The organism is Eubacterium sp. BIOML-A2 (assembly GCF_009680135.1).
In the GTDB taxonomy this organism is placed as follows: domain Bacteria; phylum Bacillota; class Clostridia; order Lachnospirales; family Lachnospiraceae; genus Faecalicatena; species Faecalicatena contortus_B.
The window spans coordinates 1-115,343 of the sequence record NZ_WKZK01000004.1 but is presented as its reverse complement, the minus strand read 5'-3'; the positions used below and the strand labels follow the sequence as shown (position 1 = coordinate 115,343).

The window sequence follows — 115,343 nt, the reverse complement described above, 5'->3', positions numbered from 1 at the left end:
ATTCTGTCTGCTTAATCAATCTCTTGAAAAATTTATTCATTTGCACTTCACCCCTTCCCTAGACCGTAGCCTGTGCAAGCGTGCCCGCATTCAGGTCGTCAGCCGACAGATTGCCTGTCACATGTCCCGCCTGCATGACCAGTGCCCTGTCACAGGTTGCAATTACTTCTGACGCGTCATCGGATACAACAATAATTGCCATACCGCTCGCAGCCAGTTCTCGCAGCAGTTTATGGATATCATATTTGGCGCCGATATCCACGCCTACTGTAGGTCCGTTCAGAATTAATACTTTCGGGTGGTTCGCAAGCCATCTGCCGAGAACGACCTTCTGCTGGTTTCCTCCTGAGAGTGTCTGAACCGGGAATTCGTGATTCTTGGTGGCAACCCCGATATCCTTCACCCATTTCGCGGATTCTTCCTCAACCTTTTTACTGCTCAGAATGCCGGCTTTATTAGCCAGCTGGTCCATCTTGCTGACCGTGATATTCCGGATAATCGACTGGGGAAGGAAGAGCCCTTCTGTCAGACGGTCCTCGGGAACCAGGGCAATCCCCAGTTTCTGGGCTTCTGATACACTCTTGATATGCACTTCTTTTCCATCCACCAGCAGCTGTCCGCCTGTTGGCTTGAGCATTCCGAATAATGCCAGAGACAGTTCCGTACGTCCGGATCCCAACTGCCCTGTTACGCCCAGGATCTCTCCCTGATGCAGTTCGAAGCTTACGTTCTCAAATCCGGGAGCGGTAAGGTTTCTTGCTTCCATAACCACATCACCGTACTTGTTTTCATTTACTTCTTTTACAACCTGCGTATCAAAATGACGTCCCGTCATGTAGTAAGCAAACTTTTCCTCTGTCATCTCTTTGGTAGGACAACTGATAACATTTTCGCCATTTCTGAGGATTGTAATGCTGTCTGAAATCTCAAACACTTCATCCAGCTTATGGGATACAAAGAGGATTGTGACCCCATTCTTTTTCAAATCTGTGATAATCTCAAAGAGCCTGGTTACCTCCTTCTTGGTCAGAGCGGTTGTGGGCTCATCCATGATAATCAGTTTTGCATTATCGAGCAGTGCTCTTGAGATTGCAATCAGCTGTTTATCGGCAACCGGAAGCGTCTCAACCAGCGCGTCCAGATCCACATCGAAATTAATTTTTCGCACTGCTTCTTCTGCAATCCTGCGGAACTCCTTTTTGTTGACCAGTTTCTTCTTATTCGCCAGTACCTGGTTAAATGCCAGATTTTCAATTACTGTCAGATTCGGGAAGATTGAAAAATCCTGGTAGATAACCTGGATTCCGGCCTTGATGGCCTCTGCAGGTGTCATGATCGGAAAGCCCTTTCCATCCACTTCTATAGAACCTGCGTCCGGTTTGTAGAACCCGGAAATGACCTTGATAATGGTAGATTTTCCACATCCATTTTCACCTGCCAGACAATGCGTTTCCCCCCGCTTAATTGTCAGATCCACACCTTTGAGAGCATGGACACCGCCAAATGATTTCTTAATTCCTTTTACACAAAGGATATTTTCACTTCCCATCATGTCACCTTGCCTTTCTGTCCTCACTGGGGTAACGTAAATAATCCACCACTTTTCACTTACGTTACCCCAGTCTGGAAAAAAACCGCACATCCCACACGGATGTAAGATGTGCGATTATTACTGTTTTTCCAAAACTCACTTACCTTCAGCTGCCGTCCGGTAAGTCTGATTTCCATTTATAAAATTTAGAAATCGTAGTCGTTGATGTTGTCTTTTGTGATTGTAAGGTCAGCCTGTCCGATGAGGCATCTGTTGTCGCCTTCAACCATAGTGATCTTATTGTATCCATCGATGCCAAGGTCAGATCCTTCTCCAACTTCCTCACCTGCAAGAATCATAGAAGCAACTTTACACATAACGTATCCGGAGTCTTTTGGATCCCACAGTTTGATTGTGGAGATTGTGCCTGATTCTACGTATGGCTTAAATTCGTTCGGTGTACCTACGCCAACAACCTTAACGTCCAGTCCGAGTTCCTCTACAGCCTTAGCGATACCTGGGCAGTCTGTAGATGCAACACCTGTGAAGCCTTTCAGATCCGGATTTGCTTTCAGGATTTCTTTTGCTCTTTCATAGGATGTATCAATGGATTCTTCTGATTCTGCTGATGGGATTGCACCGTCATTGATCAGTTCCATGTCCGGATATGCTTCCTGCTGACGTTTGTACTGCGCATTTGCATATTCCATATGTGTTGTAGATGTTGTGTAAGCTACCATCAGAGCATATTTACCTTTTTCACCCATGTCTTTTGCAAGAGCATCCATGATTGCTGCACCGAAATCGTCCGCTGTAAATGCTTCGGTATCGAATAATGTGTTCTTCTGGTTGGAAGCTTCGTGTGTGATAACTACGATGCCCTGCTCCATAGCGTTCTTCAGGGATGCTTCGATTGCGCCCGGATCGATCGGCACTACACAAAGTGCGTCAACGCCCTGGTTGATCAAATCGTCAATAACCTGTACCTGAGAAGCTGCATCTGCGTTAGCCGGTCCTTTCTGGATTACGTTGATTCCGGTCTCTTCACCGAATTCGTTAACGCCGATTTCCATCCGTTTGAACCAGTTTGCTGTGTTATCCTTTGTTACAACTGCGATTGTCCATTCAGACTTGTCTTTGTCAGACTTGTAATTTGCAATATCAAACAAATCAGTACTGCTTCCTTTGTCTTCCGTTGTGGTCTCTTTCGTTTCCTTCTTTGTGTCTGAGGACGTGGTGGTTTTTTCACTGCTGCATGCCACCATTGAGAGTGTCATTGCTGCCGCTGCCATAATTGCGACAAATTTCTTGAGATTTTTCATAACATTTTTCCTCCTTTTTTGAAAAAATTTATGTGATCGCTCCATGCTTTCGCATGGCCCATTACGGGCATTGTTGCTGCAGACATTATTCTACATTCCGGTGTCTGCTGACCATCTCTTCTTTGCTGATTCCCATCTCTTCTCTCAGCATCATAACCAACACATCATAGAGAATAAAGAGTGCCTGTTCAAAGAGATTTCCCATCAGCTGCTCTGTAGGAACAAAATCCCCGGTGGCTTTATAAGCCGCTGCCGGCACATTTACTGTCAGGTCTGCAATAGATAAGAGATAACCTTCATTTGACGGCGTTATCAGCGCCAGTGTGGCGCCGTTGTCTTTCGCCATCTTTGCTATATAATTCTCATGACCCACATTCGCGGAGCCGCATGCACAGATCATCAGGTCTCCCTCTCCGATGGACGGTGTGGTATCATCCCAGATCCAGTAAGACTGCTTGCCAAGATGCATCAGCCTCATGGCAAAGGACCGGGTAGACAGTCCTTCCCTTCCCGCTGCCAGCAGGAATATCCTGTCTGTTTTCTTTATGAGTTCCAGAAGATCTCTTACATTGGAATCATCCATTCTGTCAAATACTTCTGTCAGTTCTTTCATCGCCATAGCCGATAATTCTTTAAATCTGTCTCCCATATTAACCTCCATTCTCATAATTCCTGAATCCTTAAGACCGGCGTCAGTATGATCTGCTTCAGCGGCCTCTCGGGATATGCGATCCTGTCATTTAGAAGCCGTATTGCCTGACGGCCCATCTGGCTGGCATCCCGCTCAATATAGTTGAACTTGTTGTGAATCACATCGAATGCCTCAATTCGGTCCAGCCCGATACAGGCGATGTCTCTTGACAAACGCTCGTCCCTCTCGTAGAGTGCTTTCAGAAACCCGAGGCTGGTTCTGTTGTTACAGGTTAACACTGCCGTGGGGCGGTCCTCCATAGAAAGAAGCTTTTTAGAAAGCTTATATGCTTTCGTCATCCGGTAATCCCCTTCAAATATGTACCGCCTCTCAAGAGGAATACCTGCATCGTGGATGGCTCTCTCATAACCTTTGTATCGAACCCTGGCCAATACTCTGTCCATCGTCGCATTCAGAAGGCCGATCTTCGTGTGCCCCGCCCTGATCAAAGCCATCGTGGCCTCATACAGGCCCTTCTCATCATCAAAAAAAACTCCGTCATACTCCTCCAGACTATCCGTCTGTCGGTCCATAATCACGATTGGGGCGTTCAGATCTTTCAAATGCTTGTTGATCTCTCTCTGCTGTTCCTTGGTTGTATAATCAACCGCCGGTGTGTAAAGCAGCCCTCTCACTCTGTGCTCCTTCAGCATCAGCAGCGCTTTCTTGTCCTTGTCCGCGCTGTCATCTGAGTTGCAGCAGATTAAAGTATAATTATATTTGTCTGCGATCTCCGTGATTCCCCTGAGCATCTCCCCGAAAAACGGGTTATCAACCTCCGGTACTATCACGCCGATCGTATTCGAGCTCTGCCTCGACAGGTTCCGGGCCGTAGCCGAAGGAGAAAAATGGCGCTTCTCCATTATCTCCAGAACCCGTTCCTTCGTCTCCGTCTTAACGGAAGCTGATTCATTCAACACCCGCGACACTGTCGCCTTCGAAACGCCCGCCTCTTTTGCAATGTCATTGATCGTAAATTCTTTAGGCATATTCCATTTCCCCCGCTGAATGTTTGTAACCGGTTTCAGTAAAATCATTATTGCACACAACCTCCCCCTCGTCAACCCCTCATCCTATTCTCCTCATACTTTCGTCGTTTTTAATGTTTTTAGCACCACATTTTTGTATATATTCCACAAAATAATCGACATATTTTTATCTTTCCATTATCCTCCATATTTCGACATCATCCCCCATATTCCCCCAAAAAGAAAGCGGTTTCTGAAAAACAACTCGAAAAATGTCCCCCAATTCTCCTCCGTCACATCCAACTCCATCCGCCGCCCCCGTTCCGCGCTCCCTCCATATGCGGCCACATTTCCGTCATGATGAACCAGCCGCTTGAACCGAATACAGGGCTGGCTTAAAACGTAAAAGGACTGTTAGCTGGAGTAAAGGAAAAGAGACGAAAAACCGGGACAAAACTTGTAATTCCGAATTACAAGTTTTCCTGGGCCCAGCGCACGAAGCCATCAGGCTTCGGGTGATGTGCCCAGGTTGTCCCGGTTTTTCGTCTCTTTTCCTTTACTCCAGCTTACAGTCCTGTCCCGTTTTAAGCCAGCCCTGTACTCGGTTCAAGCGGCGTCCCTTATGCGCTTCAACTGACCGCAATAACCCGCCGCATAAGCCGAATCCCCTCCCGCATTCCATCAATCCCATTCATGAAGCTGGAAGATCCGGCCACAAAGATATCCGCATGTTTTTTAGACATTTCCCCTGCCAGTTCATAACTTACGTTTCCATCAACCTCAATCTCTATATGCTGATATCCCCGTTCGTCAAGATAGTTCCTGCAGTCTTTGATCTTCTGGATCGTCTGCGGAATTGCCTTTTGTCCCGCAAATCCCGGATTTACGGTCATAACAAGAAGACCGTCCATGTCATCCAGGACGTACTGAAGTTCCTCCACTCTTGTCGAAGGATTAATCGCAACCATTGGCTTTGCACCTGTGGCCCTAATAGCCTGAAGTGCCTTCTGCAGATGCTGTGTGCTCTCGGCGTGGACAGAGACATACTCCCCCTCCTGGAAATCGAACCACGCAATTTTCCTTTCCGGATTGTTTATCATAAGATGTACGTCCAGCGGTATATCGGTTGTCTTTCGGAGCTGCCGTACATAATCCGTCCCCAGCGTATAATTGGGCACATATTCACCATCCATAATATCAATATGGAGATATTCTATTTTTTCTTCTTCAAATATTTTCAAATAATCATTCAGTTTGTCGATTTCCACACACATCATGGATGGTGAGATCTTCTTCATTGCCGCCCCTCCTCAGTTCGATATACCGTTTTTTCAAATTCTACCAGCTGATCATATTCCTTTTCCACAATTCTGGCCATCTCCGGTGTGAGGCCTGACATATGCTCTGCTTCCAGCCAGGCGTTGGCCATCTCGATCCCCATTTCATTGCCTATGATAAAACCGCCCATGCACAATACATTCGTATTATTCACCGCTTTGGCCCTCCGGGCCTGATACAGGCTTTCACACAGGGCCGCATAGACGCCTCTGTGCTTGTTGCATATAATGCTGACTCCCATACCCGTACCGCATATCGCAATGCCCCTGTCGTATTCCCGGCTCTGAACGCCCTGTGCCACCGCGACTGCCGCTTCCTGGAACAGCACGGGAGTCTCCGGATCTATATCTGTAATATCGTAGCCTTTCTTTAGCAAATCTGCTTTGATCGCATTCTTTAGTTCAAAACCTGCCGGATCGGCACCCATAATAATTTTCAAGACGATTCCTCCTGCCATAATCGATATTTTATGTAACCGCTTTATTAATATTAGTCATAAATGGCATTAAATGCCTATATTTAAGGTATTAAGAAAATTTTGTGAACTTTATTTTGCTGTAACCGGTTACAAGATGTTTTAAATATAACTCCTTTCCACTCCATTTGTCAATGAACTGGCTTTTTATTTTATAATTTCATAAAATTATACAAAAAACCATCAGCATGCGGCTATGCATTTTATTTTACATTGTGTAATCTGCACAAACCGTCTCTGATGGTTCATTTTTATCTTCTTTTAAAGGTTCTGCTTCACAAATGGGGATTCAATAATAATATGCCGGTAAGCCCTGTCCGGAAATGCTATGCGGTTAATCAGCTGTTCCATGGCCTTCTGCCCCATCTGGTATGCGTCACGCTCTATGTAATTGTAGGGGATTCCCAGGATATTCAGCATCTCCATCTTATCAAGGGATACGTTCTTGTAGTCTAAAGGTATTGACCTGCCGCTCTCATACACCGCCTCCAGAAATCCCTTTGTAGTATCATTATTGCAGGTAATTACTGCCGTCGGCTGAACCGGAAGCTTCATCATCTCTTTTGTCATCATATAGGCGCTCTGTATACTATAATCCCCGAGCATAATATATTCCTCCGGTATAATCAGCCCGGCCTCTTCCACCGCCCTCTCAAATCCGCTCTGCCGCTGCCTGCCCAGCACCCGCTCCTGCGTCCCGTTAATGATTGCAATCCTGGTATGTCCCGCTGCGATCACTGCACAGGTTGCCTCGTACATGGCCGCATTATCGTCAAAGAACACACCGTCCACCGGCAGATCGATGTTCCTGTCTGCAATAACCACCGGCGCATCCAGTGTACGCAGGTAACGGTTCAGCACTTTTCTCTCGTTCTTTTCCTCATAGGATACTGCGGGTACGTAGATCAGTCCTCTTACTCTGTGACCCGCCAGAATTTCCAGTGTCTGCAGATCCTTTTTCTTGCTGTCATCCGAATTAAAGCACATAATGGTCAGTTCATTTTTATCGGCAACGTGTATCATTCCCCGGAGCATTTCGCCAAAAAACATATTGTCCACCTGCGGCAGTATCACTCCGATTGTACTGGATTTCCTGTTCGACAGATTTCTAGCCGTCACGGAAGGCCGGTAATTTTTCTCTTCCATCACCCTCTGGACAGTTTTCCTTGTTTTCTCATCAACTACGTCCGGATGATTCAGTACACGTGACACAGTTGCTTTAGATACACCTGCACATCGGGCTATATCGTTGATTGTTACATTTGGCATCTCTCTAGACCTCGGTTTCATTGGTATCATAATAATTTCGTTTGCTTTCATTATAACTCATCTTTTCCGGGGTTACAATAATAGAACCCTATAAAATCCAGTGTTTTCCATGCTTTTTCCATAAGAGCCGGGAAAGCATATGGACCCCCGGCCGGTATATACACCTGCCAGAAGTCCATATCTTTATCTGATACCAACATTGGTATAAATTTAATGCAGAAATGTAAGAAAGTTATATACGATAGGCACCAATATTGCCGGGAGCATGTTCCCCACCTTGATCATCTTCTTAAACGCCAGATTCACACCGACACAGAATATAAGGACGGAACCTATGCAGGACAGATTCGAAATCAGTGTCTCGTTCATGTAGCCCGATATCAACGAAGCCCCCAGGGTAATTCCGCCCTGATAGACCCCCAGAGGAATCGCAGCAAACATCACTCCAATTCCCAATGTGGATGCGAATACCATCACAATCACAAAATCCAGAAGCGATTTGGCCAGGAGCATCGTATAGTCGCCTGTCAGTCCATCCTGTATAGAGCCTACGATTGCCATTGCTCCGATACAAATCACCAGTGTAGCCGTAACGAATCCGTTCACAAACTGGGTATCTTTCTTAGCATTTACAAGGGCTTTCAAGGTATCTCCCAGATGTTCCATATGCAGTTCTATATTCAGTGCTTCTCCCAGAAGGCTTCCAAGTACCAGAGAAAATACAAGAAGCATGGTATTCTGCGTCTCCAGCGCCCCTTGCGGGGTAATCTTGAGCAGCCCGGTAAGTGCCCCGCCTATTCCAATAAAAATAGTTGCAATACCGCATGCCTGCATCAGGATATCCTGAAAGCGCTGCCTTAATCCGTTTTTAATCAGTAAACCAATCCCGCTGCCTGCAATTACAGCTGCAACATTGACAATTGTTCCTAACCCCTTCATGCAAATTCTCCATTATCCTGGTAATACACTCCCTGATCTGCGCTGATTTGTCCGCACGCTTTTCCCTCGTGCAGCAATCCTTCCTCTACCGCGTTATCCTGAGCAGTTCTTTTTGCCGCCTCTGTCTCACCGCTGTTCTTCTCAAAAAGCAGGCTTTCGTAATCTTGTTCCGGCATCGGCCTGTAGAAGACATATCCCTGTATCATATCACAGCCAATGCCGCGCAGTACTTCCGCCTGTTCCTCCGTCTCGATTCCCTCAGCCACTGTTACCACTCCAAACTGCTTCACCAGCTTAATAATCCCCTCTACAAGGAGCCTGTCCTTTTCTTTAGACGTGATATTCGGGAAAAAAGCAGCATCTATTTTCAGGACGTCAACATTCAGATTCTGCACCGTACTAAGTGAAGAATATCCTTTTCCAAAATCATCGATGGAACTGGAGAACCCGGCGCTGTGAAGATCCTCAACGATCTTGCTCAGCTCATCCCAGTTATCAAACAGAATGGTCTCCGTAAACTCGATCTCCAGAAGACTGGGGGGGATGTTATACTTATCCCGTATCTCTGTGTAGATGCTGACAAAATCGCTGTTATAGAACTGGAGGCGGGATACATTAACTGAGACCGGAAGCGCTTGCAGTCCATCATCCAGCAGATGCCTCAGCCACCTGCAGACTTCCTCAAAAATATATCTGTCCAGAAGAGGTATTGTGTAATTTTTTTCAAAGACAGGGATAAAATCACTTGGTGGAATGATTGTGCCATCCGCCTTCTGCCAGCGCGCCAGCGCCTCTGAACAGACGATCTGGTTTGTCTTCAGATCCACTTTGGGCTGATAGTAGACTTTAAATTCTTTATTCTCAAGCGCACTTCCCATACAGCTTTCAATATCTTTTTCAAGGAACAGCTGCCGGCGTATGCTCTCGTTATAAAAGCGGTATCTGTCAAACTTGCCCGTCTTAACAGCCTTTCTGGCAAAATTTGCCCGGTCCATCAGGCCTTCTATTTTCAGGCTCTCTATTACATCCTCAAGACAGCAGAGCCCGCAGCAGACGGATAGAATATGTCTGTTTCCGGAATTGCGCATATAATCTGTGATCTTTTTGTCAACCTCTTTCTGACGGTTAAGGACATCCTTTTTAGTCTCATAGTGTCTTAGAATCACAAAATTATCGGCATTGACCCGCCCGACTACCTCTTTTTCATCCAGGTCTTGTTCCAGTATGCCGCCGTATTCTTTCAGTATACGGTCTCCCCATTCATAGCCGAATACATCATTTATATACTTAAAATCTGCAAAATCCACATAAAAGACAGCGTATTTCAGCCCGCTGTCCTCATCCAGAAACTCCTGTGCAGTCTTTTTAAACTTATCTACTGTATAGACATTAGTAAGGATATCCCTTCCTGCTTTATCCTCCAGGCTTTTATTCGCATGTTCCAGATTCAGCATCTTTCTGAGGCTGGACCAGAAGATCAGAAGCCAGATAAGAACAATGCAGATAATCAACACAACTGTCATCCGAAGAAGGTTCGTTGTACGGTGTTTAGAATATGCCTCTGCTGCAAACACCGTTTTGTTCGCCTGATTAAAATAAATCTCACTGTTTTCAAGCAGCACTTTTGCATCCGTATACCCGCCCCGGTAATTATAGATATCTTCTTTCAGGCTTGCCCATTCGGTTGCCAGTTCCCCCAGGCACGCCCTGTATTCTTTATCGTCAGGAAGGATCAGACCATATTTGCCTTCGCCTGCGCTCAGATTGTCCATAATGTCGTCCAGGTATGTAATCAAACTATCACTGGGCTGATTGTTCATTTCCAGCTTCACGAGACGCTGGGTGGCGCCGCGGACAATACCGACATAGTTAATTAACTGGCCATAAGACTGCGAACTATAAACCGAACGTAACACAAACACAATTAGAAGATCCATGGCAAGAAAAAAACCAAGAAGAGCATACTTCCATTTTGCTTTCATTCCATTTGCCCTGTGCCTTTGTAACCCAGGGAAATCCCCTGTACAAAAACGCTCCCTTTCCCTCATACTTAATAAGTCCTGTATAGATTAGTATAACATGCACAGGTTAAGATTTCCACACTAAATGAGCCTTTAGAATAGCCGTATTTTCCGTCTTCGCGAACACTTTATCACGGGACAGTCTCAGAACTTCATATCCCGTCCGCCCACCGCCGTATCAACGTCTGCTCTGTCCGTTCCCCATACATTCACTTGGACTGCTGCCGGTAAACTTCTTAAAAACCTTTGAAAAATAGAGCGGATCTGAGAATCCGACCTCACTGGCCACATCTTTTGCCTGTATTCCCTGTTTAAGAAGCAGACATGCCTTATCCATCCGAACTTTTAGTAAAAATTCATTTGGTGACATCCCGAAGGCTTCTTTAAAAACGGAACGCAGGTAAAACGCAGAATAACCAAACCTTTCTTCCATGATCTGACTTGAAAAAGGAAACTGGTAACTTTTCATAATATATTTTTTTAATTCTTCCGCCAGTCCTCCCCGATTCTTTGACGGTTCTACACTTACATAGAAATACTCCTTCACCACCGATTCTGTCTTTTCGATTAATTTATTGTATTCGAACTCATTTTCCAGAATTAACACAATTTCTTCCTCAATATCCAGGTAGCTGATCTGAGTCGGAACCTTTTCACACAGACGGAGGAAGAAGCTTTTCATTCCGTACTCCAGATACTTCCTTTTTGTTCCCGCCAGTTCAATAACATGTCCAAATACTTTTACCAGCGTGTCCTGGGTAATACCGGGCTGGATTCCCTCCAGTACAGCCTCCAGCCTGGCCTTGTCAATACCGCCCTCCTGCTGCCGCTTTTTTTCAGGAAAGAAGATGGAAGACTTTCCGAATTCCATCCTCTCTTTCGCCAGATCAGACAGGTTCTGATAAACGGAATTAATCTCTGAGATCCGTACCGGTCCAGTACTCGATACCACCGTAATCGGCAGCAGGGAACCGTCCGCATGGCTGATCATGCCTTCCAGTAACTCCCTGTACTGCTTCGTATTTCCATTTACAAAAAGAATCCTCTCTGAATCAAGATGACCTTTGGCCAGCCAGAAACGGTTCTTTTCCACCTGCCCCTCTATATATTTTCTCAGATATCTTTCTGTATCTTCCTGTCTGGTCTTTGTTTCCTCTGACAGGCTTCCACCGGAGCAGCCGCCCAAAAAGCAGCTTGCCACAAAACAGATATTCTGCATTCCGCCCTCATCTTCAAATACATTCCTGGATATCTTTTCGAAGGAATCGAATGGCTGTTTCTTCTTTTTTATCTCCACCTCTACTTTTAGTTTGTTCAGCAGATTCCCAAGCTCTTTTTCGTCAAGGGGCTTCAACAGGTAATCAAAAGCATTGTATTTCAAAGCCTTTTTAGCATAATCAAACTCACGGTATCCCGTTAAGATCACCGGAATCAGATCTATATTGTTATCGCATATATACTGCAGCTGAAACAAACCGTCATAGATTGGCATATTAATATCCAGAAATGCAACATCTATCTGGTGTGTATCCAGATATTCTTTTGCCTGTTTCCCGTTAAAAGCCGTGTATTTCACGTTAAAATCCGGATCGGCCGCCTCAATTGCTTTCATAATATTTCTGAGAATCGGTCTTTCATCCTCTGCCACCAATACCTCAATCATTCAATCACGCCTCCTATCATTACCGTGGTTCCGTTGTCCCTGTTTCTGAAAATATCAAATTCCATGCCATCTTTATAATGGATGTACAGTCTAATTAAGATGTTCATCAGCGAAAAACCTCCTATTTTCAGGTTTTTCACCAGTTCATCCATACTGGCGTCATTGATTTCCATCAGACGTTTTTTGATCTCTTCAATGCGGCAGGGTTCAATTCCTGCACCATTATCGCTGACTCTGATATACCATTTCCCGCCCCTTTTATAGCAGGAAACCTCTATCTTCCATGGAAAATCCGCTTTATTCAGGCTGTGCCTGATTGCGTTTTCAACCAATGGCTGAATCATATATTTGGGAATCTGGATTTCTTCGCAGCCCTCTTCCACACCAATCTCATAGATAAAATCCTCTTCATATCTGTACTTTACCAGCTTTAGATAAGAGACAATGTTGTCTATTTCCTGGTTCAGAGTCGTATCCTGCTTCGTGTAGTCCGAACTGTAATGGATCATAGAGGACAACATATTGCTGACATCCTTTGCCTTTTGGTTCTCCCCCTCATCTGCAAGCGAAGATATAATCGCCAGCGTGTTGTGGATAAAATGCGGATCTAACTGAGCCTGAAGGGCAAGCATCTGGGCATTAATTTTCTCAGTCCGCATGGTGATCGTCTCCTCAATCGATTCCTGCAGGCTTTCCATCATATGGTGAAAGGACTGCTGCAGTTCCTGTATCTCGTCTATGGAGTGCGCCTCTTCCAACCTGGAAACATCATCCAGATCTGTCGTCTGAACCATATCAAAAAGCGTGATTAGTGGTTTCGTAATCCTTGTCACCACTTTTCTCTGTACTAAGACCATGGATATCATGATCAGAGAAGCGATCATAAGCAGCACAAGTATCGTAACAAACACAACCCGTCTTCCATTTTCATTGTGACTTGCCAGCCTGATTTGGAATCCATCTGCCATATCCTTCGTTACGACAAATGCCCCGGTATCCTCTCTCTCCTCCCCAATCTCCAATATAGTTCTGCCATGATACAGTATCTCTGCATTCCCGCTCCCAAGCAGAGGGGTAATCTGTTCCTTGATCCCGTTCAGGGATAAATGTACTTCCAGATACCCCAGCGGCAGGCCGTCCCGTATGTTGCTGTCCCTGACCGAACGCACAATGGCAATATAGCCGTCTGTCCTGAACTTTGTATTCTGCAGCACGTCTTCGGTATATACCAGATTTGTACTGACGCCTTTATTCCCTGCCAGGAGTGCGATGACTGAATCCACTCTCTGTTCACTGACATAATTCTGTACACCCTTTAGCGTGACACTGGAACCACAGGCAAGAAAATCCCCGTTTTCATTATAAAAGCAGATCCTGTAAAGTAAATCCTTTTTTACCAGATACGGATACAAATACTGAAGAATGGAGTTTGCCTCCGTATGCTCATGGCTGAAATAGTTGCTCTTATCCGTATCATAATACAGCTTATTTAAAACATCCTTAATATACGGATTATTCCCTGTCTGAATGGCTGTATTGTCCGCAAAAAAGAAACTATTTTCCAAAATATTACCAACCGAATCCGCAGTCCGGCCTGCATTTTCCCGGAACTGTCTGTTATTTTCACCAATATAATAAAATGCAAACAATAAAAAGCAAAAAGTAACCACACATAACAGGACTACCATATTCGTAACCAGAATTTTATTTTGAAATTTATACTTTTTCAATTTAGGCCCCCTTCCTTTCTGTGGTTCCTCATAAACTGCTCAATACGCGATGTTATAATTGACGCTATGCTTCATTATACCATAAACACCACATGGTAAGACAGGGCTTTGCGCCCCCTGACAGGCGATTCTTTCCCACCTTTCCTACCGACCGGATGCACACAGCACTGTAAAGGGATAGCCGTGAAGCGCCGGAAGGGTATATGCCCTTCCGGCGCTTCACGGCTATCCCTTTACGGTGCGTCCTCCGCTACTCAATATAAATTTTGAGAACCACTGGTTTATCATCGGCCTCAATGCCGGCGGATACTTCCAGGGTATCACGGAATTCAAAAAATGGTTTCACATTCTGACCCAGTATTTCTATATCCCGTATAGCTGTCCTCAAATACTTGATGCTTGCCATTGATTTTATCTTTACCATGCCATTTTCCGGCCACTTCATGACAATCGCATACACAACATCGGCTTTGCTTGTAAATCGGATATCTTCCGATGTAAACGCTTCTCTCTGGGTATCTGTGAACTCTCCGTCCGGCACCGCTGTCGGGCCTTCCCCGTATATTTTCCAGTATTTTGTATCGTAAATGGCTTCCCCATTTGTTTCCAGCCACTTTCCAATCTCCAGGAGAAGCGCCTCGTCTTCCTTCGGAATCGTCCCGTCCGGCTTTGGTCCGATGTTCAATAGCAGCGATCCGTTTTTACTGACCACATCCACCAGATTGCAGATAATATCTTTCGCGTCCTTGTACACATTGTTTTTTGTGTACCCCCAGGAATTTTTTGCCACTGAGGTATCATTCTGCCAGAAGTCCGGGCTGATATCCCCCATCTGCCCCCGTTCTACGTCTTTTACTACACTGCCGTGTACAAATGCATCAAACTTTGCATTGATGGCTACATCTATGCCCCATTTTTGTGCCTGATTGTAGTAATATGCAGCAAATTTTTTCAGATATGGCTTAAAAGCATAGGTCTGTATCCACCAGTCAAAATAAATGTCTCTTGGCTGATAGCGGTCCACCAGCTCACAGGTCCTGACCAGCCAGTCTTCCAGAAACTCCTGGTCCGGCGGATTATCCATAAAATCCCCCCATGCCCGGGTGGGTCCGGCTGCAGGGCCATAAAAATCCGCATATCTCTCATCGTTTACATCCGCCTCCGGCGTTTCACGGCCCAGGTTATAGAACCACCAGTGTTCCGCCCTGTGAGAGGAGGTGGTAAACACCATGCCCTGTGCCTCGATTGCTTCCTTTAATTCGCCCAGCACGTCCCTCTTCGGCCCCATCTGTTTTGCATTCCATTTGCTGAGCGCACTGTCGTACATCTGGAATCCGTCGGTATGTTCCCCGACCGGCATCACATACCTGGCGCCTGCCTTTTTAAACAGTGCTGCCCAGGCAGCCGGTTCGAATTTTTCTGCCGTGAACATCGGAATAAAATCTTTGTATCCGAATTCGCTCAGACTCCCATAATTTTCTATGTGGTAGTTGTACTCTGCTGAGCCTTTCCTGTAAACATTCCGTGAGTACCATTCATCCCGGAATGCAGGAACACTGTATATCCCCCAGTGTATGAAAATACCGAACTTGGCATCCCGGTACCACTTTGGAACCGGATGTGTGCACAGTGATTCCCATGTATCTTGATATGGCCCTTCGCTGATGACTCTCTCAATTTTCTCTAAATATTCCTGTCTGTCCATTTTCTTTTTCCTTTCTCAATTTCTGCTTCGTCTTTGGTTCCTCTTTATCTGTTCTTTTGTTTAGCCCTTCACGGCCCCGGAAGTCATACCTTCCACAATATATTTCTGAAGGCAGAGATATAAGATTATCACAGGCAGGATCGTAATCACCAGCATAGCAAACACGTAATTCCAGTTTCTGGAGTATTGGCCGAAGAAGTTATATACCATAAGCGGTATGGTCCACTTTTCTGAGGAATCCAGATAAAACAAAGGTATCATAAAATTGTTCCACGTCTGTATTGCTGTCACAATCAGATTGGTTATCATAATCGGCTTCATGACCGGAAGGATAATCAGAAAGATCAGCCTGAGGGGCCCGCATCCGTCAATCATAGCCGCCTCGTCGATTTCCCTGGGCACGCCTTTGATAAAGCTTGAAAAAGTCATAACCGTAAATGGCAGCTGGATTGCGGCATAGATCAGGATCACCCCAATTCTGGAGCCATACAGATGCAGGCCCTTTAACAGTGCAAATGTGGTAGCAATCTGGAAAGAAACCGTGAGTCCCAGTATAAAGTAATTATAAGTTGCGGTGGACGCCCTGCCCCTGTTCCGCCCCACATAGATACCTGCCAGGGCGCCAAACAACAGTACAAGAACAGTTGCCGCAGCCGTCATGATAAAGCTGTTAAAATATCCCGTTAAAACATGTCCCTTCTCAAGCACGTATGCATAATTGGACCATTCTATCACAGAAGGCAGGCTCAGATCGAATCGGATTGCCTCTGCCTTAGGTTTCAGGGAACCCAGGACCATCATAATGATTGGTATCAGATAAACGCAGGTTACCAGAAAGAGAATGCTAACTTTTATGATGTTATGTTTCTTTTTCATTATAATTCAACCTCCCTCTTTCTGAAAAATCCGTTCAGTGCAAAAGAGATGATGATTACCAGTACAGTCAGGATAATACTGGCTGCACTTGATTCCCCCAGGTACCCCAGGCTGAACGCCTTAAAACCATAGGTGCTCAATACCTGTGTATCCGTTCCCGGCCCGCCGTTTGTCAGTACATATATGATGTCAAACACCTTCATGCCGCCCGCAACGTTTAACGTTACATTTACGGTAACAGCGGGCATAATCAATGGAAGTGTGATCTTTATGAACTGTTTGAAACAAGATGCCCCTTCCGTGCTGGCCGCCTCATAATAATCCCTGGGTATTGCCTGCAGGCCTGATATGAACACAAACATATTAAATCCCGCCCACATCCAGCTTTCAATTAGAATAATCCAGGTCATTGCCGTACCGTACTGCCCCAGCCACTCTCTCTGAAAAGAAGTCAGGTGCAGAATCTCAAGCAGATTATTAAGCAGTCCGTTTTTTGCTAATATGGCAGTGAAGAGCACGCCGATGACCGTCATACTGAGGACACAGGGAAGATAAAAAATCGTCCGGAATATGGCATTGCCTTTGAACGGCTTTACCAGTGCCAATGCCAGCGCCAACCCGAAGACGACCTTTAACACCGTTGTTGCGATGGCATACAAAAAACTATTAAACAAAGATTTCATAAAAACCGGATCTTTTAAGATTTCTATAAAACTGGTAAGCCCCGCAAAAGAGGGCGATGTCCACCTATTCACATTCCAGTCGGTAAATGCAAGCACCAGGCTCATTACAATCGGAATAATTACAAAAACAGTATAGACTGCGATGGCAGGAACGGAGAGCCAGAAAGGATATCCTCTATGTTTCTTTTTTATCATTGTCTTACCTCCCGGCCACGGAAATACCGGCATTTTTTCGCCGATATCCCCATGCCACTGTTTGTATTACATTGCGTTTTCCTTCAGGTACTTTTCCACATCGGCCTGGAAATTATCCAATACTTGTTTTCCGTCCATATTTCCTTTTGTCAATGCCTCGAGATAGTATGTCCAGAGTTTTTCACTGAAAACCGGCTCAATACTTCCCCAATGAAGGTTCATCTCCGTAACATAAGTTCCTGCATCCATATGCTTTTGATATAATTCCAGAATGTCTTTTGGCAGTTCTCCTCCCTCAACGCCTTCAAAGGCAGGGAGCCCGGGTGCCTCCTCAAAGTACAGGTTCAGATAATCCGGGGTGGAGAAAGCTGAAAACATCTTTTTAACAATCTCAATATTTTCACTGTCTTTTCCAGCCACAAATCCACTTGTATAGCTTGAAATACTAATCTGGTCTTTTTCATCAAAGGGCAGAGGCACGTTAAATACACCAAATCTGGTATCCGGGAACATTGCCTGGTTGGATGGGATCATGAATGCCTCCCCCATAATCATGGCCCCCTTCTGGTCACTTAACTCTACCCATGCATCGTCCCATGAAAGAGTGGCTATGTCATCATTAAAATAACCCTTATCCTTAATATCCAGCAGATTATCAATTACTTCCGCCATTTCCGGATAGTCGCTGAATTTCTTCTCCCCATTTAATATGGCTTCTGTCATTTCCACTGCCGCTTCATCAGAGCCTATAGCACGTGCATAACCATTTGTCATCCAGATCTGAGGCACCCAGGCATCGCTGGCCAGCAGGATGGGGCTGACTCCCATTTCTTTTATCTGCTTGCAGAGCGCGTCAAACTCTTCTGTTGTCTCCGGAATACTCAGATCCTTCTCTTCAAAGAAGTCTTTATTATATAAGAAGCACTGGTACCCGGAATTTGCCTTCAGCGGAAACCCATACTGTTTTCCGTCTACCTGAGACACTTCCGGCTGCAGCAGGCTTTCAACCCACGACTCATCCGAAAAATCATAAAGCTCTGTCTCCGGATCCAGATAATTGTACAGATGCGGTATATTATACTGGATAATATCCGGCAATTCCCCTGACGCCTGCTTCATCTGCAGGATATTCAGATATTGGTCATCCGGTATTACCTGCGCGTCTACTTTGATATTTTCTTCTTCTTCCAGTTTTTCCAGCATACGCTGTAATCCATCATTGTTCTGGCTCTGGATCAGAAGTGCGGAAATCTTTCCGCCCTCGGAAGCCTTTTTTTCTTTTTCTTCGCTCTTCCCGCATCCTGCAATGAGTACGCTTCCTATCATTGCAGTGCTTAAAACTGCTGCCAGCCCTCTGGCGAAAGTTTTCTTCCTCATTTTCGTTCCTCCTTGTGTTATCAGTAATTATTTTTATAACAAAAAACCGGCCTGTCTTCTTCCCAGCCAACCTTCATTCTATAGGTATGGCGGTTTGGATCATAGAGCGGATTTCCCGAGATCTCATCATATTGCCTGGCATGATAAAACATAATCTCTTCCCGGCCGTCCTCACTTTTTACGAACGAATTGTGCCCCGGTCCGTAAAGACCCTTTGCAGGATCACCGGACAGGACCGGACAACGGCTTTTTCCCCAATTCCCGGGGTCCAGTAAATCCTCGCCGGCATCAATGCTCAGCATCCCCATGCAATAGCATTTTCCGGTTGCACTTGCTGAATATGCGATATAGATCTTGCCACCCTTCCTTATTACAGCAGGGCCTTCATTAACCCAGAAATCAATCCTTTCCCAGTCATAATCCGGTGATGAAAGCAGTACCTGCTCTGTTTTTAATTTTAACGGAGATTCCATTTCAGCTATATATAAATTCGATATTTTCTTTCCTGTACTTACCTTCTCTGCCCAGACACAATAAAGCTTATCTTCATGGGTAAATACAGTCATATCCAGAGAAAAATCCTGAAACGTAAATGCGTCCGCCGCTTCTAACATGCCCCTCTCCATCCACGCATCTGCCAGCGGATCCTCTCCCGTACATTCCAGCACATACGGGCGGATATCCCAGATGTTGTCTTTATCGCCCGCTGCGTAGTAGATGTACCATTTTCCCTGAATATAGTGTAGCTCAGGAGCCCAGATATGTATACTCATTCTTCCGTTTTCATGCTTCTTCCAGACTGTAACTTCCTCTGCATCCCGAAGCCCGTCCAATGACTCTGCGCGCCTCAGCACAATCCTGTCGTATTCCGGCACAGACGCCGTAAAATAGTAATTTCCGCTTTTATCCTTCGTTACAAAAGGGTCCGCCCTTTGCCTGATAAAAGGCTGATTAAACTCGGTACTTATATAATTGCTGCTGTTCACGTTACTCCTCCTGTTGATTTTATTTTTTCTGTATCCGCAGCCGGATCATGTTCCATGACAATCCAGGCAGCTCAATCTGCACGTCCCCCCCGGCTGTCTCTGTTCTGCCATTCCCGTGAGGCTTAACCGCTGCACTGCCCAATGAATTCACTGCCTTTTTATCTTCTGATTCCATCACCACATGTTCTATGACATTGCAGCACTCTAACCCCTGCAAATAGAGACGCAAATTTTTCTTGTTTGAACTGTCCCTGTTTATTGCAAATACTACTAATTCAGAATCCGGCTCATTATATACAGCCACATAGTCCAGATTCTTTTTTTCGCCTTCTATGACCCGCCCGTCCAGCACCACGCCTTTCCCATATTCCGCTACATGTGAGAACGGGTAATAGATCGGCTGATACCAGATGCCCCCGTTTTTTTCAGTCATGATCATGGCACTGACATTTACAAGAAGGGACTGGCATGCTATTTTTACCCGGTCTGCATTTTTCAGCAGCGCAAGTATCATTCCACCGAAAAGCAGGCTGTCTTCAAAAGTGTAGACCATCTCACTGATCGCAGGCGCCTGTACCCATGAATTATTATCACACTGCTCTGCCACCTCCTGCGCCCGATACGCCCATACACCCCATTCATCAAAGCTGATGTTAATCTTTTTCTCGGCGCGTTTTTTTGCTTTCACATAATCACATGCTGATACCACATCTTTTATATACCTGTCCATCTCATCTGCCTGAGCCAGGTAATCTTCTGTTCCTTTTTCCTGGCCTGCAAAATATTGATGAAGGGATATGTAATCGATATATTCGTATGTATACTCGAGCACTGTTTCTTCCCACTTTGGAAATGTCTCCATTGTCTTCAGTGAGCTTCCGCACGCCGAGAGTTCAATAGACGGATCGATTATTTTCATCACTTTTGCGGTCTCAGCCGCAAGCCGTCCATATTCTTCCGCAGTTTTATGTCCGATCTGCCAGGATCCGTCCATCTCATTTCCCAGGCACCACATCTTTATATGATAAGGTTCCTCCCGTCCATGGCTCCTTCTGAGATCGCTGTACTTTGTACCTCCCGGGAAATTACAATATTCCAGGTAATGAAGTGCGTCTTCAATTCCTCTGCTCCCCAGATTAACCGCCAGCATTGGGGTTACGTCCGCCTTTTGGGACCATCGGAAGAATTCATCGGTACCGAATTCATTCGTTTCAATCGCTTTCCAGGCAGGTTCCAGGCACTGCGGCCGGTTCGCCTTCGGGCCGACCCCGTCCTCCCAGTGATAACACGAAACAAAGTTGCCTCCCGGGTATCTTACCTGGGTAATTCCTGCGTTCTTTACTGCCTCCATAACGTCCCTGCGGAAACCATCCTCATCTGCCAATGGGTGGGACGGCTCATAGATACCGCCGTATACAACCCTCCCCATATGCTCCAGAAAACTCCCATACAGCCTTGGGTCTATCTCCCCGATTTCATATGCAGTATTTATAAGAATCTTTATTTTACACATCACGATCCTCCCCCTCGTTCTTTGTATTATTAGTTTGAATTTAGCCGGTGTGCGGATACGTACTCGTTATCAGTTATTTTATGTCTTGAATTATATAAGAAATATAGAGTTTATAGAATGTAATTTAAGCAACAGCAACATGTAAGATTTGCAACAAGAAAATTTCTGCATATACTAATAAAAAAGGAATTTTTATTTATGGCTAATACAATTTATACTCCAATCACCGGTATGATTCGAAACATTACACCGTTTTCCAAAGAATGCTGTTCCCAGCTCATCAGTCTGATGACAGATAATGGTCCTGTTAACTTTGTATCCTCTCCCGATACTTACATTGTGAACAATACTTTTTTACTGCCAGGCATGCGTGTCACTGCATTCTTTGATCCAAATCAGCCTGTACCGCTCATCTACCCTCCGCAGTACAGAGCGGCTGTTATTAGTCTGACAATGCGCAATGAACAGATTGCTTATGGGTTCTTTGACCGCAATCTGCTGGCGGCTGATCAGTCACTGCAGTTAAATATCGGTCCTTCAACGAATGTTGTAACGGGGAATGGACAGCGTTTTAACTGTACCATCGGCGGACGAAACCTGATTGTGTTCTATAGCAATACTACACGGAGTATTCCGCCTCAGACTACACCAAGAAAAATCATTGTTATGTGTTGATCTATCGTTTGTAGAATTGATTTGCATTTTAACAAAAAAACCGCAACCCTTGAATACTCAAGGATTGCGGTATTTTTATTATAATTCAGTGCTATGAAATCAATGATTAATCAAGGATCTTAGCAACTTTTCCTGATCCAACTGTACGTCCACCTTCGCGGATAGCGAATCCAAGACCCTCTTCCATAGCTACCGGGTGAATCAGTTCGATTGTCATCTCTACGTTATCTCCAGGCATGCACATCTCAACTCCGTCCGGCAGATCGCAAACACCTGTTACGTCTGTTGTTCTGAAGTAGAACTGCGGTCTGTAGTTGTTGAAGAATGGTGTATGACGTCCACCTTCATCTTTTGTCAGAACGTATACCTGAGCTGTGAATTTCTTGTGGCACTGTACTGTACCTGGTTTGATCAGAACCTGTCCTCTTTCGATTTCAGTTCTCTGAACACCACGAAGCAGAGCACCGATGTTATCTCCAGCCTGAGCCTCATCAAGCAGTTTACGGAACATCTCGATACCTGTTACAACAGTCTTCTTGATGTCTTCGTGGATACCGATGATCTCAACTTCATCAGATACATGAAGTGTACCACGCTCTACTCTACCTGTAGCAACTGTACCACGTCCTGTGATAGAGAATACGTCCTCTACAGGCATCAGGAATGGCTTGTCTGTATCACGCTGCGGATCTGGAACCCAGCTGTCAACTGCGTCCATAAGTTCCATGATCTTGTCTCCCCATTCTCCTGAAGGATCTTCAAGAGCTTTCAGAGCTGATCCCTGGATGATCGGTGTGTCATCTCCCGGGAACTCATACTCGTCAAGAAGTTCACGGATTTCCATCTCTACTAATTCAAGAAGCTCTTCATCGTCTACCATATCGCATTTGTTCATGAATACTACGATATAAGGTACACCTACCTGACGGGACAGAAGGATATGCTCTTTTGTCTGAGCCATAACACCGTCAGTAGCAGCTACTACAAGAATAGCTCCGTCCATCTGAGCAGCACCTGTGATCATGTTCTTTACATAGTCAGCATGTCCCGGGCAGTCAACGTGTGCATAATGACGTTTGTCTGTCTCATACTCAACGTGAGCTGTAGAGATTGTGATACCACGTTCTCTTTCCTCTGGAGCTTTATCAATGTTTTCGAAATCAACTGCTGCGTTACCAGCAACTCTCTGAGAAAGTGTCTTTGTAATAGCAGCTGTTAATGTTGTTTTACCATGGTCAACGTGTCCGATGGTACCAATATTAGCATGTGGTTTTGTTCTTTCAAATTTAGCTTTTGCCATTTTGAATAATCCTCCTTAATATATAGCCCATTTTCGGGCATTTTATTGGTTTTCGCTTTTACTCGGCTAATTCTGATTATATTTCAAAAGGCCGGGTTTTTCAAGCCTTTTTCTGATATTTAGGCATTTTTATTGGATAACACTTTTTCCTGTACAGACTTCGGTACCGGCTCGTAGCTCTCGAAGAACATGGAGTAGTTTCCGCGTCCCTGTGTCCTGGAACGGAGGTCTGTGGAATAGCCAAACATCTCGGACAATGGCACAAATGCGCGGACAATTTTACCGCCGCCCAGATCATCCATACCTTCAATACGTCCACGGCGTGAGTTGATATCACCGATGATATCTCCCATATATTCTTCTGGCATTGTGACTTCTACTTTCATGATTGGCTCAAGAAGTACAGGTGATGATTTTCTCATGGCATCTTTGAATGCGAGAGAGCCGGCAATGTGGAATGCCATTTCACTTGAATCGACTTCATGGTAAGAACCGTCATATACAGTCGCATGAACACCAACAACCGGGAATCCTCCGAGGATACCGGACTTCATAGCTTCTTCGATACCCTGGCCTACAGCCGGAATATATTCTTTCGGAATAGATCCGCCGACTACGCTGGAGTCGAACTTGTAAATCTCTTCTCCATTGACATCCATTGGTTCAAATTTAACTTTACAGTGTCCGTACTGTCCACGTCCACCTGACTGTTTTGCATACTTGCTGTCTACGTCTACAGGTTTTGTGAAGGACTCTTTGTAAGCAACCTGCGGTGCACCTACGTTAGCCTCTACCTTGAATTCACGCAGAAGTCTGTCTACGATGATCTCCAGATGAAGCTCACCCATACCTGCGATGATTGTCTGTCCTGTCTCTTTATCTGTGTGTGCACGGAATGTCGGGTCTTCCTCTGCAAGTTTTGCAAGGGATTCTCCAAGCTTGCCCTGAGAAGCCTTTGTCTTTGGCTCGATTGCGAGCTCGATAACCGGCTCTGGGAATTCCATGGACTCCAGGATAACCGGATGCTGTTCGTTACAGATTGTATCACCTGTTGTTGTGAACTTGAATCCGATAGCAGCAGCGATGTCTCCTGCATATACTTTATCCAGTTCTGCTCTCTTATTGGCATGCATCTGAAGGATACGTCCAACACGTTCTTTTTTGCCCTTTGTTGCGTTCAGAACGTAAGAACCGGAATTTATGGAACCTGAGTATACTCTGAAGTAAGCAAGCTTACCTACAAACGGGTCAGTCATAATCTTAAATGCCAGTGCTGAGAATGGTTCTTCATCAGATGAATGTCTCACCACGTTGTTTCCGTCTGCATCCACACCCTCGATTGGCGGGATATCTGTCGGAGCCGGCATATATTCGATCACTGCATCCAATAACTTCTGGACGCCTTTGTTTCTGTATGCTGTACCGCAGCATACCGGAACAGCTGTACACTCGCAGGTTCCCTTTCTCAGGGCAGCCTTCAGTGCTTCAACAGAAGGTTCTTCACCCTCCAGGTATTCCAGCATCAGATCGTCGTCTAATTCGCAGATCTTCTCGACTAATTCTGTACGATACAGTTCTGCGTCGTCTTTCATATCGTCCGGAATCTCTACTACAGAAATATCTTCGCCTTTATCATCATTATAGATATAAGCCTGCATCTCCATTAAGTCGATGATCCCTTTGAATTCGTCTTCTTTGCCGATTGGCAGCTGAAGACAAATTGCATTTTTACCAAGTCTGTTCTTGATCTGCTCTACAGCATTGTAGAAATCAGCTCCCAGAATGTCCATCTTATTGATGAACGCCATTCTCGGTACGTTGTATGTGTCTGCCTGACGCCATACGTTTTCTGACTGGGGCTCAACACCGCCCTTAGCACAGAATACACCTACGGCACCATCCAGCACACGAAGTGAACGTTCAACTTCTACGGTAAAGTCAACGTGTCCCGGTGTATCGATGATATTAATTCGATGTTCCAGGGCACCCGGCTTTGGTTGCGTCTTTTCTTCCAAAGTCCAGTGACATGTTGTAGCAGCTGAAGTAATTGTGATACCTCTCTCCTGTTCCTGCTCCATCCAGTCCATGGTCGCAGTACCCTCGTGAGTATCACCTATCTTATAGTTTACACCAGTATAATACAGGATACGCTCAGTCAATGTTGTCTTACCAGCATCGATATGAGCCATGATCCCTATATTCCTGGTCCTTTCTAGTGGATATTCTCTTCCAGCCAAGATTTTTTCCTCCTAATTAAAAACGGTAGTGAGCAAATGCTTTATTTGCCTCTGCCATCTTATGCATATCTTCTTTCTTCTTCACTGATGAACCAGTGTTATTGGCTGCATCCAGAATTTCATTTGCAAGCCTTTCTTCCATTGTCTTCTCACCTCTGTTGCGAGAATAGGTTGTTAACCAGCGAAGTGCAAGAGCCTGTCTTCTGTCTGCTCTTACTTCGATCGGCACCTGATAAGTTGCACCACCGATACGTCTTGCCTTAACTTCGAGAACTGGCATGATATTGTTCATTGCTTCCTCGAAAACCTCGATAGCCGGCTTATCAGCCTTTGCCTCAACTCTCTCAAACGCTCCGTATACAATCTTCTGTGCTACACCCTTCTTACCATCTAACATAATGTTGTTGATAAGTTTGGTAACAACCTTATTGTTGTATATTGGATCCGCTAATACATCTCTTTTTTGAGTATGTCCTTTACGTGGCACGGTCCTTCCCTCCTTAATCATTATTTCCGGTCTCTGCCGGGATTAATTCATCGGTACTCACATGTGTCTTTCTATGGAAATCGCGCTTCATGTGCTCGTGGCCGCGGGACCTGTCTATAAACGTCAGCGCTTCATCAATTGAATGGACTAAGCGCCTGCATAAATCCGCAACCTACGATAATCATAGTTCTGTTTGTGATACGATTTAACTGTTTAGTTACATAATCTGCTAATTAGACAAACCTTTAAAAGCCGCTTTTATTTTGCGTCTTTTGGTCTCTTAGCGCCGTATTTAGAACGAGCCTGTCTTCTCTTAGCAACACCTGCTGTATCAAGTGTACCTCTTACGATATGGTATCTTGTACCTGGCAGGTCCTTAACTCTTCCTCCACGGATCAGAACAACACTATGCTCCTGCAGGTTGTGTCCTTCACCTGGGATATAGCTTGTTACTTCGATTCCATTAGAGAGACGAACTCTGGCGATTTTTCTCAGAGCTGAGTTAGGCTTCTTTGGTGTAGCTGTCTTAACAGCTGTACATACACCCCTCTTCTGTGGTGCAGATACATTCGTAGCACGTTTCTGCAGAGAGTTGTATCCTTTCTGAAGTGCCGGTGCTGTTGATTTCTTTTCAGAAGTCTGACGTCCTTTTCTAACTAACTGGTTAAATGTTGGCATTCTTTTTCACCTCCTATGATTCTTTCGTTTCCTTCTCACTTATGTGGAAAGGGGTTGCAGATAATCGTAATTATCTTGATTTACGCGCCAAAAAATAATGCCTTTTTATGCACGCTAAATTAGTTTATTACGTTTTTGCGGGAAAGTCAAGGGATTTTCGATGATTTTTACGGAACTTTTTTGTTTCTTGATGTTCAAAGGGGTCAGACCCCTCTGCAGAAGGGGCGGCCCCCTTTGCAGAAGGGACTGGCCCCTCCTCACAGTTTAGTACGCTTTTCCCCAGTAGACCATATGCTTCGCCGGTTTTCCGCAGCAGATGCACACGTCTGAGAGATGTTCTTCGTCATCCGGGATACATCTGGAAGATGCACCGCCTGTCTGGGTTTTGATTTCGTCTTCACAAGCCTCGTCACCACACCACATAGCTTTGATAAATCCACGGTTGCCCTGGAATTTTTCGTTCATTTCTTCCATCGTTACCGCACTGTCTATATGGGAATCCAGAAATGCTTTTGCCCTGTCAAACATATCTTTCTGGATTGTTTCCAGGATGTCGCCCAATTTTGTCGTAATCTCGTCCATGGATACGACGATTTTTTCTCTTGTATCGCGCCGTACTACTACAACCTGATTGTTTTCAATGTCTTTTGGACCGATTTCTATTCTGGTCGGGATGCCGAGCATCTCCTGCTCACTGAATTTCCACCCGGGACTCTTTTCCGAATCATCGATCTTCGCCTTATAGCCCGCATCCTTCAGGGCGCCAAGCAGTTCGTTCGCTTTCTCGAGAACGCCCTCTTTGTGCTGGGCGATCGGAATCACTCTCGTCTGGACAGGTGCAATTCTCGGCGGCAGCACCAGGCCGCTGTCATCGCCGTGCACCATGATAATGGCGCCGATGATTCTCGTGGACAGCCCCCAGGATGTCTCATATACACTGTGCAGCTCGTTGTTCTTATCCGCATATTTGATATCAAACGCATCCGGAAATGCACTTCCAAAGAAATGACTTGTTGCGGACTGCAGTGCCTTTCCATCGTGCATCAGCGCCTCCACTGTGTATGTGTCCTGCGCCCCGGCAAACTTTTCACTTTCTGTTTTCCGCCCGGAAATCAGGGGAATTGCCAGGTCATCCTGAATAAAGTCTCTGTATACATCACGCATGGTCAGTGTCCGCTGCTCCGCCTCTTCGTATGTTGCATGGATCGTATGTCCTTCCTGCCACAAGAATTCTCTGGAACGCAGGAAAGGTCTCGTGGTCTTTTCCCATCGCAATACGGAACACCACTGATTCCATACTTTCGGCAGATCCCGGTAAGACTGCACTGTTCTGCTCCACAAATCACAGAACATGGTCTCTGATGTAGGCCTGATGCAGAATCTTTCCTGCAGTCTCTCCAGGCCGCCGTGGGTCACCCATGCCACTTCAGGAGCAAATCCTTCAATATGGTCCGATTCCTTCTGAAGCAATGCCTCCGGGATCAGAACAGGAAGATAGACATTCTCTACTCCGGTCTCTTTAAACCGCCTGTCGAGGCCGCTCTGGATATTCTCCCAGATTGCATACCCATTGGGCAGATAATTCAGACATCCTTTTACTCCCGAATAGTCGCACAGCTTTGCCTCACGGACTACATCTGTATACCACTGTGCAAAGTCCTCGTCTCTTGATGTGATTGATTCAACCAGTTTCTTTTCCTTAGCCATAATATGTCTCCTTTTCCATTCTCCAGGGCCCCTGCCCGTATTTCATGTGTCAGAAAGTCGTGCTGTCCCGGTGTTTTTGTATACTCAGGTATCCCGGGTATGCCGGTTATACATTATTCTGCAGCTTGCTGCAGATCCGCCCGCAGGGCATGAGTTACGGGATGCCCTTTGGGTATACTTAAATATACAAAAACGCCGGGACCTTCTTCCCCTCCAAAAAGGGACCGAAAGTCTCGGCGGTACCACCCTAATTAACTGCATCTCCTGACGCAGCTCACTCAAACACCGTTAACGCCGGTTCTACGCCGTGCTTTCACACAGCAGCTCCCGGGCCGGTTCTATACATTCTCCGCAAAGGCCTCACACCTAACGGCCTCCTCTCTGTATCGTTTCCTGCATATACTATTCCCGTTCATCGCCTGTAGTAACTGTGATTCTACTCGAAAACCCTCTCTTTGTCAAGGGATTCTGCTCCGCTAATCTTGATCCTGACGGCTTCGCCTTGTATCAGTTCAGGAAAGTCTGTCCTGTTACGTTACCTTTCATTCCCTGCGGACTTATACAGTAACGTCATCTTATCCCTGAACCTGCAGCAGCTTCTGTTTCAGCTCGCCCTCCAGACGCATCATCTCCTGCTCTGCCTCACGGCGTTTCTGTCTGCCCTCCTGCTGGATGTGCATCACTTCGTCGAGCGTAGAAATCAGAGATTCGTTCGTCATCTTCAGCGTTTCAATGTCTACAATGCCGCGTTCTGACTCTTTGGCAGTTTCAACTGTTGCCATTTTCAGTTTCTCGGCATTCTTACGCAGCAGCTGATTTGTCATGTCTGTCACTTCGCGCTGGGCAGCAGCTGCCTGAGCCGAATGCTCCACACCGAGAGCCAGAACCATCTGACTCTTCCACAATGGTATGGTATTTACGATCGTGGACTGGATCTTTTCTACCATAAGGGTGTCATTCCCCTGCACGAGGCGGATCTGAGGCGCGGTCTGGATTGAAATGGTGCGGGTCAGCTCGAGGTCATGTATTTTCTTTTCAAATCTGTTGCACATGGAGTCCAGGTCTCTGGCAGCCTGTGCATCCTCCGGCAGTCCGTCTCTCTGGGCCTTATTCAGCAGTTCCGGAAGTTTCGTGGTGCGTACCTCCTGCAGTTTCTTTTTTCCTGCCAGTATATACATGGAAAGTTCTTTAAAGTAGGTCAGATTCACCTCATACATTTTATCCAGTATCGCAATATCTTTTAACAGCTGTACCTGATGGTTCTCAAGTACTTTACATATCTGGTTAATGTTTGTCTCCGCCTTAGTATACTTTGACTTCATGGCATTTATTTTGTTAGAAGTCTTCTTAAATATCCCCAGGAACCCCTTCTCTTCCTCTTCATCAAAATCCTTCAGCTCTTTCACTACGCCAGACAAAAGGTCTCCGATTTCCCCCAGGTCTTTCGTCTTAACGTTCTCCAGCGCCGTCTCAGAAAAGTCCGCCATCTTCTTCTGTGTGCCTGCCCCATACTGAAGAATAACGGAAGAATTGGTCAGGTCGATCTGGTTTGCAAAGTTATCGACTGCCCGTCTTTCTTCATCCGTCAATATGTTGTCATCAAATACAACTTCTTCTTTCTCCACGACCTCTACTGCCTGTTTTTGCTCCTGGAAAGGTTCCAGCGTCAGTTCAGGGGTTGCTGCAAATCCTTCAAATTCGTTGTTCATTTTACTTCCTCCATCCGGTAAGTCTGCATCTAATTTTTTTCTACTTTTTAAAATCGTCCTTGGTAAGTCCCTCCTGTGCCAGCATTGTGTTCAGAACCGATATATCGGCCGATACATTCCATGCCGTATCCTGGAACAGGCTGTCCAGAAGTTTCTCAAACGCTGCATTTAAAGTATCCAGAGTTTTCTCGATCTCACTCTTGGATGAAATAATATTGGCTCCCTGAACCGGCTGTGCATCCAGCTCCTCATAGGCCTCCAGAAGCTTGACTGTTGTCGGAAGATAATACTCCATCATCCGCCGGATATCCGGTAAATTCTCCGGATTCTGTTCAACCCGGTCAAAAATCCGGTCCACCAGGGTCTGTATACGGGATATCTTTGCCGAAATCTCTTCCCCCGGAATCGCATCATTACATTTTTCGATCTTTTTGATATACTCATCCCCCGCCCGGATAATCTCTTTTACCTGCGGGTCCATATTCATATCCTCCTCAGCCCGGCGCGCTTTCTCCAAACGTTCCTCCTGTTTCTGCTTTTCTATGCGCTGCATGAGGTCTGTATACTGGGCATAGGCCTCATTGCTGACGATCAGGCAGGTTCTCTGGCCGTCCAGATGCCCTTGCATGAACCAGCCTTTATTGATCATCTTTTCAAGATCTTTTACGATATACTTGGGGGGTTTTTTCAAGCGCTGTGCCAGCTCCTTGATTTCACAGTATTCTTTTCCGCCCATTTCTCTGATATATACACGGAACCGCTTCACTTTTCCAAGAAGACTTGTCCCGACACCAGCGAGAATGGCCCCAGCCCCCAGAAATGCCCCCAGCACGCACGCTGTTACCCGGAAACTGCTGCTGAAATCAAAAGCAGTAATTCCTACAACCACAACGAGTATCAGCAATAAAAGCATGGAAATTCCCAGTGTATAACCTGCAGCAGCAAGAATAACCCCTCCGACTTTGGTTCCGGTCGTGCTTACAAACAGACGGGAATTCTTCTGAACAGGCGGGGAATTCTGCACGTTCCGGTACTGCCGGCCTGCAGCCGCTGCGCGGTCCTGCGTTCTTTGTCCCTGCCATCCCTGTTCCCGTCTTTGTCCGGAATCCGTGTTCCATCGGTAACCTGCGTTTTCCTGCCCCGGGCCTCCCTGATACCTGTATGTATTCCCGTTGGACTGCCGGCGGCTGTTCTGCCAGGATTGATTTTTAAAGTTCTTCGCAGTCTTGTCAACTGCATCCCCTACAGCATCCCCCATTGTATGAATGCCTTTTTCCAGTCCATCCATGGCATGATTAACGGTATTTGTAATTGTCTGGTTTAACCTGTTAAAATCCTGGGAATCCACAGCATCCTGCACCGTCCTGCGGATATCTTCCCCAAATCGTTCCCAATCCTGGTTCTTCATCTTTTCCACCTACCTTGTCAGAATATATACAAAAAATCCTGCATAAAACAGCAGAAACAATAAGCCTTCCAGCTTAGACAGTCCCTTTCTGCTGACAGCGCACACATACACCAGAAAACTTGCCGCGATCAGGATCACCGTATCCCAAACCGCAAAAGCATTTACAGTAATCGGTGTAATAGATGCGGAAGCCCCTAAGATCAACAGAATGTTAAATACATTAGAGCCAACCACATTGCCCAGTGCGAGATCATTTTCCCCCTTTTTAGCTGCCACCATTGAAGTTACCAGCTCGGGCAGGGAAGTCCCCAATGCTACTATAGAAAGCCCGATAAATGTCTGACTTAATCCAAAACTCAGTGCAATCTCCGTCGCGCTGTCCACAACAAAGTTGCCGCCGATGATGATGCCAGCTATCCCAATTACAATATAACCCACACTGCGAAGAGGAGTCAAGACTTCATATTCTTCTACAGGCTCTCCCGACTGTTCTATTTGCCTGCGGGAGTGCATGGCATCGGTCACTGCGACGCATAAAAATCCAATAAACAGAACCAGAAGAAAAATTCCCACGCCTCTTGTGAGTACGTATTCTCTGTCATTTTCAAGTATGCCGCTGAAATGAAATCCGGTAAGCCCCAGCAATAAAACCAATGTGATTATTATAGAAAACGGGAACTCTCTTTTCAGTATAGACCACTTCACCTGAATTGGACGCACCATCGCGCTTGCCCCAAGTACAACCAGCAGATTAAATATATTCGAACCGATCACATTACTGACTGCAAGGTCATTTTTCCCCTGAAGTGCAGCCGTTATACTGACGGAGGCCTCCGGCATGCTTGTCCCAAAAGCGACGATTGTCAGGCCGATAATGATTGATGGCACCCGTAATATCTTTGCAATGCTTGAACTTCCGTCCACAAAAAAATCCGCACCTTTTATCAGCAGAAAAAAACCTATTATTAACAGCAGATATGTTATCATACTTGACCTCGCTTTTCTTTTATACGATAATCAGTGTAGTCAGATTTTTCTGAAAAGTCAAGGATATACCAGCAAAGGAGTAAATAAAATGAACCCGGACATCTTATATGAAGACGAGGACATCATCGTTTGTGTCAAACCGGCCGGAATACCAACCCAAAGCAGCCGAATAGGAACCCCCGATATGATCAGTATTCTGAAAAACCATATCCATAAAAACAATCCCAGAAAACAGCCGCCCTACCTCGCCGTCATCCACCGCCTCGATCAGCCGGTGGAAGGCCTTCTCGTATTTGCCAAGACGCCTGCTGCCGCCCGGGAACTGAACAAACAGCTGACCCGGTTCGGATTCGGCAAGCATTACCGTGCGCTCCTTACCGGAATCCCCGCCGCCATGGAGGGAGATCTGGCAGATTACCTTGTAAAAGACGGCAGAAACAATACGACAAAGGTCTGCACACCTGAAACTCCGGGTGCAAAAAAAGCGCTCCTGCATTATAAAATTATAGAATCCAGTCCGGATTCTGCCTGTTCCCTGGCGGAGATCACCCTGGAAACAGGCCGCCACCACCAGATCAGAGTACAGATGGCACATATGGGAACCCCCATCGCCGGTGACAGAAAGTATGGCCGGGAATCCGAGAAGACCTCTGAGTCCTGCGGGCTTCAGCTGTTTGCCTGCCGTTTGAAGTTTAAACATCCGCGCTCAGGCAAAATAATGGACTTCCAGACAGACCGGCTTAAATCAATAAATATCGTCGCATTGTGAAATTTATAACAATCAGGTACAAAGGGGTCAGACCCCTTTTTTGAAAAAACAGGCTGCTGCAAGCTCGCAAGAGCTGCAGCAGCCTTCCATTTACTACATTTACATTTCCCCAAGAACTGTTTCCGGCTCGTCCTCTATTGACTGGGAATACTTCTCCAGGATTGTACTTTGAATACGCTCTCTGGTCCCGGAATTGATTGGGTGCGCGATGTCACGGTATTCACCGTCAAGAGCTTTCTTGCTCGGCATTGCGATAAACAGGCCCTTCTCGCCTTCTATCACTTTAATATCATGGACAACAAATTCGTCGTCAATTGTGATAGAAACAACTGCCTTCAACTTCCCTTCCTTTGCCACCTTGCGCACACGCACATCTGTGATTTGCATAATGTTCAAGTCTCCTTTCTCCGCCTGCATTAGTTCTGCGCCCTATTGAGACATGACTCAATAAGCCTAACCTTTATAATGCATACCGTTCGTTTTTCTCAACTACCACTTTCACACCATTCTCACCAACATGCCTTGTGTTCGCTCTTATCGTATCGCGACTCTCTACTACACAGTTTTCAATGTAAGTATTGTCCCCAAGATAAACGTCGTTCAGGATGATAGAGTTCTTGATAACGCAGTTATTGCCCACAAATACCTTTTTGAATAAAACGGAATTTTCAACGGTTCCGTTAATAATACTTCCGCTTCCAATGAGACTGTTCTTAACAACCGCCCCCGGATTATACTTAGCCGGCGGAAGATCACTGACCTTGGAATTCACCGGCGGAAGCTCCTTAAAGAAATAGCTGCGCACCTCCGGTTTCAGGAAATCCATATTTGTCTGGTAATATGCGTCCACTGTTGAGATGTTACTCCAGTAGCTGTTTATCTTATAACCGTATATTTTCTTCAGATTCTTATAACGAATCAGAATATCGGTTACAAAATCATGTCTTTCCTCTTCTGCACAGTGCTCGATGAGGTCGATAAGCTGTCTTCTCCTGATGACATAGATACCAGTAGAAATCGTATGTGAGTGAGCCACCATCGGCTTTTCCTCAAACTCTTCAATCCTTGCGGATTCATTCATGCGCACGGTGCCAAAGCGGGTAGCGTCCTCCCCGGCTTCCAGATCCTTGCACACAACGGTAATGTCTGCCTTCTTCGCGATGTGGTACTCAAGCACTTTATTATAGTCAAGCTTGTACACCGCATCTCCTGATGTAATGATTACATACGGCTCATGGCACTTCTTCAGGAAATCCAGATTCTGATAGACAGCATCCGCCGTTCCACGGTACCAGTATCCATTCTCCGCCGTAATCGTAGGGGTGAATACGAACAGCCCCCCCTGCTTTCTTCCAAAATCCCACCATTTAGATGAATTCAAATGTTCATTCAGGGATCTTGCATTATATTGCGTCAGCACAGCAACCTTCTGAATATGGGAGTTTGCCATGTTACTCAATGCAAAATCTATTGCTCTGTAACTGCCCGCTACCGGCATCGCCGCAACAGCACGTTTGGAGGTCAATTCCATCATCTTTCTGTTGTTTCCGCCTGCTAAGATTATACCTACTGCTCTCATACACGATCACCTGCCTTTATTAATGTCTCTCCGCTTGCAAGTACTCCGGCGCTGTAATCCTCTATGGACGTAACACCGCTAATGGCGGTATTCTTACCGATCTGCACTCCGGACGGTATTACTGAATTCTCCCCGATGGTTGCGAGGCCGCCGCCATAAACATTCGGTTTTTCTTTGTTCGGGACTTCGCTTCCGATCCCGATCACAGTATCATTGCCAACCTTGGTTCCCTCGGCAATAATCGCCTTATAAATCACGCAGTTATCTCCAATGGTAACATCCCTCATGATAATGGAGTCTCTGATAATGCTCCCCTTACCTACAGTTACACCGCCTCCAAGCACAGAATTATGAATCTCGCCGTAGATCTCCGAACCGTTGCTGATAATACATCTGTCAACTACGGACTGTTCCGAAATATACTGTGGTGGAATATTGGCACTGTTGGTATAGATCTTCCAGAATTCTTCATAGAGGTTGAACTCGGGGATAATATCGATTAATTCCATATTTGCTTCCCAGTAAGAGCTCAGTGTTCCGACATCTTTCCAATAGCCGTTATACTCATATGCAAACATCCGCTTGCCATTCTCGTGGCAGTACGGAATGATATGCTTCCCAAAATCACAATTCGGCTGTTCCGAAAGTTTAAGCAATGCATCCTTCAGTACCTGCCAGCTGAATATGTAGATACCCATTGATGCCAGGTTGCTGCTCGGTTTTTCCGGTTTCTCTTCGAATTCTTTGATCCTGCTCTCATCATCTGTAACGACAATACCAAAACGACTTGCTTCCTCCATCGGTACCGGCATGGCTGCTATGGTGACATCCGCTTTATTCGCCTTATGGAAATCCAGCATCACTTCATAATCCATCTTATAAATATGGTCACCGGAAAGAATCAGCACATAGTCAGGATTGTAAGTCTCCATATAGTCGAGGTTCTGGTAAATCGCATTCGCTGTCCCTGTATACCACTCACTGCTTGTACTCTTCTCGTACGGCGGAAGAATCGTCACCCCTCCGACATTGCGGTCCAAATCCCACGGAATTCCAATTCCTATATGAGTATTCAATCGTAAAGGCTGATACTGTGTTAAAACACCCACGGTATCAACGCCTGAATTAATACAGTTACTGAGCGGGAAATCAATGATACGGTACTTTCCGCCAAATGCAACTGCCGGCTTGGCCACTTTTGCGGTAAGGACTCCCAATCGACTGCCCTGTCCTCCTGCTAACAGCATTGCAATCATTTCCTTTTTAATCATGTCGTCACCTCATTTCTAGTTAGTTGGGTTTATTATAACACACTTTTATCTCCCGCACACATTTTTTACAAATTTTTAGCGGAACGTTTTGCCTTTTTGTTAATTTTGCACAAAAAGAACATCTTTAAAATTTCCCCATATATAGTATAATATAAAAAGCAGTTAATGTTTATGACAAATTTTAAGATTTTTTTAAAGGAGAAGGAATAAATTTATGTATAAGATCAATTTCAAAAAACCAATTCATATCCATTTTATAGGGATTGGCGGCATCAGCATGAGTGGTCTGGCCGAGATACTTCTAAAAGAAGGATTTACAGTATCTGGTTCTGATTCCAGAAAGTCACCACTAACTCAGCAGCTGGAAGACAAGGGTGCCCGCATATTTTACGGACAGAAGGCCGGCAATATTATAAATGGGATTGAATGTGTGGTTTACACTGCTGCTATCAGCCGTGATAATCCGGAGCTGATTGAAGCAGTTGCACGTAAGATACCGATGCTTACCAGGGCAGAACTGCTTGGACAGCTGATGAAAAACTATAAGAATCCCATTGCCGTTTCCGGAACACATGGGAAGACCACAACCACCTCCATGATTTCCCATATTCTCCTGGAAGGAAATCTGGACCCAACTATATCGGTTGGCGGCATTCTGCAGGCCATCGGCGGCAACATACGTGTAGGTAATTCCGAAACCTTTATTACGGAAGCCTGTGAATATACAAACAGCTTTCTGGATTTTTACCCCAGAATCAGCGTTATCCTCAATATAGAAGAAGATCATCTGGACTTTTTCAAAGACCTGGAAGATATCCGTCATTCATTTCACCAGTTTGCATCCCTGCTCCCTCCCGACGGAACCCTTGTTATCAATTCAAATATACAGAACTATGAAGAGATCTGCGATGGGCTTAACTGCAGCGTCATCACTTACGGAAGTTCCCCGGATTCCAACTACAGCGCGCAGAATATCAGTTACGACGATAAAGGCTGTGTCTCTTTTGACCTGCTTCGGAACGGAACTCCTGCAGAACACGTTGTCCTTTCTGTCACCGGAGACCACAATGTTTCCAATGCGCTTGCTTCTATCGCAGTTGCAGAGCTGCTTGGCGTTCCAGCCGATATGATACAGAAGGGGCTGATCTCCTTCTCCGGGACAGACCGCCGTTTTGAATACAAGGGCACCCTAAACGGCACCACAATCGTGGATGATTATGCCCACCATCCCACAGAAATTGCCGCAACCTTAAAGGCTGCAAAGCACTATCCGCACGAAGGACTGTGGTGTGTATTCCAGCCCCACACTTACACCCGGACAAAGGCATTTTTCCATGAGTTTGCAGAGGCTCTGTCCCATGCGGACCATGTGGTCTTAGCAGATATCTACGCCGCAAGAGAAACGGATACGCTGGGAATATCCTCCAGCGATCTGGCGCAGGAGCTCTCAAAACTGGGAACCGACTCACATTATTTTCCGTGTTTTGAGGAAATCGAAGATTTCTTAAGAGAGAACTGTAAACCCGGTGACCTGTTGATAACTATGGGAGCTGGAGATGTAGTAAATATCGGGGAAGAACTGTTAAAATAAAACTTATCCACACTTTCCCCACACAGTTATCTACAAAAAACTCTGTTTTACCCACTAAAAAACACTTTGTCCCTCAACAATAAGGTGCTATAATACCTATACGCATAAGAGTTAAATCTATTTAAGACTAATACTGCACCCGCCTGACCTTCCCGCTCAGCGGCCTGATTAACCCCGATTTAACCAGCGCAGATACGGCTGCGCTTTTTAAATCTGCCTTAATCATCCTACTAAGCGGAACATTCAGCCGGGTATGTATTCGATCTGACATACTCTGGTAAGAAAAGGTCACCGTTCAGGCCTGCTTGAACGGTTGCAAAAAAGTGAAGGGTGGGGAAACATAATTTATGAAAACACTGACATTGAAGAATAAATTCCAGACAAACGTGACCCTGGTTACAAATGATTTTATAGATAACTATATGATCCAGGCGAACGGTGAATTTGTAAAGGTCTATTTATTCCTGCTGAGGCATCTCGATGATCCCTGTTCTTCTCTCACAATCTCTACGATTGCTGATTGTCTGAACAACACCGAGAACGATATTCTGAGGGCCTTCAGATTTTGGGAATCTGAAGGGCTTTTAAGCCTGGAAAAAGATGAAGAAGGCCGGATCATTGGAATTGAACTGGAACGGACCCCCTCCATCGCCCCAAGAAAAGTAACTGCCTTGAAGGGCTCTCCTGCCGCTGCAAAGCCGGCAGCCAGAGAGCGGAAGCCCTCTGCACAGCCAGCCTCGCAGCCTGCAGCTGCGTGTCCGGCTGAACCGAAGTCAAAAGCAATTCCCCTGACTTCCTTCAAAGCGCAAAAAGAATTAAAGTCGCTTCTTTTCATAGCGGAACAGTACCTCGGCAAGACCTTGTCCAGCACCGATGTGGACGCTATTACATATTTTTATGAGACACTTGGCATGTCAGCCGATTTAATCGAATATCTGATTGAATCCTGCGTTGAGAACGGTCATAGAAGTATTCACTATATTCAGAAAGTTGCCCTCTCCTGGTCAGACAGTGGTATCACTTCGGTCGAACAGGCCCGCCAGCATTCCTCGGCATACAATAAGAACTGCTACACCGTTCTGAATGCATTTGGTATTAAGAACAGAGGACCCGCAGCAGCTGAACTTTCTTATATTAAGAAATGGACGGAGGAATTCGGCTTTACTCTCGATATCATTCAGGAAGCCTGCAGCCGGACTATAACAGCTACCCATCAGCCCAGTTTTGAATATGCTGATTCGATCCTCACCAAATGGAATGAAAATCAGGTAATCCATCTGAAAGATATCGCTGTTCTGGACGCCGCCTTCCAGAAAGAAAAATCTTCCAGGAAGTCTTCTGACTCAAGGCAGAAGCCAGTCACCAAGAATCTTAACAACTTCGAAAGACGCGCCTACGACATGGAATCGCTGGAAGAGCAACTATTAAACAGTAATTAAAAGGAGCATAAACTTGGGACTTAAAGCATCACAATATCAGGCCATTATGCGTGATTATGAACAGCGCCAGCTCCGTAATCACGATAGATTGACCAGACATTATGGAGAGGTGTATAAAAAGCTTCCGGAATTCAAATCGATCGATGAATCCATTTCCATTCTGTCCGTCCAGTACGGCCGCAAACTGTTGAATGGGGACGACAAGGCCATAGATTCCCTGAAAGAGGAACTGGCGATTCTGAGAAGCAGTAAAAAAGAACTTCTGCATTCCGGAGGATTCCCTGAGGATTATCTGGAACCTATTTATGACTGTAAAGACTGCATGGATACCGGCTACATCGGCAATCAGAAGTGCCACTGCTTTAAGAAGGCCGTAATTGGCATCCTCTATGAACAGTCCAATCTGAAGCAGGTTCTAAAGCAGGAGAACTTCGGCACCTTTTCTCTAGATTACTATTCCAACAATTATATAGACACTAAAACAGGGCGTTCTTCCATGCAGGTAATACAGGATGCCCTTAAGCTATGCCATCATTTCGCCGACACATTCGGAACAGAATTTAACAACCTCTTCCTCTACGGGGACGTAGGAGTAGGCAAAACTTTCCTTTCTAACTGTATTGCAAAAGAACTGATGGACAGAGAATATTCCGTTCTCTACTTTTCATCTTCAAAGTTTTTTTCAATTCTAGCCAAAAATACATTTGACAAAAACAATATTGATGCGCAGAATATGTATGAGTATATATTTGACTGCGATCTGCTGATTGTCGATGATCTTGGAACAGAATTCACGAACTCATTTGTGGCATCACAGTTTTTTACCTGCATTAATGAACGGCTGCTCAGCCGCAAATCAACCATTATATCAACCAATCTGTCTCTGGACACTCTGGCCGACCTTTATACAGAACGGTCCTTCTCCAGAATTACCAGTAATTACACGATGGTCAAACTGATTGGCGATGATATCAGAATCAAAAAGAAATTAATCAAAAACAGGGAGGAACACTCATGTTACACCGCACAGAAAGAACTCTAGAAAACATTCCAGTTGGCGCTCTGGGCCTGATTCCGGTCGTGGGCTGCGAGGAACTCGGAAAAAAGGTCAATGATTACCTGGTCAAATGGAGGAGGGAAAGTGCCATTGAGCACAAGGATGATGTAGCATTCTCCGGATACGAAAAGGATACTTACATTGTAGACTGTGCTGTGCCGAGATTCGGTTCCGGCGAGGCAAAGGGCATTATCAATGAATCCGTACGCGGGATGGATCTCTATCTTATGGTAGACGTATGCAACTACAATATCACCTACTCCCTGACGGGCAATATCAACCACATGTCCCCGGATGACCATTTTCAGAATCTAAAGCGCGTCATTGCCGCAATCGGCGGTAAAGGCCGGCGCATTAACGTCATCATGCCATTTTTATACGAAAGCCGACAGCACAAAAGAAACGGGCGTGAATCTCTGGACTGTGCGCTTGCACTCCAGGAACTTGTCCGCATGGGTGTAGACAATATTATCACTTTCGATGCGCACGATCCAAGGGTTCAGAATGCAATCCCTCTGAACGGCTTCGAAACTGTACCGCCGACTTATCAGTTTATCAAGGGCCTTCTGCGCAATGTGGACGACCTTCAGATTGACACGGAACACATGATGATTATCAGCCCGGATGAAGGCGGCACCAACCGCGCCGTTTACCTTGCCAATGTCCTTGGCCTTGATATGGGTATGTTCTACAAACGCCGCGATTATACAAAGATAGTCAACGGACGTAACCCTATTGTTGCCCATGAATTCCTGGGAAGCTCCGTAGAGGGCAAAGACGTCGTCATCATCGACGATATGATCTCTTCCGGAGACAGTATGATTGAGGTTGCAACCGAATTAAAGCGCAGGAAAGCAAAACGAATCTATACTGCAGCAACGTTCGGCCTGTTCACCAACGGAATGGACAAGTTTGACAAGGCATACGAGGACGGTATTATTACAGGAATTCTGACAACAAATTTGATCTACCAGTCTCCAGAGCTGCTGTCCAAGCCATATTATATTAATTGCGACATGAGCAAATATATCGCACTGCTGATCGATACGCTCAACCATGACGGATCCATCAGCACACTGCTCAATCCTAACGAAAGAATCCAGCATGTCCTTCAGGAATACCGTAATAGATAGGACTAACTTAATTTTTTAATTTCATAAAAAACAGTCCTCACAGACATTTTAAGTCTGTGAGGACTGTTTTTCTTTCATCCCAGGTTACAGGTTTCATTTGAATTCGTCTTGTTATATCTCTAGTCAGCCATGGACAGCGCCATTCGAATCATATCGTCAAAGCTTTCCTGCCGTTCCTTTGTTGAACACTGTTCGCCATTGAACATCAAATCTGCTATTGTACACAAAGCCACTGCCTTCTTTCCTGCTTCAGCTGCATTTATATACAGCGCCGCAGACTCCATTTCCGCTGCCAGTATTCCCATACTGGTCCATTTATCATACCATTCATCCGAATAATAAAAACCTTCCCCAGAAATGACTGGTCCCACACGAACCGGAAGCTGATGCTCTTTCCCATAGGCAGCCGCTCTTTCAATCAAAGAATAATCCGCGCAGGGCGCCAGAGTTCCCGGCAGATCAAAATGTACCGCATAGCCGTTATCCGTTGAAGCAGTCATAGCTATTACAATATCCCGCAGCTTCAGGCTTGGATGCATGCCTCCTGCTGATCCGACACGAATAATACTGTCCACGCCATAAAAATGAAACAACTCATATGAATAAATACTCATAGAACCAGCACCCATGCCACTTGCCATCACTGAAACTTCTTTCCCTTGGTATATCCCAGTATAACAGTAAATATTCCGCACATCACTGACCAGCTTTGGTTCATCCAAAAACTTCTCCGCAATATATTTGGCCCGCAGCGGGTCGCCCGGCATTAACACAGTCCTGGCAATCTCACCGTATTTTGCCGCATTATGAATAGTCGGTGTCTGACTCATCGTTCTGCCTCCAATTATAATTTTCCGCCTAATGCTTCATAGAATGTTTCCTGATATTTCTGTCCATCAATAGCAAATACTGTACGGACTTTCGGCAGATGTTCCCAGCGGAAGTGATCTCTTCTGTCCCAGATTGTCATTCCCCTGGTCAGTTGACCGCCGCAGTCAATTGCCACATTGATTTCCCTCACATCCGTCATGATATCCGGATTCAGGAAGCAGCACATTGCTGTTGTGTCAATCGGACCATTAATCATAATTCCCTGATCTTTAATGGAATTATTTCCGTCAATATAGTCGATAATTTCCAGAGTATATTTTGCCTGACGGTTATTCAGGCCTTTTAGTTTCTCAATTGTCTTTTCTGAAATGTTCACCGCCTCCGGATTGAATGCAATGTCCAGACCTATAGATGTCAGCTTTACATCCGATTCATAGACGATTTTCGCAGCTTCCGGATCTACATAAATATTCCATTCACTCATCGGATTATCTCCAGTAGCATTGCGGAAGGCATATTCGGTAATTCCATAAGCGCCGCCAATATGATAAATCTCCTTAATCAGCGGAATGATTTCAGGACGGCTCATAAACGCAACTGCAACATTTGTCAGACAGGATGTACAGACAAGCGTCACCTCGCCCGGGTTCGCAAGTACCGTATCTATGATCATCTGCGACGGCGACTGATCTGTTGTTTTTAACTTTGGCTTCGGAAAGAAATGATTCCCCAGTCCGTCTTCACCATGGCTGTACGGATCCTTTGGATACTCACGCAGCATTGGATGCATCATTCCCTGTGCCACCGGGATATCTCCACGGTCCATATATTCCAGAATTTTAAGAGCATTCGCTGCTGTTTTGTCTGCCGGCAGGTTACCGCTCTCTGTTGTAATCCCCAAGAGTTCCACGTCCGGATGCGTCAGCGCCATAATAATGCATACGGAATCATCCGTACCCGGATCACAGTCAATCATAATTTTTCTTTTCTCGCTCATAACAATCAATTCCTTTCCTTATATATTATCAAGCCCCGGAAACCAGTTTTCTTTCCCGACAGCTTCTTTCTGCTTATCCATCTGATGAAGAATCGCGATTCCTTCCAGGGCCAGCTCTATAGAAACTTCCGTTCCTGCCCCTGCTTCAAATTTATGACCGGAAATCAGATTGTCTGTTACATTAAAAATCGCTCCGCCTCTTCGTTCAAACAGATTACACATTGTCATAATAATGGATGATTCCCGATCCGTATTGAGCACGCCTGCGCGATTATATGTACCAAGCTTCTGTATATTTTCCGGCTGCAGATAGCCTCCTACAGAAGGACGTCCATTACCGACAAAGTCACTGTCCATGCAGGCAGTTACGCCCAGCTTATAAGGAAAATGATACTGCTCGGCTGCCTGAACCATTGCATTGACGACTTCGTAATGACAATATGCCGGAAATCCATCCGCGACATAAGCCCGCGAGGTTCCGTCCTCCCGGTAAACTCCCGTAGTGATCACACAGTCTCCCACTTTCACTTTCTCTGCCACGCCTCCGGAAGTACCCACCCTGAGAAAAGTAGAACAATCTGTATATTCCATAAAGTCATTGATCGCTAATTCCACTTCCGGACAGCCGCTGCCACCGCTGACACAGGTGATTTTTGCCCCTTTATAGGTACCTGTATAGCTCAGAAACATACCGGAATTCCCAATGCATTCTGCAGCCGTAAGGCGTTCAGCCACACGTTCTGCCGGATCCTTTCCGTAGGCCGCCAGCGGGTCACGGACCAAATAGATAAGATAATCTCCCACTTTCTCGATATCCACCTGTGTGATGGCGGGTTTGTTATCCATTATCAGGCCCGGATAAGGAACGTTTCCCCAATATTCATACCGCTCCTGCATCAGCTTGATTGACGGCTTGTTCCGAATAAGTTCACTCTTCTTCATGCTCTCCTCCTATTCCGACACGATCTTTATATAACACTCTCTGTTACGCGGACCATCAAACTCCAGAAAATAAATTCCCTGAGAATGTCCCAGCAATAGATTGCCATCTTCAATAATAAATGACATGGAAGGGCCGATCAGCGTACACTTCACATGTCCCGCAGCATCCTCCGGAGTATCATGCTGATGTTTAAAATCCACTCTGGTCGGTATCAGGCGGCGGATTTCGTCCTGAATGTCCTCATGCCCCAGCGGATCCCAAAATGAATTCACTGTCAACGCCGCCGTTGTATGAGTAATAAACGCACACATAATTCCACTCTTTACACCGGAATTCTTCACACACTCTTTGATCTGATCCGTCAGAGATATCACTCCGTCTTTTGTTGTTCGAAACTGAATTCTATCCAGCATTTTTAAAAACCTCCATCGTTTATCATTTTTAATCCAGCAATACCTTTTCTGAGACCGTGGTAGAATACATGCCTTTTTCTTCTTTCCAGATCCCCTCAAATCCCCGGCTGTAAGCTTCTTCTCTCATTGCCGCAAGATATCCGGCAATGAGAGCCGGAACCATATGCGCAGCCATGGGCTGGAACAGACAGTTCTCAGAATCCGGCGTGAGAAAACGGTATTCCGCCTGGAGACTTTCATCATTGGTTACCAGTACAAATTCTCTTCCCATCTGGTTCAGCCTCTCTGTCAGTTCTCGGGTACGGCTCTGTGCCTCATTGCCTTTTGCCGCAAACACCATGGTCAGTGTTCGTTTTACATCTTTCACAAAATAATTCACATGAAACCAGTTCTCGCTGTCCAGATGGACAGAAGGAAGTCCCACTGCCTCATACATTTTCGCATGAGCATACCACGCTGTTCCGTAATCGGCGCCGCAGCCTATCATCTCCGCACTGGCAGCCTCTTGAAACGCCCTGGCGGTTTCCAGCGCCAGTTTGCATACATCTTCTTTTTTATTCAAAAATTCTGCCGGCAGACGTTTCAGTTCCTGTCGGTACGCATTCGCCTGATCCATCGTATATTTCAGGCGTACTTCCCCCATTCGGATCGCCAGAAGATATACGATCATTTGCAGTACTGCATAGGTGCGGACTCCCGGCGATTTTTCGAATTCCGGAATCATGGGAACAATTACTTTTTCTGCAGCCTTTGCAAGGAGCGAATCCGCATTCGATGTAATGGCAATGGTCAGCGCCCTGTGCGCGCGCATTCTCTCTACTGCCTCAATAACACGGGCTGCCTGCCCGGAATTGCTGACTGCAATTACAAGAGGATCGCAGGGAGATTCTCCCACCCATTTCATCTGATAATACCTGGACAAGGTGAGAGGGTCTTCCACTTCAACAGGAATCTGAAGAAAACTCTCAAATGCCCGCCTGGCGGCCAGGCAGGCTGCATAGCCGTCTCCACAGCTTGTCAGAACCACCTTTTTTATGGAGTAAATCTCCGGTGTTGTCAGTACATAACGTACCTGAGGCTCTATCTCAGGATAAACTTCATCCAGCAGGTCAGGCACACTCAAAACCTGACGCAGCATGGAATTCTCAAATCCAATCATTTTCATACCTCCTCCTTACATGATGCTTTTGCCCGTGCAAATGCACGCTCTGTCATTTCTTTTGTAAAAAGCGGCGGCGTACCGAACTGCGCAATAATTTCTGCCGCAGCCGCCGATCCCATACAGCCTGCCATCTGTGGCTCATAGCCTTCACAGCAGGCATAAAGTACAGCGCCTGAAGAACTATTTCCGCCTCCGGTCGTATCAACAACCTGAATTCCTGATATGCTCGGACATTGATAGATTCTTCCACCTGCAAGCATATGCGCGCCCTCAGAACCCCTTCTAAAAAATACCCAGTTTGGAGAAGCCGCCAGAAGTCTCCGCTGCGCTTCCTCCTCATCTGTTGTCCCATATAAAAGACAGGCCTCGTGCCTGTTAATAGAAAAGACATCAATATCCTTTAAATAGGCCTCAATCACATCGATATTCTCTGGTCTGCAGGCATCTTCGGAGATTTCCCACATCAGTTTGTAGCCAAACCGAAGTTTTCCTCCGATTAAAGCATCCAGATAATCCCGCTCCACGTCTTTAAATACATAAACCCCCTTCGTATTCTGATCACAGCAGCGAAATACTTCATCCGGCGAAGGGTCAAGAGCCCGAAACTCCTTCAGTCCAATATTGGGTTCATCCGTTCGGCTGCCATCCGGATAATAGTGGATCACTATGGTCGGAGATATATCAGAACGCAGAACCAGCCCCTCTGTTGACACCCCATTATCCTTGTACCACTTTTCATGACGGGGCAGGTATTCCGGCCCGATTCCTCCGCATACCGCCACCTTATCCGTAAACATCCGCACTCCTGCCAATGCGTAAAATCCTGCGCTCCCGGGCTGATTTCCAAAAACAGTGCCATCGGCCAGATGTATTTCATCTGTAGAAACTGTTGTCGCAATTACATATTCCATCTTAAACCACCTTTTTCCATTTATTCTCTGCTGTAAATGGCAGAAATGCTATTTCTTTTCAAGATGAAATCCATCAATAAAAACCGCACCTTCATCCACGACATACCCCGCAGCTCCGCAGAGGTATGCATCTTCTTTGTCTTCTGCCATAATCGTCACTTCACCAAAAGATGCTTCCAGCTTATTCCCGCACAGGGTAAACTTCATTGGATATTTTACAAATTGCGCGTAGTGAACACTGCCTTCGGCCAGAACAGTTTCCTTACCATCCCTGTGTTTTATAATCTGGAACGTATCCCCTCCAGATACAACTGCAGCATAATACCTGCGGTGCCCTGCGCTTCTCGCGGCCAATCCTCCCCGTTTATGCAGGCTGAACTTTAACATGGATGAAACCGTGTAATCTGTAAAATCTCTGGTTCCAATCGTAGCAAGTCCACCCGGTTCATCATGGCTGATACAATAAGTACAATTTAGATTCGGTGAGAAACACTTTGCGCTGGCTACGAACATTTTTGCCCAAAATGGGTTGGTATCCCACATATCCCGCATCATAATCCCTTCCTGATTCAGACATCGGGGCGTATTGCTCCAGTCAATGCTTCTTATAAAAACATCGCCCCGGTAGCGTTTTACACTCGAAAATTCCAGGCCAAACCGCAGCACCGGCAATCCGCCGTTATCCGGGATATTCCAGGCGAGAACCGTTCCCTTTGAACTTAACCGTATCCATTCCCCGTCCGTTCTCTGCAGCTGCCCATTCCGGTCTGTATACCAGATATAAGGGCGCATATCCGGCCCGTCCTCTCTCGGACAATCCGCACGCACGGTTACAGTCTGTCCGGTATAGAGCGTCGGCGAAACATAGGTTTCGTAATTCCGGTACTCTTCATGAATATCTAAAAATGTAGCCACACTGACATGAGCGTTCATTCCTTCTGCTAAAATATCAAAATTCAGCCTGAGACCGTTTCCGGCTCCTATTTCATTTCCGTTGGATATCTTTGGTGTACATTTTGGATATTCTACATACGGGCAAACAGTAAATCCCTGCACGCTTCCGGGATACTCAAACGCAAAGCGTTCCCTTCGCTCCTCCCCTTCGATCCCCCGCACTGCCTCGGCGGCGCGTACAATTCTTTTTGTCTCTTTCACGGCATCAGATATCCCTTCGCCGCCATCAGAAGTGATGACCAGCAGCCGGTCCGCTACAGGCCCTCTAAAATCCGGTCCTGACTCTATCCCCTCAATTCCCAGACGGATTCCGTTCAGACAGCCTACATTTCCTGCATTACAGTCTGTATCCCAGGCAGCAGATGCCCCAATCTTTACCGATTCCGCAAAATCATCACCGGCACAGAGGAGAGACGCCAGCACCATCGCATGATTAGGTACCATATGGCACGGACCGGGATAAATGTGATATCCGTATTTCTCATCCAGCCGTTCTCTGACTTTTCTCCAGTCCGACTCCGCTTTACAGATGTTTCTCACATTATCAACCAGAGCGCTCAATTCTTCTGTTTGTATAAACCTGACGTTTTCATCAAAAAGTTTTTCCAGATTTCGTTGATCAAAAGCTGCCGCTTCCATGGCCCCTAAGAATCCTGCCGCATCTACGGCAATGCCGTCATGGGACACGCTGGCACAGGCACGTACCAGATAATCTGCATATTCTGGGTCCCCCGGACACATCATAGCATAAGCGTCCATAAAAATCTGAGCGCCGATCTGCTGGGAGAGAACCGGTCCATTTTTCTCCATAGAACCACTATCCGGCGCAGGAATGCCATTCTTCAAATGAAGATAAGCCGTATGCTCCGTAGCGTTTCCCAGACCGCCCCACCAGAGAATGGACCGGTCTTCTATAATGTAATTCAGCCAGGTATCCCCGATCTGCCTGGCAGTCAGGTTCTTCGGATACCCGTTGTCCTCCATCGCCCGGAAAAACGCAAAAGTACCGGAAAGGTCGTCATCCGCCACGATCAGCGGAAGATTCAGTTCTTCGTGAACATAGTACGGCACATCACCAAAACGCTCTATAATACTCTGATACGGCCATCCTTCTACCGGCCGGCCCAGATATACACCGATCATCTTTCCCAGGACTCCGGCGTAAATTTGATTTTTATATTTTTCTGATAATCCCATCTCTTATCTCCTTCCTAAGCGGCAGCCCTGCCGCAGCAATACCGGGAACTATGCCTTCGAAAAGCATACTCCGCTTTTATCCTTTCACGGCTCCGCTTACCATTCCTTCCACAAACCTTTTCTGCATCAATACAAAGAACAGAATGATCGGAGCCACAATAATCACGGTTGCAGCCATGTTTGTACCGTGGTTTGCCGTATTCGTACCGTTCAGCGACATCAAAGAAAGCATGGCTGTAAAATTCTTCTCTCCTGTCAGGAACGTAGAAGACACCAGAAATTCATTCCATGAATTTAAACCTGTTATAATCCCCACCGTCACCAGACCTGGCGAAAGAAGGGGCAAAATGATATGTCTGATCACCTGCAGTGTACTGGCTCCGTCAATACGTGCCGCCTCCTCCAGCTCTTTTGGAATCGCCATAAAAAATGAACGTAAAAGGGAGATTGCCAGCGGAAGTGAGGTGGCGGACAGAATGAAGGATACCGCCACATGATTTCCAAGCCACCCCATTTTCGCATACACACGATACAAAGGAACAAGAAACAGGTACACAGGCATTGTCATCGTAATCAGAAAATAACTATGTATAACAGTAGTGCCCCGTACTTTCCGCCCGCCAATTACATAGGCTGCCAGAGAAGCAAACAGAAGTACTACGATCACCGTGCATCCGGTGTACACGATACTATTTATAATGCTTCGCCCAAAATTCCCATCCTGCCACGCCTTCACATAATTCGCAAACCCGGCTGAAAATTTGACAGACAGAGGATTCATGATAATATCCACATGGGTCTTAAAGCTGTTCAGCAATACCATCAGCATGGGCAGCATACAAATAAAGGTGAGAAAGATCAAAATAATCATTGATAAAATGGATCTTTTTTCTTTTTTCATGTCCGATTCTCCTTCCTATGATTCGTTGCGGCTCATTCTCGCGTACATAAGCGATGCGACCAGTCCCAGCACCGACATCATCACGGCAATCGCCGCAGACTTTCCAAACTGGAACAGACTGAACGCATAGTTGTAAGTCAATGTCCCCAGCATCTCTGTCGCATGGGCCGGCCCGCCGGACGTTAGCAGGTATACGTAATCAAACTGAAGGAAGGACTGAATTACAATCAAAACTAACATCATTTTGAAAGTAGGCAGCATGCTCGGAAAATAAATATACCGGAAAAGCTGCCAGCCATTACAGCCGTCCATCGTTGCAGCCTCCACATAGTCCATGGGAGTCTGCCTAAGAGCAGAGAAAAATACGATCGCAAGGTATCCCCAGTAATGCCAGATATCCGCGGCAGCCACGCCAATCAGCGCAGCGCTCGGCTTCGTAAGCGGGGAAGCCATCCACGACAGCCCAAAGGTATTTTTCAAAAATCCAACCAAGCCGGTAAGAGGGCTGTAGATCATGTTCAGCCAGATCAAAGCATTGGCAATTGGGGCAATCACATAGGGAAACAGGAACATCACCTGAAACAGAGCGCTCTTTTTTTTCTGCTTCAGAAGGCACACGGCTGCGATCAGGGCAAGCAACACCGGAATGACCAGATACATGACCATCCATTTACAGTTATTACCCAAAGCCTTAATAAAAACATCGTTACCAAGTAATTCCTTATAATTCTGAAGACCGATAAAATTCATATCTTTTGATACGCCGTTCCAGTCCGTAAAGGATGAAATAATCGTCGTAACAGAAGGTATCAGGATTACACAAGTGCTTAGAAGAATCGCCGGGGCCATCAGCAGATAATATTGGGTTTTTTGTTTTACTCGTTCAAATGACATCTAAACGCCACCTCTTTCTCTATTCCAGATATAAAAATGGCGGTGGCCTTTCATTTGCGGCCACCGCCACAGGATTCAACCTTCCTCTTCCAATCAAAAGCGCGAAGCAGCTTCATCTGCATCCTTTGCCGCGCATATATGCTGTCTTTTACTTTCCTGCCGGTGCAGGACAGATTGGACAAGAGCCTGCATCGAAATCTTTCTGGAACGCATCATCGATTTCTTTCATAAATGTCTCTGCATCTTTATCGCCCAGCCAGACGGAATCTACTTTATACATTAAGTCAAATGCCTCCGCCGGCATATAGGAAGAATTATAATAACCAAAGTTCCCTTCATCGATCGCAGCGCATGCTTCGGTAATCCCCTGCATGAACATCAACGGAAGGCCGCTGAACTGTCCCATATCGATCTCGTTTAATGTGGTCAGCGGTACGGCCCAGTATCCCGGCCAGTCATTTGCCATCTTAGCAACGAAATCATTGGTCATCATCATATCAAGGAATTCTGCACACTCATCTTTATACTCTGTCTGTTCGTTGATTGCCAGAAGCCCGGTAGCCCCTACCGTGTAGATAGCTGGTGAGTCCGCACTCGTTGACGGAAATGCGGTGAATCCGAAGGTGTCTTTGTCAGCATAGGACATCAGGTTCTGGATAAATTTCATAGGTCCAAAGTAGAACGGAGCCCTTCCCTCAGCAAGGAGTGCTGCGGAGTCCGCCCAGTCAAGTGACAGGTAATCCGTTCCCAGATATCCCTTCTGATACCATTCTGCTGAAGTTTTAATTGCATCTGTCAGGGACGCGTCTGTCCATGGCAGTTCATCTGTCAGAGCCGCATAAACGTTGTCAGCGCCTCCAAAAGAATTCAGAAACAGAGAAGTATAGTCTTCATTCGTTGGCTGCCAGCCCTTACTTCCTGTTACGGATCCATACATGCCTTTTTCCATAGCCTCATCCATAATCTTGGTCAGCTCATCTACTGTTTTTGGAACCTCCCAGTTATTTTCTTTCAGCACTTCTTTGTTATAAACCATTCCAATTACATTCATACCCATTGGCAGAGAATAAAGGGAACCTTCATACATGCCGGAGTCATACATACAGCCCAGGACCTTATCCTTCCAGCCGTATTTCTCAGCATATTCATCAAGGTTGGCATATTTCCCTGCCTGAATATAGGTCAGGGCAAGTGACGGGGATGATTCGTATACGATATCCGGCCCCTCGTCAGCTGACAGAGCGACTGCCATATCTTTGTTTACAGAAGAGCGATACTCTACTGTCATCTGGAAGCCGGGATGCGCCTCATTAAACTTGTCCACCAGATGTTTGGACATTGCTTCCTGCTGTTCGGAAGTTGCGCCCCAGAACCACATAGATAATTCTACGGTATCGTCATCTGATTCGCTCTTACTCTCTTTTGCATCTTCAGAATCTGTGCCGCTGCCTCCGCCACAGGCTGTCAGCATGCCGAAGCACATTGCCAGAACTAACAAGATACTCAACACTTTTTTCTTCATTTTACAATCTCCCTTCTTTTGGTAAAACGTTTTCGCTAACTGGTATGTTATAACTTTATGGTTATAAATTATCACCCTGTGTTGTTTTTGTCAATATAATCATAACATAGCATTTATTTTTTGGTAGTTTTACATAAATTAAGCGCATGTTTTTTGTTTATGATTCAGGAAAATCATTTGCTCAACCCCCTCGAATTCCTTAGTTAAAGCGTTTTATCAAGTATTTTTGTGTTTTTTTCTAATAGCAATTGCAGATTTCTAATTTCTCTGTTATAATTTATTCCATAATACAGCGGAGTGGAGTGTGTAAGTCCACTTCAGTTCCCCCCTTACCTCAATCTTTGAAGGGGAATACTATTAATATCAGTTTATTTGAAGGAGGCCCCGCTTTGACTTGTACGATTCGTGACATTGCCCAGGCTGCCGGCGTATCCGCTTCCACTGTTTCCCTCGTATTACGCGGCAAAGAAAACCGCATTTCCGAAGAAACAAAACTGCGGGTTCGTCAGATTGCCAAGCAAATGAATTATGTTCCCAACCAGGTTGCTGTCTCACTGGTTACGAAAAAAACACATACCATTGGATTGATCTATGCCGATATGCTTAACCCCTTTTACTCGGAGCTGGCCGTAGGAGTAGAACGTAATGCGCAGCTTCACCATTACAGTCTGCTGATCTGCAACTGTGATGAACAGGTGGAGCGCTGTATCCACAGTATAGATTTGCTGGAAAGCCGCTGTATTGACGGCTTTATTCTTCAACCCCCGGAAACGATCAACGCCAGTCCTAAACAGTTGCATGCACTGCAGGAGAAATTAAATACCTGCCGTACTCCCTATGTGATTCTGGATCGTGCGATTCATAACGTATTTCATGATTATGTCTCTGCCGATCATCAGCTGGGAGGATATCTGGCTACAGATTATCTTATCCGGCTTGGACATACCCGGATCGGTTGTATTACGGGTTCCCTCTCCGACTACGGCTCCAAACGCCGTCTGGCCGGATATCAGGAGGTTCTCTCAAAACACGGGATCTCTTATGACCCGTCTCTGATATACGAGGGATTATACCTGATTGAGACAGGATACCGCGGTGCCATGGAACTTTTCAAAAAAGATGTCACTGCCATTTTCGCCTTCAGCGATCAGATTGCGATCGGTGTGCAGCGCGCCGCTTCAGAATGTGGAATTTCCATCCCGGAGGACCTTTCTCTAGTAGGTTATGATGACAGCACAATTTCTCACCTTTGTGCTGTTCCTCTCACCACGATCCGTCAGCCGATTGAACTGCTCGGACGCCGCGCATGCGAACTTTTAATTGACCGGATCGAAGAACCTGACCGTGCGCATCAGGATTATTTATATCCTCCTGTGCTGATTCAGAGAAGCAGCTGTTCCCTGCCCCGTCATAATGCTGCTTTGCTCCACGAGGACAGAAATATCCTTCCAAAGGATACCCCATAACTCAAGCCCTCCGGTGGAACCACAGTGGCTGCGAAATAAGATTCTCCCAGAAGTTTTTGTAAAAGCGAAAAGGGCCCTGCTCTATCCAAAATATGTTCTCTTTCCAGGCAGAAAAGTATAATGGTAATAAATCGCCTGTTAATGAAGAGAGCATATCTGATAGAACAGTGCCCTTTAAAATATTACAAAAATTGTGAATCCTTACAAGAGCCCTCCTACAGAGAGGAACAGCGGGGCGAATACAAGTGCAACGATAGTCATTAGTTTTATCAAAATATTGATTGACGGTCCTGAGGTGTCTTTAAACGGATCCCCGACCGTATCACCTACTACGGCTGCCTTATGGGCTTCGCTGCCCTTCCCGCCATGGTGGCCTTCTTCTATGTATTTCTTCGCGTTATCCCAGGCTCCGCCTGAATTGGCCATAAATATCGCCATCAGTACGCCTGTTACCAGCGCTCCTGCGAGGAGCCCGCCCAGTGCATCGGTGCCTAATACGACTCCAACCACTACCGGCACGACAACTGCCATCACGCCTGGCAGAAGCATCTCCCGAAGGGCCGCCTTTGTAGAGATCGCAACACAAGAGGTATAATCCGGTTTATCTGTCCCCTTCATAATACCTGGTTTCTCGCGGAACTGCCGCCTTACTTCTTCAATCATCTTATAAGCAGCTTTTGACACGGAGTCCATCGTTAATGCGGAGAATAAGAATGTCAGCATTCCGCCAATGAAAAGCCCGATGATAACCTTATAATCCAGCAGGTTGATAGACTGCAGCTTTACAGCCTCTGCATAGGATACAAACAGGGCCAGCGCAGTCAGTGCCGCTGAACCGATTGCAAAACCTTTCCCCATGGCTGCAGTAGTATTTCCCACAGAATCCAGCTTATCGGTAATCTCACGTACAGATTCATCCAGTCCGGACATCTCTGCAATACCACCTGCGTTGTCCGCAATCGGACCGTATGCATCTACCGCCACCGTAATACCGGTTGTAGAAAGCATACCTACTGCCGCAAGTGCGATCCCATATAAGCCGTCCGCCTTATACGCTACAAAGATACCTGCACATATCAGAAGGAGCGGAAATGCAGTAGACTGCATGCCGACTGCGATACCACTGATAATTGTGGTTGCCGGACCTGTCTCTGACTGGTTGCCAATCTTCTGAACCGGTTTATAATCTGATGATGTATAATACTCTGTTACACTTCCTATAATTACTCCCACAACAAGGCCTGCGATTACCGCAATCGCCGCCTGGAAGCCGTCAAATAACACTTTACTAAGTACAACGGATGCAATAATGACAAGAATCGCAGAAACGTAGCTTCCTCTTGTCAGAGCCTTCTGAGGGCTGGACTTTTCGTCTCCTTTTACAAAAAATGTACCGATGATCGATGCCAGCAGACCACAGGCCGCTATCACAAGTGGAAATACCACTCCGGATACTGCTGCCCCGACAGCGCCAAGAGTCAGTGCAGATACAAGGGAACCTACATAAGATTCAAAAAGATCCGCTCCCATGCCTGCCACATCCCCTACATTATCGCCTACATTATCCGCGATTACTGCCGGATTACGCGGGTCATCTTCCGGGATCCCGGCCTCTACCTTACCAACCAGGTCCGCTCCCACGTCTGCTGCCTTAGTATAAATACCTCCGCCCACACGGGCAAACAGCGCAATTGAGGAAGCTCCCAGGCTGAATCCTGACAGGATATCTACATTGCGGGTGATGATATAAACCAGGCTCACTCCCAGTGCACCAAGCCCCGCAACACACATTCCCATAACCGCTCCACCGGAAAATGCAATGGACAATGCCTTATTCATGCCGCTCTCTTTTGCCGCATTTGCCGTCCTGACATTAGCCTTCGTCGCCACATTCATTCCAAAATAACCGGCAAGCGTTGAAAATAGAGCGCCCACCACAAAGCATACTGCCGTAACCCAGTTGCCGATGCCCACACCGATCAGTATGAATAGCACCACAACGAAAATAACCAGAATTTTATATTCTGATTTCAGGAAAGCCTGTGCGCCTTCACTAATTGCACTGGCAATTTCCTTCATTTTGTCGTTCCCGGCATCTGCTCTGCTTACTTTTACCGCCAGATATGCGGCAAACAGCAGTGTTAGAACTCCTACTGCCGGAACCAAATACAATAACCTTTCCATAATAACCTCCTAAAAACCAATCCCTTTTAACATATTCCCGGCCTATAAATGATTCAACACCTCCTTCTTTACCGGGTCTGTTGATCTCATTCTAGCAAAGAATGCAGGAATTAACAATGTATTTTGCAGAAATTGTATTGTATTTGGGAAATTTATTCAATTGAAAGAACTTTATGCACTCCGCCTTCCGCCCTCCGTCAATTATCTGAATATCTGAAAGAGGTCGGGCGGCGGATCATTGTAGATGTGTTGATTTATGCCCCGGTTCCTACTCCTCCGGAACAATTATAAGATCTTTTGTAAAGTGGTTGAGTACTTCGCATCCGTCTTCCGTGATGAGCACAATGTCTTCGATACGGACGCCGATTCCCTCATCCGGCAGGTAAATTCCAGGCTCTACAGAAAAGCACTGTCCTGGCTTGATGATGTCTTCATTGACGGACGATACATCCCCGAATTCATGATCCTCCAGGCCGATAGAGTGGCCTGTCCTGTGTGTAAAGTATGGGCCGAATCCTTTTTCCGTAATATAATCACGGCATGCAGCATCTACATCGCACATTCTGTTCCCCGGCCTGGCAGCTTCGATTCCTCTTCTGTTGGCTTCTGCGACAATGTCATAGATCTCTTTTGCCCGGTCAGATACTTCACCTATAAATACAGTTCTTGTCAGGTCTGATGCATAGTTGTTTTTAAATGCGCCTATATCCAGAATCACACAGTCTCCACGCTTTCCTCTGGAGTCATCTGTTACATGATGTGGATCGGCTGCGCCCTTAGCATATGCTGTGATCGGTTCGAAGGATACGCCCTCACATCCAAGCTCCTTGTAAATCTCACGGATCTTGGCGCTCAGCTCCCTTTCTGTGAGTCCTTTTCCAACCCAAGGGATCAGCTTTTCTACCGCAGCGTCATTCAATCTGGACGATTCCCGCATCAGTTCCTGTTCCTTTTCATCTTTGATCATCCTGATATAGTCTACAATCATGGAACCGTTCACATAACGGCTGCCAGCTTCCAGTTCCTGCAATCTGAGCAGGAATTTCGCTGGCCAGATTTTATCGATGCCAATTGTTTTATCTTTTTCTACATACTGTGACAGAATCTCAACGCCATCTTGTATGTCGTTATACCAGACCAGATCAACCCCAAGATCTTTCTCCTGGGGGAACAGCTCATTGATTACCAGCTTGTGATTCCCATTCACATTCAGATACAGCGCTAACAATCTCTCTCCCGGAACAATCATCTTTCCCGTCAGCCAGAAAATGGTGAGTGGATCAGCAATGATCATCTGCGGAACGCTTTTTTCTTCCATTGCCCCCAATATTCTATTTAACTTACCTGTGTCCATTCATAAAACCTCCTTTTTTCTGCATATTTAATGCTTTCTTATAAACATACCTCTGTCATTGTAAGGCTATTCATATGGCATGTCAATAAATCCCCGATGGTATATATTTCCTGCTTCTGCGGGGTGTTTCTCCCTGCTGCAGGTCCGGTTTTTACATGGTCTCATTAATTTAATGTGGATTTTTTTTTGGTTTATGATATGCTTGATAATGAGGTGATTATAATTGATAAAAAAAATACTTAGAAATCTGGGGGCTGTTCTTCTGTTCCTCGCAATCTCGAGTGTTTTATCCTTTTTATTTTTCCATTTGGGAAATAAAAGTTCCGCAAATATTGCTTTATTCTATATTCTTGCGCTCATTCTGATTGCGCTTAACACGGACGGCTACATTTATGGAATCTGTGCTTCGGTTTTCTGCGTAGCAGCGGTTAATGTATTTTTTACCTATCCCTTTTTCCGGATGGATTTTACCCTGGACGGCTACCCTGTCACATTTCTGGGTATGCTGGCAGTCAGTATTATCACCAGCACAGCCACCACCCGTATAAAAAAGCAGAAGATAATACTGGACGAAAAGGAACGTAAACTGGCAGAGGCAGAAAAAGAAAGAATCCGGGCCAACCTGCTGCGTGCGGTTTCCCATGACCTGCGCACACCGCTCACGACAATCATCGGCTCTTCCGCCTCTTGTATGGAGGATTATGACGACCTTACGGATCAAGAAAAACTGGAACTGATTCACAATATCCATGAGGATGCAGGCTGGCTTTTAAACATGGTCGAAAATCTGCTGACCGTTACCCGGATTCAGGATGATTCCGGTAAAGTGAAGAAGTCGCCTGAAGTCGTGGAGGAGGTCATTTCCGAGGCAATTACGAGAACCCGGAAGCGCTATCCAGATATAAAGATTCATGTGAATATGCCCAAGGACTTCCTTATGGTTCCCATGGATGCCACACTGATCGAACAGGTCCTGATTAACCTTATGGAAAATGCCTGCGTCCATTCACATACTGAGAAACCCGTAGAGCTGACCATAACCAGCGATGATGATTTTGTCCGCTTTAAAATCCGGGATTACGGTATCGGACTGGATGAAATGCAGCTCCCTTATATCTTTGAGGGAAAGTCTACCCGCAGTCCGGCCGACAGCTACAGAGGCGTTGGTATCGGTCTGTCAATCTGCAAGACTATCATTACTGCACACAGCGGCACGATTACTGCCGCTAACCATGAAAATGGGGCTGAATTTACTTTTACACTGCCAAAGGAGAGAGAGCATGAATATGACGCATAAAGTTACAGTTCTGATAATTGAAGATGAAAAGAAAATTTTGACATTTGTAAGTAAAATATTGAAAAAACACGATTACAAGGTCTTATGCGCAGATACCGGCAAAGGAGGGCTCAGTCTGATCGGTTCCCAATGTCCGGACATCATCCTGCTTGATCTCGGCCTGCCTGATCTTGACGGATGTTCGATTATACAGGAAGTGCGGGCCTGGTCCAGCATACCGATCATCGTAATTTCGGCCCGCTCAGCGGAAAAAGAAAAAGTAGCTGCTCTGGATCTGGGCGCGGATGATTACATCACAAAACCATTTGGTACCTCGGAGCTTCTGGCCCGCATCCGTGCTTCCCTGCGCCACAGCAACCGGCTGTATACGGATGGTTCTCTGTACATACGCCCCTACCAGTGCGGCAATATGCTTCTGGACTTCTCTAAACGTATTCTGACCATTGACGGGAAAGCGGTTCATCTGACGCCTATCGAATACAAAATAGTAGCCTACCTGGCACAGAATTCCGGCAAAGTCATAACTTATGCCTCAATTCTGTCAAATGTATGGGGGCCCTATGCGGACAGTGATAATAAAATCCTGCGCGTAAACATGGCAAATATACGCAGAAAAATAGAAATTGATCCCGCCCAGCCGCAGTATATTTTCACGGAAGTAGGGGTTGGGTACCGCATGAAAGAAGACGAATATGACAGCAATTCTCAGCCTTCTTCCGTGTAGTCCGCACTCCGTTTCCCCGTTAAAGAACCGCTAAGAAAATGACCAAACTCTTTTGGTATACTGCCTTTTCCTTTACAATAAGTCATAAAATGATCAAGAAAAGGAAAGGGAGAGAAAAGGCTATGGGAAATATAGGAATGACTATCTTAATGGTAGTGGGGGGCGCTGTGGGCATTTTTTCATCACTTTATATTGCCGTCAGTTTTCCGGCGCTCATTATATGGAAAATATACCGCAAAATACGCTACGGGTATAAGCTGGCCGATTAATTGGCGGATGACCATAAAGGCGGATCCAAAAAGGGAAGGACAACATGAAGGGGCCGTCGGAAAATGATTGACTCATACTATATATTGCGCCTAGCTTCATAGTCCGCCTCAATATGTAGTTTGTAAATATCATTTCCCGACAGCCCCTTTATGTTGTCCTGAAACAAGACTTTCCTATTCTCCAAAGGATCACATCTTTACTCAGTGACCTCGATTATGGGTGAGATAACTTCCTGGTTTATTACGTCTATGAATCCTACGTCTGTAACTGCATACATTGGTATGGCTGCCAGACAGATGAAGGACAGGAACATGAATGGAATGGTGATCGGTGAACCGAGTTCGTGGATAATTCCGTTGAGTTTCCGTTTCTCGTCTGCAAGCTCTTCTCCTGACAGGTCTGAAAGGAGGCCGCAGATTGGGTAAGATATCTCTTCCAGTATCTCGCCATTTTTGACGATGTTCTGGCCCCCGCCTATTTCAATCAGGTGGTTGACAGCTATGGCCATGTCTTCGAAGTTTGTTCCCATTACGATAATGTTGTGGTTATCGTGTCCTACAGAAGATGCAATGGCACCCTCTTTGAGATGGAACCCTCCCATAAACGCTTTGCCGACGTTTCCGTTTACTCCGTAACGTTCTACCTGGGCAATATAGAGCACATCCTGCTCCACGTCACACTGTACCACACCATTAACCACAGGCAGTTCTGCTTCACGTCCCTGCGTGATCGGTATCCATGGCAGGGTATCCATTACCTTTACTTTTACCTTTTTTGCTCCCTCGGGGGCTTCGATTCGGAAGCTTTCCGGGGTGATTGGATTTTTCAGTTTCGTTGTGTTTAAAAGGCATGGCGCATGCTCTGCCTTTGGATAGGATATGAGGCACCTGCCATTGTCCACGATTTCTTTTCCGCCTGCGATGACGCTTAATACGCGGAAATCTTCTTCCCCGGTTGTTATGTTGATATCCGCCCTGCGCCCAGGCGCCAGGCCGCCGATTTCATCGTCCAGGTGGAAGGCCCTGGCAGCATTGAGGGAAACCATCTGTATTACGGTTGGGAAATCAACGCCTGCCTTCAGCGCCCTGCGCACTGCTTCATCGAGATGTCCATTGTCCACTGCATCGACGGTATGAAGGTCATCCGTAACGATGCTGACTCTGGATGTATCCAGTTTCTGTTCCAGGATCGTTTTCAAGCAATCTGCAAGGTTCTGCGCAGCTGATCCCTCTCTGATCATAAGGTGGCAGCCATTCCTTAATCTGGCAGCCGCCTCCTCTCCGTTCAGGGATTCGTGATCCGTGGTAACGCCTGCTGCAAGGCAGGTATTCAAAGCAGGCCCCATCATATCCGGGAGATGCCCTTGACAGGTCTTCCCCGGCATCTTGTTCGCTTTCTCCATGGACTCAAGCAGATCCGGAAATCCGGATAAGACGTATGGCCCTACAATTTCAGACAAGCCGACCGCATCTTCTCTCTGCAGCGCTTTCTGAATGATTTCGCCGTTAAAATGTCCTCCGCTTGTTTCCAGGTTGGGGGCAAATGGTACATGGGACGGAACAACAAAATACAGTTTCAGATCCGTCTCCTCCGCTTCTTTGAGCACCGCTTCGATGGCTTCCAGGCCGCCTACAACCCCGACCTCATGAAGGTCTGTCATAACTGCTGTGGTGCCGTGTTTTAATACCAGTTCAGCAAAGGAACGGATTGCCAGGCTGGTGCTTTCGGGATGAATATGTCCGTCAATAAATCCCGGAGTAATATAATTTCCTCCCGCATCAATGACCTTTGTATTTTCTCCGATTGTATAGTCCACATCGCCAACCGCCGCAATCGTGTTTCCGCTTACAGCCACACCGCCCTCATAGATCTCTTTTGTATATACATTTACAATCTTTCCATTCTTAACAACGATATCTGCAGGTGTTCTTCCTGCCGCAACATCTAGTAATTTTTTATCCATATATCTGTTCCTCCCATCTGAAATCACACTTTGTTATCTGAAACATCCTCCTGCTTCTCATGCACTCAGCTTGTCTCTTAGCAGCGGGTGACCGGAAACCGGTTAGGCAGCGTGATTCCCGCTCTCCTGTATATCGTCTCGCTCCGTTCCTGGGCCTCTTTTACGATTGCCTCTTCATCTAGTGTCAGCACTTTCCTGTCCTTCATCAGCCATTTTCCATCACACATTGTACTTTCAATGTTCGTAGAATGCATAGCCGTCACAAGCGCCGCTATTCTGTCGTTTACCGGCATCATGGACGGGCCATGCGGATTAATCACGATTAGATCCGCTTTTTTGCCTGGTTCCAGGCTTCCATATACCTGGTCATCCAACAGTGCCCTCGCACCGTTTTTGGTAGCCATACATAAGATATCCTCCGACGGTACAACCGTGGAATCCAGTCGCCATCCCTTATGAATCAGCGACGTGATCCACATCTCATCCACCATATCCATACGGTTGCTGGAAGATGCCCCGTCAGTGCCTATAGAGACGCAGATTTTCTTATCCAGCATCTGCGGAATTTTGGCAAACCCCAGTACACGCATGGCAGAAGCCGGGTTGTGGGAGACTTTGACATCATATTTTTTGAACAGGTCGACTTCCTCATTTGTCAGCCACACGGTATGTACCGCCAGCAGATTTTTATCCAATACTCCAAGACGGTGCAGATGTGTTACCGTTGGCTCCCCGTAAACTTCTTTTGTATACTCAATCTCTGATTTAGCCTCCGCTACATGCATATGCACACCCACACGATATTGATCCGCCAGTTCTTTTGTCCTGACGATCAGATCATCCGTATTGTTGAAAATCGTCCTCAGCCCAAACCAGATCTGGACTCTGCCATCAGCAGTGTTATGGAACTTTTTCAGATCATCCACCTGCTGATCGAGTTCTTCCTGCATGGTCTTCTGCCAGATTGGAGGCAGCCCCCCCCCACAGTCCATGACGGATTTAGCAAGCTTTCCGCGCAGCCCCGCTTCTGACACGGCTCTTACCATGCCGCTGACAAACTGGCCGCCCGGCTCGGCAAAACTGGTCACTCCGGAGCGGATCAGTTCGAGACAGCACATCAGGGTCGAGACATAAGAATCCTCTTCTGTCATGTTACTCTCAAAAGGCCACATTCTTTTATGCAGCCACGTCATAAAATCTACATCATCGCCGACGCCGCGGCTGATCTGCTGAGATGTATGTACATGCGTATTGACAAATCCCGGCAGAAGATATCTGCCATTGAGGTCAATGACTTCCGCGTCCGGCCTAATCAGCGCGGGGTCTACTTTACCTGCCGCCAGAATCTTATCGTCCTGCACCAGAAGACCGCCGTTTTCATAAACCTGGTTTGACTCATTCATGGTTAGAATATAACCATTTTTAAAATAAATTTGTTTTGCACTTTCCAATCCACTTCCTCCTTTATCTGACTTTTTGTTCATTATAACGAATATCGTTCGTTTTGTCAATTCTCCTATTTGACTGAATAATCTGTTTCTGTTATAATACTTGCATTCAGTTAAAATTACCCGGGAGGTCATTATGGATTTATCTAAAATCGGTAAAACAATCAAAGACAAACGGCAGGAGATGAACCTGTCACTGCGTGAAGTTTCCGCCCTGTCTCAGGTGGCCGGAAGCACCATCAGCCAGATCGAGACCGGCAAGACATCCCCAAATCTGCTGACGCTGAAGGCCATCTGTGATACTCTTGACATCCCCGTCTTTTCCCTGTTTTTAGAGGAGGATTCACAGGTACAGCTGGTCCGCTTTCGGGATCAAAAATCATTTGTCAGAAACACAAGCAATGGAAAGGCTTTGACAGAATCTTTGATCATACACGGGAAGAACGAAATGTACGCAGCCACTGTCACAATTCCCTCCGGCTCAGACTCCGGCGAATTCGCACGCCATGGCGGAGAAGAATTTGTATATGTGCTGCAGGGAAATGTTACGTTTGAACTGGAAAACAACGGCAGCTATGAGCTGGAGGAGCATGATACCCTGTATTACCCTAATTATATCGGACACCGATGGATGAACAGAGAAGAGAAAGAAGCAAAAATCCTGATGGTTTCTACTTCTCCCTATACATTCTGACAGTAACATGATACAGAAACCATGAGCCGGGCTGTGCTGGTAATCCAGCACAGCCCGGCTCATGTATTTTACGACCGGTACTTGCTTCTAAATCCGGAGATATTCTTCCTGGAAATACCGGGCCAGATTCAAGATTGTTTTTTCCAGGTCCACCACCGTGTACAGTTCTTCTTCCGCCTGTAGAATTGCCTTTTCTATCCAGACCTCAATGCGCGGCTCGGCCTCCGGCCTCTGGATCTCCCTGCAGTTTTCTGCAGAGAGGATATAAGGCTCCCCCCAATATTCGATACCGAGCTGATAATCACGGTACTGGCAGACAATGACAATATGTCTGGCCAACGATTTTTCCTCCATGTCTTGCGTGTGAATCACCGGTATTATCATTCCTTTATAGTTGCATACCCCAGTAAAGTATTTTGGAAGACAGGGGATTTTCGAGATTTTCAGCCCGGGACATATCTCTGTGATATAAGGAAACTCAAAAGCGTATTTTCTTTCTCTGCCCTGAATGCAGAGCAATTCTGTTGTATTCTCTAGTTCCATAGGCTCCCTTTCTCATATAAACCAAACAGCATCTCCAGATCCAGCGCTGTGCATACCTTGCCGTTTCCCATAATACTCATGCCGCTGACTCCGGTCTTTCTTCTGAAATCCACCCCGAACAGGGCAGGCAGCTGTTTTACCACAATTCTCTTCTGTTCATACATACGTTCTGCCAGAATGCAGCCCTCTTTTTCCGTACCCCGCACATAGACAAGCACTGCCGAATCCGGCGTCTCTCCTTCCAGGCGGTAGAACTTCCGTAAGTCGATCATGGGTACCATTCTGTTCTCAAACAGAATGTAGGAACAGCCCTGATTCTCCTGTGTATTTTTTTTATTTTCTCCATACTCCAGAAACTGATACACATAGCGTGCAGGCATGGAGAAGCGGTAAGCACCCACACGGAAACGTATGCATTCCATGGTAGCCAGCGTCAACGGAACAGACAGCGTAAAGGTACTTCCCCTGCCCTGCTCGCTTTCAATGAAAACATTACCTCCCGCACTTTCCAGTACGCTTTTCCACATCCATCCCCACGCCGCGGCCGGAATACTCAGACACTTCCTCTTTCGTGGAAAAGCCGGGCTGCAGGATCAAATCCAGAATCTCCTGACGGCTGTACTCTTCCACAGGCTTTGTCAGCATGCCTCTTTCTTTTGCTTTCCCGCATATCTTCTCCTGATCCAGGCCCCGTCCGTCGTCTGCTATAGAGATCAACACCTCCCCCACGTTGCTTTCCACGGAAAATATCACCTTTCCCCGGCAGTCTTTTCCTGCGGCTGTCCGTTCATCGGGAGATTCGATTCCATGGTCCACTGCATTTCTGATCAGATGTACCAGAGCTTCAGACACATAGTCCACCACACTTTTATCCGCTTCGATATCCCCGCAGTTGGCAACAAACTCCACTTCCTTATCTTCATCTCTGCAGATGTCCCTGAGAATCCGCCTAAGCTTCGGCACAATCTTTTCGAGAGGCACCATGCGCATCTCCATCACCGTCCGCTCCACCTCACTGATAAGGCGTTCCAGCTGGTGTGCAGGCCCTTCCCTGATATCGTCCATCCCGCTGGATTCCAGCTGGTTCTCAAGGGACATCATGTGTATCAGCAGCTCTCTTGTCAGATTCTGCAGGTGGTCCAGTCTGTCGCTTCGCCCACTAAGAAATTCTACTTCTTTATTCTCTGCGGCTTCCCTGTCCTGCTGGTTCGTCTCTTCCGGCACCGGCGCGGGCAGGCGCTCCTGGATAACCCTGCACGATTCCACAAAAAGCCCCCGCTTCAGAATCTCCAGCACTTCTTCTTTGCGTTTGCTTTCAAAACGGATAAACAGCCCCTGTTCACTGATAATACCGGAAGATTCCGGAGAGCGCTCCAGATCTGGAGGATATGTCTCCAGATCGCTGCACATTCCTTTCATCTGCAGGATCAGCATAAAGGCTCTGACGTTCTCCATTCTGCACCCTTCCTCAAACAGAACCTTCACGATAACCCCATTCTTTTCTGCCATTTGGGCAGGTATCACATCCTGTTCCGTGCCGGGGGCCTCTTCCTTTGCCTCCTCCGGTTCTGCAGACTGTCCATGGCTGATCCTGCTCAGATATGCGTCAGCGTTCTCCTCCAGAACCTTTGTATCTGCCGGGGCATAATCCGGCTGATCCATGCGTTTGAGCTCATCTTCCATATAATCCAGCACGGCAAACAACAGGTCAAACAAGTCCGAAGGCACCTCTTTGATCTCCCCCTGCTGCTCCCTGTAATACGAGAATAAATCCTCCACCTTATGCGCCAGAGAGGAAAGCTGTTTCAGCCCCATCATTGCGGATGAACTTTTTATCGTGTGCATTACACGGAAAATACTGTGGATATCTTCTTTTGCAAAGGCATTTTTCCTCTCAGTCTCCAACAGGACAGCACTCAGCTGCCCTGTCAATTGTTCTGCCTCCAGCAAATATACCTCTAACATCTCTTCTGCATCCGCATCAAAAAATCCCATATTCTCATTCCGCCTGTTCTATGTTTTCATACCATACACTGCAGTTTTTCCCATGCCTCTTACCATAGTATAAGGCCTGATCTGCCTTTTCCACACATTCCTCGATCCCTTCCTGCCGTCCGTAAACATGCATTCCCAGCGTAATGGTGCAGGAAAATGTATCACTTCCACAGGTTATCTGAAATCCTTCGACCTCTTTACGGATTGTCTCACTGATCTGAAATGCTTCTGACTCCGTCACATTAAACAATGCCACCAGAAACTCTTCGCCGCCCCAGCGCACAACCTTGTAATCCCTGCAGATTCCATCCATTATATTCGCGATACAGACCAGCGCCATATCGCCCGCTTCATCACAAAAACAGACCCCGTGATCAGCGTCAAAGAGTATCTTCCTCTTTGGCCTTCTCACAGGGCCTGTTTCTTATTCTTTATTCTTCATCAAAGACCAGATCTTCGTCAAGTTCCAGTTCTTCATCAAAGTCAATTTCATCATCAAGCTCAAGCTCCGTGCTCAACTTCACGTCTCGGTATTTTCTCATACCGGTACCGGCCGGAATATGTTTCCCGATGATGACATTCTCTTTCAGACCGATCAGGTGGTCTACCTTCCCCTTGATTGCTGCTTCTGTCAAAACCTTCGTCGTCTCCTGGAAGGATGCCGCTGACAGGAAGGAATCGGTTGCAAGTGATGCCTTGGTAATACCAAGCATGATCTGTTCGCCTGTTGCAGGCTCTTTGCCTTCTGCCTGCAGCTGTTCATTCACTTCGGTGAATTCCAGAACATCTGCCATGGTTCCGGGCAGGAATTCGCTGTCTCCTCTTTCCTCTATACGGATCTTCTTCAGCATCTGACGCACAATAACTTCAATATGCTTATCGTTGATCTCAACCCCCTGCAGACGGTATACACGCTGCACTTCCTGGATCATATAATCCTGTACGGCACGCAGTCCCTTAATCTTCAGGATATCATGCGGGTTCACGCTACCTTCTGTCAGCTCGTCACCGGCTGCCAGCTTCGCGCCGTCCTGTACCTTGATACGTGAACCATATGGGATCAGATATGCCTTGGATTCGCCTGTCTCGTCGTTTGACACGATGATCTCGCGCTTTTTCTTTGTATCACTGATGGTTGCAGTCCCCGCAAACTCAGTAATAATAGCAAGGCCTTTCGGCTTTCTTGCCTCAAAGAGCTCCTCGACACGGGGAAGACCCTGTGTGATATCATCACCGGCAACTCCACCCGTATGGAACGTACGCATGGTCAGCTGTGTACCAGGCTCGCCGATAGACTGTGCGGCAATAATACCAACGGCCTCACCGACCTGCACCGCTTCGCCCGTAGCCATGTTTGCCCCATAACACTTGGAGCATACACCGTTCTTGCATTTACAGGTAAGAATGGTACGGATTTTTACCATATCTAACGGATCGCCCTTCTCATTCACGCCCTTTTTCATGACTCTCTCCGCACGTCTTGGTGTGATCATGTGGTTCGCTTTCACAAGAATATTCCCGTCTTTATCTCTGATATCCTCGCAGGAGAAACGACCTGTAATACGCTCCTGGAGACTCTCAATCTCTTCATTTCCATCCATGAATGCCCTGACATACATTCCTGGAATCTCTTTGCCTTCCTCCGCACAATCGCTGTCGTGGATGATCAGTTCCTGTGACACGTCGACAAGACGTCTTGTCAGGTATCCTGAATCGGCTGTACGAAGGGCTGTATCGGACAGACCCTTACGGGCTCCATGCGCAGACATGAAGTACTCCAGTACGTCCAGCCCTTCACGGAAGTTAGACTTGATCGGCAGCTCGATGGTACGGCCTGTCGTATCCGCCATCAGACCACGCATTCCGGCAAGCTGTTTGATCTGCTTATCGGAACCACGGGCTCCGGAATCGGCCATCATAAAGATGTTGTTATACTTATCCAGACCGGACAGCAGGGCCTCCGTCAGCTTATCATCGGTGGCCTTCCAGGTCTCGACTACCTCTTTGTAACGTTCTTCCTCTGTGATCAGGCCACGTTTGTAGTTCTTTGTGATCCGGTCCACAGTATCCTGTGCTGCCTCGATCATCTGCGGCTTCTCAGGCGGCACGGTCATATCGGAAATGGATACGGTCATCGCCGCTCTTGTTGAGTATTTGTACCCGATCGCCTTTACATCATCCAGAACCTCTGCAGTCTGTGTTGCGCCGTGGGTATTAATGACTTTTTCCAAAATCTGCTTCAGCTGTTTCTTACCCACGTGGAAGTCTACTTCCAGCAGCAGCTCGCTGCCTTCGGCCTCGCGGTCTACAAACCCCAGATCCTGCGGGATAATCTCGTTAAACAGCAGTCTTCCAAGTGTTGCATCAATCACTCCTGCCTTCTCACTTCCGTCCGGCATGGTCTTCTTTACGCGGACCTTAATTCTGGAGTGCAGGGTAATATATTCATTTTCATAGGCCAGGATGGCTTCACTCACGCTCCTGAAGAACATGCCCTCGCCCTTTGCTCCCGGTCTTTCCTGGGTCAGATAGTAGATACCAAGCACCATATCCTGGGAAGGAACGGCAACAGGGCCGCCGTCCGACGGTTTCAGCAGGTTATTTGGTGAAAGCAGGAGGAAACGGCATTCTGCCTGCGCCTCCACTGACAGGGGCACATGGACCGCCATCTGGTCACCGTCAAAATCGGCGTTGTAAGCCGTACATACCAGCGGATGCAGCTTGATCGCCTTACCTTCTACAAGGATCGGCTCAAATGCCTGAATTCCCAGCCTATGCAGCGTGGGGGCACGGTTCAGCATAACCGGATGCTCTTTGATCACTTCCTCGAGCACATCCCATACCTCTGGCTGAAGCCTCTCAACCATCTTTTTCGCATTTTTTATATTGTGCGCTGTCCCGTTCGCTACGAGTTCTTTCATAACGAATGGCTTAAACAGCTCGATTGCCATCTCTTTCGGCAGACCGCACTGATAGATCTTCAGCTCCGGCCCAACCACGATAACGGAACGTCCGGAATAGTCAACACGCTTTCCGAGCAGGTTCTGGCGGAAACGTCCTGATTTACCTTTCAGCATGTCGGACAGGGACTTCAGCGCCCTGTTTCCAGGTCCTGTTACCGGGCGGCCGCGGCGGCCGTTATCAATCAGGGCATCTACTGCTTCCTGCAGCATACGCTTCTCATTGCGGACAATGATATCCGGCGCCCCCAGTTCCAGCAGTCTCTTCAGACGGTTGTTTCTGTTGATAATTCTCCTGTACAGGTCATTCAGGTCGGATGTCGCAAAACGTCCGCCGTCCAGCTGTACCATAGGGCGCAGATCCGGCGGGATGACCGGAATTGCAGTCAGGATCATCCACTCCGGCTTGTTTCCGGATTCCCGGAATGCCTCTACAACTTCCAAACGCTTTACGATTCTCGCACGTTTCTGTCCAGTGGCATTGGTAAGCCCCGCCTGCAGTTCGGTATATTCCTTCTCCAGATCAATTGCCTGCAGAAGTTCCTGGATCGCCTCGGCTCCCATTCCTACGCGGAAGGAACCATAGCCCCATTTTTCTTTTTCTTCCTGGTACTCGGCCTCTGACAGTACCTGTTTGTACTGCATATCCGTCTCACCCTTGTCGAGAACGATGTAGGAGGCAAAATACAGCACTCTCTCCAGTGTCCTCGGTGAAATGTCCAGGATCAGGCCCATACGGCTCGGGATTCCTTTAAAATACCAAATGTGGGATACCGGCGCCGCCAGGGCGATATGTCCCATGCGCTCACGGCGCACGGAAGCCTTTGTCACCTCGACTCCGCATCGGTCGCAGACCACGCCTTTATAGCGGATCTTCTTGTACTTTCCGCAGTGGCATTCCCAGTCCTTGCTTGGTCCGAAAATCTTTTCGCAGAAAAGCCCGTCTTTTTCAGGTTTCAATGTTCTATAGTTGATGGTCTCCGGCTTTGTTACCTCGCCCCTTGACCAATCCATTATTTTATCCGGTGAAGCCAGCCCGATTTTGATCGCATCAAATGTTAACGGTTGGTATTGTTGTTCATTATTACTTGTTGGCATATAAATGGCTCCTCCTATTCTTCGTCATCCACAAACTCATCTAATTCGACATCGGCGTCATCGTCAAAGTCGTCTTCTTCAGGTTCCACGTCCTCAAGTTCTTCTCCAACAAACTCCTGCTCCGTAAATCCATGCTCCCCGTAAGGTTCGTTTTCATCACGGTATTTTCTGTCGCCTTCGATAATAGAGTGCAGATCAGTCTCGCCATAATCCACGGTTTCCATAATCTCAACTTCTGTATTGTCATCCCTCAGTACGCGTACATCCAGCGCCAGTGACTGGAGCTCTTTTAAAAGTACTTTGAAGGACTCCGGTATGCCTGGTTCCGGGATGTTCTCGCCCTTGATGATGGCTTCATACGTCTTCACACGTCCGACAACATCATCGGACTTCACGGTCAGGATCTCCTGCAGAGTATAGGATGCACCGTATGCCTCCAGGGCCCATACCTCCATCTCTCCGAAACGCTGTCCGCCGAACTGTGCCTTACCGCCCAAAGGCTGCTGTGTAACCAGTGAGTAAGGGCCGGTAGAACGTGCATGGATCTTGTCGTCTACCAGATGATGCAGCTTCAGGTAATGCATGTGCCCGATGGTAACCGGACTGTCGAAAAACTCTCCCGTACGGCCATCGCGCAGGCGCACTTTACCGTCGCGTGTCAGCGGAACTCCCTTCCACAGCTTTCTGTGCTCTCTGTTATCTGAAAGATATTCCAGCACTTCCGGAAGCAGTTCGTCGCCGTGCTTAGCAGCAAATTCTTCCCACTCCAGATTGACATAGTCATTTGCCAGATCCAGGGTGTCCATAATGTCGATCTCGTTCGCCCCGTCGAATACCGGTGTGGAAATATTGAATCCAAGCGCCTTAGCGGCAAGACTCAAATGAATCTCAAGTACCTGTCCGATGTTCATACGGGAAGGCACGCCCAGCGGATTCAGCACAATATCCAGCGGCCGTCCGTTCGGCAGGTAAGGCATATCCTCCGCCGGCAGCACACGGGAAACAACACCCTTGTTACCATGACGTCCGGCCATCTTATCCCCGACGGAAATCTTTCTCTTTTGTGCGATATAGATACGTACTGCCTGATTAACACCAGGAGACAGTTCATCGCCGTTTTCTCTTGTAAATACTTTGGCATCCACGATGATACCATATTCACCATGAGGCACCTTCAGGGAAGTGTCTCTTACTTCGCGGGCTTTCTCACCGAAAATCGCACGCAGCAGTCTCTCTTCTGCTGTCAGCTCTGTCTCTCCCTTCGGAGTTACCTTGCCGACCAGAATATCCCCTGCACGCACTTCCGCACCAATGCGGATGATTCCCCGCTCATCCAGGTCTTTCAGCGCGTCATCGCCGACACCCGGAATATCTCTTGTGATCTCTTCCGGCCCCAGCTTTGTATCACGGGCCTCCGCCTCATATTCTTCAATATGCACGGAAGTATACACGTCGTCCTGCACAAGCCTTTCGCTCAGCAGTACGGCATCCTCATAGTTGTAACCTTCCCATGTCATGAAACCGATCAGCGGGTTCTTTCCAAGAGCCATCTCACCGTTGGAAGTGGACGGACCGTCTGCAATTACTTGTCCTTCCTCCACCCTCTCACCTTTGTCTACGATCGGTCTCTGGTTGTAGCAGTTGCTCTGGTTACTTCTTAAAAACTTGGTCAGTTTATAGGTCTTCTTGGTTCCGTCATCGTGGCGGATTGTGATATCCGTCGATGTGGAACGCTCAATGACACCGGCCTTTTCTGCAACGATGCAGACACCGGAGTCTACTGCGGCCTTTACTTCCATACCTGTTCCGACAACCGGGGCCTCCGTGGTAAGAAGCGGCACCGCCTGACGCTGCATGTTGGATCCCATCAGCGCACGGTTGGCATCGTCATTTTCCAGGAAAGGAATCAATGCTGTCGCTACGGAGAACACCATCTTCGGGGAAACGTCCATGAAATCAAACTTGCTTCTCTCGTACTCCTGTGTCTCCTCTCGGTAACGTCCGGATACATTTCTGTGGATGAAGTGGCCTTCCTTATCCAGAGGCTCATTGGCCTGTGCCACATGGTAATTGTCTTCCTCATCCGCCGTCATGTAGACTACCTCTTCCGTGACGATCGGATTCTCCGGATTTTCCTTATCTATCTTGCGGTACGGAGCCTCGATGAATCCATACTCATTGATCCTTGCATAAGTTGCAAGGGAGTTGATCAGACCAATGTTAGGACCTTCAGGGGTCTCAATCGGACACATTCTTCCATAATGGGAATAGTGAACGTCCCGCACCTCGAATCCGGCACGGTCTCTTGACAGACCTCCCGGTCCCAATGCGGACAGACGTCTCTTGTGTGTCAGCTCACCGAGCGGGTTATTCTGGTCCATGAACTGTGACAGCTGGGAAGAACCAAAGAACTCTTTTACAGCTGCGGTTACCGGCTTGATATTGATCAGTGACTGCGGAGAAATTCCTTCCTGGTCCTGTGTGGTCATCCTCTCGCGGACTACTCTCTCCAGCCTGGACAGACCGATTCTGTACTGATTCTGGAGGAGTTCTCCTACCGCACGGATACGTCTGTTGCCCAGATGGTCGATGTCGTCGTCATTTCCCATTCTGTACTCCAGGTGAATGTTATAGTTAATAGAAGCTAAAATGTCTTCCTTTGTGATATGCTTTGGAATCAGATCGTGGATATCTCTGCGGATTAAGTGCTTTAATTCCTCGATGTCTCCGCCGCTCTCCTCCAGGAGCCCCTCCAGTACAGGATAGTATACCTGTTCTGTAACGCCGGCTTCTCTTGGATCAATGTCTACGATTGCCTGAAGGTCTACCATCATATTAGAAAGAATCTTAATGTTACGTGACTCTTCTTCTCCTTCTACCCACAGATAAGGTACAGCTGCATTCTGTATGGTATCGGCAAGTTCCCTTGTGATGACCGTTCCCTTTTCCGCAACGATCTCCCCGGTCAGAGGGCTTACTACATCTTCTGCCACTCTCTGTCCCTTGACACGGTTCTTGAGCGCCAGTTTCTTGTTGAACTTGTAGCGTCCAACCTTTGCGAGGTCATAACGTCTTGGATCGAAGAACATACTGGTGATCAGGCTTTCTGCGCTGTCCACTGCAAGTGGTTCGCCTGGTCTTATCTTTTTATATAACTCTAATAAACCTTCCTGATAGTTCTCGGCTGTATCTTTGCCAAAACTTGCAAGGATCTTTGGCTCTTCACCAAACAGGTCGATGATTTCTGCATTTGTTCCGATACCCAGTGCACGGATCAACACAGTGATCGGCACCTTTCTCGTTCTATCTACACGTACATAAAAAACGTCATTGGAGTCTGTCTCATATTCAAGCCATGCACCACGGTTTGGGATGACTGTTGCGGAATAAAGTTCTTTTCCCAGTTTATCGTGGGCAATCCCGTAATAGATACCCGGGGAACGAACCAGCTGGCTTACGATTACACGTTCCGCACCGTTGATTACAAAGGTGCCGGTCTTCGTCATAAGCGGAAGATCTCCCATAAATATTTCATGCTCGTTTATCTCATCGTTGTCTTTGTTGTAGAGCCGTACTCTGACTTTCAAAGGCGCAGCGTATGTTGCATCACGTTCTTTACACTCTTCGATGGTATACTTTACGTCATCCTCGCAAAGCGTAAAATCGACAAATTCCAGACTCAGATGACCGCTGAAGTCAGAGATCGGGGAAATATCGTCAAACACCTCTTTCAGTCCTTCATCCAGAAACCACTGGTACGAGTCTTTCTGGACTTCGATTAGATTCGGCATCTCTAATACTTCTTTTTGTCTGGAATAGCTCATGCGTGAACTTTTTCCGTTTGTGATGGGACGAATTCTGTTTTTCTCCATTGACGTTTCACTCCTCATATATTTTTTGGCGGGCTACGAGTCGCCCTTCGTTAGTTCTCTTAATCAGGAAAAGAGCCCTGTGACGTGAAGACAGTCACTACAATGGCATACCTTTCCACAATAGCGCATTTTCTACTATATCACAAAGCTCTTTTCATTGTCAACATATTTCTTACTAATTTACGAAAAACCTCTTGACATCTGTCGATTTCTGTGGTAATAACGAATTCATTCGGCTTATGAGCCTGCCTGAGACTGCCCGGTCCATAGGACATACATTCGGTGTTTTCCAGCATCCCGGCGATTACGGCTGTATCTGTGTAACCGGGAAATGGAGTGATTTGCACGGTTTTTCCCGTCACCTCTTCTGCGGCGCGTTTCAGCTCCCCCAGAAGCACAGAATCCGGGTGTGTTTCTATAGAAGGCCGGTCACCGGTCACCGTATAGCTTCCCTTAACTCCCGGGACCTGCTGTTCGCCATACGCAACGGCCTCTCTTACGATCTTCTCCGCCTTTTTCGTATCCACCGGGGGAACGAGGCGCATATCAACCGTTGCCATGCACTGATCCGGAACTACATAGGGGCTGTACCCTCCCCGGATCTGCCCGAAGGTTACAGTTGAGCGTCCCAGCTCCGGATGAACCGGGCACTCTGCTATTTTCTTTCTTATATAAGTAATCACAAATGCCAGACCCGCGATTGCGTCTGCACCCGCTTCGGGCATGCTGGCATGGGCAGTCATTCCCTGCATCTCCAGTTCGAACCAGGTGCGCCCTTTGTGCGCCATCTGAATCCTGCCATCCGTAGGCTCCATGTCCACGACCCAGTCCTCTGCCGTCACCCAGCCGTCAGCAACCGCCTGTTCAACGCCCCGCATATCCCCTTCCTCATCCACCGTTCCGATAAATACCAGAGGGTATTCCAGCTCCAGGGTCTTATCACGGATCTTGGCCGCTGTTTCCGCAAAAACAGACAGCGCACAGGCCAACCCGCCTTTCATGTCACAGCTTCCCCGGCCAAAAAGTTTTCCGTCTTTTATCTCCCCTGAAAATGCCTCCTTATCCCATCCGGAGCCTTCCACAACCGTATCCATATGGCAGAAAAAAACCAGCGCCGGGTGGGAGACCTTTCCCGGAAGAACTGCCCTTATGTTCCGCCGCCCTGGCAGCACCTCAGAATTTTCCGGCTGTACTCCCGCACATACCAGATACCGTTCGATCAATCTGCTTACTGCTTCTTCATATGTGCCCGGATTCGTACTCTCTTTTTGCACCAGCTCCCGGGCCAAATCAACCGCATCCCATTTCTTGTGTTCCATTGCATCCTCCCCGATTACTGACTGTTTCCTAATTATACCATATTAGATTTAGATCTAAAAGGCCCCCCTCCCTTCTTCCCGCGCTTAAAATCAGAAAAACCGGGGCAGTATGGCGGCATTACATGAAATCATAAAGACTTCTTGTCATACTGCCAGGCTGCCCCGGTCTTTCTTATTCTTCCTTTACTCTGGCCTGCTGTCAGGTGGTAAACTCTGCTACTTCCTGAACGCGAGAGCGTTCCACCTCAATTCGTTCTTAAACTGGCGGATTGTTGTTTCATGATCGATATATACAGCCTCGATCCCCATGGCTGCTGCCCAGTCCCCCATCTGTTCTGCCGTCAGGTCATAGGAGAATGCGGTGTGATGCGCACCGCCTGCCAGAATCCACGCCTCCGCTCCCGTCTGCAGATTCGGCTGCGGAGTCCAGAATGCAGTTGCAACCGGAAGTTTCGGCATTGGTTTCTCTGTCTTTTTACAATCAACCGTATTGATAATCAGACGGAACCGATCCCCCAGATCAATCAAAGACGTTGCAACGGCCGGCCCTTCTTTGGCGGTGAACACAAGACGTGCAGGGTCTTCCCTGTCTCCCATGCTCAGCGGCTGCGCCTTGATACTGATCGGCCCGTCTGCGATGGATGGGCAAACCTCCAGCATATGTGCCTGCAGAATCCCTTCTTTTCCAGGCACTAAATTGTAGGTATAGTCCTCCATAAAAGAAGTTCCCTTGGCATCTTTGATTCCCTGGGTCATGATCTTCATAATGCGAACCATGGCTGCGGTTTTCCAGTCTCCCTCCCCGCCGAATCCATAGCCTTTTTCCATCAATCTCTGAATCGCTAGACCGGGAAGCTGTTTCAGGCTGCCGAGATCTCCAAAATGGGTTACGATTGCCTGATAATTTTTCTCTGTTAAAAACCGTTCGAAACCGATCTCAATCCCGGCCTGCACTGCCACATGCTCCCGAAATTCCTTTTCATCCCTTCCCTCAAGAAGGATTTCATATTTATCGTAATATTCTTCTACCAGTGCATCGATATCCCCTCTGGAAACCTGAGCCACTGCTTCTGCGATCTCATTCACCGGATAAGCATCTACTTCCCAGCCGAACTTGATCTGGGCTTCTACTTTATCGCCCTCTGTAACTGCCACGTTCCGCATATTATCGGCTATGCGCATAACACGTACATGGCTGCTCTCGATCACGCCCACACCCGTGCGCATCCATGAACCGATCTTCGCCTGTACCGCTTTATCGCCCCAGAAACCAACAACTACTTTACGTTCCATTTCCAACCGGCTGAAAATATGGCCGTATTCCCGGTCTCCATGTGCCGATTGGTTCTCATTCATAAAGTCCATGTCTATCGTATCATAGGGGATTTCCTGATTAAACTGTGTGTGCAGATGAAGCAGCGGCTTTCTGTACTCCTGCAGCCCCAGAATCCAGGACTTGGCCGGTGAGAACGTATGCATCCATGTAATGACCCCTGCACAGGTTTCATCCGTATTTGCCTCATTGAACGTCTTTCTGATCAGCTCGTTCGTAATAAGCGTTGGTTTCCATACTATTTCGTACGGAATTTCCCCGGACGCATTCAGCGCCTCCACAATCTGCCTGGAATGCTCCGCCACATGCGCCAGACATTCGTCCCCGTATAAATCCTGTGAGCCCGTGCAAAACCAAAATTTGTACTGTTTTTGTTTCATGATAATACCTCCATTTCATAAGTATACGTAAAGTTACCCGTAAGGAGAGCGCAAGGGGGTCAGACCCCTCTGCAGAGGGGTCTGACCCCCTTGCACTCCGTTTTCAGAATATTCTCAAATTATTGTCCGTAGTAGGCGTCCGCCCCATGTTTTCTGTAATAGTGTTTGTCCTGCAGCTCCTGCGGTGCCGGCAGAACCTGCGGATTTATCATCTCGCTTCTGGCTGCCATCTTGGCCACCTCCTCCAGCACCACCGCGTTATGCACCGCTTCGCAGGCATCCTTCCCCCAGGTGAAAGGACCGTGGTTTTTGCAGAGTACAGCCGGCATAGAAAGATAATCTTTTTCTTTGAAATAATCTGCAATCAGGACTCCCGTGTTTTTTTCATATGCCTCATCGATTTCTTCTTTTGTCAGGTTTCTGACACATGGTATTTCACCGTACATATAATCGGCATGGGTGGTGCCGTAACAGGGGATTCCCCGGCCTGCCTGCGCCCAACTTGTCGCCCAGGCGGAATGGGTATGTACGATTCCTCCTATATCCGGAAATGCACGGTATAACTCCAGATGGGTCGGGGTATCCGAAGACGGGTTATATGTCCCCTCTATTTTGTTGCCTTCCAGATCCATGACTACCATATCCTCCGGGGTAAGTCTGTCATAATCCACGCCGCTCGGCTTGATGACAAACCTCCCGGTTTCCTTGTCCAGGCCGCTTACGTTTCCCCAGGTGAATGTCACCAGGCCATATTTCGGAAGCTGCATGTTTGCCTCATAGACTTCCTGTTTCAGTTTTTCTAGCATCTTCATTCCTCCTAATACATCATATAATAATTAACTGCCGCTTAAGCAGACATAAATTACCGACAGCACTGCTCCCCCGGTTCAGAAAGAATGCGCACCGACTTTCGGATGATCATTTCCGGCTTCAGTTCTACGCTTTCTATTTCTTCCCCGCCATCCAGCATTATGAGCATTCTGGATGCCGCCAGGCCTGCAAGTTCTTTTACGGGATTCTGGGCCGAGGTAAAAGGGATTTCACAGCGTCCGGCCAGCTCTGAATTGTCAATCCCTACAATGGAAAGATCCTCCGGAATCCGAATGCCTGCGCCCTTACAGATCCCCACCAGCTGATTGGCCACCTCGTCGTTGTAGCAGACACAGGCCGTACATCCCTTGAGCCTCCGCAGGTACCTGCCCTGATCCTCCTGCATCTCCTTCAGTTCACAAGTATCTATCCATGCAATCCGCTCGCTCTTTACCTTAATATCTCCCGCCATCAGAGCATCCACATAGCCCGCGTAACGCTTGTGCCCCTGCCCGTCATCGGATTTAAATATTCCTGCGATCTGTCTGTGACCGCACTGCAGAAGATGCTCCGTCACCATCCGCCCGGCAAGATAATCGTCCAGGCTCACATGCACTCCCTGCAGTTCCGGATAGTAACTATTCAAAAATAAAACCGGTATTTCTCTCTTCTCCAATTCCCGGTAAATGTCCAGATTAGGGTTCGGCAGACCGCTTTTGGTAGGTTCTGCAATAATCCCATCCACAGAATCTTCCCGCAGAAAACCTTTCAATATCATCCGCTCTTTTTCTACCGCATTATAGGTAAATGAGATCTGCAGCGTATAGCCTTCGCGGGACAATCTGGACTCCATCTCCCGCAGCATGCTGGGAAAAATGTAGTCGTCTACATAAGTTGTCATAACAGCAATCCGCATGGTTCTGCTGCGCTTTTTCTCCCCCCGTTTTTGCTGCCCTTTTATATACGTCCCACTTCCTCTGACCCTTTTCACTACCCCTCGGGCCTCCAGGACAGATACCGCATGCCTTGCCGTCTGCCTGCTCACCTGAAAAAGCGAAACCAGTTCATTTTCGGAATAAATCCGTTCCCCCGGTTTTCGCTTTCCCTCATCCAGTTCACGCATAATACAATCTGCAATCTCTTCGTATTTTGCCTTCTCCTCAGCCATAGGTTCCCTCCCTTCCCTTATTGAGCACTCTTGTTGTCTGCGTCCCCTTTAATTTCTCTCCCACACAGGAGCCTGTTATAAGGGGGGCTCTCTGGATATACCTTGTTTACGGCTTTGCTTTCAGGGCTTCCCCATAGAGACATGTATTCTATATATCCTTTGGTTATATTATAACTTTATTATATATATTTTTTTAATTCAAGACGGAGTCTTTCATAAATGTACATACAACTACTCCTGTTTTTTTGTATTCTGTGCATATAATTTTGAAAGTTGTATGTGTACAACCTTCATTTATAGTATACCCAGACACATAAAAATACCCCATTCATAAAGCTTACCTTCCGCTTTATGAATGAGGCTTTTTACCGTAATTATATAAAACCGCTAATATTCGCCGACTAATGTAGTTTTCAGCAGGTTGGTGTTTCCGGATTTACCCAAAGGTACTCCTGCTGTCAGCACAACTATTTCCCCGTTTTCTACATAGCCCTTTTTCTCTGCGGCCTCGGTGGCATGCAAAAACAGAATTTCCATACTATACTCCTCGCGGATATGTACCGGCAGGACACCCCATGACAGATTCAGCTGGCGGCACGTATGCTCATCCGGTGAACACCCTACAATCATGCACCCCGGACGGTACTTTGATATCATACGCGCCGTACGCCCGGACTTGCTCACCGTTATAATAGCCTTAGCCCGCAGGTCAATTGCTGTCATACACGTGGCATGTGAAATGGCTGTCGTCATATCCGTCCTGCTCTCCCTGCCTCGTATGCTGAACAGCTGATTATAATCGATGTCACTCTCCGTCCGCACCGCGATCTTCACCATCGTGCGCAGCGCTTCCACCGGGTAGCGTCCGGCTGCCGTCTCCCCAGACAGCATAATTGCACTTGTTCCCTGATAAATTGCATTTGCAACGTCGGTCGTCTCCGCCCTGGTTGGCCGCGGATTTTTCATCATAGAATCCAGCATCTGCGTGGCCGTGATCACCTGCTTCCCTGCGTTGTACACCTTTCCGATGACAGCCTTCTGTATCACAGGAACTTCCTCCAGCGGTATCTCTACTCCCATATCTCCCCGGGCAATCATGATGCCGTCGGCCGCCTCAATAATGCTGTCGATATTGTCCACACCCTGCTGATTCTCAATCTTGGCGATAATATTAATAAATTCACCTCCGTTTTCGTCCAGAATCTGCCTGATCTCATTTACATCTTCCGCAGAACGAGTAAAGGATGCGGCAATAAAATCAAACCCTTCCCGAATCCCAAACAGAATATCCTCCCGGTCCTTCTGACTGATAAAAGGCATATTTACACTGACTCCCGGAAGATTCACGCCCTTATGGTCAGAGATCACGCCTCCATTCACGACCCTGCAGATTACAGAGCTGCCTTCGATCCGCTCCACGGCCAGCCCCACCAGTCCGTCATCTATCAGAATGCTGTCCCCTGGTTTTACATCTTTATACAGATCCGCATAAGTAACCGATACCGCCTCCTGTGTGCCCTCTATCTCTTCCGGTGTCAGAAGAAACTCCTGCCCTTCCTGCAGCTCCACTCTGCCCTCTTTAAACCTGCAGAGCCGGATCTCCGGTCCCTTTGTATCCAAAAGAGCGGCGATCGGCTTATCCAGCCGCTGCCGGACTGCCTTCAGCTCATCCAGACGTTTTTTCTGTTCCTCATAGTTTCCGTGAGAGAAATTGAACCTCGCCACATCCATACCTTCTCTGGCCAGCTGTTCCAGAACCCCTTCCCGGTCAGTGGCCGGTCCCAGGGTACAGATAATTTTTGTTTTCCGCATATAAAATCCGCCTTTCTATGCCAGCAGGCTGCCCTCATATCTGCTGACGTTCTCTGATTTTCCAATGACAACAAGGATATCGCCTTCTGCAAATATATACCCGGGACTGATCTCCGTTTCGGTTATTCCTTTATGTTGGATGGCAATAATATTCAGCCCGGTTTTCTGTCTGAACCGTGTCTCCTCCAGGCTTTTTCCTATCACCCTCGTCGGCACCATAACTTCCGATATCTCAACATTATTGTCCAGTGTAATCGAATCCATCACACTGCTTACAAGCATTTTCTTGGCCAGGCGCAGGGCCATGTCGCGCTCCGGATATACAACCTCGGCGCCGATCTTCTCGAGCACCTCCCCCTGGTCTCTGCTGATGGCCTTTGCAATGACCCGCTTAACACCAAGATTTACTACATTAAGAGTCACAAGGATGCTGGTGTCAATCTTCTCTCCAATGCAGACAACAACCGTATCACAGTTTTGAATGCCGATCTCCTCCAGCACTTCCTTCGTCAGTTCATCTGCAACATACGCAAAATCCGTATAACGCCGCAGTTCCTTCACTTTATATTCACACCGGTCCACCACAATCACTTCCCTGCCGGCTTCAGCCAGTTTTTGCGCCAGCGCTGTACCGAACCTGCCTAATCCTATAATCCCATAACTTTCTGATAATTCTTCTTTTAACATCCTCTTCAACTCCTAACCAATTGTAATATTTTCCTCGGTAAATACCGCGGTGGACGGTTGTTTAAAGCTCCACATTGTAACAATTGTAAGCGCCCCCAACCTTCCGATAAACATCGTCATTATGATCACCAGCTTACCCGCTATACTCAAATCCGGCGTAATGCCCGTGGAGAGCCCTACCGTTCCAAAGGCAGACGTACATTCAAAGAGCAGCTGCATAAAGGAGTACTCCGGTTCGAGCAGACACATCGTAAATGTTGACGCACAAACCACAATCATCGACAACAATGTAATAATAAATGCCTTAAACACCACTTTTTCCGGGATTTTCCTCTTAAACGCAGTACAGTGCTGGTTGGTTGCCGTACTTTTAATAATATTGAGAAGTACAAACAATGTACTTGTCTTAATGCCTCCTCCGGTTGAGCCCGGTGAGGCTCCGATAAACATCAGTATCGTCAGGATAAATAGTCCCGCAGAAGTAAAGCTTCCGATCGGATATGTTGAGAATCCCGCTGTCCTGGCAGAAACGCTCTGAAAAAAGGCCCCCAGCCAGGTTATGTCTTCCGTACACTTTAGTGATAACGTCCCCACCGCAAGCAACACAATGCTGGTGAGGATTACCGCTTTAGAATGAAGGGACAGCCGCCGGAAGTTTCTGTTTTTCAGTACATCCAGAATGACCAGAAATCCCAGGCCGCCGAATATAATCAGTCCGCAGGTTGTCAGATTCAGGAGCACGTTTCCCTGATATGGTATCAGGTTTGTCAGTCCTCCCAGAATATCAAACCCCGAGTTATTAAATGCGGCTATGGAATGAAACATGCTGATTCCCAGTGCATCCAAAGGTGAATATTTTTGTACAAACACCAGAAAACTCAAGACCGCTCCTACACCTTCGAAGCACAGTGTCATAAAGAGCACATGCTTCACAAGTATGACCATGCCCTGAAAGCCGCTTACGTTCAGTGCCTCTTTCACCAGCAGCCTTTCTTTGAAGCCAATCTTTCTGCCTGCTGCCAGTATAATGCCCACGCCCACAGAGGTCACGCCCAGGCCGCCGATCTGTATCAGCAGCGCCACAACCGTTCTGCCAAAAACCGTAAAATGCTCCGCCGTATCAATCGCAATCAGACCGGTCACGCAGACAGCGCTTGTGGAGGTAAACAGAGCGTCGATCCAATGTACCTCGGCTCCCTCTCTGACAGAAACCGGCAGTTTTAATAATACGGTCCCCAAAAGAATTACACAGGCAAACCCCAGCGTAATCAGCCGGGCCGGCGACTGCTTCTTAAAGAACTCTTTTCCCGCCTGCAATATGAAATTCACAATAATTAACGCTTCCTTTCGTACTATAATTATAAGACTGTACAGAAAGCGCCTGTTCTTTTCTTCCCATCCTGCTCATGCACAAATCCGAATACAATCCTCCATAGAAGTGTATTCACATCCCTCACAAAATGGAACATTAATAAAATAACGCATGGAATTACAGCTATTTTGAATAAAACAGCCAAAATAGAATCAAAATAGACCTTTACCTTCAGATTCCAGTGATTAGGGCTCTGTTCTCTGCCTACAGAAAAAGAGGATGCCCGCGCCCCTCTGTCAGATACAGCAGAATCTGCCAGCTGACCGTTCGCACGGCTGATCTGTGCCCCGCCGGGAGCAGAACTTTCCCTGTGCTGCACAGATGTTATAGAATGCCCTGAGACGAGCAGACTTACCGTAAATAACAGTACAGTAAATAAACAGATAGCAATGATTATTTTATTTTCACTTTTTATCTTCATATCCCTTACTCCTGCCTGCTCAAATGCTTCTCTGACACTGTATTTCTTTTCTATTAGATATATGCATTATAGGGCTGAAAGTTCAGGTTGTCAATCCTTAATCAATCCGAAAATCACAGAGGATTTTTTATAGCTGCGAGCACTTAGCGGCCGTATTTTGGCCACTTACGTGCGATGCATAAAAAATAGTTGGCAAGGTCTTTTCGCGCCTTACTTTTTTTATATCGTAACAGTTCATGAAAGCCCGGACTGTTTCCTTGCATCACAAAAACAGCCATACCTGCACTAAAGCAGATATGGCTGTATATTAGCGTTTCCGTTACAAAAGCACCCGATTATTTCAGGTTAACTTCTGCTCCTTCACCTTCCAGTTTAGCTTTGAGTTCTTCAGCTTCTGCCTTAGAAACTGCTTCTTTCACTACCTTCGGTGCTCCGTCAACTAATTCTTTTGCTTCTTTTAATCCAAGTCCTGTGATCTCACGAACAACTTTGATTACTTTAACCTTAGAAGATCCAGCGGATACGAGCTCTACATCAAACTCGTCTTTCTCTTCTGCTGCTGCACCTGCTCCGTCTCCTGCTGCTGCAACTACAACGCCTGCTGCTGCAGATACACCAAATTCTTCTTCACAAGCTTTTACTAATTCATTTAACTCTAATACTGATAACTCTTTGATCGCTTCGATCATTTCAGCTGCTGTCAATTTAGCCATTTTAATATCCTCCATTTTAGATTATTTTCCGGGCTCCCTGGCCCTCATTTTAATTTCTCACTTTTCGGTTCCCTGAAATCTCAGGTAATCCAGATCGGCTTACTCAGCCGGTGTCTCTGCTGCTTCCTCTGCAGGAGCTTCTGCTGTCTCAGCCGGAGCTTCTTCTGCTGCCGGAGCCGCTTCAGCTGCACATGCATCTGCGCCGCCCTGTTCTGCAATCTGCTTGATAACACGAGCAAAATTGGTAATAGGTGACTGCATACTTCCAAGCAATTTGGAAAGTAACTCTTCTCTTGAAGGAATCTTGGACAGTTCTGTCAATCCAGCTACGTCATATACATTTCCTTCAACTACGCCGCCCTTTAACTCAAGTTTCTGTGCATCTTTTGCAAACTTGCAAAGGATTCTGGCCGGTGCTGTTGCATCTTCTTTCGAGATCGCGATAGCGCTCGGTCCTTCCAGACAATCTGTAAGTCCTTCGAACTCAGTTCCTTCGATCGCTCTCTTAATCATGGTGTTCTTGTATACTTTGTAAATAATACCTGCTTCTCTGAGCTGTTTACGAAGTTCTGTATCCTGAGCTACTGTCAATCCACGGTAGTCAACAAGAACAACTGACTGAGCATCTTTAATCTCTTCTGAAATTGCCTCAACGATTGGTTGTTTTAATTCAACTTTTGCCACGTTCTGGTACACCTCCTTATTTTATTTGTGCGTGTACTGCCAAAAATAAAAGCCCCTGTGTCCAAAGACACAGAAGCTCAATAATTCACATTAAGAATCATGATCTTCCTCGGCAGGCGGTTCAAACTTATGCCTTACGGCACCTGCTGTCTTCGGCAGTCAATTGCTATATTAGATTAGCATCCATTACTCTGTTTGTCAATAGAAAAAGCAGGTTTTTTCTGTTTTTTCTGTTCTGTTTCTGTTTTCCAGTTTCAAGCCCGTACGCAGGCAGCTCTGAACTGTTACTCCGAAGTAAATATTTAGTTCTGCCCAGTATTCAGCCATACCACTTTGGCCTTTTTTCCACAATGCGCCAGCCCAATATAACAGATTGGCCCTTTCATTTCAGCATCATACTTTTTGTTCCGAATCTGATTCAGTGCATCTTGAGCCAGTTTTTCCAGGTTCTGATTGTGATCTTTTGTGTATTTGAATTCCAGTATAATATTGGGTTCTTCATCCCTAAGCGCCCTCAATATAATATCGCTTCTGCCCTCCCCACTCTCACGATTACTCTTTATCTCGTATTCTCCGTACAGGCAGGCGCACATTCCCAGCATCATCATATGATAGCTGTTCTCATCTTTCAAATCATGATAGGAGGGCAGTGTCAGAATTACCTTCTGATAGCGGTATACGAATTCCTCCATGTCCCCAGTCCTTAGATAGTTGACCAAATCTGCCATATCATCGTACTCCACCCGGAGACAATGTGCAGTTAATCGCTGAAACGCCTCGCTGACCTCTTCATTTGGAATCCGGACTATACACAGATTTTTGCGTATCTCCTCCCCCACCGTAACCATACCGGCATTGATCAACATGCCCCACAATGCAGCTTTGCCAGGCTTTTCAAAAAAAGATGTGTCCAGCTCCACCATAACAGACACACTGCCTTGCTCCAACAGCTTTTTATATTCTCTGTGGAAATCATCTCCGCAAAGATCCATAGCATGTTCAATTATACTGTTCTCCCCCGTATTCACCCAATAGGGGTGCAGCTTTTTTCTGGAAGCATAAAATATGACAGACCAGGGATTATACATATGAATCTCTCCGAACAGATAGCCGTCATACATACGTCTTACCGCTTCCGTCAGTTCCATCCCATAATACGACAGCAGTTCCTCTGTCTCATCCTCCGTAAATCCAAAGTATTGCGCGTACTCAGGGTCATTCACTGTGCAGACCGAAATATTGTTCAGGCCGGAGAAAATATTCCCCTTCGCGATCCTTTGGATTCCTGTCAGCACTGCCTTATCTAATGCAGTATTTCCTTTCAGCGCTGAACTGAATAAAGCAGATAAAAACCCACGCACCTCTTTATAGTACCCGTTCACACTTGCAGAAATAAAAGGTGTGTCATATTCGTCAATAAACAGAAATACTTTGTCATTGTAATACTCCTGCAAGGTTCGACAGAGTTCTGCAATTGCAAAACTTACCATTTCTTTTTCAGTTTCATTCATTATATGATTCGTCAGTGCTGCATATATTTTATCAATCTTTTCCCGCCTGAAAGGATCTGTCCTGTTATCATGGAGAATTGCCCAATATCGTTCATACTCCAATGCAAGCACATCACAAACTCGTCCAAGCAGCTCTTTTTCCGACTCGCCTTTGGCATTTAAAAAAGACAAAAATATCACCGGATGCTGATTGCATTCCCGCATTGCCTCTGTCTGGCCGATGTATGTTCCCTCAAAAAGTCCCCGCGATTCCTTAGTGCAGTCAAAAAACTCGGCAATCATGGACATATTCAGCGTTTTCCCAAATCTTCGTGGTCTTGTGATCAGGGTCACTTCCATGTTGGATTCCAAAAATTCCCGGATCATCCCGGTTTTGTCCACATAATAACTATTCCATTCCCGCAGCTTCCTGAAATCCTGCACACCGATTCCCAGCTTCTGCGTCATTTTCTTTCCTGAAATTCGAGGAGTTATACAGTAAGGCGCCTTCTCTTCTTTAAAAACTGCCGTGCCACTGTTGTTGTTCCTTCCAAACAGTTCATCAATCGAACACTCCAATACATCTGCAATTCTCTCCAATGTCTCAAAATCCGGAGCGCGCTTTCCCGCCTCATAATTGGAGTAAGTGGATCTGGAGATGCCCAGCTGCTCTGCCATCCATGTCTGTGTACATCCTTTTTTGCTTCGAAGCGCCGTAAGACAGTGATTAAATTTTGTCTTCATTCTAATTCACATCCCTTATTTTGATGTCTTGATTATAGCATGTTTCGTTTCATTTTGCAAACACGTCATGTTTTCATTCTGAAACCATCGTTATTATGTTACTGATATCACTCTATCACATTATAAAATAAGCAACTAACTCTTATGCTGAAATAAATTTTCGAGAATGCTGTCTGACATGTATCCTTGGTTCGCCGTGCCCACACAAAAAAGTCCCGCCCACAAAAGTGGGGCGAGACTTTTTCCTATATTCTCTATGTCATCAAATTCTGATTAAGCCAGCTTCATTGGGTTGATTTTTACACCAGGTCCCATTGTGGATGTCAGTGTTACACTCTTCAAATACTGACCTTTTACAGCTGCCGGTTTTGCCTTGATGATTGCATCGATAAGCGTCTGGAAGTTGTCCGCTAACTGTTCCTCGGTAAAGGATGCCTTACCGATCGGCACATGGATAATGTTTGTTTTGTCCAATCTGTACTCAATCTTACCAGCTTTGATGTCGTTGATGGCTTTTGTTACATCCATAGTAACTGTACCAGCCTTCGGGTTTGGCATCAGACCTTTTGGTCCGAGTACACGTCCGAGACGTCCAACAACGCCCATCATGTCAGGTGTAGCTACGACAACATCAAATTCAAACCATCCCTCGTTCTGGATCTTCGGGATCAGTTCGTCTCCTCCCACGTAATCTGCTCCAGCTGCTTTCGCCTCTTCAGCTTTTGCATCTTTCGCAAATACAAGGATACGAACCTTTTTACCTGTTCCGTGCGGCAGTACAACTGCACCACGAATCTGCTGGTCTGCATGACGTCCGTCACAACCTGTTCTGATATGAGCTTCGATTGTTTCGTCAAATTTAGCTACTGCTGCTTTTTTAACTAATGCTACTGCGTCTGCCTTCTCGTACAGGTTTCCCTTTTCGATCAGTTTCGCAGCTTCGATATATTTTTTTCCTCGTTTCATCTTAAATAACCTCCTTGTGGTATTGGCGGGATCGTGCCCCTCCCACTTATTTCAACTTCGTTAAGTGTACTAAGCTCGAAAATACCTTACTTAATCTACTATTCTTCAACAACTACACCCATGGAACGGCATGTTCCTGCTACCATGCTCATAGCTGCCTCAAGTGTTGCAGCATTTAAGTCCGGCATCTTTGTCTTTGCGATCTCTTCTAACTGAGCTTTTGTGATCGTAGCAACTTTTGTCTTGTTCGGAACACCTGAACCGGATTTGATGTTGCAGGCTTTCTTGATCAGAACTGCTGCCGGCGGTGTCTTTGTTACGAAGCTGAAGCTTCTGTCATTGTATACTGTGATAACAACAGGAATGATCAGGTCTCCCTGGTCTGCTGTTCTTGCGTTGAACTGCTTTGTAAATTCAACGATATTCACACCGTGCTGTCCAAGCGCAGGACCTACCGGTGGTGCTGGTGTAGCTTTACCAGCTGGAATCTGTAATTTAATATAACCTTCTACTTTTTTTGCCATTTTTAATTACCTCCTTGTGGTATTGGCGGGATCTGAATCCCTCCCACGGTTTTTAATCCATCTTTCTTACTTCTGCGAAACCGAGTTCAACCGGTGTCTCACGGCCAAACAGCTCTACATTGATAGACAGGTTCTGCTTCTGCTCATTCAAAGACTGAATGACCCCCACAGTTCCTTCCCATGCACCGCTGAGCACGGTCACGGTATCGCCTACTGCAAACTCTACGATGACGTTCTCCTGCCTGATTCCGAGTCTGTTCATCTCTTCTTCCTCAAGCGGAACAGGTTTGGATCCGGGACCAACAAAGCCGGTCACGCCTCTGGTATTACGAACTACATACCAGGTATCGTCATTCATAATCATATGAATCATGACGTATCCCGGAAACATCTTCTTCTGGCTGGCTTTCTGGACACCGTTCTTCAGTTCGATCACTTCCTGCATAGGAACCCTGACCTCCAGAATCTGATCTTCCAGATGACGATTTTCAATTGCCTTATCAATATTTGCTTTTACTTTGTTCTCATACCCGGAATAGGTATGAACTACATACCATTTTGCCTCTGACATAAAATCACCTTTCTGCTGCGGCTGTTTACTTAACCAACAGATCAATTCCATATTTTAGGATTGCATCGATTACCGAAATCAATACCCCCAATAATAAAGAAACCGAAACGACTGCCGTGGTCTGTTTTGCAAGTGTTTTTTTGTCTGGCCAAATGACTTTCTTAAACTCTGCCTGAAGCCCTTTAAACCAGCTCTTCTTCTGAGTTTTTGCTGTTTTCTCACCCATGCCATCCACTTCCTTCCAACGACTATTTCGTTTCTTTGTGCAGTGTGTGTGATTTACAGAACTTACAGTACTTCTTCGTCTCCATGCGGTCCGGATGAGCTTTCTTATCCTTGGTCATGTTGTAATTACGATGCTTGCATTCTGTACATTCCAGTGTGATTCTTGTGCGCACAACTTCCACCTCGCTTTTTTCTTATTCACTACGTGTTACATGATGGTTGCGAAGCCATCTAAATTTAGGCATAAAAAAAAGACCTACTTCCATTCGCTAGAGCATTGTACCACAGCAAGCGGACAGAAGTCAAGCCTTTTCGCCAATTCCGGCTATTCTATCACGTGATTTCTTATAATTGCACGTATGCTTTCATTCAGATAGGGCTTCAGCTCCTGATAACTGATCGGATCGTTCTCCAGTATCGTACTGTATGACGTGGAACTGGCAAGCTCTATAATAAGGAAAAGCATGGTCTCGGGCGCCCTCAGTTTTACATCCGGATTTTCTGTTACCATTTTATGAAAAAAGCCCATGACATCTATTTCTTCGTCTGATTCATTTTTCGTAATTGCCTGCCTGAAGATGCCCCAGCTCAGGTTCTTAGAGATAAAACGCAGCACCGCCCTGCTTTTCGCCATCTCGTCCAGGACATAATCTACTATAAATATAATTTTGTCCTCAAATACCGGGATCTGCGCCTGCTCTAATGCATCGTGGGCCGCCATGAAAAGCCGCCCTGCTGTCTTGGCAATCAGCCTGTCCCGGATCTCATACTTGTCTTTAAAATAGAGATAAAATGTCCCCTTTGCCACGCCTGCCTTCTGAACGATGTCGTGGATCGATGTCTTGGAAATCCCCTGTGTCAGAAACAAGTCATATGCACTTTTAAACAGTGCCTCTAATTTCTGCTGCTTGTTTTCGTCAACTTTTCCCATAATATTCCCCACTCTTTCGATTATTTTTTCGTATCTGTCCAGACCATTATAATTTCAAAATGACCCAAAGTCAACTTTTCTTTTAAATATTATTGACTTTTGGTCATTTTTATTGTATATTACTTTTAGTCTTAAAAAATGACTAATAGTCATAATTTAAAAGGGAGGCATGAAACATGGTGAATGCAGGTAAAAAAATAGTGAAGTATCGGGTTGTCATCCTGATACTCGGCATTTTACTTCTGATACCATCGGCTTTGGGATTCCTAAAAACCAGAGTCAACTACGACATACTTTATTATCTGCCCGACAATATTGATACGATGAAGGGGCAGAACATCCTGATGGATGAATTTGGAAAGGGCGCTTTTGCAATGGAAGTTGTAGAAGGCATGAATACCAAAGATGTTGCTGAAGTAAAGGAGAAAATCAAAAGTGTAGACGGCGTTGCAGACGTCATTTGGTATGATTCCATAGCGGACACTTCCATGCCCATTGATATCCTGCCTGATAAACTGAAAGACGTGTTCAAAACTGAGGATGCCACTCTGATGGCGATCTTTTTTGATGACACGACTTCCGCAGACAGCACTATGGATGCCATAACGGAGATCCGCAGTGTTACAAATAAACAATGCTATCTGAGCAGCATGTCTGCAGTGGTCACCGACATCAAGCAGCTCTCTGAAAAGGAAACGCCAATCTATGTACTCATCGCCGTTATCCTGAGCTGTATTGTGCTTTCTGTATTTATGGACTGCTGGATACTGCCTGTTTTCTTCATGCTGAGTATTGGAATGGCAATCCTCTATAATATGGGAACCAATTACTTTCTCGGAGAGATTTCCTATATTACTAAGGCTTTGAGCGCGGTGCTCCAGCTTGGAGTTACCATGGACTACTCTATCTTCCTGTGGCACAGCTATCAGGAGAACCAGCAGCGTTACCCGGGAGATAAGGAGCGGGCAATGGCCCACGCGATTTCCAATACATTTTCCTCTGTAGTCGGAAGTTCCGTCACAACAGTGGCCGGCTTCATTGCACTTTGCTTTATGAGCTTTACTCTTGGAAAAGACCTCGGCATTGTCATGGCAAAGGGCGTCATATTCGGTGTCATAAGCTGTGTCACCATACTGCCCTCCTTCCTGCTTGTTTTTGACAAGCTGATTCAGAAAACAACGCACCGCTCCATTATCCCGAGCATGGAGAAGCCTGCAAAATTTATAACAAAACGCTTTAAGGCCTTCATTCTCATCTTCATCGTACTGCTCTTCCCCGCTCTCTGGGGATACAGCAAAGCGGAAGTTTACTATAACCTGGATGCTACCCTGCCGAAATATCTGGAAAGTATCAAAGCAAATGACAAACTGGCGGACGAATTTGATATGAATGCCACTCATATGGTTCTGGCAAATGCAGATCTTCCGGCCAAGGAGGCAAAAGCGATGCTGGATGATCTGTCCGATGTAAAAGGGGTCAAGTTCGCGCTTGGGCTCGACAGTCTCATCGGTTCCGCCATCCCCCGGGATGTTATACCTGACGGACTGACAGAGACATTAAAGGCCGGTGACTGGCAGCTGATACTGGTACAGTCCGAATACAAGGTAGCGACAGACGAAGTTAACCACCAATGCACTGTGCTGAATGATATCGTAAAAAAATACGATTCTTCCGCTATGCTGATCGGCGAGGCCCCCTGTACGAAGGATCTGATCACGATCACCGATAAGGATTTTAAGGTGGTAAGCGCGGTTTCCATTATTGCCATATTTATTATAATTGCACTCGTGTTTCAATCTATATCACTGCCGGTGATCCTTGTTGCCGTCATTGAATTTGCTATCTTCATCAACCTGGGAATCCCCTATTTTACAGGGACAAAGATGCCCTTTATCGCTTCCATTGTCATTGGAACAATACAGCTGGGGGCAACCGTTGATTATGCAATCCTGATGACAACCAGATACAAAAAAGAACGGTGCAGAGGAAAAGCAAAAAGAGATTCCATCCAGATTGCGGTTTCTGCTTCTGTCAGTTCAGTTATTGTGTCCGCCCTGGGCTTCTTCGCCGCCACATTTGGAGTGGGGCTTTATTCCGATATTGATATGATATCCGCCCTATGTACCCTGATGGCCCGGGGGGCTGTCATCAGTATGTTTACAGTTATTTTCATACTGCCATCCATGCTGATGGTCTTTGACAGAGTCATCTGCGCTACTACGAAAGATATGCGCGGATGTATCAAAAAGAAAGATAAGCCGGCCGATGAGGCCTGCGCAAATGCCTGAGCTGCGGAAATAAATGATTGAAGTCAACTGATTTATTGAGGAGGTAAACTGATATGAAAAACAGAGAATATAAGACACTCGTAGCAATCGCACTGGCTATGTCCATGGCAGCCGGCACACTGGCCGCGCCTGTTGCCTGTTATGCAAAGGAGAACACGGCCAGAACGGAGGAATCCGCCGTCAAAGATACCAAGACATCCGAGTCCGGCGTCAGGCCTGTAAAGGACGAAACTGTATATGCCAAAATAGACGGCAGCGGCTCCGTAACAGCCGTCACGGTGTCAGACCAGCTGAAAAATGTGAAGGACGTATCAGAAATTAAAGATGTTTCCACGCTGGAAAATATCGAGAATGTCAAGGGCGATGAAGCATTTACCCAGAAAAGTAACAGCATCACCTGGAATGGAGACAGCAAGGACATCTGCTATCAGGGGACGACAACCCAGGCTCTGCCGGTGGGCGTTACCATCACATACACGCTGGACGGCAAATCCATCAGCGCCGGCGAGCTGCAGGGAAAAAGCGGTCATCTGCTGATACGCTACCAGTACCAGAACACATCCGGAAAAAACGGCAGTGAATATACGCCGTTTCTAATGGTAACCGGACTGATTCTGGACGCTGATAAGTTCACGAATATTAAGGTCACGAACGGGAAGCTTGTCTCCGACGGTGACAGAGACATGGCTCTCGGCATGGGGCTTCCCCGGGTAAAAGAAAACCTGGGTGTGACTGATTTAGATATACCGGATTATTTTGAGCTGGAGGCAGACGTAACAGACTATGATGCCGTGGAGGGTATTACAATCGCAACTAACGATGTGTTTAACAGCCTGGAGACGGATAAACTGGATGATCTGAATGACCTGAAAAGTTCCATGAATAAACTCCAGGATTCTGCAAATCAGCTGGTGGACGGTTCGGGAGAATTGAAAAGCGGGCTGGATACACTGCTTTCCTCTTCCGGCACACTTACGGACGGGATCGGACAGCTGGTTTCGGGCAGCAGCGCCTTAAAGGATGGAACCGAAACACTGGCCTCAGGCAGCAATGAACTCAGGGACGGAAGCGCCGCCCTGGCTGAAGGAGCCTCCCAGCTGCTGGACGGAACCGGCGCACTAAACACAGGCGCCGGAGAACTCCATGCAGGATTGAATCTGGTTTCCGGCAAGGTGACCGATGAGCTTCTTCCCGGAGTTCAGGCACTGGATGCAGGCGTCCAGGAGATGCAGAAGTCTCTTGGCGCCCAGCTTCCTGCATTGTGCCAGGGAATCGCTGTCCTGAATGACGGGATCGCCCAGACCGCCGCTGGTGCTGCGGCTCTGGATGCAGGAATCCAGCAGGTAAGCGACGGAGCCGCGGCTCTGGACTCAGGTACCCGGCAGGCAGCTGCGGGGGCTGCGAATCTGAATAGCGGTATACAAGAGACTGCTGCGGGTACCGGTGAGCTGTCCGCTGCCGCGTGGCAGCTAGCCAATGCCCTCTCAGCAGGCCCAGAGAGTCAGGCTGCAGGCGATACTACCAGCAGCTGGGATGAAGTAACACAGCTTCAGGAACTGGAAACCACCCTCCAGGGCTGTGAGGATCTGCCGGAAGGCACACTGGAAGTCCTGGAAGGCGTGATTGGCAGCCTCCAGGCAGACCAGAACGAACGGGACACCCTCGCCAATACTGCTCCTGCATCGGATAACAGCGCACTTTCCCTTCTGGCCCAGAAGGTTGCTGCAGGAGCCACGGCAATAGACACTGCGTTCCACGGAGATGGTACAAATCCCGGTATTGCAGACGGAGCGGCATTCTTAAGTGCAGCGCTGAATGATGGGGATCCCGCCAGCGGAGTGCCCAGTATCGCCTATGCGGCATCTGCTCTAAATAACGCATTGAATACCGGCGATTCCAGTACTGGCACCGCCAGTATCCGGGCCGGTTCTGCCGCGCTGAATGCAGCCCTCAACACCGGCGATGCTTCAACCCAGACCCCAAGCATAAAAGACGGAATCAGCTCCCTCAATGAAGGAGTTAACGGTGAAAACGGACTCAGTACCCAGGTAAATCAGGGCGTGTCCCAGCTCAAGGCCGGCACATCACAAGTTCTTGGCGGGATCGACGGGAATGCAGGTCTTGCAGCAGGATTGAAGCAGTTATCCGAAGGCGCATCCCAGGTAAACACCGGTGCCGGAACCTTGCACGAGAAGATGGGGGAGGCCGGCGATGGCGCTTCCAGCCTTATGGAAGGCGCTTCCCGGATCGCATCCGGTGCAGGTGACCTCAATACCGGAGCAGGCACGCTTGCGGCAGGCATCCAGACACTGCAGACCGGTTCCGGCGCGTTGATCGACGGCGTAAAACAACTCGATGACGGCGCAAAAACACTGAATGACGGCATGATTCAATTCAATGAAGAAGGCATCAAAAAACTGGTCAGCGCATTTGACGGAGATCTCGACGGACTGCTAGATAAGCTGAACACGATGATAGCTTCTTCTAAAAAATATACGAATTTCTCCGGAATTTCAGACGGAATGGACGGTGAAGTGAAATTCATCTTTGTTTCTAATAAATAATGTGATCTAACACAAAATGAAACGTAATTTATGATGTAAACTTTGCGTTATCTGATTCTTCGGCAGCAGCAAAACACGGTCTTCGTCCCGGCGGCTACATGACTTTTTTTCTCATGTGCGCCGGAACTGCAGCGGTATTTTGCTGCTGTCTGATTTTTAAAGTAATTTTTTGACACCTCCTCCCGGATGCCCCATGATCCCACCATAAAATCCCGGTGCACTGAAATTATTGGAGTATTTGCGCCTTAGCCTGCATATAATAACATGTATAGAAATATCATAAGGAGGGGCTATATGATCTATTTTATAATAGGCGTGTTTTTGTTTTGTCTGATCACCTTTGTTTTGTTTTGCATCCTGCACTGCAGCACTCTTTATGACCGACTGACAGATGACGAGCAGCAGGAAAAATTTCTGCGCCTTTACATGGACAAGTAATTATTTGCAGCAGCCCGGGCCTGCGTTATTATTACAACTATTCATTGCCTCTTCTTTGTTTTCCCTTTATAATATTTTATAATATCTTATTCTGCAGCTAACTGCCGGACAAGTTTCGAAAGGATGAAAACAATGAAGAAGCCAGGTTACTATTCTTCCGGTGAGTTTGCGCGCATGGCCCACGTCACCCTGCGCACAATCCGTTATTACGATAAACAGGATATATTAAAACCCTCTCTTGTCACAGAGTCGGGAGCACGTTTTTATACGGATGCCGATTTTGCGCGGCTTCAGCAGATTCTCTTGCTGAAGTACCTGGGTTTCTCTCTGGATGACATCCGTCAGATGACCATAAATGATTCCGATTACCACTTTATGCTGAACTCACTGCATATTCAGCTAAAGCTCGTTCAGGATCGGATCGAGCAAATGCAGCTCGTTGAAAAAGCAATCCAGGATACCGCGGAAGTGATTCAGAAGGAGCATAACATTGACTGGAGCCAGATGCTGAATCTCATCCATCTGACCAGCATGGAAAGCAGTTTGAAAAATCAGTATCAGAATGCTTCTAACATTTCTGCAAGAATCAATCTCCACAGCCTATATTCCCAGAATCCACAGGGCTGGTTTCCATGGATCTGTGAACAGTGCCGGATTGAGCCGGGAATGGAAATCCTTGAAATCGGATGCGGAGACGGGACACTTTGGAAAGAAAACCTTTCAAAGCTGCCGGCACATGTTCATATCACACTGTCCGATATCTCTGAGGGAATGCTCCGGGATGCCCGCCGGGCTGTAGGAGCAAAGGACTCCCGTTTTTCTTTTGAGGCCTTTGACTGCCACCGGCTTCCCTTCGAAGAGCACAGCCTGGATCTGGTTATTGCCAACCATGTGCTCTTCTACTGCGAGGATATCCCACAGGTATGCAGCGAAGTACAACGTGTTCTGAAACCGGACGGCCGCTTTTTGTGCAGCGCCTACAGCTCCCGCCATATGGCGGAAGTCAGCCGGCTTGTACATGAATTTGACGAAAGAATCATGCTTTCGGCAGACAAGTTATATGAAAAATTCGGCCTTGAAAATGGCGCCGGTATCCTAAAGGAATATTTCGCGGAAACAGACTGGAGACTCTACCAAGATTCTCTGCTGATCCCGGAACCGGAGCCGCTGATCTCCTATATTCTTTCCTGCCACGGCAACCAGTATCAGTATATTTCAGAACATTATACGGAATTCCGTTCATTTGTAAAAAAGAAAACAGCAGGTGGGTTTCATATTACAAAGGAGGCCGGATTATTTATCTGCACTCCCAAAAAGTAATGCTTCATCCATGCCCAACTGAGTTTTTTCCATAAAATTCTTAAGAATTTATGAAAAGGCTTGAAGGTGACCTAAGGTCACCTTTTATAATACACACACAGCTTGAATCAGAACAACTAATCTTTGATACCAGTAGTCCATACAGATAAAGGAGATTTCTTATGAAAGGAATTATTTTAGCAGGAGGTTCAGGGACGCGCCTCTATCCTCTGACAATGGTAACCTCCAAACAGTTACTGCCGATTTATGATAAACCCATGATTTATTATCCGATGTCCGTGCTCATGAATGCCGGCATCCGCGATATTTTAATTATTTCCACGCCGCAGGATACTCCCAGGTTCAGGGAGCTTTTAGGCGATGGACACCAGTTCGGTGTGGAACTTAGTTATGCAGTGCAGCCAAGCCCGGACGGTCTGGCTCAGGCATTTATCATCGGCGAAGAGTTTATCGGAAATGATACCGTTGCCATGGTTCTCGGCGATAACATTTTTGCCGGCCACGGGCTGAAAAAAAGGCTGAAAGCTGCGGTAGAAAACGCAGAATCAGGCAGAGGCGCCACCATCTTTGGCTATTATGTAGATGATCCGGAACGTTTTGGAATCGTTGAATTCAATAACGAAGGAAAGGCCATTTCTATAGAAGAAAAACCTGCAGCACCCAAAAGCAACTACTGTGTTACCGGCCTGTATTTTTATGACAACAAGGTTGTAGAATACGCAAAAAGCCTGAAGCCAGGGGCCCGCGGGGAACTGGAGATCACAGACCTGAACTGTATCTATCTTGAAAATAACAGATTGAATGTGGAACTGCTCGGTCAGGGCTTCACCTGGCTGGATACCGGAACTCACGAGAGCCTCGTGGAAGCCACTAATTTTGTTAAAACGGTGGAATCTCACCAGCACCGCAAGATTGCATGCCTGGAGGAAATCGCCTATATGAACGGATGGATCACCAAAGATGACATTCTGGAGGTCTATGAGATATTCAGGAAAAACCAGTACGGCCAATATCTAAAGGACGTTCTGGACGGAAAATTTCTGGATGTCCTACATTAATAACAGTTGAAAACAAAGAATATACTATAAGGAGACTATCACCATGACAATAATCGTAACCGGCGGCGCCGGATTCATCGGAAGCAACTTTATATTCCATATGTTAGACAACTACCCGGACTACCGCATTATCTGCCTGGACTGTCTGACTTATGCAGGCAATCTCTCTACTCTCGCACCTGTAATGGATAACCCGAATTTTCGTTTTGTAAAAGAAAGCATCACAGACCGCGCTGCAGTGGAGAAATTATTCGAAGAGGAACACCCTGACATGGTCGTGAATTTTGCTGCTGAAAGCCACGTGGACCGTTCTATTGAGAACCCGGAGGTGTTCTTGGATACAAACATCAAAGGAACTGCCGTACTGATGGATGCCTGCCGCAAATACGGCATCACCCGTTACCATCAGGTATCAACCGACGAGGTATACGGCGATCTGCCTCTGGACAGACCGGATCTCTTCTTCACCGAGGAGACGCCAATCCACACGAGTTCCCCCTACAGCTCCTCCAAGGCCGGAGCAGACCTGCTTGTAATGGCCTACTACCGTACCTATGGGCTTCCGGTCACCATCAGCCGCTGCTCTAACAACTACGGGCCCTATCATTTTCCGGAAAAACTGATTCCGCTTATGATTGCGAATGCGTTAAACGACAAACCGCTCCCGGTCTACGGCAAGGGAGAAAATGTCCGTGACTGGCTCTATGTCGAAGACCACTGCAAGGCAATCGACCTAATCATCCACAAGGGACGCGTGGGGGAAGTCTACAATATCGGCGGACACAACGAGATGAAAAACATTGATATTGTTAAGATCATCTGTAAGGAACTCGGCAAGCCAGAGAGCCTGATCACATATGTAGAAGACCGCAAGGGCCACGACATGCGCTACGCGATTGATCCAACCAAAATCCATAATGAGCTTGGCTGGCTTCCGGAAACAAAGTTTGCGGACGGCATCAAAAAGACCATCCAGTGGTATCTGGATAACAAAGACTGGTGGGAAAACATTATTTCCGGCGATTACCAGAACTATTATGAACAAATGTATGGGAACCGCCAGGAATTATAATTCGTTTTTTAATGAAATGGAGTGACTATATGAAGGTTTTAGTAACAGGTGTTAAAGGACAGCTTGGGTATGACTGTGTCAATGAACTGAGGAAACGGGGCCATGAAGCTGTAGGTGTTGACATTGAGGAAATGGATATTACCGATGCAGCTTCCGTAAACAGCGTGATTAGAGAAACCAATCCGGATGCGGTGATACACTGTGCTGCCTGGACTGCGGTAGATGCCGCTGAGGAGGAAGGCAACAAAGAAAAAGTACGTCTGGTTAATGCAGTCGGAACACAGAACATAGCGGATGTCTGCAGGGATCTGGACTGCAAAATGCTCTATCTCTCCACAGACTATGTATTTGACGGACAGGGCACAGAACCGTGGCAGCCGGATTGTACAGATTATAAACCACTGAGCGTATACGGTGAGACAAAGCTGGCCGGAGAACTAGCTGTTTCCCGGACACTGGACAAATATTTTATTGTCCGCATCGCCTGGGTATTTGGAAAAAACGGGAAAAATTTTATAAAAACCATGTTGAATCTGGGCAAGACACATGATACCATAAAGGTTGTCAGCGACCAGATCGGAACTCCGACTTACACGTTTGACCTTGCAGTATTGTTAGCAGATATGATTGAAACAGAAAAATACGGCTACTATCATGCAACAAACGAAGGCGGATACATCAGCTGGTATGAGTTCACCAAGGAAATCTTCCGCCAGGCTTTTGAGATGGGGCGGCCGGAATACTCTTCTGAGCGGCTGAACGTCATTCCGGTTACTACGGAGGAATACGGCATATCAAAGGCTGAACGCCCGTTCAACAGCCGGCTGGACAAAAGCAAGCTGACAGAAAATGGATTCACACTTCTCCCCACATGGCAGGATGCCGTGCGGAGATATTTACAGGAAATTGAATTTTAGAAAAGACGTTCTGAGATCTGAGCAGATAAACTTAGTTATACAAGGGCCGAAAGAATGTTTTTGGCCTTTCAACAAGGATTGAAACAATATCAGGAGGTAAAGATGGGACAGATTAAAGTAGAAAAGAATGTTGGCGGCATCCATGGGCTCTGTATCATCGAACCTGCCGTCCACGGCGATTCCAGGGGATATTTTATGGAAACTTACAACCAGAAGGATATGGAGGATGCAGGTCTGGCCATGAATTTTGTGCAGGATAACCAGTCCAGTTCAAGCAAAGGCGTACTGCGCGGGCTCCATTACCAGAAGGAATATCCCCAGGGAAAACTGGTAAGGGTCATTAAGGGGCATGTATTTGATGTTGCCGTTGACCTGCGGAGTGAATCCGAAACTTATGGCAAATGGTTTGGTGTTGAGCTGACCGAAGAAAATAAAAAACAGTTTTATATACCGGAAGGCTTTGCACACGGATTTTTGGTACTTTCTGATGTTGCAGAGTTCTGTTATAAATGTACGGATTTCTATCATCCCGGCGATGAAGGCGGGCTTGCATGGAATGACCCGGAGATCGGCATCTGTTGGCCGCAGGTGGCCGGCGAGTATAGGGGCAGCGCTTCCGCTGACGGGTATCGGCTGGAAGACGGGACTGGGCTTATATTGAGTGAGAAAGATCAGATGTGGGATGGGTTTCGGGGGACTTTTAAGTTTTAGGGGCCCCCTGAAACTTATAGATCTTTATTTACATCCTTATTCGCTGGTTTGGATATTTGATAGACAGTAAGTACATAATCACAGAAAGTAAAATCAGCCGCAAAGTTGCGGCTATTTTCTTGTCTTTTTTTATTTATTAAGTTTTATTCATATGGGATTTTCAATGGCAAGGTAGGTATTGTTCTGCTGGCAAATATATGGATACGGTATAGTTATTTTCATCCTGACACACTCGGTTCTTTATAGTCTGAATATGTCTTCTTGCTTTCCTCTTACATTCACTGAAGTAAATATGTAATCTTAAACAGTTTTAAAACTATTATGAAACTTATGTATATAAAATTTTTTATAATGGAGGTGGATTTTTCGCTTTCATCTCATGTAATATATAGATTTCCAATCTTAATGCAGAATCAACAATTAAATCATGGCCCGCTAGGATGCTTTGCGTAATGATATCTAGCGCTATTCGAATATTGGAAATGCCTTCCTCAAGTTTAAACTAAACCTTTCTCTTTTATCATTTTCCCAATATTAGTGTTCAAACAAAGTATGTTGTTCAGAATCCTTTCTCCAGGGTATTTGGTCGCTTGTGCTTTCTCTTTCTAAGTACTTGGATATAAGAAAAAAGCGTAAGATTTCCACACATCTAGTTTACAGTAATCATAGCGCTCTCCTTTTCATTCTCTTTTCTTCCTATTGCTCTTCTATTGGCTGCCATAATCAACGGCTATGACAGCTAATATGATATCTGGTATTGAATCCCTTTTATTATTTTTATCTAATTTCCTAAGCGGAAGAATTTAACGGAGTCTCCTGCTCTTTTGGTTAGTCGAATTTCATATATCATATTTATCGGAACATGCTCTTGGATAATTGTCTAAGTATAAATTGGAGGTCAATTGACGGGATTTGGAATGTACTAATAATAACAATTATTTCCCTTTTTGACGTAGACTTACCTGTTTTAACTCAAAATAAGGAAAAATTTGAAGAGATTGGCACAACTGTTGTGATATCTGATAAAAAAGTAATTAATATCTGTAATGATAAATGGTTAACGTATCAATTTTTATTAAAAAATGGATTCTATGTGCCCAAAACTTTCATTTCATTGGAAAAGGCATTAGTTAATGTTAAAAATGAACAAATCTCATATCCACTTATAGTAAAACCTAGATGGGGGATGGGATCTATTGCAGTGTTTGAAGCAGAAAATGAAGAAGAATTGAAAGTTTTCTATGAGAAAACGAAAAGAAATATTTTAAAGACATATTTAAAATATGAGTCTCAGGAAGATATTGATACCAGTGTATTGATACAAGAAAAAATAAACGGCCAGGAGTACGGATTGGACATTATTAATGATCTTTATGGTAATTATCAAACAACCATTGCAAAAGTAAAATATGCAATGAGATCAGGTGAAACTGATTGCGCAGTTACTATTGCAGATAATCGCCTAAAAGCGCTTGGAAAAAAGCTTAGCAGCTGTTTACATCATGTAGCTAACCTTGATGTCGATGTCTTTATAGTTGATGATAAACCTTATGTGTTGGAAATGAATGCAAGATTTGTCGGGGGATATCCATTTAGTCACATGACGGGAGTAAATCTACCACTTGCAATTGTGAACTGGTTACAGAATATTTCGTTCGATAAAAAGTTGTTAACAGAAAGAATTAATATTATGGGACAAAAGGATATTAATCTAGTAAGGCTACATATTAAACCAGAGGTTTCTATTAACAAAATCAGAACAGAAGAACAAATATATCGTACTGTGATAGAAATGCAAACACTCTTAACTCCGTCGTTGACTGAAAGGAAAATAGATCTACAATCTTATTCGAAAAAGCTATGTTATTACGGAGAGGTCTGGAGAATACAAGACACTCAGAATAGAATCATTGGCATATTAGCAGCGTATATGAACGATAAGTAAACAAAGACGGCTTACTTAACTCTACTTGCAATCTCACCCAAATACAGGGGCCAGCATTTAGCAGAAAAAATGTTGAAAATTGCAGAAGACAATGCTATTAAAAATGGTATGCTGAAATTCAAGTTGGAGGTAAGAAAATCCAATATTACAGCAATCGGTTTTTATGGAAATTTTGGTTATTGTGTGACTGAGGAAGTAACTCCTGATTCTTATCTTATGGAAAAAGTACTGTAGTTAGACGAGGAGAATAGCGATGATGAATAATAATATTTTAGTAACCAGATCATCCATGCCAGAAATAGAGGAGTATATTGAGGAGATAAAAGATATATGGGATACACATTGGCTTACTAATATGGGAATTAAGCATAAGCGTTTGCAAACGGAGCTAAAAGATTATTTAGGAGTTGATCATATTGATCTTTTTACAAATGGCCATATGGCATTGGAGTTATATTTACAGGCAATGAACTTGCAAGGAGAAGTTATTACCAGTCCATTTACATTTGCTTCTACAACACATGCGATTGTGCGTAATGGGTTAGTGCCGGTATTCTGTGATATTAATCCAGTTGATTTTACGATGGATGTCTCAAAGATTGAGGAATTAATTACAGATAGAACATGTGCGATTATGCCTGTTCATGTTTATGGAAATATCTGCGATATTGAAGAAATACAGCGCATTGCAGATAAGTACGGACTGAAAGTCATATATGATGCCGCTCATACTTTTGGTGTTCATTATAAGGGGCAAGGTATCGGCTCTTTTGGAGATGTATCTTGTTTCAGTTTCCATGCTACAAAAGTATTTAATACTATTGAGGGCGGAGCTGCTTGTTTTAGAAATAAAGACTTTGGACTTAATCTATATGGTTTAAAGAATTTTGGCATTCGGGGACCGGAAACTATTGACGGTGTAGGAGCCAATGCAAAAATGAACGAGTTCTGTGCTGCTATGGGGCTTTGTAATTTAAAACATGTAGATGATGAGATTGCAAAACGTAAATTAATAGTAGAAAGATATATGAGTTATTTGAAAACTGTTGATGGCATTCAAACTAATCTAAAACAAAAAAATGTACAACCCAATTATGCATATTTTCCTATAGTGATTGATGAAAAAGTATATGGTTCTACTCGGAATGAAATATATAAAATGCTATCAGATAATAATATTGGAGCAAGGAAGTACTTTTACCCGTTAACTAATACATTTGATTGCTTCCATAGACAGTATGATGCTGCTAAAACTCCAATAGCTTTACATATTAGTAAAAGAGTACTGACTTTACCATTATATCCTGATCTTGCGTTGGAGGATGTTGATCGAATTTGCAAGATTATTTTAAGATGTAAAAAATAGGCGTTATTTTAGAAACGAACACAAGAATGATACAAGAACACACAGTAATACTGGAAGCGTACTTAAGATTTCTAGTCAGGCAGCGTGACATCTTGGTCGGATCTGCGTCAGATCATCACGTAACCTTTATAACATTTATAATTAGTTTTCTATGATTGTAGTACCCTCTTGTATAGAGCGTGGCGAGAGAAAGGACCAAGATCTATCAAAAGGTCAGGAAGTCGCACATATTTGGTGTTATAGTACTGCTTGCAGGCTTCCATGCCGAGAGCACTTGCCAGATAACTTTTTCCACTGCCTGTTGCACCAGTATTAAGTAAGTTACGGTGTTCAGTGATATATTCACTGGTTGCAAGTCTGTTGAGTAAAGACCTGTTTAACTTGTGCTCTGATGTATAGTCGATATCCATGAAATTTGCATCAGGCTGGTAGAATTCAGCCTTCTTAATCAGTCGATGAAGACGATTGCTTTTACGACTGCTGTATTCGATATCAACCAGCATTCCGATATGATCTTCGAACGGAACTTCCTTCGTGGGTCTGAGAGTTGGTTACGAAGTACATCTGCCATAGCAGAGAGACGCATTTCGATAAGTTTATTCATGGTACTTTGGTTTGTCATAAGCGGTTACCTCCTGTAATAGCCGGCACCTCTTGTGATACCGTACTTGTTTGCTATTGTTTTGTTCTCTTTTCCTTGTGCATCAAACTTATCTTTTCCTGTTACGAGGATGTTTTTGATACTCTTGTAGCTTGGAGTTGATGTATAATTGAGAGCCTTTGTACATGCAACTTCTAAGTGTTCCACCGAATACTTGTCTGCCAGTTTCAAAAGTCCCATACAGCCTCGATAAGTTTGTTGCTCCACAGTTTTGGAGGTAAGGATGCTGTCAACAACTTTGAAGGTACTTTCGCCAATACGTTTTGCCCATTGATAAAAACGATCACCATTCCACTCCAGATATTATTTATTCTATAATGAAATTGGCAATGTGTGACTATCATTATGGGAGGTCGGTAATTATGGTAAATTATCAAGAGATTCTCAGGCTTGACAGCCTCGGATATTCGCAGCATCAAATCGCTGCAAGTGTCCACAGTTCAAGTAATATAATACGTGAAGTTCTTCATGAGTCAATAGCCAGGGGGCTTAGCAGCTACTTGATGACTATTTGACTAATGAGGAGATTCTAACACTGCTATTTCCAAAAAGAGTGGAAATGGCATCCAAAGGAAAGGAGTCGGATTATAATTACATTCACAAGGAACAGGCACGTTCCGGTGTAAGTCTCACACTGCTATGAACAGAATACTGCAGCACATGCAATGCAGAGGGAGTGATGTCCTACATGTATTCGCAGTAATGTGATAAGTATCGCCTTGGGCACATGTTACCAAAGTGACTATGCGTATCAAGCACAAGCCTGGGGAGACAATGCAGGTCGATAGGGCTGGAACCACGCTTCAATATCAGAACCCTGGCACCGGTGAACTAATTGATACGAATTTATTTGCTGCCGTTTTACCCTGTAGCTACTATGCTTATGCAGAGGCCTGCAACGATATGAGACCGACGAACTAGCTAATGTGCCATGTACATGCTTATCGATATTTTAGCGGCGTGATATGTTTATGACTACCCAATAATCTTAAAACCGGTATAGTAAAGAACACAAGGTATGATACCATTCTTAACAACAGCTATCAGGAAATGGCTCAATACTATGAGACTGCAATAGTTCCGGCAAGAATCCTGCATCCTAAGGATAAAAACCTTGCAGAAGGAATAGTTAAATTTGCAACCACATGGATCATTGCAACTCTGCGAAATCGTAAATTCTTTTCTCTTGAAGAAGTCAAGCTTGCTGTGGCCGAGAAGCTCTTAGAGCTTAATCATTATCCCTTTAAAAAACGGGAGGGATGCCGCCACAGCGCTTTTACCGATGAAGAAAAGGCATTTATGAAGCCGCTCCCTTTGCCCCCGTATGAACCGGCAGTCTGGCCCACTGAAAAGGTTCTTCTTGATTATCTCATAAATGACGGAAAAAACAAATATCCCCTTCGCTTTGATCTTATTGGAAAGGCGGTGGACATCCGGCTGACAAAGGTGACTGTTGAGGTCTTTTATTATGGCTACAGAGTGGCCTCTCATCCAAGAGCAGCTAAACAGCTGCGGGATCCGATTACTCAGCCGGAACACATGCCGATAAAGCATCGCAAATATCTAACGTACAACGCAGATGAATTTATCCGTGGGTCGGAATCAGTTGGCAAATACACAGCCCAAGCAGTTCACTACTTCCTAAACGCCGGAAGGTAACCCGAATAGGAATACAAATTCTGCGCTAGTCTTACCAAACTTTGAGACAAGTATAGTCAGGACAAAGTGAACGATGTAAAAAAGCTAACGCCGGTATCAAAGAGTCACGGTATCACACATGCTGCTTGTTTCCAGAGGGGAGGTGAGCAGGTATGATCACATAGGGCACAATCGATTCCCTCAAGACGATTAAGCTAACTGCTATGGTTGCAGAACTTGAACATCAGTTGGAAGCCTCTTCTACCTATAGTACCCTTGGTTTTGAAGAACTTCTGGGCCTGCTGGTTGATGCAGAATGGAATCGTAGTCAGGTGAATAAACTGGCTCGATATATCAAAGCATTACACTTTTCGGTGCCAAGTGCCACAGGAATCCTATGATCTCCTTACGATTGCAGAATCCAGCTGTGAAAAGGGTTCCATGATTTTCTGTACACAGTATGATCCAGATGAATGGTATGAACGCATCACTCCTGATCCTAATGTTGACAGCCCTATTTCGGAGGCTATCATGGATTGGATTATTCACAATTCTTACGATGTTCTGATATAGGGGAAAATTTCAATGCGTGAACGTCACGGATTAAAAGCTTCTCAAAAGGAAGGCCTCGAATCATGACGTACCGCGAGTTGGAAATCGAATTAATGGTTGTACAGGAAAACAACAGTGAAGCCGAAGAGGCTTTTAGCAAACTTCGGCAGGATTATCACGAGCACCGAAAACATACCGACCAGCTTGAAAGCATTCAAAGGAAACGTGAGATTTTATTCCTTGAATTCTGGGGGTGGTAAAGAAATATTTGGTTGTGATTTATAACATCAGTAATATCTGTTATTCGCTGAATGGGTCAGTCTCCGTGAGAGTGAGTTTCGTCCTCCGCGAGACTGGGTGTAAAAAACTGTGCAGAAGGAGTTCTGTCGTCAGAACATTCATGTTTCAACAATAGTAGTAATATCACAGTCGGAATTATCGCATTGGTATTCATATGCGTTTACGTAAAGCCAGGTGGATTTTCTACTGAGACCGGACTTTGGTTCCAATCGTTCCGGGCTGAGGTTCCACTCATTCCGGTAACGTTTCAACTTCTTATAATAAAATTATTCATCGTTTTTTTGATGTAAGTCTATTATAAAGAGCCCACCCATTATGCCCAATTATCCTGAAGACCTTCGTCTTAGGATTAATCAAACTGGCATTGCCAGCAGTTGTGAATGCTCCTGGATAAAGTATCGGAATGTTTTAAATCAGGCCACAGAACTGGACATCACATGGCCTTTAAAGGCTGAAACCACATAGGAAGATCCAGAAAACTTTTGTACCCAGATAAACATGTCCCATCTGTGGAATGCAGACATTCTGATTACGTATAGATCAATAAATAAATGATGCGCAATGGAGTTACTTTGAAACTGCTCTGGAAGGAATACTGCAAAGAATGCGATCAAATCAACAAGTTGCCTCTCATGTTTTCACAGTTCTGTTTTTATTACCATAAGCATCTTGAAAGAAACCATTCTACTATGCATATCCCCAGAAAACCTATCTAGCAAATTGAAGTGGACTGGGAGGTGACACCTCACAAGTGATTGATCCATCAACTGGTGAAATCATTCCCTGTTAATTATACGTTGGTGTCCTGGATTACAGTCTGCATGCATATGGAGAAACATTCTTATCCAGGGATATGGAAAGCTAAATAACAGCGTATGTCTACATGTATCAATACTTTAGTATTTGTGCGCGAATGCTAATCACGTACAATTTCTGTACAGGTATTGACCATAGCGATTGATATGCACCAAAAATTAATAAGACGTGTCATGAAATGGCTGAGCATTATGATATTAATTACATTTCTGGAAGAAAACTGAACAGAACCTTCATTGAACGGCTGTCCCACCGCCCCTCACCTATTGTGGGTACACTACGAAAGTGTAAAAGTATCCAATATATCTTTATAATATACAAATTCCAATATCCTAAAAATACAATAGAAAATCTGTGAACATTAGGAAAAACACATTGCTCACAGGTCTTTATATCAATTTTATGTTTAATTCTTATACTTTTCTAACATATAGTATAATTTTAGTTAACTTATTTGGTACTCATAAAATTCCTCCCGTTATATTTCATCAAGACTTCTTTCTGCCTATTTAGGGATACTTCTGTATAAATTTGTGTGGTCACTATACTGTTATATCCCATCAATTCTTGTACATCCCGAATATTTGCTCCATTATTCAGAAGCTGGGTCGCAAGACTATGACGGAGATAGTGCGGCGTTGAATGTGGATTTATTTTTGAAAGTTCCCTATATTTATAATAAATATTTTCTATACTAAAGATACTCAGTCGGCCCCCTGATTTATTAACAAACATTGCTGAATCCTCTGGCGACATTTCCCGGCGTGTTAATAGCCAGTTATTCAGTTTTTGACATACAATCGGCGATGATATAAATAGCATTCGTTCCTTTTTACCTTTTCCATGTATAAGAACGGAACAATCCTCTCGATTATAGTCCTCGATATCTAAAGCGGCAATCTCACCAATTCTAAGGCCCAGGCAAAATAAGAGCTCTATAATACACATATTACGAATGCAAAGACGGCGATGATATTCAGAGGATACCGATTGAAATTCAGCAGAGACTGAAGAAATCAAGCTTTGAATTTCGGTTTTTGACAAGATTTTGGGTAAATTTTTAGGGATCTGAAATTTGCGCGAAGAAAATTTAAAAAATACCTCTTTCATTTCAAGTACCTTATTTACAAAATCGCAATATTGTCTGATAGAAACATATTTGCGTCGGATACTGCGAGGAGACAATTCAATTTCGTTTTGTAGATATAAAAAATACAACATAATGGTATCAGCATCTAATTCGTTGTAACCGCGGAGATCAACCCATTTAATCATATTATCAACATCATTTTTGTAAGCATATAATGTTTTTGCTCCCTGGTTTCTCTCTATTGATAGTACCTCTACGAACTCACCTGCAAGTGCTGCCTGTTGCCTGTAATTGTATTTCATGATAACCACCTCTCTTTAGTAATCTGTTGTCAGGGTTCTTCAGGAAAAGGACTGCATGGAGAACGGATTCTATGATGTATTTGCTTCATAATTAATTACCTTAGCAGATTTGAAAAGTAACAGACTTATTATCGCACATTTCTGTGAGATGTTCTATGTTAAACACAAAATATGTGAATATATGTCATATAACAGTTTATTTTGGCTTTTGAAGAATATAATTCTAAATAGTCAATGCGTTCCCGACTTTTTTAATATAGTTATAGACATGTTTATTGATATTTTTACAGGTGTTAGTAGATTTGTAAATTAAAGCCTGAATAATACATCTCCTATCTCCTACAAAAGTATGAACGTATATTTTTTAGCAATATGTCTTGCAGAAACAATTATGGTGTGATAAGCTAATTATATAATTACTAATCGTATAATTAGTAAAATTCTTGCGAATTTAATTTATTTACCAGCATCTGTCTTTTAAAATTAAGAATATCATTATATGAAAATAATCCGGGTTATGTTGGGAGGTATATTATGTTTATAGGTAGAAAACGCGAACTTAAAAAGTTAAATACTCTATATAAAAGTGATCAATTTGAGTTCGTTGTATTTTACGGAAGAAGACGTGTAGGCAAAACGACTTTAATAAATGAATTTATAAAGGACAAGGCTTCTATATATTATATGGCTGTTGAGGGTACACGAAAGGAAAATCTGCAGGGATTTTCTAAAGCATTACTTTCTGATGCCGGATTAAAATCTCATTTTCCCGAATTTTCGGATTTTGCTACATTATTAGATTATATTGACAGCTTATGTTTGAAGCATGAAAGATTAATCATCGCAATCGATGAGTTTCCTTACCTGGCTGCTTCCTATCCTGCAATCTCATCTATGCTTCAAAGTCATATTGATCAGTGTTGGAAGGATAGTAGTTTATTTTTTATTTTATGTGGTTCATCAATGAGCTTTATGGAAGAACAGGTTCTTGGATATAAAAGTCCGCTTTACGGACGAAGAACCGCACAATTTAAGATTCATCCGTTTAGCTATTTTGAGTTCAGGCCTATGTTAGAAAATTTTTCTCAGGAAGAGCAGGCAATTTTATATGGCGTAACTGGTGGAATTCCTGAATACCTTGCAAGAATTGATACATCACTGACAGTAGATGAGAATATTATAAATCTGTTCTTCGATGAAAGTGGACGATTATTTGACGAGCCATCCAATCTGCTGAAACAGGAACTGAAAGAACCAGCAACGTATCATTCTATCATTTCCGCAATTGCCAGTGGTGCAAGCCGAATGAATGAAATCGCTACAAAAACAGGTCTTGAAACTAGTGGATGTAGCAATCAGATTTCCTCTCTTATAACTTTAGGAATTGTAAGTAAAGAAGTTCCAATAACCGAAAATGTATCAAGTAAAAAAACACTTTATCATTTAGAGGATAATATGTTTCTCTTCTGGTACCGCTTTGTTCGCCCCAACTTAAGCAGCATAATACGCGGGATAGGAGAAACAATTTATAAAACTCTTGTGCGCCCGCAAATTAGCGATTTTATGGGAAGTGTATTTGAAGAAATATGCCAGCAATACCTTTACCTCCCCGAAGTTTATGTTTCTCTCCCATTTCCTATTGGAAACAGTGGCCGCTGGTGGGGGAATAACCCGGCTAAAAGACGGCAGGAGGAAATTGATATAATGGCGGTTCAAGAAGAGAGTGGACTTTTCTGCGAATGTAAGTGGAAAAATAGTCCCGCTGCTTTAGATGTAGTACTTCTTTTAAAAGAACGTGGGGAATTATTTCATTATGAAAATAAATATTATATTATATTTTCAAAATCCGGATTTACAGACCAAGCAGTGGAGTATTCTAAGTTGCATAAAGATACAAAATTAATCTCTTTCGATGATATAAACCGAAAGATAATCAGCTAATCAGATTATATAGCGATAAAGTTAAGTAGGAGGCATGTTATAACTTCACCTGCCTCCTGCTTTATTTGTAGTATAGCTAATTTACAGTTCTAATATCTATTCGTTAATTTTATCTTTTGAACGGTCCATAAAATTCCAAATCCGATTGCCGCTCCAATAACGTTAGTGATCACATCATCAGTCTGACCATAGCCCATCTTTGTAACTACCTGTGTGACTTCTATTACCATACTTGTTATGAATGCCGATAATAAACATAACCCCAAATTTCTCATATGCGCCCATAGCTGTGGCAATAAAAAGCCAAAAGGTATAAACATAATTATGTTTTCCACTACATAGGCATGGCTCTGTGCAGTTGAGCCAACTGTAGAAAATGGTATAAGCGATATCATATCTCTGGATCCAGGCTCTCTGGAAACTAGTGCAATAAAAAGAACTGCTACGATATATGTTATAAGACAGAATTCCAAGATTCTGACTCTCCCGTGTACGTCTCCCTGTTTTAGAATTATATGTAAAACATGAATGGCTGTAACAATAAACCCACATAAAATTCCTATATATAAATGCTACTCTTAGACTGAGCCATTTTTATTCCAAACGCTGACTTGAAAGTGAGCCACTTAAAAAGTACTCTGAATAAAAGTCTTTTTATTCGGAGGGAAATAAGGTGGTTATCACAATGCAAGATTACGATGATATTCGTAGGCGTTTCCTTGCTGGCGAAAGTCAGCGACATATCGCAAAAACGATGGGCATTTCCAGAAATACCGTTAAAAAATATTGTGAAGGGAATGCTGTCCCCTGGGAACGGAAAACGCCTGACCGTGAATCGACGATTCTTACACCAGACGTAGTCCGATTCATACAAAACTGCCTTGATGAAGATTCCCGTCAAGGTCTTAAAAAGCAAAAACATACCGCAAAACGTATCTATGACCGGCTTGTTGAAGAAACCGGATTTACAGGTGGGGAATCTACGGTCCGTGCAAAAGTCCATGAACTAAAGGAATGCAAGCCTAAAGCATTTATTCCTCTTCAGTTCGAACATGGCGAGGCAATGCAGGTGGACTGGGGAGAAACTACGGTTTATCTCGACGGTCAGAAAACTGTGATTAATCTTTTCTGCGCGCGGCTTTGTTACAGCTGCAGACCAGTTGTACTTGCCTATCGTCATCAGAATGAAGAAAGTTTTCTGGATGCATTCGTTCGTACTTTTGATATCCTGGGCGGAGTTCCCCATAAGGTTATCAATCCTTCTACCAGTCCCTTTTCATGTCCTTCAGCAGGATTACAGAAAAGAGCAGAAAAACTGTAGTGAGCCGCAAGAGCAGTATATCCTTTCTGCGCCTGCGCATGTTTCCCAAATCCATCTTTTACAGCAACTTTACCATTGTCGATTTTTTTTTGGGGATGGGCCCGCAGAAACATACTTGTTCCTGTTCCCTACGCTTCTGATATTTGCGAACTGAATACACTTCTTTTGGAACGCTGCATGAAATATGAAGCACACCAGATTAAGGGCAAACCCGATAAAGTAGGAGTAATGATGGATGAGGAACGTCCAATGTTCCATCCTCTCCCTGGGTACAGATTTGAAACTGCCAAAAGCGCAAACGTCAGAGTGAATGCTTTTTCCACTGCCAGGTTTCGGACGAACAGTTATTCCGTTCCGGTTCAATATACTGGCAGAATGGTAGGAGTCAAAGGGTATCCCGAAACAGTAGAGATCTACTATAAAGGAGCATTGATTGCAGTACATACTCGTTGTTATGGGAAACATCAGAGTATTTACCATCTGGAACACTATATGCCGCTTCTTGAAGAACGGCGGCGGGCGATCCCTGATGCAGCGCCTGTGAAGCAGAATGTTCCGCCGGAAGTTCTGGAGGAACTTCGAAAAAACAACAGCAATTATTCCAGAATGGTCCGCATTCTTCATGATTTCGTTGACAGGACGAAACCCCAGATCCAGGATCCGGTAAAGATCCTTTCGGTTGACCTCCGACAATACGACCAACTGAGTCACAAAGAGGAGGTGAACAGCCAATGAGCATAACACTAATTGAAGATCAGATCCGGATGTATGCGAAGCTGCTTAAGATCCCAACCTTTACCACCTATAAAGAAGCACTCCGTCAACTTTCTCCGGATTCCGATATCGGTGAGATCCTGCTTTCATTAATGAAAACAGAGTACGAGCAAAGGCAGGAAAATCAAAACCTGCGCCGCCTCAAGAGAGCGGGATTTCCATTTACCAAAACATTGGAAGAACTGGATCTGTCACGCTACAGTGGTTCCATAAACGAAATCTTTATGAACGAACTGGCAAGCTGTAAGTTTATCAAGGACCGCAGAAATATCACAATGTTGGGGAATCCAGGCAGGGGTAAAACGCATATGGCAATCGGTCTGGGACTGAAAGCATGCTCCATGGGAATGTCAGTTCTGTTCAAAAATGCATACTCCCTGTCAACGGAACTTTCCGAAGCCCGGGATAACTATTCCCTTGGCAAACTGGAAAAACGGATCCAGAAGGCAGATCTGCTGATACTGGACGAAATGGGGTATGTCAGTTTTGACCGCTACCAGTCAGAACTCCTGTTTAAGATCATCGCTGACAGAAGCGAGCGAGGCAGTATTATAGTAACAACAAACCTGCCATTCTCTGAATGGACAACTCTTTTTGAGAACACAGCCATGGTAGCCGCTATGATCGACCGTCTGACATTTCAGTCCTATGTGCTGGATATGAACGGAGAATCGTATCGGCTGGCCAAAACCAAAGAAGCCAGGAAGTAGAGGTGGCTCACTTTCTGGCCATCACTGGGTGGCTCAAAATCAAGTCAGCGAATGGCTCACTTTCTAGTTGACGAACATATTCAAATTAATATTCATATTCTTAGACGAATCTATAAAAATTCCTATTATTTAAAAGACAATATAAGCATTATTCCCGAATAAATAATAACAATTATTAGAGCGGATATATATTTAGCCGCTTAATTTTTCCGTTTTCATCCGTTTTCTCCAGAAAAGCAGTTACCGGCAGTATTGTATCTCCATACTGGATAAAATACCACACCTGATTGTCCCCATTATATTTAATACTGTATATTTTAAATGGCCCTCCATTGAAACCAAATTTATGGTGAAACATCATTTCTACGGCCATTTTTCCTTCCAGGTGCAGCGTATCGCTTCCGATCTTTATTAATGAAGCATCGTGAAGCACCCCGTACTCATTAAACAGGTCGGCCAGCCCCACATTATCGCCGCGCTGCATACAGTCCATATATTGTTCTAAAATTCTCATCACTTTCTCTCCCTTCTAAAAACGCTCTGAACGCAATAATGCATCAATTCCGCCGTCTACAAATAAGATGATTCCATTGATCCCGCTGGCCAGCGGCGAAGCAAGGAATAACATGCCGTTTGCAATCTCCTGTGCATCCAGAAATTCTTTTCTTCCATATCGCGTCGGAATCGGAATCAAAAGCGCTGCATCCCGCTGTGCATCAGTCATTCCCTGTGTCATTGGAGTCGTTGTGTTGCCGGGCGCAACCGCATTTATACGCAGACCGTCCACTGCCCACGCGGGAGAGACTCTCCTCACCCACCTGGCCAGCGCATGCTTGGAAGAGCTATAGGCGGATGGAGCCATTGTACGCGGGATATCTGCCGCCATCTCCAATATCCTGTCTTCGTCCATGACGTTTGACATCATGTCTACCCAGTCACACCGGACCGTATGATTAGTCACCGAATTTGAAGAGGTCATAACACAGCTTCCGTTCTTTTTCTTAAGCAATGGGCGCAGTCCCTCTGCAATCTCAATTCCTGCAAAGAAATTCAGACTGAATATCAGCTTAGGCGGTGCAGTGGGTCCCACGCCGGCATTACAGAAAAGCCCGTCAATCCCATCCGGATAGCGCAGTTTAACTGCCTCAATTGCATTTTGGCGTTCCTCGCTTTTAGAAAGATCTGCCAGGAAATCACCCTCTTTTAAGTCAATATTAAAAACCTCATGGCCCTGATCCAGCAATGTCGTCCTTACAGCAGCCCCGATTCCTGTTGTTCCTCCTGTAATAATATAAACACTCATAATAAACCTCCCTTTCAAAAGTGTATTCCAAAACTGTACATTTACATTACCACGCAAGTAATATACTGTCAATTTAAATAATATTTTAACAATAGTCTGATAAATTTTAAACATACTTTATTTTCAGTTACTATTCACAGTCGATTAGGGCATGACAAATAGAGCGGGTGTCATTTCCGCTTGATTTTTCATATTTGAATCGAC

98 protein-coding genes, 2 pseudogenes and 2 other annotated features (1 of these 102 running past the window's edge) are annotated in these 115,343 nt (G+C 45.7%); of the genes and pseudogenes, 28 read left to right on the top strand and 72 right to left on the bottom strand.

Going from position 1 to position 115,343, the window contains the following annotated elements; all coding sequences use genetic code 11:
• From GKG43_RS02675 to GKG43_RS02590, 18 genes are all read right to left on the bottom strand, one after another.
• Positions 1-40, bottom strand: partial view of an ABC transporter permease gene (locus tag GKG43_RS02675; RefSeq protein ID WP_050641912.1) — the beginning only. Its footprint begins 983 nt before the window's first position; the window shows 40 of its 1,023 coding nt (coding positions 1-40); its start codon is at positions 38-40; its stop codon lies off the left edge, out of view.
• Between the two features lie 18 nt (positions 41-58).
• Positions 59-1,552, bottom strand: a complete 1,494-nt coding sequence (locus GKG43_RS02670; protein ID WP_050641913.1) for a sugar ABC transporter ATP-binding protein — start codon at positions 1,550-1,552, stop codon at positions 59-61.
• 185 nt (positions 1,553-1,737) lie between these two features.
• Positions 1,738-2,853: an autoinducer 2 ABC transporter substrate-binding protein gene (locus GKG43_RS02665; protein WP_050641914.1), complete on the bottom strand. Its 1,116-nt coding sequence runs from the start codon at positions 2,851-2,853 to the stop codon at positions 1,738-1,740.
• Positions 2,854-2,938: 85 nt separating this feature from the next.
• Positions 2,939-3,502, bottom strand: coding sequence for a 6-phospho-3-hexuloisomerase (gene hxlB, locus GKG43_RS02660; RefSeq protein ID WP_243125811.1), 564 nt, complete (start codon positions 3,500-3,502; stop codon positions 2,939-2,941).
• A 14-nt stretch (positions 3,503-3,516) separates the two neighbouring features.
• Complete coding sequence (locus tag GKG43_RS02655) at positions 3,517-4,581, bottom strand: LacI family DNA-binding transcriptional regulator (RefSeq protein WP_243125810.1); 1,065 nt, start codon at positions 4,579-4,581, stop codon at positions 3,517-3,519.
• Between the two features lie 560 nt (positions 4,582-5,141).
• On the bottom strand, positions 5,142-5,810 hold the full coding sequence (locus GKG43_RS02650) for a ribulose-phosphate 3-epimerase (protein ID WP_129878482.1): 669 nt from the start codon (positions 5,808-5,810) through the stop codon (positions 5,142-5,144).
• A complete protein-coding gene (locus GKG43_RS02645) occupies positions 5,807-6,289 on the bottom strand; it encodes an RpiB/LacA/LacB family sugar-phosphate isomerase (protein ID WP_243125809.1) in 483 nt (160 codons plus the stop codon). Before GKG43_RS02645 ends, GKG43_RS02650 begins: the two co-directional genes overlap by 4 nt.
• Before the next feature lie 297 nt (positions 6,290-6,586).
• Positions 6,587-7,645: a LacI family DNA-binding transcriptional regulator gene (locus GKG43_RS02640; RefSeq protein WP_243125808.1), complete on the bottom strand. Its 1,059-nt coding sequence runs from the start codon at positions 7,643-7,645 to the stop codon at positions 6,587-6,589.
• Between the two features lie 159 nt (positions 7,646-7,804).
• Positions 7,805-8,533: a DUF554 domain-containing protein gene (locus GKG43_RS02635; protein WP_050641918.1), complete on the bottom strand. Its 729-nt coding sequence runs from the start codon at positions 8,531-8,533 to the stop codon at positions 7,805-7,807.
• Positions 8,530-10,515 (bottom strand): bifunctional diguanylate cyclase/phosphodiesterase, encoded by a 1,986-nt coding sequence (locus GKG43_RS02630; protein ID WP_129878480.1) that lies wholly within the window; start codon positions 10,513-10,515, stop codon positions 8,530-8,532. Before GKG43_RS02630 ends, GKG43_RS02635 begins: the two co-directional genes overlap by 4 nt.
• 217 nt (positions 10,516-10,732) lie before the next feature.
• Positions 10,733-12,217 carry a response regulator gene (locus tag GKG43_RS02625; RefSeq protein WP_129878478.1) on the bottom strand — a complete coding sequence of 495 codons (1,485 nt, stop codon included), beginning with the start codon at positions 12,215-12,217 and terminating at the stop codon, positions 10,733-10,735.
• On the bottom strand, positions 12,214-13,947 hold the full coding sequence (locus GKG43_RS02620) for a histidine kinase (RefSeq protein WP_129878476.1): 1,734 nt from the start codon (positions 13,945-13,947) through the stop codon (positions 12,214-12,216). The genes GKG43_RS02625 and GKG43_RS02620 overlap by 4 nt, the downstream gene beginning before the upstream one ends.
• Positions 13,948-14,197: 250 nt before the next feature.
• Positions 14,198-15,652, bottom strand: a complete 1,455-nt coding sequence (locus GKG43_RS02615; RefSeq protein WP_129878474.1) for an alpha-L-fucosidase — start codon at positions 15,650-15,652, stop codon at positions 14,198-14,200.
• 60 nt (positions 15,653-15,712) lie between these two features.
• The gene (locus GKG43_RS02610) at positions 15,713-16,528 is read right to left on the bottom strand and encodes a carbohydrate ABC transporter permease (protein WP_129878472.1); all 816 of its coding nucleotides are present in this window, start codon (positions 16,526-16,528) and stop codon (positions 15,713-15,715) included.
• Positions 16,528-17,406 carry a sugar ABC transporter permease gene (locus tag GKG43_RS02605; RefSeq protein ID WP_129878470.1) on the bottom strand — a complete coding sequence of 293 codons (879 nt, stop codon included), beginning with the start codon at positions 17,404-17,406 and terminating at the stop codon, positions 16,528-16,530. The genes GKG43_RS02610 and GKG43_RS02605 overlap by 1 nt, the downstream gene beginning before the upstream one ends.
• A gap of 66 nt (positions 17,407-17,472) precedes the next feature.
• Entirely contained in the window at positions 17,473-18,783 is a 1,311-nt protein-coding gene (locus tag GKG43_RS02600; RefSeq protein ID WP_129878468.1) for an ABC transporter substrate-binding protein, read from the bottom strand.
• A 20-nt stretch (positions 18,784-18,803) separates the two neighbouring features.
• Positions 18,804-19,769 (bottom strand): family 43 glycosylhydrolase, encoded by a 966-nt coding sequence (locus GKG43_RS02595; protein ID WP_129878467.1) that lies wholly within the window; start codon positions 19,767-19,769, stop codon positions 18,804-18,806.
• A gap of 19 nt (positions 19,770-19,788) precedes the next feature.
• Positions 19,789-21,282 (bottom strand): alpha-N-arabinofuranosidase, encoded by a 1,494-nt coding sequence (locus tag GKG43_RS02590; protein ID WP_129878465.1) that lies wholly within the window; start codon positions 21,280-21,282, stop codon positions 19,789-19,791.
• 198 nt (positions 21,283-21,480) lie between these two features.
• On the opposite strand from GKG43_RS02590, the gene GKG43_RS02585 reads away from it, so the two are divergent.
• Positions 21,481-21,957, top strand: a complete 477-nt coding sequence (locus GKG43_RS02585; RefSeq protein WP_129878463.1) for a hypothetical protein — start codon at positions 21,481-21,483, stop codon at positions 21,955-21,957.
• A 106-nt stretch (positions 21,958-22,063) separates the two neighbouring features.
• Here the strand turns inward: GKG43_RS02585 and tuf are convergent, their stop codons facing one another.
• The 8 genes from tuf to GKG43_RS02545 form a co-directional block, all read right to left on the bottom strand.
• Positions 22,064-23,257 carry an elongation factor Tu gene (gene tuf / locus GKG43_RS02580; RefSeq protein WP_025654562.1) on the bottom strand — a complete coding sequence of 398 codons (1,194 nt, stop codon included), beginning with the start codon at positions 23,255-23,257 and terminating at the stop codon, positions 22,064-22,066.
• A 119-nt stretch (positions 23,258-23,376) separates the two neighbouring features.
• Positions 23,377-25,494, bottom strand: a complete 2,118-nt coding sequence (gene fusA, locus GKG43_RS02575) for an elongation factor G (RefSeq protein WP_050641920.1) — start codon at positions 25,492-25,494, stop codon at positions 23,377-23,379.
• Positions 25,495-25,510: 16 nt separating this feature from the next.
• A complete protein-coding gene (rpsG, locus tag GKG43_RS02570; RefSeq protein WP_025654560.1) occupies positions 25,511-25,981 on the bottom strand; it encodes a 30S ribosomal protein S7 in 471 nt (156 codons plus the stop codon).
• 258 nt (positions 25,982-26,239) lie between these two features.
• Entirely contained in the window at positions 26,240-26,659 is a 420-nt protein-coding gene (rpsL, locus tag GKG43_RS02565) for a 30S ribosomal protein S12 (protein ID WP_009001705.1), read from the bottom strand.
• A gap of 264 nt (positions 26,660-26,923) precedes the next feature.
• Positions 26,924-28,366, bottom strand: coding sequence for a proline--tRNA ligase (gene proS / locus GKG43_RS02560; protein WP_129878461.1), 1,443 nt, complete (start codon positions 28,364-28,366; stop codon positions 26,924-26,926).
• Positions 28,367-28,582: 216 nt separating this feature from the next.
• Positions 28,583-28,791: a binding site (T-box leader), on the bottom strand.
• Between the two features lie 150 nt (positions 28,792-28,941).
• A complete protein-coding gene (locus tag GKG43_RS02555; RefSeq protein WP_050641921.1) occupies positions 28,942-30,075 on the bottom strand; it encodes a toxic anion resistance protein in 1,134 nt (377 codons plus the stop codon).
• 40 nt (positions 30,076-30,115) lie between these two features.
• The gene (locus tag GKG43_RS02550) at positions 30,116-31,483 is read right to left on the bottom strand and encodes a 5-bromo-4-chloroindolyl phosphate hydrolysis family protein (protein ID WP_129878459.1); all 1,368 of its coding nucleotides are present in this window, start codon (positions 31,481-31,483) and stop codon (positions 30,116-30,118) included.
• A gap of 9 nt (positions 31,484-31,492) precedes the next feature.
• Positions 31,493-32,470: a calcium/sodium antiporter gene (locus GKG43_RS02545; protein ID WP_154253253.1), complete on the bottom strand. Its 978-nt coding sequence runs from the start codon at positions 32,468-32,470 to the stop codon at positions 31,493-31,495.
• Positions 32,471-32,558: 88 nt separating this feature from the next.
• On the opposite strand from GKG43_RS02545, the gene GKG43_RS02540 reads away from it, so the two are divergent.
• A complete protein-coding gene (locus tag GKG43_RS02540) occupies positions 32,559-33,239 on the top strand; it encodes an RluA family pseudouridine synthase (protein WP_129878457.1) in 681 nt (226 codons plus the stop codon).
• Positions 33,240-33,338: 99 nt separating this feature from the next.
• Here the strand turns inward: GKG43_RS02540 and spoVG are convergent, their stop codons facing one another.
• The 3 genes from spoVG to GKG43_RS02525 form a co-directional block, all read right to left on the bottom strand.
• Positions 33,339-33,626: a septation regulator SpoVG gene (gene spoVG / locus GKG43_RS02535; protein ID WP_025654554.1), complete on the bottom strand. Its 288-nt coding sequence runs from the start codon at positions 33,624-33,626 to the stop codon at positions 33,339-33,341.
• Between the two features lie 73 nt (positions 33,627-33,699).
• Positions 33,700-34,818 carry a glucose-1-phosphate adenylyltransferase subunit GlgD gene (glgD, locus tag GKG43_RS02530; RefSeq protein WP_050641924.1) on the bottom strand — a complete coding sequence of 373 codons (1,119 nt, stop codon included), beginning with the start codon at positions 34,816-34,818 and terminating at the stop codon, positions 33,700-33,702.
• Positions 34,815-36,089 carry a glucose-1-phosphate adenylyltransferase gene (locus GKG43_RS02525; RefSeq protein WP_129878455.1) on the bottom strand — a complete coding sequence of 425 codons (1,275 nt, stop codon included), beginning with the start codon at positions 36,087-36,089 and terminating at the stop codon, positions 34,815-34,817. Before GKG43_RS02525 ends, glgD begins: the two co-directional genes overlap by 4 nt.
• 214 nt (positions 36,090-36,303) lie before the next feature.
• On the opposite strand from GKG43_RS02525, the gene murC reads away from it, so the two are divergent.
• The 4 genes from murC (at position 36,304) to GKG43_RS02505 (ending at position 41,309) form a co-directional block, all read left to right on the top strand.
• Complete coding sequence (gene murC, locus GKG43_RS02520; RefSeq protein ID WP_129878453.1) at positions 36,304-37,680, top strand: UDP-N-acetylmuramate--L-alanine ligase; 1,377 nt, start codon at positions 36,304-36,306, stop codon at positions 37,678-37,680.
• 347 nt (positions 37,681-38,027) lie between these two features.
• On the top strand, positions 38,028-39,119 hold the full coding sequence (locus GKG43_RS02515; protein ID WP_129878451.1) for a DnaD domain protein: 1,092 nt from the start codon (positions 38,028-38,030) through the stop codon (positions 39,117-39,119).
• A 13-nt stretch (positions 39,120-39,132) separates the two neighbouring features.
• Positions 39,133-40,161 carry an ATP-binding protein gene (locus GKG43_RS02510; RefSeq protein ID WP_025654550.1) on the top strand — a complete coding sequence of 343 codons (1,029 nt, stop codon included), beginning with the start codon at positions 39,133-39,135 and terminating at the stop codon, positions 40,159-40,161.
• A complete protein-coding gene (locus tag GKG43_RS02505) occupies positions 40,134-41,309 on the top strand; it encodes a ribose-phosphate pyrophosphokinase (protein WP_025654549.1) in 1,176 nt (391 codons plus the stop codon). The genes GKG43_RS02510 and GKG43_RS02505 overlap by 28 nt, the downstream gene beginning before the upstream one ends.
• Positions 41,310-41,428: 119 nt before the next feature.
• On the opposite strand, the gene deoD is transcribed toward GKG43_RS02505, so the two are convergent.
• The 10 genes from deoD to GKG43_RS02455 form a co-directional block, all read right to left on the bottom strand.
• Positions 41,429-42,139 carry a purine-nucleoside phosphorylase gene (gene deoD / locus GKG43_RS02500; RefSeq protein ID WP_025654548.1) on the bottom strand — a complete coding sequence of 237 codons (711 nt, stop codon included), beginning with the start codon at positions 42,137-42,139 and terminating at the stop codon, positions 41,429-41,431.
• A gap of 14 nt (positions 42,140-42,153) precedes the next feature.
• Positions 42,154-43,137, bottom strand: coding sequence for a nucleoside hydrolase (locus GKG43_RS02495; RefSeq protein WP_025654547.1), 984 nt, complete (start codon positions 43,135-43,137; stop codon positions 42,154-42,156).
• A gap of 18 nt (positions 43,138-43,155) precedes the next feature.
• On the bottom strand, positions 43,156-44,079 hold the full coding sequence (locus GKG43_RS02490) for a nucleoside phosphorylase (RefSeq protein ID WP_129878449.1): 924 nt from the start codon (positions 44,077-44,079) through the stop codon (positions 43,156-43,158).
• Between the two features lie 9 nt (positions 44,080-44,088).
• Entirely contained in the window at positions 44,089-44,493 is a 405-nt protein-coding gene (locus GKG43_RS02485) for a secondary thiamine-phosphate synthase enzyme YjbQ (protein WP_025654545.1), read from the bottom strand.
• Between the two features lie 28 nt (positions 44,494-44,521).
• Positions 44,522-45,658 (bottom strand): SIS domain-containing protein, encoded by a 1,137-nt coding sequence (locus GKG43_RS02480; protein ID WP_243125807.1) that lies wholly within the window; start codon positions 45,656-45,658, stop codon positions 44,522-44,524.
• Entirely contained in the window at positions 45,655-46,566 is a 912-nt protein-coding gene (locus GKG43_RS02475; protein ID WP_129878447.1) for a PfkB family carbohydrate kinase, read from the bottom strand. The genes GKG43_RS02480 and GKG43_RS02475 overlap by 4 nt, the downstream gene beginning before the upstream one ends.
• Before the next feature lie 48 nt (positions 46,567-46,614).
• The gene (locus tag GKG43_RS02470; RefSeq protein WP_129878445.1) at positions 46,615-48,717 is read right to left on the bottom strand and encodes an ADP-ribosylglycohydrolase family protein; all 2,103 of its coding nucleotides are present in this window, start codon (positions 48,715-48,717) and stop codon (positions 46,615-46,617) included.
• Between the two features lie 76 nt (positions 48,718-48,793).
• Entirely contained in the window at positions 48,794-49,618 is an 825-nt protein-coding gene (locus GKG43_RS02465; protein WP_129878443.1) for a carbohydrate ABC transporter permease, read from the bottom strand.
• 15 nt (positions 49,619-49,633) lie between these two features.
• Entirely contained in the window at positions 49,634-50,512 is an 879-nt protein-coding gene (locus GKG43_RS02460; protein ID WP_044926308.1) for a sugar ABC transporter permease, read from the bottom strand.
• 148 nt (positions 50,513-50,660) lie between these two features.
• Positions 50,661-52,034, bottom strand: a complete 1,374-nt coding sequence (locus GKG43_RS02455; protein WP_243125806.1) for an ABC transporter substrate-binding protein — start codon at positions 52,032-52,034, stop codon at positions 50,661-50,663.
• Positions 52,035-52,423: 389 nt separating this feature from the next.
• Here GKG43_RS02455 and GKG43_RS02450 point away from each other — a divergent pair, with 389 nt between their 5' ends.
• Complete coding sequence (locus tag GKG43_RS02450; RefSeq protein ID WP_025654539.1) at positions 52,424-53,500, top strand: LacI family DNA-binding transcriptional regulator; 1,077 nt, start codon at positions 52,424-52,426, stop codon at positions 53,498-53,500.
• 201 nt (positions 53,501-53,701) lie between these two features.
• Here GKG43_RS02450 and GKG43_RS02445 read toward each other — a convergent pair whose 3' ends face one another.
• Entirely contained in the window at positions 53,702-55,684 is a 1,983-nt protein-coding gene (locus GKG43_RS02445) for a sodium-translocating pyrophosphatase (RefSeq protein WP_025654538.1), read from the bottom strand.
• Positions 55,685-55,952: 268 nt separating this feature from the next.
• The gene (locus tag GKG43_RS02440; RefSeq protein WP_117440884.1) at positions 55,953-57,038 is read right to left on the bottom strand and encodes an aminopeptidase P family protein; all 1,086 of its coding nucleotides are present in this window, start codon (positions 57,036-57,038) and stop codon (positions 55,953-55,955) included.
• A gap of 223 nt (positions 57,039-57,261) precedes the next feature.
• Between GKG43_RS02440 and GKG43_RS02435 the strand changes: the two genes are divergently transcribed.
• The 3 genes from GKG43_RS02435 (at position 57,262) to GKG43_RS22860 (ending at position 59,328) form a co-directional block, all read left to right on the top strand.
• A complete protein-coding gene (locus GKG43_RS02435; protein ID WP_117440883.1) occupies positions 57,262-58,335 on the top strand; it encodes a DUF4118 domain-containing protein in 1,074 nt (357 codons plus the stop codon).
• A complete protein-coding gene (locus GKG43_RS02430) occupies positions 58,325-59,059 on the top strand; it encodes a response regulator (protein WP_025654536.1) in 735 nt (244 codons plus the stop codon). Before GKG43_RS02435 ends, GKG43_RS02430 begins: the two co-directional genes overlap by 11 nt.
• A 122-nt stretch (positions 59,060-59,181) precedes the next feature.
• Positions 59,182-59,328: a hypothetical protein gene (locus GKG43_RS22860; RefSeq protein WP_173005669.1), complete on the top strand. Its 147-nt coding sequence runs from the start codon at positions 59,182-59,184 to the stop codon at positions 59,326-59,328.
• A 197-nt stretch (positions 59,329-59,525) separates the two neighbouring features.
• Here GKG43_RS22860 and GKG43_RS02425 read toward each other — a convergent pair whose 3' ends face one another.
• Entirely contained in the window at positions 59,526-61,292 is a 1,767-nt protein-coding gene (locus GKG43_RS02425) for an adenine deaminase C-terminal domain-containing protein (RefSeq protein ID WP_129878441.1), read from the bottom strand.
• A gap of 77 nt (positions 61,293-61,369) precedes the next feature.
• Positions 61,370-62,743, bottom strand: coding sequence for an amidohydrolase (locus GKG43_RS02420; protein ID WP_347561925.1), 1,374 nt, complete (start codon positions 62,741-62,743; stop codon positions 61,370-61,372).
• A gap of 133 nt (positions 62,744-62,876) precedes the next feature.
• Here GKG43_RS02420 and GKG43_RS02415 point away from each other — a divergent pair, with 133 nt between their 5' ends.
• Positions 62,877-63,434, top strand: coding sequence for a cupin domain-containing protein (locus tag GKG43_RS02415; protein WP_129878437.1), 558 nt, complete (start codon positions 62,877-62,879; stop codon positions 63,432-63,434).
• Positions 63,435-63,521: 87 nt separating this feature from the next.
• Here GKG43_RS02415 and GKG43_RS02410 read toward each other — a convergent pair whose 3' ends face one another.
• The 23 genes from GKG43_RS02410 to GKG43_RS02305 form a co-directional block, all read right to left on the bottom strand.
• The gene (locus GKG43_RS02410) at positions 63,522-63,977 is read right to left on the bottom strand and encodes a chemotaxis protein CheW (RefSeq protein ID WP_025654533.1); all 456 of its coding nucleotides are present in this window, start codon (positions 63,975-63,977) and stop codon (positions 63,522-63,524) included.
• Entirely contained in the window at positions 63,968-64,504 is a 537-nt protein-coding gene (locus tag GKG43_RS23210) for a chemotaxis protein CheW (RefSeq protein ID WP_243125805.1), read from the bottom strand. The genes GKG43_RS02410 and GKG43_RS23210 overlap by 10 nt, the downstream gene beginning before the upstream one ends.
• Positions 64,470-65,972 (bottom strand): Hpt domain-containing protein, encoded by a 1,503-nt coding sequence (locus tag GKG43_RS02405; RefSeq protein WP_243125804.1) that lies wholly within the window; start codon positions 65,970-65,972, stop codon positions 64,470-64,472. Before GKG43_RS02405 ends, GKG43_RS23210 begins: the two co-directional genes overlap by 35 nt.
• A gap of 4 nt (positions 65,973-65,976) precedes the next feature.
• Positions 65,977-66,384: a GGDEF domain-containing protein gene (locus GKG43_RS02400; protein WP_347561924.1), complete on the bottom strand. Its 408-nt coding sequence runs from the start codon at positions 66,382-66,384 to the stop codon at positions 65,977-65,979.
• Between the two features lie 19 nt (positions 66,385-66,403).
• Positions 66,404-70,030, bottom strand: a complete 3,627-nt coding sequence (rpoC, locus tag GKG43_RS02395) for a DNA-directed RNA polymerase subunit beta' (protein WP_129878435.1) — start codon at positions 70,028-70,030, stop codon at positions 66,404-66,406.
• Positions 70,031-70,044: 14 nt separating this feature from the next.
• Positions 70,045-73,902 (bottom strand): DNA-directed RNA polymerase subunit beta, encoded by a 3,858-nt coding sequence (locus tag GKG43_RS02390; RefSeq protein WP_050641952.1) that lies wholly within the window; start codon positions 73,900-73,902, stop codon positions 70,045-70,047.
• 140 nt (positions 73,903-74,042) lie between these two features.
• The gene (locus tag GKG43_RS02385; RefSeq protein ID WP_129878433.1) at positions 74,043-75,221 is read right to left on the bottom strand and encodes a M20 family metallopeptidase; all 1,179 of its coding nucleotides are present in this window, start codon (positions 75,219-75,221) and stop codon (positions 74,043-74,045) included.
• 216 nt (positions 75,222-75,437) lie between these two features.
• Entirely contained in the window at positions 75,438-76,934 is a 1,497-nt protein-coding gene (araA, locus tag GKG43_RS02380) for an L-arabinose isomerase (RefSeq protein WP_050641954.1), read from the bottom strand.
• Between the two features lie 119 nt (positions 76,935-77,053).
• Complete coding sequence (locus GKG43_RS02375; RefSeq protein ID WP_050641955.1) at positions 77,054-77,740, bottom strand: L-ribulose-5-phosphate 4-epimerase; 687 nt, start codon at positions 77,738-77,740, stop codon at positions 77,054-77,056.
• Between the two features lie 56 nt (positions 77,741-77,796).
• A complete protein-coding gene (locus GKG43_RS02370; protein WP_055152538.1) occupies positions 77,797-78,912 on the bottom strand; it encodes a GntR family transcriptional regulator in 1,116 nt (371 codons plus the stop codon).
• Positions 78,913-79,299: 387 nt separating this feature from the next.
• Positions 79,300-80,724, bottom strand: coding sequence for a pyruvate kinase (gene pyk, locus GKG43_RS02365; protein ID WP_055152540.1), 1,425 nt, complete (start codon positions 80,722-80,724; stop codon positions 79,300-79,302).
• 15 nt (positions 80,725-80,739) lie between these two features.
• Complete coding sequence (locus tag GKG43_RS02360) at positions 80,740-81,411, bottom strand: TrkA family potassium uptake protein (protein WP_050641958.1); 672 nt, start codon at positions 81,409-81,411, stop codon at positions 80,740-80,742.
• A 12-nt stretch (positions 81,412-81,423) separates the two neighbouring features.
• Positions 81,424-82,740, bottom strand: a complete 1,317-nt coding sequence (locus tag GKG43_RS02355; protein ID WP_087148807.1) for a potassium transporter TrkG — start codon at positions 82,738-82,740, stop codon at positions 81,424-81,426.
• 29 nt (positions 82,741-82,769) lie between these two features.
• Complete coding sequence (locus GKG43_RS02350) at positions 82,770-83,204, bottom strand: hypothetical protein (RefSeq protein ID WP_050641959.1); 435 nt, start codon at positions 83,202-83,204, stop codon at positions 82,770-82,772.
• 335 nt (positions 83,205-83,539) lie between these two features.
• Positions 83,540-83,908 (bottom strand): 50S ribosomal protein L7/L12, encoded by a 369-nt coding sequence (gene rplL, locus GKG43_RS02345; RefSeq protein ID WP_173005675.1) that lies wholly within the window; start codon positions 83,906-83,908, stop codon positions 83,540-83,542.
• 108 nt (positions 83,909-84,016) lie between these two features.
• On the bottom strand, positions 84,017-84,601 hold the full coding sequence (rplJ, locus tag GKG43_RS02340; protein ID WP_025654513.1) for a 50S ribosomal protein L10: 585 nt from the start codon (positions 84,599-84,601) through the stop codon (positions 84,017-84,019).
• A gap of 36 nt (positions 84,602-84,637) precedes the next feature.
• Positions 84,638-84,775: a sequence feature (ribosomal protein L10 leader region), on the bottom strand.
• 128 nt (positions 84,776-84,903) lie between these two features.
• On the bottom strand, positions 84,904-86,835 hold the full coding sequence (locus GKG43_RS02335; RefSeq protein ID WP_055152542.1) for an AAA family ATPase: 1,932 nt from the start codon (positions 86,833-86,835) through the stop codon (positions 84,904-84,906).
• Positions 86,836-87,108: 273 nt separating this feature from the next.
• A complete protein-coding gene (rplA, locus tag GKG43_RS02330) occupies positions 87,109-87,801 on the bottom strand; it encodes a 50S ribosomal protein L1 (RefSeq protein WP_025654505.1) in 693 nt (230 codons plus the stop codon).
• 98 nt (positions 87,802-87,899) lie between these two features.
• A complete protein-coding gene (gene rplK, locus GKG43_RS02325; protein ID WP_025654504.1) occupies positions 87,900-88,325 on the bottom strand; it encodes a 50S ribosomal protein L11 in 426 nt (141 codons plus the stop codon).
• A 52-nt stretch (positions 88,326-88,377) separates the two neighbouring features.
• Positions 88,378-88,896 carry a transcription termination/antitermination protein NusG gene (gene nusG, locus GKG43_RS02320; RefSeq protein ID WP_050642759.1) on the bottom strand — a complete coding sequence of 173 codons (519 nt, stop codon included), beginning with the start codon at positions 88,894-88,896 and terminating at the stop codon, positions 88,378-88,380.
• A gap of 25 nt (positions 88,897-88,921) precedes the next feature.
• Positions 88,922-89,122, bottom strand: a complete 201-nt coding sequence (secE, locus tag GKG43_RS02315; RefSeq protein ID WP_009001658.1) for a preprotein translocase subunit SecE — start codon at positions 89,120-89,122, stop codon at positions 88,922-88,924.
• A gap of 22 nt (positions 89,123-89,144) precedes the next feature.
• Positions 89,145-89,294 (bottom strand): 50S ribosomal protein L33, encoded by a 150-nt coding sequence (gene rpmG / locus GKG43_RS02310; protein WP_009001657.1) that lies wholly within the window; start codon positions 89,292-89,294, stop codon positions 89,145-89,147.
• A 152-nt stretch (positions 89,295-89,446) separates the two neighbouring features.
• Entirely contained in the window at positions 89,447-90,052 is a 606-nt protein-coding gene (locus GKG43_RS02305) for a TetR/AcrR family transcriptional regulator (protein ID WP_129878431.1), read from the bottom strand.
• Between the two features lie 176 nt (positions 90,053-90,228).
• Between GKG43_RS02305 and GKG43_RS02300 the strand changes: the two genes are divergently transcribed.
• The 11 genes and pseudogenes from GKG43_RS02300 to GKG43_RS02250 all read left to right on the top strand — a co-directional run bounded on the left by GKG43_RS02300 (position 90,229) and on the right by GKG43_RS02250 (position 103,731).
• The gene (locus GKG43_RS02300) at positions 90,229-92,340 is read left to right on the top strand and encodes an MMPL family transporter (protein WP_050641968.1); all 2,112 of its coding nucleotides are present in this window, start codon (positions 90,229-90,231) and stop codon (positions 92,338-92,340) included.
• Between the two features lie 53 nt (positions 92,341-92,393).
• The gene (locus GKG43_RS02295; RefSeq protein ID WP_129878429.1) at positions 92,394-94,904 is read left to right on the top strand and encodes a hypothetical protein; all 2,511 of its coding nucleotides are present in this window, start codon (positions 92,394-92,396) and stop codon (positions 94,902-94,904) included.
• A 294-nt stretch (positions 94,905-95,198) separates the two neighbouring features.
• Positions 95,199-95,342, top strand: coding sequence for a hypothetical protein (locus GKG43_RS02290; protein WP_153919697.1), 144 nt, complete (start codon positions 95,199-95,201; stop codon positions 95,340-95,342).
• A 132-nt stretch (positions 95,343-95,474) separates the two neighbouring features.
• The gene (locus tag GKG43_RS02285; RefSeq protein ID WP_129878427.1) at positions 95,475-96,662 is read left to right on the top strand and encodes a methyltransferase domain-containing protein; all 1,188 of its coding nucleotides are present in this window, start codon (positions 95,475-95,477) and stop codon (positions 96,660-96,662) included.
• A 161-nt stretch (positions 96,663-96,823) separates the two neighbouring features.
• A complete protein-coding gene (gene rfbA, locus GKG43_RS02280; RefSeq protein WP_129878425.1) occupies positions 96,824-97,720 on the top strand; it encodes a glucose-1-phosphate thymidylyltransferase RfbA in 897 nt (298 codons plus the stop codon).
• 43 nt (positions 97,721-97,763) lie between these two features.
• Complete coding sequence (gene rfbB / locus GKG43_RS02275) at positions 97,764-98,792, top strand: dTDP-glucose 4,6-dehydratase (protein ID WP_117440875.1); 1,029 nt, start codon at positions 97,764-97,766, stop codon at positions 98,790-98,792.
• 29 nt (positions 98,793-98,821) lie between these two features.
• A complete protein-coding gene (rfbD, locus tag GKG43_RS02270; protein ID WP_129878423.1) occupies positions 98,822-99,709 on the top strand; it encodes a dTDP-4-dehydrorhamnose reductase in 888 nt (295 codons plus the stop codon).
• A 102-nt stretch (positions 99,710-99,811) separates the two neighbouring features.
• A complete protein-coding gene (gene rfbC, locus GKG43_RS02265) occupies positions 99,812-100,420 on the top strand; it encodes a dTDP-4-dehydrorhamnose 3,5-epimerase (protein WP_025654493.1) in 609 nt (202 codons plus the stop codon).
• 868 nt (positions 100,421-101,288) lie between these two features.
• Complete coding sequence (locus GKG43_RS02260) at positions 101,289-102,365, top strand: ATP-grasp domain-containing protein (RefSeq protein WP_025654492.1); 1,077 nt, start codon at positions 101,289-101,291, stop codon at positions 102,363-102,365.
• Between the two features lie 15 nt (positions 102,366-102,380).
• Positions 102,381-102,599 (top strand): annotated as a pseudogene (locus GKG43_RS02255) (GNAT family N-acetyltransferase); the annotation flags it as partial.
• A gap of 22 nt (positions 102,600-102,621) precedes the next feature.
• Positions 102,622-103,731, top strand: coding sequence for a DegT/DnrJ/EryC1/StrS family aminotransferase (locus GKG43_RS02250; RefSeq protein ID WP_025654491.1), 1,110 nt, complete (start codon positions 102,622-102,624; stop codon positions 103,729-103,731).
• Positions 103,732-103,928: 197 nt separating this feature from the next.
• On the opposite strand, the pseudogene GKG43_RS02245 reads toward GKG43_RS02250, so the two are convergent.
• Positions 103,929-104,353 (bottom strand): annotated as a pseudogene (locus GKG43_RS02245) (ATP-binding protein); the annotation flags it as partial.
• Positions 104,354-104,359: 6 nt separating this feature from the next.
• A complete protein-coding gene (locus tag GKG43_RS02240; protein WP_025654490.1) occupies positions 104,360-104,572 on the bottom strand; it encodes a hypothetical protein in 213 nt (70 codons plus the stop codon).
• Between the two features lie 870 nt (positions 104,573-105,442).
• Between GKG43_RS02240 and GKG43_RS02235 the strand changes: the two genes are divergently transcribed.
• Complete coding sequence (locus tag GKG43_RS02235) at positions 105,443-106,051, top strand: hypothetical protein (protein WP_025654489.1); 609 nt, start codon at positions 105,443-105,445, stop codon at positions 106,049-106,051.
• 614 nt (positions 106,052-106,665) lie between these two features.
• On the top strand, positions 106,666-106,842 hold the full coding sequence (locus GKG43_RS02225; RefSeq protein WP_154253251.1) for a hypothetical protein: 177 nt from the start codon (positions 106,666-106,668) through the stop codon (positions 106,840-106,842).
• A gap of 1,306 nt (positions 106,843-108,148) precedes the next feature.
• Here GKG43_RS02225 and GKG43_RS02220 read toward each other — a convergent pair.
• A complete protein-coding gene (locus GKG43_RS02220) occupies positions 108,149-109,090 on the bottom strand; it encodes a tyrosine-type recombinase/integrase (RefSeq protein ID WP_129878421.1) in 942 nt (313 codons plus the stop codon).
• Positions 109,091-109,624: 534 nt separating this feature from the next.
• On the opposite strand from GKG43_RS02220, the gene GKG43_RS02215 reads away from it, so the two are divergent.
• On the top strand, positions 109,625-111,031 hold the full coding sequence (locus GKG43_RS02215; RefSeq protein WP_025654483.1) for an ATP-binding protein: 1,407 nt from the start codon (positions 109,625-109,627) through the stop codon (positions 111,029-111,031).
• A gap of 89 nt (positions 111,032-111,120) precedes the next feature.
• Here the strand turns inward: GKG43_RS02215 and GKG43_RS02210 are convergent, their stop codons facing one another.
• Positions 111,121-111,504: a VanZ family protein gene (locus GKG43_RS02210; protein WP_025654482.1), complete on the bottom strand. Its 384-nt coding sequence runs from the start codon at positions 111,502-111,504 to the stop codon at positions 111,121-111,123.
• A 212-nt stretch (positions 111,505-111,716) separates the two neighbouring features.
• On the opposite strand from GKG43_RS02210, the gene GKG43_RS02205 reads away from it, so the two are divergent.
• The 3 genes from GKG43_RS02205 (at position 111,717) to istB (ending at position 113,836) form a co-directional block, all read left to right on the top strand.
• Complete coding sequence (locus tag GKG43_RS02205; RefSeq protein WP_049915360.1) at positions 111,717-112,352, top strand: transposase; 636 nt, start codon at positions 111,717-111,719, stop codon at positions 112,350-112,352.
• Between the two features lie 177 nt (positions 112,353-112,529).
• Entirely contained in the window at positions 112,530-113,087 is a 558-nt protein-coding gene (locus tag GKG43_RS02200) for a hypothetical protein (protein ID WP_049915358.1), read from the top strand.
• On the top strand, positions 113,084-113,836 hold the full coding sequence (gene istB / locus GKG43_RS02195; protein WP_025654481.1) for an IS21-like element helper ATPase IstB: 753 nt from the start codon (positions 113,084-113,086) through the stop codon (positions 113,834-113,836). Before GKG43_RS02200 ends, istB begins: the two co-directional genes overlap by 4 nt.
• Before the next feature lie 175 nt (positions 113,837-114,011).
• Here the strand turns inward: istB and GKG43_RS02190 are convergent, their stop codons facing one another.
• Positions 114,012-114,350, bottom strand: a complete 339-nt coding sequence (locus GKG43_RS02190; protein WP_025654480.1) for a hypothetical protein — start codon at positions 114,348-114,350, stop codon at positions 114,012-114,014.
• Positions 114,351-114,365: 15 nt separating this feature from the next.
• Positions 114,366-115,139, bottom strand: coding sequence for an SDR family oxidoreductase (locus GKG43_RS02185; RefSeq protein ID WP_025654479.1), 774 nt, complete (start codon positions 115,137-115,139; stop codon positions 114,366-114,368).
• Positions 115,140-115,343: the final 204 nt, after the last annotated feature.

Coding starts and splice junctions, on each gene's coding strand:
- GKG43_RS02200 (WP_049915358.1), top strand. CDS start 112,530: ATGAAATATGAAGCACACCAGATTAAGGGCAAACCCGATAAAGTAGGA.
- GKG43_RS02425 (WP_129878441.1), bottom strand. CDS start 61,292: ATGGATAAAAAATTACTAGATGTTGCGGCAGGAAGAACACCTGCAGAT.
- GKG43_RS02460 (WP_044926308.1), bottom strand. CDS start 50,512: ATGTCATTTGAACGAGTAAAACAAAAAACCCAATATTATCTGCTGATG.
- rplK (WP_025654504.1), bottom strand. CDS start 88,325: ATGGCAAAAAAAGTAGAAGGTTATATTAAATTACAGATTCCAGCTGGT.
- GKG43_RS02285 (WP_129878427.1), top strand. CDS start 95,475: ATGAAGAAGCCAGGTTACTATTCTTCCGGTGAGTTTGCGCGCATGGCC.
- GKG43_RS02235 (WP_025654489.1), top strand. CDS start 105,443: ATGGCTCAATACTATGAGACTGCAATAGTTCCGGCAAGAATCCTGCAT.
- GKG43_RS02545 (WP_154253253.1), bottom strand. CDS start 32,470: ATGATAACATATCTGCTGTTAATAATAGGTTTTTTTCTGCTGATAAAA.
- GKG43_RS02250 (WP_025654491.1), top strand. CDS start 102,622: ATGAATAATAATATTTTAGTAACCAGATCATCCATGCCAGAAATAGAG.
- GKG43_RS02670 (WP_050641913.1), bottom strand. CDS start 1,552: ATGATGGGAAGTGAAAATATCCTTTGTGTAAAAGGAATTAAGAAATCA.
- GKG43_RS02455 (WP_243125806.1), bottom strand. CDS start 52,034: ATGAAGAAAAAAGTGTTGAGTATCTTGTTAGTTCTGGCAATGTGCTTC.
- nusG (WP_050642759.1), bottom strand. CDS start 88,896: ATGTCAGAGGCAAAATGGTATGTAGTTCATACCTATTCCGGGTATGAG.
- rpoC (WP_129878435.1), bottom strand. CDS start 70,030: ATGCCAACAAGTAATAATGAACAACAATACCAACCGTTAACATTTGAT.
- GKG43_RS02515 (WP_129878451.1), top strand. CDS start 38,028: ATGAAAACACTGACATTGAAGAATAAATTCCAGACAAACGTGACCCTG.
- GKG43_RS02430 (WP_025654536.1), top strand. CDS start 58,325: ATGACGCATAAAGTTACAGTTCTGATAATTGAAGATGAAAAGAAAATT.
- GKG43_RS02360 (WP_050641958.1), bottom strand. CDS start 81,411: ATGTTAAAAGAAGAATTATCAGAAAGTTATGGGATTATAGGATTAGGC.
- GKG43_RS02205 (WP_049915360.1), top strand. CDS start 111,717: ATGCAAGATTACGATGATATTCGTAGGCGTTTCCTTGCTGGCGAAAGT.
- deoD (WP_025654548.1), bottom strand. CDS start 42,139: ATGAGTCAGACACCGACTATTCATAATGCGGCAAAATACGGTGAGATT.
- GKG43_RS02350 (WP_050641959.1), bottom strand. CDS start 83,204: ATGAAGATAAAAAGTGAAAATAAAATAATCATTGCTATCTGTTTATTT.
- GKG43_RS02465 (WP_129878443.1), bottom strand. CDS start 49,618: ATGAAAAAAGAAAAAAGATCCATTTTATCAATGATTATTTTGATCTTT.
- GKG43_RS02630 (WP_129878480.1), bottom strand. CDS start 10,515: ATGAAAGCAAAATGGAAGTATGCTCTTCTTGGTTTTTTTCTTGCCATG.
- GKG43_RS02490 (WP_129878449.1), bottom strand. CDS start 44,079: ATGAAGAAGAGTGAACTTATTCGGAACAAGCCGTCAATCAAGCTGATG.
- GKG43_RS02625 (WP_129878478.1), bottom strand. CDS start 12,217: ATGATTGAGGTATTGGTGGCAGAGGATGAAAGACCGATTCTCAGAAAT.
- GKG43_RS02590 (WP_129878465.1), bottom strand. CDS start 21,282: ATGTGTAAAATAAAGATTCTTATAAATACTGCATATGAAATCGGGGAG.
- GKG43_RS02550 (WP_129878459.1), bottom strand. CDS start 31,483: ATGAAGAACCAGGATTGGGAACGATTTGGGGAAGATATCCGCAGGACG.
- rfbB (WP_117440875.1), top strand. CDS start 97,764: ATGACAATAATCGTAACCGGCGGCGCCGGATTCATCGGAAGCAACTTT.
- GKG43_RS02405 (WP_243125804.1), bottom strand. CDS start 65,972: ATGGGATTTTTTGATGCGGATGCAGAAGAGATGTTAGAGGTATATTTG.
- secE (WP_009001658.1), bottom strand. CDS start 89,122: ATGGGTGAGAAAACAGCAAAAACTCAGAAGAAGAGCTGGTTTAAAGGG.
- GKG43_RS02555 (WP_050641921.1), bottom strand. CDS start 30,075: ATGAACAACGAATTTGAAGGATTTGCAGCAACCCCTGAACTGACGCTG.
- rplA (WP_025654505.1), bottom strand. CDS start 87,801: ATGAAACGAGGAAAAAAATATATCGAAGCTGCGAAACTGATCGAAAAG.
- GKG43_RS02635 (WP_050641918.1), bottom strand. CDS start 8,533: ATGAAGGGGTTAGGAACAATTGTCAATGTTGCAGCTGTAATTGCAGGC.
- hxlB (WP_243125811.1), bottom strand. CDS start 3,502: ATGGGAGACAGATTTAAAGAATTATCGGCTATGGCGATGAAAGAACTG.
- GKG43_RS02475 (WP_129878447.1), bottom strand. CDS start 46,566: ATGGAATATGTAATTGCGACAACAGTTTCTACAGATGAAATACATCTG.
- araA (WP_050641954.1), bottom strand. CDS start 76,934: ATGAAACAAAAACAGTACAAATTTTGGTTTTGCACGGGCTCACAGGAT.
- tuf (WP_025654562.1), bottom strand. CDS start 23,257: ATGGCAAAAGCTAAATTTGAAAGAACAAAACCACATGCTAATATTGGT.
- rfbC (WP_025654493.1), top strand. CDS start 99,812: ATGGGACAGATTAAAGTAGAAAAGAATGTTGGCGGCATCCATGGGCTC.
- GKG43_RS22860 (WP_173005669.1), top strand. CDS start 59,182: ATGGGAAATATAGGAATGACTATCTTAATGGTAGTGGGGGGCGCTGTG.
- GKG43_RS02215 (WP_025654483.1), top strand. CDS start 109,625: ATGTTTATAGGTAGAAAACGCGAACTTAAAAAGTTAAATACTCTATAT.
- GKG43_RS02415 (WP_129878437.1), top strand. CDS start 62,877: ATGGATTTATCTAAAATCGGTAAAACAATCAAAGACAAACGGCAGGAG.
- proS (WP_129878461.1), bottom strand. CDS start 28,366: ATGGCTAAGGAAAAGAAACTGGTTGAATCAATCACATCAAGAGACGAG.
- GKG43_RS02335 (WP_055152542.1), bottom strand. CDS start 86,835: ATGAAGACAAAATTTAATCACTGTCTTACGGCGCTTCGAAGCAAAAAA.
- GKG43_RS02440 (WP_117440884.1), bottom strand. CDS start 57,038: ATGGACACAGGTAAGTTAAATAGAATATTGGGGGCAATGGAAGAAAAA.
- GKG43_RS02655 (WP_243125810.1), bottom strand. CDS start 4,581: ATGATTTTACTGAAACCGGTTACAAACATTCAGCGGGGGAAATGGAAT.
- GKG43_RS02190 (WP_025654480.1), bottom strand. CDS start 114,350: ATGAGAATTTTAGAACAATATATGGACTGTATGCAGCGCGGCGATAAT.
- GKG43_RS02650 (WP_129878482.1), bottom strand. CDS start 5,810: ATGAAGAAGATCTCACCATCCATGATGTGTGTGGAAATCGACAAACTG.
- GKG43_RS02300 (WP_050641968.1), top strand. CDS start 90,229: ATGGTGAATGCAGGTAAAAAAATAGTGAAGTATCGGGTTGTCATCCTG.
- GKG43_RS02495 (WP_025654547.1), bottom strand. CDS start 43,137: ATGAGCGAGAAAAGAAAAATTATGATTGACTGTGATCCGGGTACGGAT.
- GKG43_RS02470 (WP_129878445.1), bottom strand. CDS start 48,717: ATGGGATTATCAGAAAAATATAAAAATCAAATTTACGCCGGAGTCCTG.
- rpsL (WP_009001705.1), bottom strand. CDS start 26,659: ATGCCAACATTTAACCAGTTAGTTAGAAAAGGACGTCAGACTTCTGAA.
- GKG43_RS23210 (WP_243125805.1), bottom strand. CDS start 64,504: ATGTGGAAAAGCGTACTGGAAAGTGCGGGAGGTAATGTTTTCATTGAA.
- GKG43_RS02480 (WP_243125807.1), bottom strand. CDS start 45,658: ATGAAAATGATTGGATTTGAGAATTCCATGCTGCGTCAGGTTTTGAGT.
- GKG43_RS02385 (WP_129878433.1), bottom strand. CDS start 75,221: ATGGAACACAAGAAATGGGATGCGGTTGATTTGGCCCGGGAGCTGGTG.
- GKG43_RS02185 (WP_025654479.1), bottom strand. CDS start 115,139: ATGAGTGTTTATATTATTACAGGAGGAACAACAGGAATCGGGGCTGCT.
- GKG43_RS02295 (WP_129878429.1), top strand. CDS start 92,394: ATGAAAAACAGAGAATATAAGACACTCGTAGCAATCGCACTGGCTATG.
- GKG43_RS02540 (WP_129878457.1), top strand. CDS start 32,559: ATGAACCCGGACATCTTATATGAAGACGAGGACATCATCGTTTGTGTC.
- GKG43_RS02390 (WP_050641952.1), bottom strand. CDS start 73,902: ATGGAGAAAAACAGAATTCGTCCCATCACAAACGGAAAAAGTTCACGC.
- rfbD (WP_129878423.1), top strand. CDS start 98,822: ATGAAGGTTTTAGTAACAGGTGTTAAAGGACAGCTTGGGTATGACTGT.
- GKG43_RS02445 (WP_025654538.1), bottom strand. CDS start 55,684: ATGGAAAGGTTATTGTATTTGGTTCCGGCAGTAGGAGTTCTAACACTG.
- istB (WP_025654481.1), top strand. CDS start 113,084: ATGAGCATAACACTAATTGAAGATCAGATCCGGATGTATGCGAAGCTG.
- GKG43_RS02600 (WP_129878468.1), bottom strand. CDS start 18,783: ATGAGGAAGAAAACTTTCGCCAGAGGGCTGGCAGCAGTTTTAAGCACT.
- GKG43_RS02290 (WP_153919697.1), top strand. CDS start 95,199: ATGATCTATTTTATAATAGGCGTGTTTTTGTTTTGTCTGATCACCTTT.
- GKG43_RS02240 (WP_025654490.1), bottom strand. CDS start 104,572: ATGGGACTTTTGAAACTGGCAGACAAGTATTCGGTGGAACACTTAGAA.
- GKG43_RS02225 (WP_154253251.1), top strand. CDS start 106,666: ATGACGTACCGCGAGTTGGAAATCGAATTAATGGTTGTACAGGAAAAC.
- GKG43_RS02505 (WP_025654549.1), top strand. CDS start 40,134: ATGTTACACCGCACAGAAAGAACTCTAGAAAACATTCCAGTTGGCGCT.
- GKG43_RS02585 (WP_129878463.1), top strand. CDS start 21,481: ATGGCTAATACAATTTATACTCCAATCACCGGTATGATTCGAAACATT.
- pyk (WP_055152540.1), bottom strand. CDS start 80,724: ATGCGGAAAACAAAAATTATCTGTACCCTGGGACCGGCCACTGACCGG.
- GKG43_RS02615 (WP_129878474.1), bottom strand. CDS start 15,652: ATGGACAGACAGGAATATTTAGAGAAAATTGAGAGAGTCATCAGCGAA.
- spoVG (WP_025654554.1), bottom strand. CDS start 33,626: ATGCAAATCACAGATGTGCGTGTGCGCAAGGTGGCAAAGGAAGGGAAG.
- GKG43_RS02610 (WP_129878472.1), bottom strand. CDS start 16,528: ATGAAAAAGAAACATAACATCATAAAAGTTAGCATTCTCTTTCTGGTA.
- rfbA (WP_129878425.1), top strand. CDS start 96,824: ATGAAAGGAATTATTTTAGCAGGAGGTTCAGGGACGCGCCTCTATCCT.
- GKG43_RS02410 (WP_025654533.1), bottom strand. CDS start 63,977: ATGGAACTAGAGAATACAACAGAATTGCTCTGCATTCAGGGCAGAGAA.
- GKG43_RS02220 (WP_129878421.1), bottom strand. CDS start 109,090: ATGAAATACAATTACAGGCAACAGGCAGCACTTGCAGGTGAGTTCGTA.
- GKG43_RS02370 (WP_055152538.1), bottom strand. CDS start 78,912: ATGGCTGAGGAGAAGGCAAAATACGAAGAGATTGCAGATTGTATTATG.
- glgD (WP_050641924.1), bottom strand. CDS start 34,818: ATGAGAGCAGTAGGTATAATCTTAGCAGGCGGAAACAACAGAAAGATG.
- murC (WP_129878453.1), top strand. CDS start 36,304: ATGTATAAGATCAATTTCAAAAAACCAATTCATATCCATTTTATAGGG.
- GKG43_RS02525 (WP_129878455.1), bottom strand. CDS start 36,089: ATGATTAAAAAGGAAATGATTGCAATGCTGTTAGCAGGAGGACAGGGC.
- GKG43_RS02605 (WP_129878470.1), bottom strand. CDS start 17,406: ATGATAAAAAAGAAACATAGAGGATATCCTTTCTGGCTCTCCGTTCCT.
- GKG43_RS02305 (WP_129878431.1), bottom strand. CDS start 90,052: ATGGGAAAAGTTGACGAAAACAAGCAGCAGAAATTAGAGGCACTGTTT.
- GKG43_RS02665 (WP_050641914.1), bottom strand. CDS start 2,853: ATGAAAAATCTCAAGAAATTTGTCGCAATTATGGCAGCGGCAGCAATG.
- GKG43_RS02375 (WP_050641955.1), bottom strand. CDS start 77,740: ATGCTAGAAAAACTGAAACAGGAAGTCTATGAGGCAAACATGCAGCTT.
- GKG43_RS02640 (WP_243125808.1), bottom strand. CDS start 7,645: ATGAAAGCAAACGAAATTATTATGATACCAATGAAACCGAGGTCTAGA.
- GKG43_RS02485 (WP_025654545.1), bottom strand. CDS start 44,493: ATGCTGGATAGAATTCAGTTTCGAACAACAAAAGACGGAGTGATATCT.